Origin of the sequence: Stenotrophomonas bentonitica (genome assembly GCF_013185915.1) — a bacterium.
In the GTDB taxonomy this organism is placed as follows: Bacteria; Pseudomonadota; Gammaproteobacteria; order Xanthomonadales; family Xanthomonadaceae; genus Stenotrophomonas; species Stenotrophomonas bentonitica.
Map to the genome: position 1 here is coordinate 229,339 of NZ_JAAZUH010000004.1, position 115,343 is coordinate 344,681.

Annotated in this window: 99 protein-coding genes and 1 riboswitch (2 of these 100 only partly in view); of the genes, 58 read left to right on the forward strand and 41 right to left on the reverse strand. The window is 66.4% G+C overall.

Annotated features, from left to right (window positions below):
* From HGB51_RS18835 to HGB51_RS18895, 13 genes are all read left to right on the forward strand, one after another.
* On the forward strand, positions 1-14,495 hold the 3' portion of the coding sequence (locus HGB51_RS18835; protein ID WP_171966927.1) for a hemagglutinin repeat-containing protein. 367 nt of this gene lie to the left of the window's left edge; only the last 14,495 of its 14,862 coding nucleotides appear in the window; its start codon lies beyond the left edge, outside the window; it ends in the stop codon at positions 14,493-14,495.
* Positions 14,496-14,585: 90 nt separating this feature from the next.
* Positions 14,586-14,816, forward strand: a complete 231-nt coding sequence (locus HGB51_RS18840; protein ID WP_141739150.1) for a hypothetical protein — start codon at positions 14,586-14,588, stop codon at positions 14,814-14,816.
* A 44-nt stretch (positions 14,817-14,860) separates the two neighbouring features.
* Positions 14,861-15,226 (forward strand): hypothetical protein, encoded by a 366-nt coding sequence (locus HGB51_RS18845; protein WP_171966928.1) that lies wholly within the window; start codon positions 14,861-14,863, stop codon positions 15,224-15,226.
* Positions 15,227-15,298: 72 nt separating this feature from the next.
* Positions 15,299-15,826, forward strand: coding sequence for a hypothetical protein (locus HGB51_RS18850; RefSeq protein WP_141739151.1), 528 nt, complete (start codon positions 15,299-15,301; stop codon positions 15,824-15,826).
* Positions 15,827-15,884: 58 nt separating this feature from the next.
* Positions 15,885-16,628 carry an N-acetylmuramoyl-L-alanine amidase gene (locus HGB51_RS18855; protein WP_070208269.1) on the forward strand — a complete coding sequence of 248 codons (744 nt, stop codon included), beginning with the start codon at positions 15,885-15,887 and terminating at the stop codon, positions 16,626-16,628.
* Position 16,629: 1 nt separating this feature from the next.
* Positions 16,630-17,775 carry a murein transglycosylase A gene (mltA, locus tag HGB51_RS18860; RefSeq protein WP_084739007.1) on the forward strand — a complete coding sequence of 382 codons (1,146 nt, stop codon included), beginning with the start codon at positions 16,630-16,632 and terminating at the stop codon, positions 17,773-17,775.
* 10 nt (positions 17,776-17,785) lie between these two features.
* On the forward strand, positions 17,786-18,328 hold the full coding sequence (locus HGB51_RS18865) for a hypothetical protein (RefSeq protein WP_070208270.1): 543 nt from the start codon (positions 17,786-17,788) through the stop codon (positions 18,326-18,328).
* A 230-nt stretch (positions 18,329-18,558) separates the two neighbouring features.
* Entirely contained in the window at positions 18,559-19,494 is a 936-nt protein-coding gene (locus tag HGB51_RS18870) for an HAD family hydrolase (protein ID WP_070208271.1), read from the forward strand.
* Between the two features lie 229 nt (positions 19,495-19,723).
* A complete protein-coding gene (locus HGB51_RS18875; RefSeq protein WP_070208272.1) occupies positions 19,724-20,269 on the forward strand; it encodes a heat-shock protein in 546 nt (181 codons plus the stop codon).
* A 265-nt stretch (positions 20,270-20,534) separates the two neighbouring features.
* Positions 20,535-21,596 carry a two-component system sensor histidine kinase NtrB gene (locus tag HGB51_RS18880; RefSeq protein ID WP_070208273.1) on the forward strand — a complete coding sequence of 354 codons (1,062 nt, stop codon included), beginning with the start codon at positions 20,535-20,537 and terminating at the stop codon, positions 21,594-21,596.
* Positions 21,586-23,028, forward strand: coding sequence for a nitrogen regulation protein NR(I) (ntrC, locus tag HGB51_RS18885; protein ID WP_070208274.1), 1,443 nt, complete (start codon positions 21,586-21,588; stop codon positions 23,026-23,028). The genes HGB51_RS18880 and ntrC overlap by 11 nt, the downstream gene beginning before the upstream one ends.
* A gap of 93 nt (positions 23,029-23,121) precedes the next feature.
* Positions 23,122-23,691: a superoxide dismutase family protein gene (locus tag HGB51_RS18890; protein ID WP_070208275.1), complete on the forward strand. Its 570-nt coding sequence runs from the start codon at positions 23,122-23,124 to the stop codon at positions 23,689-23,691.
* 53 nt (positions 23,692-23,744) lie between these two features.
* Positions 23,745-24,383: a superoxide dismutase family protein gene (locus HGB51_RS18895; protein ID WP_070208276.1), complete on the forward strand. Its 639-nt coding sequence runs from the start codon at positions 23,745-23,747 to the stop codon at positions 24,381-24,383.
* A 119-nt stretch (positions 24,384-24,502) separates the two neighbouring features.
* Here HGB51_RS18895 and HGB51_RS18900 read toward each other — a convergent pair whose 3' ends face one another.
* Positions 24,503-25,390 (reverse strand): hypothetical protein, encoded by an 888-nt coding sequence (locus tag HGB51_RS18900; protein ID WP_070208277.1) that lies wholly within the window; start codon positions 25,388-25,390, stop codon positions 24,503-24,505.
* A gap of 92 nt (positions 25,391-25,482) precedes the next feature.
* Between HGB51_RS18900 and HGB51_RS18905 the strand changes: the two genes are divergently transcribed.
* A complete protein-coding gene (locus tag HGB51_RS18905) occupies positions 25,483-26,778 on the forward strand; it encodes an acetyl-CoA C-acetyltransferase (protein WP_141739152.1) in 1,296 nt (431 codons plus the stop codon).
* Positions 26,779-26,862: 84 nt separating this feature from the next.
* Here the strand turns inward: HGB51_RS18905 and HGB51_RS18910 are convergent, their stop codons facing one another.
* From HGB51_RS18910 to HGB51_RS18920, 3 genes are all read right to left on the reverse strand, one after another.
* Positions 26,863-28,176 carry a heme biosynthesis protein HemY gene (locus HGB51_RS18910; RefSeq protein WP_070208279.1) on the reverse strand — a complete coding sequence of 438 codons (1,314 nt, stop codon included), beginning with the start codon at positions 28,174-28,176 and terminating at the stop codon, positions 26,863-26,865.
* 3 nt (positions 28,177-28,179) lie between these two features.
* Positions 28,180-29,151: a uroporphyrinogen-III C-methyltransferase gene (locus HGB51_RS18915; protein ID WP_070208280.1), complete on the reverse strand. Its 972-nt coding sequence runs from the start codon at positions 29,149-29,151 to the stop codon at positions 28,180-28,182.
* Between the two features lie 108 nt (positions 29,152-29,259).
* The gene (locus tag HGB51_RS18920) at positions 29,260-30,036 is read right to left on the reverse strand and encodes a uroporphyrinogen-III synthase (RefSeq protein ID WP_070208281.1); all 777 of its coding nucleotides are present in this window, start codon (positions 30,034-30,036) and stop codon (positions 29,260-29,262) included.
* A 58-nt stretch (positions 30,037-30,094) separates the two neighbouring features.
* Between HGB51_RS18920 and HGB51_RS18925 the strand changes: the two genes are divergently transcribed.
* The 7 genes from HGB51_RS18925 to HGB51_RS18955 all read left to right on the forward strand — a co-directional run bounded on the left by HGB51_RS18925 (position 30,095) and on the right by HGB51_RS18955 (position 34,045).
* Positions 30,095-30,562: a YiiD C-terminal domain-containing protein gene (locus HGB51_RS18925; protein WP_070208282.1), complete on the forward strand. Its 468-nt coding sequence runs from the start codon at positions 30,095-30,097 to the stop codon at positions 30,560-30,562.
* Positions 30,563-30,592: 30 nt separating this feature from the next.
* Entirely contained in the window at positions 30,593-31,030 is a 438-nt protein-coding gene (locus tag HGB51_RS18930) for a hypothetical protein (RefSeq protein WP_070208283.1), read from the forward strand.
* Between the two features lie 79 nt (positions 31,031-31,109).
* Complete coding sequence (locus tag HGB51_RS18935; RefSeq protein WP_070208284.1) at positions 31,110-31,547, forward strand: rhodanese-like domain-containing protein; 438 nt, start codon at positions 31,110-31,112, stop codon at positions 31,545-31,547.
* A gap of 104 nt (positions 31,548-31,651) precedes the next feature.
* Complete coding sequence (secB, locus tag HGB51_RS18940) at positions 31,652-32,170, forward strand: protein-export chaperone SecB (RefSeq protein WP_070208285.1); 519 nt, start codon at positions 31,652-31,654, stop codon at positions 32,168-32,170.
* 20 nt (positions 32,171-32,190) lie between these two features.
* Positions 32,191-33,216, forward strand: a complete 1,026-nt coding sequence (locus HGB51_RS18945) for an NAD(P)H-dependent glycerol-3-phosphate dehydrogenase (RefSeq protein WP_070208297.1) — start codon at positions 32,191-32,193, stop codon at positions 33,214-33,216.
* 137 nt (positions 33,217-33,353) lie between these two features.
* Positions 33,354-33,728: a ribbon-helix-helix domain-containing protein gene (locus HGB51_RS18950; protein ID WP_246233700.1), complete on the forward strand. Its 375-nt coding sequence runs from the start codon at positions 33,354-33,356 to the stop codon at positions 33,726-33,728.
* A complete protein-coding gene (locus HGB51_RS18955) occupies positions 33,725-34,045 on the forward strand; it encodes a type II toxin-antitoxin system RelE/ParE family toxin (protein WP_070208287.1) in 321 nt (106 codons plus the stop codon). Before HGB51_RS18950 ends, HGB51_RS18955 begins: the two co-directional genes overlap by 4 nt.
* Before the next feature lie 156 nt (positions 34,046-34,201).
* Here HGB51_RS18955 and HGB51_RS18960 read toward each other — a convergent pair whose 3' ends face one another.
* Positions 34,202-34,774 (reverse strand): OmpO family porin, encoded by a 573-nt coding sequence (locus HGB51_RS18960; protein ID WP_070208298.1) that lies wholly within the window; start codon positions 34,772-34,774, stop codon positions 34,202-34,204.
* A gap of 248 nt (positions 34,775-35,022) precedes the next feature.
* Between HGB51_RS18960 and HGB51_RS18965 the strand changes: the two genes are divergently transcribed.
* Both HGB51_RS18965 and HGB51_RS18970 read left to right on the forward strand, forming a co-directional pair.
* Positions 35,023-35,550 (forward strand): demethoxyubiquinone hydroxylase family protein, encoded by a 528-nt coding sequence (locus tag HGB51_RS18965; RefSeq protein ID WP_216666917.1) that lies wholly within the window; start codon positions 35,023-35,025, stop codon positions 35,548-35,550.
* 66 nt (positions 35,551-35,616) lie between these two features.
* Positions 35,617-36,144, forward strand: a complete 528-nt coding sequence (locus tag HGB51_RS18970; RefSeq protein ID WP_141739153.1) for an NMCC_0638 family (lipo)protein — start codon at positions 35,617-35,619, stop codon at positions 36,142-36,144.
* On the opposite strand, the gene HGB51_RS18975 is transcribed toward HGB51_RS18970, so the two are convergent.
* Positions 36,145-36,402, reverse strand: coding sequence for a hypothetical protein (locus HGB51_RS18975; protein ID WP_070208289.1), 258 nt, complete (start codon positions 36,400-36,402; stop codon positions 36,145-36,147).
* A gap of 58 nt (positions 36,403-36,460) precedes the next feature.
* A complete protein-coding gene (locus tag HGB51_RS18980; protein WP_070208290.1) occupies positions 36,461-36,997 on the reverse strand; it encodes a carboxymuconolactone decarboxylase family protein in 537 nt (178 codons plus the stop codon).
* Between the two features lie 92 nt (positions 36,998-37,089).
* Here HGB51_RS18980 and HGB51_RS18985 point away from each other — a divergent pair, with 92 nt between their 5' ends.
* The gene (locus HGB51_RS18985) at positions 37,090-37,965 is read left to right on the forward strand and encodes an AraC family transcriptional regulator (protein ID WP_256123611.1); all 876 of its coding nucleotides are present in this window, start codon (positions 37,090-37,092) and stop codon (positions 37,963-37,965) included.
* Positions 37,966-37,972: 7 nt separating this feature from the next.
* On the opposite strand, the gene HGB51_RS18990 is transcribed toward HGB51_RS18985, so the two are convergent.
* Positions 37,973-38,911 (reverse strand): alpha/beta hydrolase, encoded by a 939-nt coding sequence (locus tag HGB51_RS18990; protein WP_084739013.1) that lies wholly within the window; start codon positions 38,909-38,911, stop codon positions 37,973-37,975.
* 30 nt (positions 38,912-38,941) lie between these two features.
* Positions 38,942-39,766: an alpha/beta fold hydrolase gene (locus HGB51_RS18995; protein ID WP_070208292.1), complete on the reverse strand. Its 825-nt coding sequence runs from the start codon at positions 39,764-39,766 to the stop codon at positions 38,942-38,944.
* Positions 39,767-39,927: 161 nt separating this feature from the next.
* On the opposite strand from HGB51_RS18995, the gene HGB51_RS19000 reads away from it, so the two are divergent.
* On the forward strand, positions 39,928-40,461 hold the full coding sequence (locus HGB51_RS19000) for an HD domain-containing protein (protein ID WP_070208293.1): 534 nt from the start codon (positions 39,928-39,930) through the stop codon (positions 40,459-40,461).
* Positions 40,462-40,464: 3 nt separating this feature from the next.
* Here the strand turns inward: HGB51_RS19000 and HGB51_RS19005 are convergent, their stop codons facing one another.
* The 3 genes from HGB51_RS19005 to HGB51_RS19015 all read right to left on the reverse strand — a co-directional run bounded on the left by HGB51_RS19005 (position 40,465) and on the right by HGB51_RS19015 (position 45,061).
* Positions 40,465-41,088 carry a response regulator gene (locus HGB51_RS19005; RefSeq protein WP_070208294.1) on the reverse strand — a complete coding sequence of 208 codons (624 nt, stop codon included), beginning with the start codon at positions 41,086-41,088 and terminating at the stop codon, positions 40,465-40,467.
* Between the two features lie 75 nt (positions 41,089-41,163).
* The gene (locus tag HGB51_RS19010) at positions 41,164-44,247 is read right to left on the reverse strand and encodes a two-component regulator propeller domain-containing protein (RefSeq protein ID WP_171966929.1); all 3,084 of its coding nucleotides are present in this window, start codon (positions 44,245-44,247) and stop codon (positions 41,164-41,166) included.
* A gap of 478 nt (positions 44,248-44,725) precedes the next feature.
* The gene (locus tag HGB51_RS19015; RefSeq protein WP_070208810.1) at positions 44,726-45,061 is read right to left on the reverse strand and encodes a hypothetical protein; all 336 of its coding nucleotides are present in this window, start codon (positions 45,059-45,061) and stop codon (positions 44,726-44,728) included.
* A gap of 221 nt (positions 45,062-45,282) precedes the next feature.
* On the opposite strand from HGB51_RS19015, the gene HGB51_RS19020 reads away from it, so the two are divergent.
* The 4 genes from HGB51_RS19020 to HGB51_RS19035 all read left to right on the forward strand — a co-directional run bounded on the left by HGB51_RS19020 (position 45,283) and on the right by HGB51_RS19035 (position 47,131).
* Positions 45,283-45,558 (forward strand): hypothetical protein, encoded by a 276-nt coding sequence (locus HGB51_RS19020; protein ID WP_084739069.1) that lies wholly within the window; start codon positions 45,283-45,285, stop codon positions 45,556-45,558.
* A gap of 119 nt (positions 45,559-45,677) precedes the next feature.
* Entirely contained in the window at positions 45,678-46,010 is a 333-nt protein-coding gene (locus HGB51_RS19025) for a hypothetical protein (protein WP_070208811.1), read from the forward strand.
* A 109-nt stretch (positions 46,011-46,119) separates the two neighbouring features.
* Entirely contained in the window at positions 46,120-46,494 is a 375-nt protein-coding gene (locus HGB51_RS19030; protein WP_141739197.1) for a hypothetical protein, read from the forward strand.
* A gap of 178 nt (positions 46,495-46,672) precedes the next feature.
* Positions 46,673-47,131 carry a DUF4265 domain-containing protein gene (locus HGB51_RS19035; RefSeq protein WP_070208824.1) on the forward strand — a complete coding sequence of 153 codons (459 nt, stop codon included), beginning with the start codon at positions 46,673-46,675 and terminating at the stop codon, positions 47,129-47,131.
* 20 nt (positions 47,132-47,151) lie between these two features.
* Here HGB51_RS19035 and HGB51_RS19040 read toward each other — a convergent pair whose 3' ends face one another.
* Both HGB51_RS19040 and HGB51_RS19045 read right to left on the reverse strand, forming a co-directional pair.
* Positions 47,152-48,126, reverse strand: a complete 975-nt coding sequence (locus tag HGB51_RS19040; protein ID WP_070208813.1) for a polysaccharide deacetylase family protein — start codon at positions 48,124-48,126, stop codon at positions 47,152-47,154.
* An 86-nt stretch (positions 48,127-48,212) separates the two neighbouring features.
* Positions 48,213-49,067: an OST-HTH/LOTUS domain-containing protein gene (locus tag HGB51_RS19045; RefSeq protein ID WP_070208814.1), complete on the reverse strand. Its 855-nt coding sequence runs from the start codon at positions 49,065-49,067 to the stop codon at positions 48,213-48,215.
* 422 nt (positions 49,068-49,489) lie between these two features.
* Between HGB51_RS19045 and HGB51_RS19050 the strand changes: the two genes are divergently transcribed.
* From HGB51_RS19050 to HGB51_RS19065, 4 genes are all read left to right on the forward strand, one after another.
* A complete protein-coding gene (locus HGB51_RS19050) occupies positions 49,490-49,762 on the forward strand; it encodes a hypothetical protein (protein WP_141739198.1) in 273 nt (90 codons plus the stop codon).
* 3 nt (positions 49,763-49,765) lie between these two features.
* Positions 49,766-50,197 carry a hypothetical protein gene (locus HGB51_RS19055; protein ID WP_141739199.1) on the forward strand — a complete coding sequence of 144 codons (432 nt, stop codon included), beginning with the start codon at positions 49,766-49,768 and terminating at the stop codon, positions 50,195-50,197.
* 187 nt (positions 50,198-50,384) lie between these two features.
* Entirely contained in the window at positions 50,385-50,798 is a 414-nt protein-coding gene (locus HGB51_RS19060; protein ID WP_070208815.1) for a DUF4279 domain-containing protein, read from the forward strand.
* 595 nt (positions 50,799-51,393) lie between these two features.
* On the forward strand, positions 51,394-55,383 hold the full coding sequence (locus HGB51_RS19065; RefSeq protein WP_070208816.1) for an autotransporter domain-containing protein: 3,990 nt from the start codon (positions 51,394-51,396) through the stop codon (positions 55,381-55,383).
* Between the two features lie 106 nt (positions 55,384-55,489).
* On the opposite strand, the gene HGB51_RS19070 is transcribed toward HGB51_RS19065, so the two are convergent.
* A complete protein-coding gene (locus tag HGB51_RS19070) occupies positions 55,490-56,584 on the reverse strand; it encodes a hypothetical protein (protein WP_141739200.1) in 1,095 nt (364 codons plus the stop codon).
* Positions 56,585-56,774: 190 nt separating this feature from the next.
* Here HGB51_RS19070 and HGB51_RS19075 point away from each other — a divergent pair, with 190 nt between their 5' ends.
* Positions 56,775-57,686: a CPBP family intramembrane glutamic endopeptidase gene (locus HGB51_RS19075; protein WP_070208818.1), complete on the forward strand. Its 912-nt coding sequence runs from the start codon at positions 56,775-56,777 to the stop codon at positions 57,684-57,686.
* A 39-nt stretch (positions 57,687-57,725) separates the two neighbouring features.
* Here the strand turns inward: HGB51_RS19075 and HGB51_RS19080 are convergent, their stop codons facing one another.
* The 10 genes from HGB51_RS19080 to HGB51_RS19125 all read right to left on the reverse strand — a co-directional run bounded on the left by HGB51_RS19080 (position 57,726) and on the right by HGB51_RS19125 (position 68,838).
* Positions 57,726-58,793 (reverse strand): NAD(P)-dependent alcohol dehydrogenase, encoded by a 1,068-nt coding sequence (locus HGB51_RS19080; RefSeq protein WP_070208825.1) that lies wholly within the window; start codon positions 58,791-58,793, stop codon positions 57,726-57,728.
* 211 nt (positions 58,794-59,004) lie between these two features.
* Complete coding sequence (locus HGB51_RS19085; RefSeq protein ID WP_070208819.1) at positions 59,005-59,772, reverse strand: SDR family NAD(P)-dependent oxidoreductase; 768 nt, start codon at positions 59,770-59,772, stop codon at positions 59,005-59,007.
* A 20-nt stretch (positions 59,773-59,792) separates the two neighbouring features.
* Positions 59,793-60,842: an NAD(P)-dependent alcohol dehydrogenase gene (locus tag HGB51_RS19090; RefSeq protein ID WP_070208820.1), complete on the reverse strand. Its 1,050-nt coding sequence runs from the start codon at positions 60,840-60,842 to the stop codon at positions 59,793-59,795.
* Between the two features lie 135 nt (positions 60,843-60,977).
* Positions 60,978-61,886, reverse strand: coding sequence for a LysR family transcriptional regulator (locus HGB51_RS19095; RefSeq protein ID WP_070208821.1), 909 nt, complete (start codon positions 61,884-61,886; stop codon positions 60,978-60,980).
* Between the two features lie 256 nt (positions 61,887-62,142).
* On the reverse strand, positions 62,143-63,900 hold the full coding sequence (locus HGB51_RS19100; RefSeq protein WP_141739201.1) for a pectinesterase: 1,758 nt from the start codon (positions 63,898-63,900) through the stop codon (positions 62,143-62,145).
* Positions 63,897-65,267 carry an alpha/beta fold hydrolase gene (locus tag HGB51_RS19105; RefSeq protein WP_246233701.1) on the reverse strand — a complete coding sequence of 457 codons (1,371 nt, stop codon included), beginning with the start codon at positions 65,265-65,267 and terminating at the stop codon, positions 63,897-63,899. The genes HGB51_RS19100 and HGB51_RS19105 overlap by 4 nt, the downstream gene beginning before the upstream one ends.
* A 112-nt stretch (positions 65,268-65,379) precedes the next feature.
* Positions 65,380-67,089, reverse strand: coding sequence for a PAS domain-containing hybrid sensor histidine kinase/response regulator (locus HGB51_RS19110; protein ID WP_256123633.1), 1,710 nt, complete (start codon positions 67,087-67,089; stop codon positions 65,380-65,382).
* A gap of 184 nt (positions 67,090-67,273) precedes the next feature.
* Positions 67,274-67,480 carry a hypothetical protein gene (locus HGB51_RS19115; protein WP_070209238.1) on the reverse strand — a complete coding sequence of 69 codons (207 nt, stop codon included), beginning with the start codon at positions 67,478-67,480 and terminating at the stop codon, positions 67,274-67,276.
* Positions 67,477-67,830: a SymE family type I addiction module toxin gene (locus HGB51_RS19120; RefSeq protein ID WP_070209237.1), complete on the reverse strand. Its 354-nt coding sequence runs from the start codon at positions 67,828-67,830 to the stop codon at positions 67,477-67,479. The genes HGB51_RS19115 and HGB51_RS19120 overlap by 4 nt, the downstream gene beginning before the upstream one ends.
* A 567-nt stretch (positions 67,831-68,397) precedes the next feature.
* On the reverse strand, positions 68,398-68,838 hold the full coding sequence (locus HGB51_RS19125; RefSeq protein WP_141739219.1) for a hypothetical protein: 441 nt from the start codon (positions 68,836-68,838) through the stop codon (positions 68,398-68,400).
* Positions 68,839-69,002: 164 nt separating this feature from the next.
* Here HGB51_RS19125 and HGB51_RS19130 point away from each other — a divergent pair, with 164 nt between their 5' ends.
* From HGB51_RS19130 to HGB51_RS19140, 3 genes are read left to right on the forward strand one after another with little or no spacing between them, the layout of a single operon-like run.
* Positions 69,003-69,635, forward strand: coding sequence for a TetR/AcrR family transcriptional regulator C-terminal domain-containing protein (locus tag HGB51_RS19130; protein ID WP_084739086.1), 633 nt, complete (start codon positions 69,003-69,005; stop codon positions 69,633-69,635).
* A 46-nt stretch (positions 69,636-69,681) separates the two neighbouring features.
* A complete protein-coding gene (locus tag HGB51_RS19135; RefSeq protein WP_070209235.1) occupies positions 69,682-70,779 on the forward strand; it encodes an efflux RND transporter periplasmic adaptor subunit in 1,098 nt (365 codons plus the stop codon).
* Complete coding sequence (locus HGB51_RS19140; protein WP_070209234.1) at positions 70,776-73,841, forward strand: efflux RND transporter permease subunit; 3,066 nt, start codon at positions 70,776-70,778, stop codon at positions 73,839-73,841. The genes HGB51_RS19135 and HGB51_RS19140 overlap by 4 nt, the downstream gene beginning before the upstream one ends.
* A 182-nt stretch (positions 73,842-74,023) precedes the next feature.
* Here HGB51_RS19140 and HGB51_RS19145 read toward each other — a convergent pair whose 3' ends face one another.
* From HGB51_RS19145 to HGB51_RS19170, 6 genes are all read right to left on the reverse strand, one after another.
* A complete protein-coding gene (locus HGB51_RS19145) occupies positions 74,024-74,434 on the reverse strand; it encodes a VOC family protein (protein WP_070209233.1) in 411 nt (136 codons plus the stop codon).
* Positions 74,431-74,904 carry a helix-turn-helix transcriptional regulator gene (locus HGB51_RS19150; protein ID WP_070209232.1) on the reverse strand — a complete coding sequence of 158 codons (474 nt, stop codon included), beginning with the start codon at positions 74,902-74,904 and terminating at the stop codon, positions 74,431-74,433. The genes HGB51_RS19145 and HGB51_RS19150 overlap by 4 nt, the downstream gene beginning before the upstream one ends.
* A gap of 10 nt (positions 74,905-74,914) precedes the next feature.
* Positions 74,915-75,499, reverse strand: a complete 585-nt coding sequence (pnuC, locus tag HGB51_RS19155) for a nicotinamide riboside transporter PnuC (protein WP_171966930.1) — start codon at positions 75,497-75,499, stop codon at positions 74,915-74,917.
* Positions 75,496-77,646 (reverse strand): TonB-dependent receptor, encoded by a 2,151-nt coding sequence (locus HGB51_RS19160; protein ID WP_070209231.1) that lies wholly within the window; start codon positions 77,644-77,646, stop codon positions 75,496-75,498. The genes pnuC and HGB51_RS19160 overlap by 4 nt, the downstream gene beginning before the upstream one ends.
* 67 nt (positions 77,647-77,713) lie before the next feature.
* A riboswitch (TPP riboswitch) is annotated at positions 77,714-77,809 on the reverse strand.
* Positions 77,810-77,850: 41 nt separating this feature from the next.
* Positions 77,851-78,987 (reverse strand): phosphotransferase enzyme family protein, encoded by a 1,137-nt coding sequence (locus HGB51_RS19165; protein ID WP_425505395.1) that lies wholly within the window; start codon positions 78,985-78,987, stop codon positions 77,851-77,853.
* Between the two features lie 15 nt (positions 78,988-79,002).
* Positions 79,003-79,641 carry a response regulator gene (locus tag HGB51_RS19170; RefSeq protein ID WP_171966931.1) on the reverse strand — a complete coding sequence of 213 codons (639 nt, stop codon included), beginning with the start codon at positions 79,639-79,641 and terminating at the stop codon, positions 79,003-79,005.
* 78 nt (positions 79,642-79,719) lie between these two features.
* Between HGB51_RS19170 and HGB51_RS19175 the strand changes: the two genes are divergently transcribed.
* Positions 79,720-83,298 carry an ATP-binding protein gene (locus HGB51_RS19175; RefSeq protein ID WP_070209551.1) on the forward strand — a complete coding sequence of 1,193 codons (3,579 nt, stop codon included), beginning with the start codon at positions 79,720-79,722 and terminating at the stop codon, positions 83,296-83,298.
* A gap of 91 nt (positions 83,299-83,389) precedes the next feature.
* On the opposite strand, the gene HGB51_RS19180 is transcribed toward HGB51_RS19175, so the two are convergent.
* The 3 genes from HGB51_RS19180 to HGB51_RS19190 all read right to left on the reverse strand — a co-directional run bounded on the left by HGB51_RS19180 (position 83,390) and on the right by HGB51_RS19190 (position 86,215).
* A complete protein-coding gene (locus HGB51_RS19180) occupies positions 83,390-83,773 on the reverse strand; it encodes a c-type cytochrome (protein ID WP_070209550.1) in 384 nt (127 codons plus the stop codon).
* A 7-nt stretch (positions 83,774-83,780) separates the two neighbouring features.
* The gene (locus HGB51_RS19185; RefSeq protein WP_070209549.1) at positions 83,781-85,457 is read right to left on the reverse strand and encodes an electron transfer flavoprotein-ubiquinone oxidoreductase; all 1,677 of its coding nucleotides are present in this window, start codon (positions 85,455-85,457) and stop codon (positions 83,781-83,783) included.
* A gap of 257 nt (positions 85,458-85,714) precedes the next feature.
* On the reverse strand, positions 85,715-86,215 hold the full coding sequence (locus HGB51_RS19190) for a GNAT family N-acetyltransferase (RefSeq protein ID WP_070208680.1): 501 nt from the start codon (positions 86,213-86,215) through the stop codon (positions 85,715-85,717).
* 141 nt (positions 86,216-86,356) lie between these two features.
* Here HGB51_RS19190 and HGB51_RS19195 point away from each other — a divergent pair, with 141 nt between their 5' ends.
* A complete protein-coding gene (locus HGB51_RS19195; protein ID WP_070208702.1) occupies positions 86,357-87,520 on the forward strand; it encodes an acyl-CoA dehydrogenase family protein in 1,164 nt (387 codons plus the stop codon).
* 4 nt (positions 87,521-87,524) lie between these two features.
* Here the strand turns inward: HGB51_RS19195 and trmL are convergent, their stop codons facing one another.
* Both trmL and HGB51_RS19205 read right to left on the reverse strand, forming a co-directional pair.
* Positions 87,525-88,004, reverse strand: coding sequence for a tRNA (uridine(34)/cytosine(34)/5-carboxymethylaminomethyluridine(34)-2'-O)-methyltransferase TrmL (gene trmL / locus HGB51_RS19200; protein WP_070208681.1), 480 nt, complete (start codon positions 88,002-88,004; stop codon positions 87,525-87,527).
* A gap of 28 nt (positions 88,005-88,032) precedes the next feature.
* Complete coding sequence (locus HGB51_RS19205) at positions 88,033-88,503, reverse strand: XAC0231 family protein (RefSeq protein WP_070208682.1); 471 nt, start codon at positions 88,501-88,503, stop codon at positions 88,033-88,035.
* Between the two features lie 406 nt (positions 88,504-88,909).
* Between HGB51_RS19205 and HGB51_RS19210 the strand changes: the two genes are divergently transcribed.
* The 4 genes from HGB51_RS19210 to HGB51_RS19225 all read left to right on the forward strand — a co-directional run bounded on the left by HGB51_RS19210 (position 88,910) and on the right by HGB51_RS19225 (position 94,400).
* A complete protein-coding gene (locus HGB51_RS19210) occupies positions 88,910-91,753 on the forward strand; it encodes a M16 family metallopeptidase (protein WP_070208683.1) in 2,844 nt (947 codons plus the stop codon).
* A gap of 247 nt (positions 91,754-92,000) precedes the next feature.
* Positions 92,001-92,318 carry a DUF4156 domain-containing protein gene (locus HGB51_RS19215; RefSeq protein ID WP_070208684.1) on the forward strand — a complete coding sequence of 106 codons (318 nt, stop codon included), beginning with the start codon at positions 92,001-92,003 and terminating at the stop codon, positions 92,316-92,318.
* Positions 92,319-92,430: 112 nt separating this feature from the next.
* Positions 92,431-93,447 (forward strand): 3-oxoacyl-ACP synthase III, encoded by a 1,017-nt coding sequence (locus tag HGB51_RS19220; protein WP_070208685.1) that lies wholly within the window; start codon positions 92,431-92,433, stop codon positions 93,445-93,447.
* Between the two features lie 62 nt (positions 93,448-93,509).
* The gene (locus HGB51_RS19225; protein WP_070208686.1) at positions 93,510-94,400 is read left to right on the forward strand and encodes an alpha/beta fold hydrolase; all 891 of its coding nucleotides are present in this window, start codon (positions 93,510-93,512) and stop codon (positions 94,398-94,400) included.
* A 45-nt stretch (positions 94,401-94,445) separates the two neighbouring features.
* Here HGB51_RS19225 and HGB51_RS19230 read toward each other — a convergent pair whose 3' ends face one another.
* The gene (locus HGB51_RS19230; protein ID WP_070208687.1) at positions 94,446-94,814 is read right to left on the reverse strand and encodes a YkgJ family cysteine cluster protein; all 369 of its coding nucleotides are present in this window, start codon (positions 94,812-94,814) and stop codon (positions 94,446-94,448) included.
* A 102-nt stretch (positions 94,815-94,916) separates the two neighbouring features.
* Between HGB51_RS19230 and oleC the strand changes: the two genes are divergently transcribed.
* The 6 genes from oleC (at position 94,917) to HGB51_RS19260 (ending at position 101,028) form a co-directional block, all read left to right on the forward strand.
* Complete coding sequence (gene oleC / locus HGB51_RS19235; protein ID WP_070208688.1) at positions 94,917-96,572, forward strand: olefin beta-lactone synthetase; 1,656 nt, start codon at positions 94,917-94,919, stop codon at positions 96,570-96,572.
* Entirely contained in the window at positions 96,569-97,579 is a 1,011-nt protein-coding gene (oleD, locus tag HGB51_RS19240; RefSeq protein ID WP_070208689.1) for a 2-alkyl-3-oxoalkanoate reductase, read from the forward strand. Before oleC ends, oleD begins: the two co-directional genes overlap by 4 nt.
* Before the next feature lie 61 nt (positions 97,580-97,640).
* A complete protein-coding gene (locus HGB51_RS19245; RefSeq protein ID WP_070208703.1) occupies positions 97,641-97,796 on the forward strand; it encodes a DUF1328 domain-containing protein in 156 nt (51 codons plus the stop codon).
* Between the two features lie 213 nt (positions 97,797-98,009).
* Entirely contained in the window at positions 98,010-98,651 is a 642-nt protein-coding gene (locus tag HGB51_RS19250) for a ubiquinone biosynthesis accessory factor UbiJ (RefSeq protein ID WP_070208690.1), read from the forward strand.
* Entirely contained in the window at positions 98,648-100,306 is a 1,659-nt protein-coding gene (gene ubiB, locus HGB51_RS19255) for a ubiquinone biosynthesis regulatory protein kinase UbiB (RefSeq protein WP_070208691.1), read from the forward strand. Before HGB51_RS19250 ends, ubiB begins: the two co-directional genes overlap by 4 nt.
* Complete coding sequence (locus HGB51_RS19260) at positions 100,303-101,028, forward strand: pseudouridine synthase (protein ID WP_070208692.1); 726 nt, start codon at positions 100,303-100,305, stop codon at positions 101,026-101,028. Before ubiB ends, HGB51_RS19260 begins: the two co-directional genes overlap by 4 nt.
* Here HGB51_RS19260 and HGB51_RS19265 read toward each other — a convergent pair.
* Positions 101,014-101,568 carry a DUF2059 domain-containing protein gene (locus tag HGB51_RS19265; protein WP_070208693.1) on the reverse strand — a complete coding sequence of 185 codons (555 nt, stop codon included), beginning with the start codon at positions 101,566-101,568 and terminating at the stop codon, positions 101,014-101,016. The genes HGB51_RS19260 and HGB51_RS19265 overlap by 15 nt on opposite strands.
* A 199-nt stretch (positions 101,569-101,767) precedes the next feature.
* Between HGB51_RS19265 and arfB the strand changes: the two genes are divergently transcribed.
* From arfB to dcp, 3 genes are all read left to right on the forward strand, one after another.
* Positions 101,768-102,199 (forward strand): alternative ribosome rescue aminoacyl-tRNA hydrolase ArfB, encoded by a 432-nt coding sequence (arfB, locus tag HGB51_RS19270; protein WP_070208694.1) that lies wholly within the window; start codon positions 101,768-101,770, stop codon positions 102,197-102,199.
* A 46-nt stretch (positions 102,200-102,245) separates the two neighbouring features.
* Complete coding sequence (locus tag HGB51_RS19275; protein WP_246233712.1) at positions 102,246-102,806, forward strand: lysophospholipid acyltransferase family protein; 561 nt, start codon at positions 102,246-102,248, stop codon at positions 102,804-102,806.
* Positions 102,807-102,906: 100 nt separating this feature from the next.
* Positions 102,907-105,063, forward strand: a complete 2,157-nt coding sequence (gene dcp / locus HGB51_RS19280; protein ID WP_070208696.1) for a peptidyl-dipeptidase Dcp — start codon at positions 102,907-102,909, stop codon at positions 105,061-105,063.
* Positions 105,064-105,358: 295 nt separating this feature from the next.
* Here dcp and HGB51_RS19285 read toward each other — a convergent pair whose 3' ends face one another.
* Positions 105,359-105,802 carry a 3-dehydroquinate dehydratase gene (locus HGB51_RS19285; RefSeq protein ID WP_070208697.1) on the reverse strand — a complete coding sequence of 148 codons (444 nt, stop codon included), beginning with the start codon at positions 105,800-105,802 and terminating at the stop codon, positions 105,359-105,361.
* A gap of 167 nt (positions 105,803-105,969) precedes the next feature.
* Here HGB51_RS19285 and lepB point away from each other — a divergent pair, with 167 nt between their 5' ends.
* Together lepB and HGB51_RS19295 are read left to right on the forward strand one after the other, a co-directional pair.
* Entirely contained in the window at positions 105,970-106,599 is a 630-nt protein-coding gene (lepB, locus tag HGB51_RS19290; RefSeq protein ID WP_070208698.1) for a signal peptidase I, read from the forward strand.
* A 118-nt stretch (positions 106,600-106,717) separates the two neighbouring features.
* Positions 106,718-107,989 carry an MFS transporter gene (locus tag HGB51_RS19295; protein ID WP_070208699.1) on the forward strand — a complete coding sequence of 424 codons (1,272 nt, stop codon included), beginning with the start codon at positions 106,718-106,720 and terminating at the stop codon, positions 107,987-107,989.
* Here HGB51_RS19295 and HGB51_RS19300 read toward each other — a convergent pair.
* Complete coding sequence (locus HGB51_RS19300) at positions 107,979-108,884, reverse strand: LysR substrate-binding domain-containing protein (RefSeq protein ID WP_070208700.1); 906 nt, start codon at positions 108,882-108,884, stop codon at positions 107,979-107,981. The genes HGB51_RS19295 and HGB51_RS19300 overlap by 11 nt on opposite strands.
* A 9-nt stretch (positions 108,885-108,893) precedes the next feature.
* Positions 108,894-109,862, reverse strand: a complete 969-nt coding sequence (locus HGB51_RS19305; protein WP_070208701.1) for a LysR family transcriptional regulator — start codon at positions 109,860-109,862, stop codon at positions 108,894-108,896.
* Between the two features lie 106 nt (positions 109,863-109,968).
* Between HGB51_RS19305 and aceB the strand changes: the two genes are divergently transcribed.
* The 4 genes from aceB to HGB51_RS19325 form a co-directional block, all read left to right on the forward strand.
* Entirely contained in the window at positions 109,969-111,618 is a 1,650-nt protein-coding gene (gene aceB, locus HGB51_RS19310) for a malate synthase A (protein WP_171966932.1), read from the forward strand.
* A gap of 59 nt (positions 111,619-111,677) precedes the next feature.
* On the forward strand, positions 111,678-112,961 hold the full coding sequence (gene aceA / locus HGB51_RS19315; RefSeq protein ID WP_171966933.1) for an isocitrate lyase: 1,284 nt from the start codon (positions 111,678-111,680) through the stop codon (positions 112,959-112,961).
* 260 nt (positions 112,962-113,221) lie between these two features.
* The gene (locus HGB51_RS19320) at positions 113,222-114,265 is read left to right on the forward strand and encodes a GGDEF domain-containing protein (protein WP_070209501.1); all 1,044 of its coding nucleotides are present in this window, start codon (positions 113,222-113,224) and stop codon (positions 114,263-114,265) included.
* A 12-nt stretch (positions 114,266-114,277) separates the two neighbouring features.
* Positions 114,278-115,343, forward strand: partial view of a putative peptide modification system cyclase gene (locus HGB51_RS19325; RefSeq protein ID WP_070209502.1) — the beginning only. The gene runs 1,430 nt beyond the window's last position; 1,066 of the gene's 2,496 nt are visible here — the first part of the coding sequence; it begins with the start codon at positions 114,278-114,280; the stop codon falls past the right edge of the window.

Here is a 115,343-nt window from a genome sequence, read left to right on the forward strand (position 1 = left end):
TCAACAACTCGCGCACCGACACCCAGACCCAGATCGGCGGGTGGGTGCAGGGCAACCCGTGGCTGGCCACCGGCACGGCGCGGGTCATCCTCAATGAGGTCAACAGCAGCAACCCCAGCCAGCTCAACGGCTACATCGAAGTGGCCGGCGCTCGCGCGCAGGTGGTGATCGCCAACCCGGCCGGCATCCAGGTCGACGGCGCCGGCTTCCTCAACGCCAGCCGCGTCACCCTGACCACCGGCAGCCCGATCGTCAGCAACGGCGCGCTGGAAGGCTACCGGGTCAACGGCGGCGCCATCCGCATTGCCGGTGCCGGCCTGGATGCCAGCCGCGCCGACTACACCGACATCATCACCCGCTCGCTGCAGGTCAACGCGGGCATCTGGGCCAACCAGCTGCAGGCCAGCCTGGGCACCAACGTGGTCAGTGCCGACCACACCGGCGTTGCCGCGCAGGCCGCCGACGGCGCCGCGCCGGCGTTCGCGCTGGACGTGGGCGCGCTGGGCGGCATGTATGCCAACCGCATCTGGCTGGTCGGCAACGAACACGGCGTGGGCATGCGCAACGCCGGCAAGATCGGTGCGCAGGCCGGCGAACTGGTGGTCACCGCCGACGGCCGGCTGGAAAACACCGGCGCGCTGCACGCCCAGCAGGACACCCGGGTGAACGCCAGCGGCGGCGTGGCCAATGCCGGCACGCTCAGCGCCGAGCGCGAACTGCGCGTGGACACCCCGGCCGACATCGACAACAGCGGCGGTACGCTCAACGCGCGCCGGATCGAACTCAACGCCGATGCGCTGCGCAACCGCGCCGGCAGCATCGAGCAGGTCGGCGCGCAGGCGCTGCAGCTGACCGGCGCCGACATCCGCAACGTGCAGGGCCGGATCGGCACCGTGGCCAGCACCTTGCCAGGCGAGGGCAGCGGTGGCGGCAACGGCGGTGGCAACACCGGTGGCGGTACGACTGCGCCGGGCACGGGCGGTACCCCCGGGACCGGCACCAGCACGCCGACCCCGGGTACCGGCACGGTCACCCCGCCGGTCACCCCGGTTGCACTGGCCGCCGGCGTGCTCAACATTGCCCACACCCTGGACAACGACGGCGGCGCCATCGACGGCAGCGGAGCGTTGCGGCTGCAGGCCGGCAACAGCCTGGACAACAGCGGCGGTAAGCTCGGCGTGGACACGCTGAAGGTGCAGGGCGAGGCACTGCGCAACGTGGGCGGCACGCTCGACGTGCAGGGCGCCGCCAGCGCCAAGGTGGGCACGCTGGACAACAGCGGTGGCCGCATCAACCTGGCGCAGGGCGTGGAACTGCAGGCGCAGACCCTGCTCAACCGCGGCGGCACGCTGGCCCATGGCGGCACCGTCAGCACCGGCTGGTCGATCGGCACGCTCGACAACAGCGACGGCAACATTGCCAGCAATGCGGCCAGCCTCGGCCTGGACGTCGGCGCGCTGGTCAACACGCGCGGCAGCATCAGCCACGCCGGTAGCAATGGCCTGCAGCTGCGTGCCGGGCGCCTGGACGGCAGCGGGGGCACCATCGCCACTGGCGGCAACATCGACCTGCTGCTGGGCACCGCCGACCATCGCAACGCACAGCTGATCGCGAACCAGGTCAGCCTCTCGGCCACCGCCTTCGACAACCGCGGCGGCACCGTGCTCTCGACCGGGCAGCAGGCCAGCAGCCTGCACGTGCAGGACCACCTCGACAACAGCGACGGCGGCACGCTGGCCAGCAATGGCGACCTGCACATCAGTGCGGACACGCTCGGTAATGCCGGCGGCACCGTGCAGCAGGCCGGCACCGGCAGCCTGCAGATCGACGCGCACACCCTGAACGGCGCCGGCGGCACTCTGCTCAGCAATGGCAGCCTGTCGCTGCAGGGCGACAGCACCGACCTGCGCGACGGCACCACCGCCGCCCAGCGCATCGAGATCCGCACCGGCGACCTGGTCACGGCCGGCGGCTCGCTCACCTCGGCCAGCACCGACCTGCTGCGCCTGCAGGTGACGCGCACCCTGGACAACAGCGGCGGCGTGCTCGGCAGCAACGGCGCGCTGTCCCTCGACAGCACCACCCTGATCAACACCGGCGGCAAGCTGGTGGCCGCCGGCACCGACGCGACCACCGTGCGCGCGACCGCGCAGCTGCAGAACGACGGCGGCATGCTGTCCAGCAACGGCGACCTGCGCATCGATACCGACGGGCTGGTCAACACGGGCGGCAGCATCGACCATGCCGGCACCGGCACCCTGCAGATCACCGCCGGCAACGTGCAGGGTGGCGAAGGCAGCATTGCCAGCAACGGCCTGCTGCAGCTGCAGGCGCAGTCGCTTGACCTGCACAAGGGCAGCACCCGCGCACACCAGGTGGACATCCAGGCGGACTCGCTGGACAACAGCGGCGGCAGCCTGCTGTCCTCCGGCGACCAGGCGCTGCAGCTGCGCGTCGGCGGCAACCTGGTCAACGACGGCGGTGCGATCAGCGCCAATGGCGCGCAGCAGATCGACGCCGGCGCCCTGAGCAATCGCGGAGGCGCGCTGAACTCGGCCGGTACCGGGGCCACCCGGATCAGCGTGGCCGGCACCCTGGACAACAGCGGTGGCAGCCTGGCCAGCAACGGCACGACACTGCAGCTGCAGAGCGGCGCGCTGGTCAATGCCGACGGCACCCTCAGCCACGCGGGCAGCGGTGGCCTGTCGATCAACACCGGGCGCCTGGACGGCCAGGACGGCCAGATCGGTACGGCCGGCACGCTTACCCTGCATGCAGGCGAGATCGATCATCGCGGCGCCTCGCTGGCCGCTACCCAGCTCGACCTCACGGCCGCATCGCTGGACAACCGCGGCGGCAGCATCGTCGCTACCGGGACCGGCGCCAACACGTTGCAGGTGACCGGCACGCTCGACAACGGCGACGGCGGCAGCCTGGCCAGCAATGGCGACCTGGCGATCAGCGCCGACATCCTTGGCAACGCCGGCGGTAGCATCCAGCAGGCCGGTACCGGCGCGCTCACCCTCGACGTGGACACGCTGTCTGGCGCCGGCGGTACCCTGCTCAGCAACGGTGCGCTCAGCCTGCGTGGCGACACGCTCGACCTGCGCAATGGCACCACGGCCGCCCGGCAGATCCAGATCGACAGCAACCGGCTGATCACCGCCGGCGGCCAGCTCAGCGCGCTGGGCAACGGTACCCTGCAGGTGCAGGCCCATACCCTGCTGGACAACAGCGGCGGCACGCTGGGCAGCAACGGCGCGGTGGATATCGACGCCGGCAGCTTCATCAACGACCACGGCAAGCTGATCGCGGCCGGCGAGGCCGCCTCGCGGATCCGCGTGGCCAATGCGCTGGACAACACCGCGGGTGCCATCTCCGGCAATGGCGACCTGCGCATCGAGGCGGCCTCGGTGCGCAATGCGGAGGGCAGCATCGTCGCCAGCGACGCGCTGCAGCTGCAGGGTGAGGAGCTGGATCTGCGCGACGGCGCGGTCGGGGCCACCGACATCACCGTGCAGGCGGGCAGCCTCGACAATAGCGGCGGCACGCTCAGTGCCACCGGCACCGGCGAAATGTCCCTCCAGGTGCGCGACCAGCTGGCCAACAACGGCGGCACCATCGCGTCCAACGGTGCGCAGCGCATCGACGCCGGGTCCCTGGGCAACCGCGAGGGCACCCTGAGCGCGGCCGGTACCGCCAACAGCCAGATCACGGTCAGCGGCGCGCTCGACAACAGCAAGGGCCTGATCGCCAGCAACGCTGCCGCACTGTCGGTGAGCGCCGGCAGCCTGCGCAACGAGCAGGGCACCTTCAACCACGCCGGTACGCAGGGCTTCACGCTCACCACCGGGCAGCTGGACGGCCGCGACGGCACCGTGGTCACCGCGGGCACCCTGAACCTGTCGGCCGGTGCGGTGGACCACCGTGGCGCCACGGTGCAGGCCGCGCAGATCGCGCTGGATGCGCAGTCCTTCGACAACCGCGGCGGCAAGCTGATCGCCACCGGTACCGGCGCCAACCGCCTCACCGTGGCGGACGTGCTGGACAACGGCGACGACGGCCTGATCGCCACCAATGGCGATGTGGTGATCGAAGCAGCGACCTTCGGCAATGCCGACGGCACCGTGCAGCAGGCCGGCAGCGGCCTGCTCGACATTACCGCCGCTACCCTCAACGGCGCCGGCGGCACGCTGGTCAGCAACGGTGGCCTGTCCGTGCAGGGCGAGAACATCGACCTGCGCAACGGCACCACCTCGGCCCAGCGCATCCGCATCGACAGCGGCACCCTGACCACCGCAGGCGGCACGCTCACCGCCACCAGCACCGATGCGCTGGTGCTGCATGCACGCAACCAGCTCGATAACAGTGGCGGCACCCTCGCCAGCAATGGTGCGCTGGACCTGCGCGCGGGCACGCTGCTCAACAGTGGCGGCACCGTGCAGGCCGCCGGCACGGCCGCCAGCCAGATCAGCGTCGACACCGCGCTGGACAACCGCACGGGCAAGATCCTGGTCAGCGGCGACCTCGACATCACCGCCGCCAGCCTCGACAACCAGGGGGGCACGCTGCACAGCGCCGCCGACCTCCACGTGGACGTGGACGGTCTGCTGGATAACAGCAACGCCGGCCTGATCGCCAGCGGCGGCGACGCCACCCTCAGCGCGGACACGCTGGACAACCGCAGCGGCAGCATCGAACAGGCCGGCAACGGCCAGCTGCAGATCGACGTGGACACCCTGCAGGGCGCAGGCGGCCGCATCGTCAGCAACGGCGCGCTGGACCTGCAGGGCGAAGCGCTGGATATCAGTGGCGGCACCACTGCCGCACGCGATGTCCGGGTCATCGCAGGCAGCCTGCAGAATGCCGGCGGCACGCTCACCTCCACCGGTGAGCAGGCCATGGTGGTGCAGGTTCGCGGCGCGCTCGGCAACGACGGTGGCACGCTTGCCGCCAACGGCGCGCAGCAGATCAGCGCAGGCGCGTTGTCCAACGTCGGCGGCACCCTGAGTTCGGCCGGCAGCGCCGATACCCGCATCGAGGTCACCGGCCAGTTCGACAACAGCCGTGGCATCGTGGCCAGCAATGCCAATGCCCTGCATGTGCAGAGCGGCAGCCTGGTCAACGAGGCCGGTCGCATCGCCCACGCCGGCGAAGGTGGCCTGACCGTCCAGACCGGCAACCTGAAGGGCCAGCAGGGCAGCATCGCTACGGCGGGGACCCTGACCCTGCGCGCCGGCGACGTCGACCATCGCGACGCCACCCTCAGCGCCAACCAGCTCGACCTCATTGCCTCCAGCTTCGACAACCGTGGCGGCATCGTGTTGTCTGGCGGCACCGGGGCCAGCACCATTGCGGTGCAGGGCACCTTGGACAACGGCGCCGGTGGCACCCTGGCCAGCAACGGCGACCTGCAGATCACCGCGGCGACGCTGGGCAATGCCGGCGGCACCGTGCAGCACGCCGGCACCGGCATCCTGGCGATCAACGCCCACACCCTCAACGGCGAGGGCGGCAAGCTGCTCAGCAATGGCAGCCTGCAGCTGGTGGGCGAAACCACCGACCTGCGCAATGGCACCACCGCCGCACAACGCATCAACGTGCAGACCGGTGAGCTGGTCACCGCCGGTGGCAGCCTGACTGCGGCCGGTACCGACGCGCTGGCCCTCAACGTGCGCGGCCGCCTGGACAACACCGCCGGCACCGTCGCCACCAATGGCGCGCTGGACCTGCATGCGGCCCAGCTGCTCAACAACCAGGGCACCCTGCAGGCCGCCGGCACCGCCAGCAGCCAGCTGGGCATCGACGGCGCGCTCGAGAACCGGGGCGGTCGCATCCTTACCGGCGGTACCACCACGGTCACCGCCGCCAGCATCGACAACCGCGCCGGCATCGTCCACAGCGACGGCACCTCTGCGCTGACCGTCACCGCGGAGGGCCTGCTCGACAACAGCGCGCAGGGCACCATCAACGCCGGCGGCGATGCCGACATCACGGCAGGCACCGTGAACAACGCGACCGGCATCCTCGCCGCCGGCGCGGCGCTGCAGCTCGACACGGCCACCCAGCTCAACAACGCCGCCGGCCTGATCCAGGCCGGTACCGCGCTGGCGCTGGACGCGGCCGGCATGAACAACCAGGCCGGCCGGATCATTGCCGGCAGCGTCGACCTCGGCACCCATGGCCTGGCCCTCGACAATCGCGGCGGCATCGTGGCCAGCCTGACGGGGGCCAACACGCTGCACACCGGCCTGCTCGACAACAGCGGGGGCCTGCTGCAGTCGGCCGGCAATCTGCGCATCGACACCGCCGGGCAGGCGCTGCTCAACACCAACGCCAACGGCAATGGCATCAACAGCAGCGGCACCCTGGACATCACCAGCGGTGCCTTCGACAACCGCGCCGGTGCCGTCTATGGCAAGGGCGCCATCACGGTCAACGCCAGCAGCGTGGACAACTCCGGTGGCGGCTCGCTGCAGGGCGCGGGCGACCTTACCCTGCGCGCGCAGACGCTGAGCAACGTTGGTGGTGCCATCAGCGTCGGCCGCAACGCCGACATCGCGTTGCCGGGCGCGCTGGACAACCGCAGCGGGCTGGTCGCCGCCGCCGGCACGCTCGCGGTGCAGGCCGCCAGCGTCGACAACCGCAATACCCTCAGCGCGCCCAACGGCCCGGCATTGGGCCTGCAGGGCAAGCAGCTGCAGGTGACCACGGGCAGCCTGGACAACCAGCAGGGCCAGGTCCTGGCCGACAACCTGAAGCTGCAGCTCGGCGGTCTGTTGAACAACACCGGCGGGCAGGTGTCCGCCGCGCAGACCTCCGAAATCAACGCCGACAGCATCGCCAACGCAGGCGGCACGCTGGTGGCCGGCAGCAACCAGATCATCCGCACCCGCGAGATCAACGGCAACGGCAGGTTGCTCTCGCAGGGCGACATGACCCTGGAGCTGCGCCAGAGCTACACCAACACCAGCGAGCTGGCCGCCAATGGCACGCTCACCCTTGCCATCCAGGGCAACCTGGACAACCAGGGCAAGCTGCAGGGCGCCGGGGTCAACATCAGCGCCGGCAACATCTACAACGCGGCCACCGGCGAAATCAGCAGCGTCGGCCTGACCCGCCTGGTCGCCAACGGCGAGCTGGTCAACCGTGGCCTGCTGGACGGCCACACCACCCATATCGACGCGGGTACGCTGACCAACATCGGCACCGGCCGCATCTATGGCGACCGCATCGCGATCAACGCCGGCACCCTCAACAACATCGCCGAGAACGTCGGCGGCGTGGAACGCTCGGCTACCATCGCCGCGCGCCAGCGTCTGGACCTGGGCGTGGGCGTGCTGACCAACCGCGGCAAGAGCCTGATCTTCAGCGACGGCGATGCCTTCATCGGTGGCGGGCTGAGCGGCTTGAATGCGGTAGGCACCGCGCAGCGCATCGACAACCTAAGCGCCACCATTGATATCGCCGGCAACCTGGACATCAACGCGCTGGCGGTGAACAACATCCGCGAGAACGTGGTGGTGGAGCGTACAACCACCCAACATGCCACGGTAAGGCTCAATCAACCGGGCTGGTTCAAGAACGGTGACAACAAGGGGCGCCTGAGGGAGACGTCCAACTATCAGCCTTATGAGGTCTATTACCTCAATCCGGCCGACATCATTGAGGACACCCCCTACATCACGCCCGACGGCCAGCAGATCCGTCGCGCCGTGGTGCGCCTGACCGCCAACACCAGCGCCTACTACTTTGCCCGTGGCGGCCTGTATGGCGCGCGCGGCGAACGCGCGCGACTGACCGTCCAGGACGGCAACGTGGTGATCTACTACATCGGCCGGTCGGACAACCGCAACAATCCCGACCAGCTTGGCGCCGGCGCCGAAGATCCATTCCGCGACCTCTCCACGAGCCAGCCGGGCAGCCCGGCATTCGGCTATGAATCGGACACGCTCAACTACAGCAACGCCTACGGCACCTGCACCACCACCTGCGTACAGCTGATCACCTACCCGGATTACGACAATCCGGACGCGATGCTGATCAACATGCAGCGGCACCCGCAGGAAACCAGCGGCAACGAAAAGTACCGCGACGCCACCCGCACCACCGTGGAAGACGTGCTGGTATCGGCCGGCGCCGATGCGGTAATCACCGCCGGTGGCAACATCAACATCGCCACCGATGCGCTGCTCAACGAGTACGCCAGCATCGCCGCCGGTCGCGATTTCAGCATCCGGGGGTTGAACGTTGCGACGTCGTCGGTGATCAACCGATCGCGCACGCTGGAGCGAACCGACACCTTCAGCAACGTGTCGTACACCTACGGCGGCTCCCGCAGCAACTGGAGCGCCGCGCCGATCACCCAGACCCTGGGCGTGCTCGGCACCGAAATCACCGCCGGCGGCAAGCTCACCATCGACGTGGGCAACCTTCGCAACGAGAACGTCGGCAGCAGTGGTCCCAGCGTGGGCAACGGCAGCGGCACCTCCAACCTCAACACCAGCGGCCCCGGTGCGGGCTCGGTGGGTCCGGGCGCCGGTTCCGTACAGGGCCCCGGCCAGAGCACTGGCCAGGGGGCGGGTCCGGTGAGCGCGCAGGGACCGGGCGCGGCGTCTGCTGCCCAGGGCGAGAACGGCACCGCCGTGCAGGGCCCCGGCAGCGCCGGCGCGCAGCTGGCCGACACCGCCGTCGCGCAGGGCCCGGGCCAGGTTGGCTTGGCCGGCCCCGGCAGCGGCGGTGCACAGGACATCAGCGCCGCGCAGGCTGGCCACGCCACGGCCAATGGCCCGGCCGCCGTGCAGGCGGGCAGCAGCAACGGCAGTGGCGGCAACGCCGCACTGGACCGCAAGCAGGCCGTCGCCGCTGCCGGCGATGACCCGCATGTGGTGGTGACCGCTACTCCGAATGCCAGCGCGCCCAGCGCCAGCCTGTTCAACGTGGACGCCAATCGTGGCAACTATCTGGTCGAGACCGACCCGAAGTTCGCCAACTACCGCAGCTGGCTCAGCTCCGACTACCTGCTGCAGCGCGCCGGTTTCGAGCCGACGCAGACCCAGAAGCGGCTCGGCGATGGCTTCTACGAACAGAAGCTGGTCCGCGAGCAGATCGGCGAACTCACCGGTCGCCGCTTCCTGGACGGCTACGCCAGCGACGAAGACCAGTACCGTGCGCTGCTTGAGGCCGGTGCCACCGTGGCCGGTGCCTGGGGCCTGCGCCCCGGCGTGGCGCTCACCGCCGAGCAGATGGCGCGCCTCACCAGCGACATCGTCTGGCTGGTCGAACAGGACGTCACCCTGGCCGACGGCTCGGTGACCCGCGCGCTGGTGCCGCAGGTGTATCTGCGCGTGATGCCGGGCGACCTCGACAGCAACGGCGCACTGCTGGCCGGTGCCGACATCGACATCAAGCTGCGCGGCGACCTGGTCAACAACGGCGACATCGCCGGCCGCCAGCTGGTCAGCATCGACGCCGGCAACATCCGCAACATCGGCGGTGGCCAGATCAGCGGCCAGCAGGTCGGCCTGAAGGCCAGCGGCAACATCGACATCATCGGCAGTACCGTCACTGCGACCGACGTGCTCGCGCTAAAGGCCGGCGGCGACATCACCGTCGCCTCCACCACCCGTGAGTGGGGCGACAAGGGCGACCTGCTGGTCCAGCAGACCACCACGCTGGACCGCGTGGCCGGCCTGTATGTGACCAACAAGGACGGCGCCGGCGTGCTCAGCGTCAACGCCGGGGGCAATGTCGAGCTGCGCGCGGCGCAGGTGGCCAATGCCGGCACCGATGGCATCACCGGCATCGTGGCGGGTGGCGACATCAACCTGACCTCGGTTACCGAGCAGCGCAGCGTCTCGCTCACCCACGACGCCCGCAACTTCACCAACCAGAGCCAGGTCACCCACATCGGCACCACCATCACCGGTGCCGGCGATGTGGTCCTGAACGCGGGCCGCGACCTGAATCTTGCCGCTGCCACCGTCTCGGCCGGCAACGCCCTGGTCGCGCAGGCCGGCCGTGACATCAACAGCGTGGCCGTGGTCGACACCCAGGGCTTCGAGAGCGGGGCGAAGAGCAAAAACCATTCGCGCGAGGTGACCGCCGCCAGTGGCTGGGTGCAGGGCAACCAGCTGAGCGGCGCCGAAGGCGTCGCCCTGCAGGCCGGGCGCGACCTCACGCTGCAGTCCACCACGGTGGACAGCAGCGACGGCGGCGTGGTGCTCTCGGCCGGCCGCAACGTGGCCCTGACCACCGCCCAGGAAACCCACGACCTGGTGGTGGATGAAACCACCCGCAAGAAGAAGACGTTCTCCAGCACCACCACCACTACCCACGACCAGAGTTCGGCCAGCTATGCGGTTGGCTCCAGCGTGGGCGGCAAGACCGTCGATATCATCGCGGGCAACGATGTCTCCATCACCGGCTCCACCGTGCTGGCCGACAACGACCTGCGCATTGCCGCAGTGAACAACATCACCATCGAATCGGCGCAGGACACGCTGAGCGAAGCCAGCAGCTTCAGCCAGAAGAAGTCGGGCATCACCGGCGGCTTTGCCAACGGCGTGGCCTCGATGGGGTACAGCAGCTCGAAAGCCAACAACCAGGGTGCCAGCCAGTCCACCACGCAGGTGGGCTCGGCGGTCGGCGCCATGAACGGCAACGTCCAGCTCAACGCCGGCAACCAGCTGACCATTGCCGCCTCCGACGTGGCCGCAGGCCAGGACCTGACCCTGATCGGCAAGGACATCAGCCTCGTCGCCCGCCAGGACACGGTAGACACCCAGAACAGCCAGTCCAGCAAATCCAGCGGGTTCTCGACCGGCGTCACCTACGATCCGGGCAAGGCCTACCGCAGCGCCCGCGACTCCACCACCGACGGCATGGCCGACAGTGGCTCGACCATGGGCGACATCACCCGCAATGCCGAGGGCACTGCGTCGGGCGTACGCGCGGCCACCACTGCGGTCGTACACACAGGCGGCAGCCAGCGCGCCAGTGGCAACCAGACCCACTCCACCAGCGACGCCCGCGTGGCGCAGCTGAGCGCGGGCGGCGACATGACCCTGATCGCCAATGGCGGTTCCATCACCAGCCAGGGCGCCCAGCTCTCGGCCGAAGGCGATGCGCTGCTGCTGGCGACCAAGGACATCGTGTTCGACGTGGCCCACAACACCGAGTCCAGCACAAGCCAGAGCGGCGGCAAGGGCTGGGGCTACGCCAACAACACCAGCGGCCTGCCAGGCGGCACCAACAATGCGCGCAGCGACGGCAACGGCCAGAGCGACACCATCACCGGTACCCAGCTCTCAGTGGGCGGTGGCGTGCGCATGGCCACCACCGAAGGCGACATCACCCTCACTGCGGCCAACATCGCCGCCGAAAAGGATGTGACCATCCGCGCTGCCGGCAACCTGACCGTGCAGAGCGGGCAGGACACGGTGGGCAATGCCAACACGGCAGACAGCAAGGCGATCGGCACGGTGCAGATCTCCGATACCGAGAAGTTCGCCGGCTGGCACCGCCAGCAGCATGAAGACGACAGCGGCATGGTCTCGCAGGTCGCCAGCACCATCGGCAGCCTCGGCGGCAACGTGAACCTGGGCGCGGGTGGCAAATACACCCAGATCGCCAGCAACGTGGTGGCCGCGCAGGACGTGAACATCACCGCCGCGGAGATCGCGCTGCTCACGGCGGACGAGAGCGGCTACAACTCGCAGAGCGACAAGGACCTGAAGATCGGCGTGTTCGCACGGATCAAGTCGCCCTTCATAGACCTGATCAACAACGTCGACGCCGCACGCCAGTCCGACGGGCGCCTGCAGGCGATGCAGGGCATGGCAGCGGGCGCCAACGCCTACCAGGCGGGCAGCGCCATCGCCAGCGCGGCCAAGGGGGGCGGCGCCTCCCTGTTCAGTGCCGAAGCCGGCATCGGCTTCAAGTCCTCCAGCAGCAGCGCTGATGGCAGCAGCACGGTCTCGCGCGGTTCCACCATCCAGGGCGGCGGCAACGTCAACCTGACCAGCACCAGCGGTGACATCCACGTGGTGCAGGGCAACCTGAGCGCCGGCAACACGCTGACGCTGGATTCGGCGCGCGACATCCTGCTCGAGGCGGGCCAGGCCAACCTGCAGAACAGCAGCAAGAGCAACAACGCCGGTGCCGAAGTCGGCGTGGGCGTGTCCGTGGGCGCGCAGACCGGTGTGTACGTGTACGCCGAGGCCAGCGTCGGCAGCAGCAAGTCCAACGCCGAGAGCAGCACCTGGCAGAACACCACGCTGGCCGGCAGCAACATCTCGCTGAAGGCGGAAGGGGACACCACCCTGCGTGGCGCCACCGCCACGGCCGACCGGATCGATGTGAAGACCGGCGGCACGCTCACCATCGAGTCGCTGCAGGACATCGCCGAGAGCATGTCCAAGGAAAGCCAGGTGGGTGGTCGCGTGCAGGTGTCGTTCGGCACCGCGTGGGACGCCAGCGGCTACGCCAGTGCCGCCAAGTCCAACGGCAGCTACAAGGGCGTCGGCCAGCAGTCCGGCCTGTTCGCCGGTGACGGCGGCTACCACGTCGATGCCGGCCACGTGAACCTGGTGGGCGGCGCCATCGCCAGCACCAACGCGACCAACAGCGACCTGACCGCCGAAAGCTTCACCTTCACCGATCTCAAGAACGAGATGGACTACCGGGCCAGCTCGGCCAGCGTCAGCGGTGGCTTCGGATACGGTGGCAAGGCCGCAACTGATGCCAGCGGCAACCCGGTAGCCGCACCGGGCGCCGCCGGCCAGATGAAGGACATCGGCAACACCATCGCCAATGGCGAGTACGGCGCCGTCAACAAAACGTCCTTCAACCCGGGCATCCCGATGTCCGAGAGCGGCCACGACAGTTCCACCACCTATGCCACCCTGACCGGCGGCAACATCACCATCGGCGGCAAAAAGGTCGACGCCGCAGACCTGGGCGTGAACACCGATGCCAGTGCGGCGCACACGGCGCTTGACACCCTGCCGGACCTGCAGAAGATGCTGCAGGAGCAGCGGGCCATGGCGCAGGCCACGGGCACCGTGGTGGCGGCGGGGACGCAGATCCGGGCTGACATCAATGCGTCGATTGATGAGGCGACAGCACGCAGGGAAGAAGCAAAGCGGCTTCTGGGCGATGCTGGGATGAATGCCGTGATGACTCCAAGCGAAAGAGCACAGCTGGTTGCGGTTGCGTTGCAGGCAGACCAGGAGATCGAGAACCTGCAGAAGGTGGGTGTTCTGGTCGGAGCCCTTACGAACGGCATCGCGGCGTCGTCAGGAAGCACCGGACAGATCGTCGCCGGAACCCTTGCACCTGCACTGTCACACCAGATTGGACAGTATTTCAAGGAAAATGCAGCAAGAAACACCATGGATGGGGGTAGTCGAGGCGAAGAGGGAAGCGCGACGCACCTGCTGGCACACGCACTGCTTGGCGCGGCCGTCGCATCAGCCGGCGGCGACAGCGCTTTGATCGGTGCGTTGGCCGCCGGTGGCGCCGAAGCGGCTGCGCCAGCCATTGCCAGGTTCATGTTCGGAAAGGAGAGCAAGGATCTGACGTCGAGCGAGAAGGAGACCGTGAGTTCCATTGCGGGAATGGGTGGGGGGATACTTGGATCGTTTGACGGCGGGCTCCGCAGCGCGATTGCAGCCAGTAACTCTGCAAGCAATGCAGTCGACAACAACTGGGGCGAAGTCGGGCACTACTCGACCATGGCTACTGTTCTGTACCTTGCAGGTTTCAGTGAGACTGACGCAAAAGCCGTCGCGCTCGCAGCATGGTCTCCGGATACCGATGTTCGAAACGCGATCTCCGTGCGCAACGTCTTCAATGGACTGTCGGCGGAGGGGAATCAGCAGCTGATTCACCTGTTGGACGGACAGACCGACAAGGGCAAGGTAATCTCGACGCAGATGGAGCTGCGTGACGCAGTGGCGGTGATCCTTGAAACAATGAAGAAGTACGAGAACTCCCCGGAGGTCAAGAAGGCCCTGCTCTCAAACGCGAATGTTCAGAGGATCCTGCACTCGTTTGGGGACTCCTTCGCTCACGTCACCGAAGATGGAACACATTACGCGGGGATGTTTGGCCATCTCAAGGACGGTTCGGACCCGGATCAGCCCAATCTGCACCCTGACGCGTACCGTGCTTACACGATGAATCTCTACGAGGTGGCGGCCTATGCTGCAGGGGCGAACGCCACGCAGGAACGTGGCAGGATTGCGGCCATGGTCGACTCGGTCACAACCCAGGACAACGCGATAAAGCAACGCGTCGCTCTCGCGGAAGCCATCAAGAACATGTATGGTCGGGAAACGTTGGTCGCCGGACTGGTCATTTCTCCGGTAAAGGACTGCGGAGAGCTCGAGAATTGCGAGAAACGGCCCGTCGGCAGCCTGGTCAATCCCATCATTGCGGAGCTCTACTCTACGAAGCCGCCTGAGAGGACTGGTGGTGCGTCGAAGAACTAGCGCCAGACATGTGCTTCATCCTTCTTCGAACCATCACGGGAGATCATTGCGCGTATGAGTAGTCGGGGATGGACACTGCTTTGGATTGCCGTGATCGTTCTGGCAACGGCGGTGCCCGTCCGCTTCTTGTTTGATCGCAAGTTGATGTTCGAATGGCTCACTGCAGGAATGATCATTACTTATGTTGCCACCTGGTCAATCGCGCTTAGGGCGCGGAAAGGGAGAAGGCCTGGTCGAGGCGAAGTTGGCGTCGCGATTCTCGCCTGGCTCTCACTCCTCTTGAGTTCGATGTTCCTGCTGATGAAGATGCCAACGTCGTGACTGTTCTCAGCCTCATTGAGGCAACTTCCGGGAAAGGAGGCTTCATGATTCGCGAGCCAAAGGCTGGCGTTCTACGATCGCTTTACCTGGCCTTGTGGGTTGAATGCCTTATTTTCTGCCTGATTCAGCTTCTCCTCGTGCCGGCCATTGTCTTCGGGGATTCCTGGTTGAGTGGAAGCAGCGGTCTGAACCGGCAGTTGGCTCAGGCGGTGCAGTGGGGAGTCCAGCACTATCCGGCGTCGTTTTCCGTCTTCAATCTTCTGCTCATTCCCGTGATGGTTTCGGTATTCCTTGCCAAGGCAGGATGGGGGCTCCGCCCGTCACGGCTGGAGGTGGGGCTGATGATGACGGTCCTGACTCTGCTGTTGCCCTTCCAGATCGGAATCTTCGTCGTATCCCTGATGTCCTGAAGGCAACTGGTCCGTAACGTCGCCAGCGTCATCACAGACTGTTTTTTCTCTGCCGCCAATGAAGGACTCAGCTTGAAGAAGAAACTGTATGCTTCACCCGCAATCGTGATTCTTGCAATGGCGAGTGCCTCCACAGCATTTGCCGAGTGCCAGACGGAAGTGCGGGAGCTAGATGGTTCTCCCCTCAAGGTCGAGGTATGCATCGTGCCGGCGGGAATGTTCAAGCCCAACACCGTGACCGCAAGCATCAATGGGAAGTCCGTGTTCAAGGGCACCGACCATGAAGATGTGGTGTTTGATGGCCGTTACGAGCAGCAGAGCGTGAGTGGCGGTTGCAACGAGATGGTCACCATCATGGACATGGCCACGATGAAGGGCGCACCCATCGCCATCCTGCCTGATGGCTTGGTATCCGAATGCCGGATTACGGCAGACGCAGATGGCCATGCATTGCCCTTTGAGAAAGATGCGACCTGCAACAAGACCTTCTACAGCGCACTCAATCCGTTGATCGGCAAGGTGATGCCCGCCGCCGACGCCAAGCGCTGCAGAGTACTCCTTGGCGGGGTGGAGGTTCTGAGCAAGGAGTTCAAGCTTTAAGCAGGCCCGCAGGGTGTGACCCTACGCACTGGGGCGGCTTATGACGCACAATCAGGGCATGCGCCGATTCCGACTTCCGCTCGTGCTGCTCGCCACCGCCCTGCTCGCCGGGTGCGCCACCAGTACCGACATCCGCAGCCCGCTGGCCACCTGGGTGCCGTCGCCAAACCACAACGTGCGCAGCCCGGTCATCATCGTGCTGCACCATACCGACCAGGACAACGTGCAGCAGAGCCTGCACACCCTGCGCACCGCCAACAGCGGGGGCCGGGTCAGCTCGCATTACCTGGTCGGATCAGACGGCCATATCTACCAGCTGGTGGCCGACAACCGGCGTGCCTGGCATGCCGGTGGCGGCCGCTGGGGCAGCATCACCGACCTCAATTCGGCCTCGATCGGCATCGAGATCGACAATGATGGCAATAGCCCGTTCGCGCCCGACCAGATCGCCGCGTTGATCCGCCTGCTCACGGACCTGTGCACCCGCCTGGACATCCCGCGCAGCCAGATCATCGCCCACGCCGACCTTGCCCCCGCCCGCAAGCAGGACCCCAGCCGCTACTTCCCCTGGCAGCAGCTGGCGGAAGCCGGTTTCGGGGTGTGGCCGCGCGCCAGCGATGGCCCCGCGCCCGAAGGCTTCGATCCGTGGCTGGGCCTGCAGGCCTTCGGCTACGCGCTCGACGACCGCGATGCTACCGTGGGCGCGTTCCACCGCCGCTTCCGCGGCCGTGACGACCTGCCGCCCACCCTCGACGCCGAAGACGCCCGCATCCTGCATTCGCTGCTGCTACAGACCCGGTGACATGACCAAGCCTTCTGCCTTCGCCCTTCTGGGCCTGACTCTTCTCACCGCCTGCAGCACCGTTCCTCCGACCAAGCCAGCCGCCGCCCCGCCCACCAGCACCTATGCCAAGGCTGACTGGAAGGGACTTCCTGACGTTGCCGACGCAGACCTGCAGGCCGGCTTCGCCGCATGGCGCAGCGCCTGCCCGCGCTTGAAGAGCGATGCGGTCTGGTCCTCTACCTGCGCATCCGCCGCGAACGTATCGAACACCCCTACGGCGATCCGCCAGTTCCTGCAGGAAAACCTGCAGGTATACGCTCTGCGCGCCGGCGGCCACCGCGCCGAGGGCCTGATCACCGGCTACTACGAACCGGTCTACAGCGGCAGCCTGACCCGCACCGCCAAGGCCACCGTACCGGTCTACGGCGTGCCGACCGACATGGTCAGTGTGCAGCTCGATGACCTCTACCCCGAACTCAAGGGCAAGCGACTGCGCGGCCGCGTGGAAGGGCGAGTGCTGCGGCCCTATGACGACGCGGCGAAGATCAACGCACAAGGTGCCAAAGCACCCGTACTGGCCTGGCTGACCAACCCGATGGACCTCCAGTTCCTGCAGATCCAGGGTTCGGGCCGGATCCGTCTGGACGACGGCCGCCAGCTGCGCATCGCCTACGCCGACCAGAACGGCCACCCGTACCGCCCGATCGGCCGCTGGCTGGTGGAGCAGGGTGAGCTGAAGAAGGAAGACGTCACCATGGACGCCATCCGCACCTGGGCCAACGCGCATCCGGCGCGCGTGCCGGAGCTATTGGCCAGCAACCCCAGCTATGTGTTCTTCACCAAAGGCCCGGACGGCGACGAAGGCCCACGCGGCTCCTTGAACGTGCCGCTCACCGCCGGTTACAGCGTGGCGGTGGACCGCACCGTGGTCCCGCTGGGCAGCCTGCTGTGGCTGTCCACCACCCGCCCGGACGGCACCCCGGTGGTGCGCCCGGTAGCCGCGCAGGACACCGGCGGCGCCATCGCCGGCGAAGTGCGCGCCGACTTGTACTGGGGTACCGGCGATGCGGCCGGCAAGCTGGCTGGCGACATGAAGCAGAAGGGCAACCTGTGGCTGCTATGGCCAAAGGGTGCGGCACTGCCTACTTCCACTGCTGTCGAGTAAGGACGCGAGCATGGTCTTCTTCTACGCAATGGTTGCGGTGATGGTGGTGGAGATCGTGCTCATGCTCGCGTGGAACCCGCTCTATTTCGGGCTGGGCATCCGGTTGTTCAGCGAGCGCATTCCTGCCACGGCGGAGATGCGCGAACGGTTGGTACTGAACTGCCTGGAACGGGACGTGGCGACCTACGAGTGGATTCCCATGCTGTTCCGCCCGTTGCCCGGTGGCCGAATGGCGTTCCGCGAGAGTTTCTTCCTCAGCGGTGCCAAGCGCTATTACCCGGTCATGCGAGGGCTGGTGGTGGTGGACGCCAGGCGCAACCAAGTGCGGGTAGAGGGCATCTGCAATTGGATGACCCTGGGTATCGCGGTGCTGTGCGTGGCGATGCCGATGGTGGCGACGTCCACATGGCCGATGCTGCTGATCCTGGGGCTGTTCGTGTACTGCTATTTCATCCAACGCCGTCGTTACCACGAAGTGGCCGAAGCGCTGCGCGAGCAGATGCGCACCGAATTGCCCGAAGCCATCATGCAGTTGCGGCGTCGGGTGGGGTGATGACACGCATGGCGTGTCACTACGCGTAGAACCAAACGCGACGCGTGCAACCGCGTAGAGACACGCCATGCGTGTCCCGCGCAATCCCAAAAGGCAACCACGGTAGTGCCACGCCCTGCGTGGCAAACCGAAGCCAGTAAATCTACTGCCCCCCAATCAGTGATTACTCGCAGGCCCCCAGCATGCCCCAGCGCTAGCATTTCCCCACCAGGAACTGCCGCGACCCCACCATGCACGAAGGTCTCCTAAAAAGCTGGAACACCGGCCCCGCCCGCCAGGCCATCATTGCGTTCGTAGCCCGAGTCACCCAAGAGGGCGGTCCGGAATTCGTAGCCCCAGCCGCCCGCATCGCCGTCTTCGACAACGACGGCTGCCTCTGGTGCGAAAAGCCCATGCCGATCCAGGTCGACTTCCTGCTGCGCCGCATAGCCGAGCAGGCGGAAGCCGACCCCGCCCTGCGCGAGAAGCAACCCTGGAAGGCCGTATATGGCAAAGACCAGGCCTGGCTCGGCAGCATCATCACCCGCCACTACGAAGGCGACGACACCTTGCTCAAGGAGGCCGCAGAAGGCCTGCTCTCCGCCTACGTGGATGATGAAGTAGAAGCATTTTCGGCCAAAGCCCTTAAGTTCCTGCTCAACGCCCACAACCCCGTACTCGACCGCCCCTACCTCAAAACCGCCTACGCGCCCATGCGCGAGCTGCTCAGCTACCTCGAAGCCAACCGCTTCACCAGCTATATCGTCTCCGGCGGCGGCCGCGACTTCATGCGGCCCATTACCCAGTCGCTCTACGGCATTCCCCCCGAACGCGTCGTCGGCACCTCGGTGGTACTGGAATACCGCGAAAAGGACGGCATCGGCACCCTCGTCCACACCTCCAAGCTGGAGATATTCGACGACGGCCCCAACAAGGTCGTACGCATCTGGAGTCGTATCGGCGCCCGCCCGATCTTCGCCGCCGGCAACTCCAACGGCGACATTCCCATGCTGCAGTTCGCCACCCAGGGCGAAGGTGCCTCACTGGCCCTGCTGGTTACCCACGATGATGACGTCCGCGACATCGCCTACACCTCCGGCGCCGAGAAAGCCGTCGCCCTGGCCGCCGAACGCGGCTGGCCGCTGGTGAGCGTGCGCGATGACTGGTCCAAGGTATTCGTCGACTAGGCTCGAACCCAATGTCAACTCCACCTCTCCTCGGGAGCTGATGACGGGTTAAGACGTCCATGGAAGGCGCATAACAGCCAAAAGTGACGCGCTTGCTCTTCTTGATTGAACATCGCGGAAGCCGGATACAAGCATGCGCGGATGCGCCACGCATCGAGCCGGCGGTAGCAACCACCGCACGCGATAGCATGGATCGAGCCTAAGCACAGGATGGCCCCCAGGGAGCACGTTGAGTAGATACTTCAGCCCCTTGAGGGTCGGTGGCCAGCTTGTCGATTTGTCGCACCTTGAACCCTTCACGATCATCATCCAGAGCGAGAAGGTTGGTAAACCTTTACGAACTGCAATCACCTTCACCAACCACTGCTTCAGCGCTTCGCACGGCGATCTTCCGCATCCTCCTGGAGATGAGGCGATCTGGGATGGCGGGAAGATGCGCACCTTCTGCGCCACGCGCTATCGGCTGTCGCACGCCCTGCCACAGGTGATTCGGTCGTTGCCGGAGCGAAAAGTGATACTCGCTGCGCACGGGAGCACCTGGGTTCACACCCTCACAATCGAAAACCCGGATGGGCCATACCACCTGTTCCTGACAGTCAAGCGCAGCCCGAAGGAAAAGCGCGCCTGGCAGGACGTCGATGTGATCGTGGAAAGTGCGTATCCCGAGACGCGCAACGCCCCGTCGACGACAGGGAGTCGGCGGCCATTCGTGCTGGTGTGCGGTGATGCCTACTTGTCCAACCCGCAAAAGCCAAAGAAGAAACGGAAGAGATAGCAGGCAAAAGAAAAGGGCGCCGAAGCGCCCTTTTCCGTGTTCAGACCCCGGAGACCACTTGCGAGGCATCGTGGATGCCTACGGCCGAAGCCGCTGGGAAGCGCTCTATTTCACCGGGTCAGTCGCTTCGTCTTACGTTCTCAGTATACAGCGGGTCGGGTCCTCGGACCAACGTGCCGATCCCCCTTGGCCCCACGGCGTTCATCAACAACATCACGACGGAGACAAACAGCTCCGGACCCCCGTTTTGCACTACATTGGTGCAATGACCGCCGCAGCACCGTCCCCGTCCCTCGATGTCCTTGGCACCCCGGTCGCCTGGGCTGATGCCGAAGGCCGCGTCACTGGCTGCAATCCCGCCTTTGCCCGCTGGCTGGGGGTAAGCGTGCGGCGCCTGTTGGGCCAGCCACTGGCCTCGCTGGAGGTGCAGGGCGAGGCCCTGGCCCACTTCCTCGCGCGCGGCGAACGCGACACCCTGCGCCTGCACCGGCTGGCCCTGGCCCTTCCGGGCGAGGCGCCGCGTTTCGCGGAAGGCTGGGTCAGCCGCCACGACGACGACGGCTGGCTGCTGGAGGCGCACCCGGTTGACGAATTCCCCGGGCTGGACCCGACCCAAGCCCTGCCCAGCGCGCTGAGTGCGGCACTGAAAGGCCTGGCCCATGAACTGCGCAACCCGCTGGCCGGCCTGAAGGGCGCAGCCCAGCTGCTGGCCCGGCGCAGCAGCCAGCGCGACCCGGAAGAACGCGAACTGATCGAGCTGATCGGCTCGGAGATCGAACGCCTGAACGGGCTGCTGGAACAGCTGCTGTCGCCGGCCCCCGCCGCGCCGCATGCCCCGCTCAACATCCATGCCTCGCTGGAGCGCGTGCTGCGCCTGGCCGAAAGCGAAGGCGGCTGGGCAGTGCGGCTGCAGCGCGACTACGACCCGAGCATTCCCGAATTCGACGGCGACGCCGACCGCCTCACCCAGGCGGTGTGGAACCTGGTGCGCAATGCGATCCAGGCCGGTGCCGGAACCGTCACCCTGCGCACCCGGGTGGAACACGGCGTGCGCATCGGCGACCACCTCCAAGCCATGGCGCTGCGGCTGGAGATCGCCGACGACGGCCGTGGCGTGCCGGAAGCGCTGGCCGAACACCTGTTCCTGCCGCTGGTCAGTGGCCGTGCCGAAGGCACCGGTCTCGGCCTCGCACTAGCCCAGCAGGTCGCACGCGAGCATCGCGGCACCCTGACCTACCGTTCGCGCCCGGGCCATACCGTATTCACCGTGCAGTTGCCGATCGGGCAGGGCACGCCCGCAACCGAGGAGACCGCGCATGGCGGCTGACAGCCAGGCCCAGCGCGTCTGGGTCGTCGACGACGACCGCGCCGTGCGCTTCGTCCTGAGCACCGCCCTGCGCGATGCCGGGTACGCTGTGGAAGGCTTCGATGGCGCCGCCGCCGCGCTGGACATGCTGGCCAGCCAGCCGCCGCCGGACCTGCTGTTCACCGACGTGCGCATGCCCGGCGACGACGGCCTGGTGCTGCTGGACAAGCTCAAGGCCGCGCACCCGCAGCTGCCGGTGATCGTGATGTCGGCCTATACCGACGTCGCCAGCACTGCCGGCGCGTTCCGTGGCGGTGCGCAGGAATTCCTGTCCAAGCCATTCGACCTGGACGACGCCGTGGCCCTGGCCCAACGCGTGCTGCCAGCGCCGGACATCGCCGTGGCCGAGCGCAGCGCGCCCACCGTGGAAGCCACGCCCGACCAGCGCCCACAACTGGTCGGTGACACCCCGGCCATGCGCGCCCTGTTCCGCGCCATCGGCCGACTGGCGCAGGCGCCGCTGTCGGTGCTGATCAATGGCGAAACCGGCACCGGCAAGGAACTGGTCGCGCACGCGCTGCACCACGAGTCGCCGCGCGTGCAGGGCCCGTTCGTGGCGCTGAACACTGCTGCCATTCCCTCCGAACTGCTGGAAAGCGAGTTGTTCGGCCACGAAGCCGGTGCCTTCACCGGGGCGCAGCGCCGCCATGTGGGGCGGTTCGAGCAGGCCAATGGCGGCACGCTGTTCCTCGACGAAATCGGCGACATGCCGTTGCCGCTGCAGACCCGCCTGCTCCGCGTGCTGGCCGAAGGCGAGTTCTTCCGCGTGGGCGGCCGCGAACTGATCCGGGTGGATGTGCGGGTCATCGCCGCCACCCACCAGGACCTCGAATCGCTGGTCGCGCAGGGCCGGTTCCGCGCCGACCTGCTGCACCGGCTCGATGTGGTGCGGCTGCGCCTGCCGCCGCTGCGCGAGCGCCGCGAAGATATCGTGCAGCTGGCCGACACCTTCCTGGCCGCCGCCGCGCACAAGCTGGACACCCCGCCCAAGCGCCTCACCGCTGCCGCCCTGCAGGCGCTGCGCGAGCACGACTGGCCGGGCAACGTGCGCGAACTGGAAAACGTGTGCTGGCGCATGGCCGCGCTGGCCGCGTCCGACACCATCGGCGTGGCCGACGTGGACAGTGCGCTGCATCGTGGCCCCGGCCAACGCAGCCGTGCGCACGGCGATCCGGGCCAATGGGAAGCGCTGCTCTCGGCCTGGGCCCGGCAGCGACTGGCCGAAGGCGCCGAAGGCCTGCACGCGCAGGTGCGCGAACGGGTGGACCAGGCATTGCTGGAAGCCGCCCTGCAGATCACCCACGGCCGCCGCGCCGAAGCCGCCGCGCGGCTGGGCATGGGCCGCAACACGCTCACCCGCAAGCTCGGTGCCGGTCGACGGCGCGGTAGCTGAATGCCTGTTCATACGATGTAAGCGCCGCGTCGCGGCGTCTTTCATGATGCGTGGACGAGCCAGACGTTAGTTTGCCTATCAAGGAGTTATCCGATGCGTCGTTCCCAACTCGCCCTGTTGTTGCCGTCACTGCTGGTGCTTGCTGCCTGCGGTACCGCGCCCGAGCAGCGCACCGCGCCGGCGCCGGTTGTGCCGGTCGTGAGCGTGGCCAAGCAGGCCGAAGCCAACCTGGCACCGGCGTCGGCCAGTATCGTCAGCGGTCGCCTGGTACTGGTGCCGGACGCGCGCGGCGTGCACATCACCGGCACCATCGGTGGGTTGCAGCCGATGCAGACGGCCGCGTTCCACGTGCACGAGCGGGGCGACTGCAGTGCCGTCGACGCCAGCAGCGCGGGCCCGCATTTCAATCCGGCCAACCAGCCACATGGCCGCAACAGCGCCGGTGCGCATCACGCCGGCGACATGGACAACCTGCGTGCCGACGCGCAGGGGCGGGTGAGCGTCGATGTGCGCCTGCCTGCGGTGACCCTCGGTGGCGGTGCCGCCACCGATATCGTCGGCCGCGCGCTGGTCGTACATGCCAACGCGGACGATTACCGCAGCCAGCCCGCCGGCAATGCCGGCGCCCGTATTGCCTGCGGCGTGATCCGGGCTACGCGCTGAGCGCGCTGCCTGGCTTCGTCGCTTTTCCGTTCGTTACCCGCAAGGAGATCCACATGCGTCTGATCCATACCGCGTTGTTCGCCGCCGTTGCCGCCGTGGGCCTGACCGCCTGCAACAAGCCGGCCGAGACCACCACCCCGGAACCGACCCCGGCCACCGACACCGCACCGGCCGCCGCTGCCGCCGCTGCCGCCAACGACGCACCGCCGGCGATGACCAGCGAAGCGCACGCCAACCACACCGCCATGGCGGAACTGGCGCCGACCCAGGGCAACAACGTCAAGGGCAACGTCACCTTCAGCGTGGTCGACGGCAAGGTGCACGTGAAGGGCGACATCAGCGGCCTGAGGCCGAACAGCGAGCACGGCTTCCACATCCACGAGAAGGGCGACTGCAGCGCGCCGAACGGCGACAGCGCCGGCGGCCACTTCAACCCGTCCAAGGAAGACCACGGCAACCTGGCCACCACCCCGCACCACGGTGGCGACATTCCGAACATCAAGGCCGACGCGCAGGGTAATGCCGTGGTTGATGCCGACGTCTCCACCAACGTGAACATTGGCGAAGGCAATGATTTCGACATCATCGGCCGTGGTTTGATCGTCCATGCCGACGCGGATGACTACAAGACCCAGCCGACCGGCAATGCCGGTGCACGCCTGGCGTGTGCGGTGATCAAGGCCGCGCCGTAATCGATCGGCGGTTCAGCCACGCAGGGCGTGGCTCTACCGGTTGGTTGATGCAAACGAAAAACGCCGGCATTGCCGGCGTTTTTCATGGGTAGAGCCACGCCCTGCGTGGCTGCTCCCGATCAACGCGTCAACAATTCCCGCGCGTCCTGCCCGGCTTCGCAATGCACGAACAGCACCGGCAGCCCGTGGGCTTCCAGCACCGCGGCCATCTGCCGCTGGCGCATCAGGTACTGGTCGTAGATGCCCTGCAGGCGCTCGCAGTTACCCTTGTCATGGTTGTAGAACGCGCACCAACCCGCCGGGTCGAACAGCGCCATACGCACTTCGCCATCAGCGTATCGAAGCAGCGGTTCCGGCGATTCATCCAGCCATTGTTCTGACTGCGGTGCCATCAGCGCGGTTTCAATCAGCGGCCATAATGCCGCCAGGCCCTGGTTGTCGTACTGCATCGACATCATCGCGGCCAGGTCGTTCACCGTGAAATAGCGCGCATGCTCGATCTGCGCGCCAAACGCGTTCTGCGCCTGCAGCGCCGTGTCCGCCTGGGCCATGCCCTGGGCCAGCAGCACTTCTTCCAGCGCGTCGGCCACGGCCGTCGTCTGGGCCACTTCGGTGCCGGTCAGCAGGAACGGCACCACCCGCAGGCCGCCGCCGGTAAGGCTGGCATCGGCCTGGAACGGCAGCGGCACTTCACCGTCGGCGCCGGCCCCGAACGCCAGCAGGCGCGGGCCTTCATTGCGGCCGGGCGCACGCATCTGCAGCTCTTCCAGGCGGCGGTGGATCGGCCAGCCGGGGCGCAGCACCTCGGCCGGGTCGAAATGGGCGCCGGCGAACACGAAGTCCAGCCCGCTCACGCCGGGAACCAGCTTGGCCAGGTCGCGGCCAACGCGGTCGGCAAGTTCACCGGCCTGTTCAGAGCTCAGGGCGGCGTTGCGTGGGGCGTCTCCTCCAGCCAGTTCCAATGCCAGTACGCCAAGGGCATTCATGCCGGGGTCGGGTTTGCTCATGGGATCACAGTTGGCCCATCACAGGGCGGCAGCTACACTTGCCCCCATTATGCCTGCTCCTTCGTGCAGGCCATGTTGCAGACACCCTTCCCATGCCAGGTATCTCCATGCCCAACGCTCGTCCCGTCGCCATCCTTGGTGGCGTCCGTATCCCGTTCTGCCGCCAGAACACCGCCTATTCGGATGTTGGCAACCTGGGCATGTCGGTGCGCACGCTGGGTGCACTGGTCGAACGCTTCGGCCTGCACGGCCAGCAGCTGGGCGAAGTGGCCATGGGTGCGGTGATCAAGCATTCCAGCGACTGGAACCTGGGCCGCGAAGCCACGCTGTCGTCGGGCCTGTCCCCGCTCACCCCCGGCATCACCATGCAGCGCGCCTGCGGCACCTCGCTGGACACCATCATCAACGTGGCCAACAAGATCGCGCTGGGCCAGATCGAATCGGGCATCGGCGGCGGCTCGGACACCACCTCAGACGTGCCGATCGTGTACGGCAAGAAGCTGCGCGCGCGCCTGCTGGCCGCCAACCGCGCCAAGACTACCGGCGACAAGATCAAGGCGATCCTGAGCGGCTTCAAGCTGGGCGAACTCAAGCCGGAATTCCCGGGCGTGGCCGAGCCGCGTACCGGCAAGAGCATGGGCGACCACTGCGAAGACATGGCCAAGGAATGGAACATCTCGCGCGACTCGCAGGACGAGTGGGCGGTGTCCTCGCACAAGAAGCTGGCTGCTGCCTATGAGCGCGGCTTCTTCAACGACCTGATCGCCCCGTTCCGTGGCGTGGAGCGCGACAACATCCTGCGCCCGGACACTTCGCTGGAAAAGCTGGCCACGCTGAAGCCGGCATTCGACAAGGTTTCCGGCCGTGGCACGCTGACCGCCGCCAATTCCACCCCGCTCACCGACGGCGCCTCGGCGGTGCTGCTGGCCAGCGAGGAATGGGCGCGCGCGCACGGCCACGAGCCGCTGGCCTACCTGCGTGACTCGCAGGTTGCCGCCGTGGACTTCGTGCATGGCGAAGGCCTGCTGATGGCCCCGACCATCGCCGTGCCGGAAATGCTCAAGCGCAATGGGCTGACCCTGCAGGATTTCGACATCTACGAAATCCACGAAGCGTTCGCCGCCCAGGTGCTGTGCACGCTGCGCGCGTGGGAAAGCGAAGACTACTGCCGCAACCGCCTGGGCCTGAATGGCCCGCTGGGCAAGATCGATCCGGCCAAGATCAACCCGCTGGGTTCGTCGCTGGCGACCGGGCATCCGTTTGCGGCTACCGGTGCGCGCGTGATTGCTACTGCTGCCAAGCAGTTGGCGGAGCGTGGGGGTGGTCGGGCGCTGGTGTCGATCTGCACCGCCGGTGGCATGGGCGTTGTGGCGATCGTCGAGCGGTGATCCGCGCACGGTTGGGATGAAAAAAGGCCACCCTTGGGTGGCCTTTCCTTTTTAGTAGTGCGAGGAGCCGGCCGGCGGCCGGCACTACGGGAGGCGGGGGTTTCCGAATGCGTCGCGGTCGACCGGGTGGTCGAGCACTGGGGCCGGTTCGCTCATCAGCGATTGTTCTTCTACGGTCGCGCGCTCGGGCACCACCGTCGCCAACGGCGCCGCCGTTCGCACCAACGCCACGCGCTCTTCGCCACGCTGCTGGCGCAACGCATTGCCGTAGCACTGCGCGGCCAGCGCGGGTTCGCCGCGCGCGGTGAACACCTCGCCCAGCGCTTCCCATGCATCCGGGCCGGCACCGGCGGCAATCGCGCGGTGCAGGTAATCCTCGGCCTGCACATGCTCGCCCTGGCGTGCGGCAATCCGGCCCAACGCCAGCAGCAGCGCCGGGCTCGAGGGCTGCTGGCCGAGCCAGCGCTGCAGGTTGGCTTGGCGGGTGGCCAGCTTTTCCACCGGCATCTGCCCGTACAGGGTCACCAGCGACTCGTCCCAGCGCGTGTCCAGCGCCTGCTCCAGGTTGAGCAGGGCCGGCTCGTCCCAGTCCAGGGCTACCGCGCGCAGGGCGTAGGCGGAGACCACGTCGGGGTCGCTGCGCAGCGCCTTCGGGGTCGCTTCCCACTGCGCGGCCAGCGCATTCACGTCGCCCGCTTCCAGCAGCGACTGCGCGGCCAGGCGCACTTCCAGTTCTGAAACCGCGTCGTCCGGCAGCACCTTCTGCTTGCGCAGCGCGCCCAGCTGGCCATAGGCCTCATGCGCGCGATCCGCACGCGCCAGTGCTTCGGTGCGCAGCCACAGGCCGCGCGGCGGCAGCGGCTGGATACCGGGCGCGTCCAGCGCGTTGATCGCATCCACCGGGCGCTCCTGCTGCAGCAGCCGTTCGGCCTGCATCAGTGCGTACGCAGTGGCATCGGACGTGGACAGGCGCTGCAGGTACTGGTCCACCGCCGCCTGGTCGCCGCGCGCTTCTGCACTGCGTACTGCAGTGGTGTACGCCACCGCCGTCACTTCGTCGTCTTCGGCAGCCGTGGACAGCAGCTTTTCCGCGCGCTGCCAGTGGCCGTACTCATGCGCCTGCAGGCCTTCGATCAGGCGTGCGCGGCCCTGCTTGCGACGGTAGCGGCCCCACGCCCGGAACGGTGAGGCCACCAGGCTCCACAGCAGCCACAGCACCAGCAGCGCCACCAGCGCCATCAGCGCCACCTGCGGCACGGTGGAGCGGTAGTCGTTGCCGCCGGCGCGGTAGATCACCTCGCCGTACTGGCGCAGCGATTCCGTACCCAGCCATTGCGCAGCCACCACGCCCAGCACCACGGCCAGCAGCAGCACTACTACGGAATGAATCGGCTTCATCTATCAACTCCCATCGCGCAGGGTGCGCAGTTGCTGCAGGGTGCTGCCCAGTTCGGGCAGCGGCGGGCGTAGCACTTTGGCGCGCAACTGCTGCAGTTCAGCACGTTGCTCGCGCAGGCCGGGTGAATCCGGCCACAGGCGCGGCATCCACAGCGCCACGCGGTCCAGCGACTGTTCAAATTCCGACTGATTGCCGCGTTCCACTGCCGCGCGGGCCAAGGTGAGTTCCAGCTGCAGCGAGTCCCACGCAGCGGTGCGCTCGGCGCCGGTGAGCGGTCCCTGCGCGGCGGTGGGCGTAATGGTCACGAACGGCGCCAGCATCTGGTGCCACCACGGCGTGGATGCGCTGCCGGCCGCCGGCACGATCTCTTCGGGCAGCGCGCCCACGGCCTGCGCGAAGCGGGTCAGCCGCTGGTTGATCTCCGCGCGCGGACCCGCGCCAAGCGCATCCACTGCATTGCGTTCCTGCATCAGCGCCTGGCGCAGGTTGAGGAATTCCGTGCCCTGCACTTCGTCCAGCGCGGCGGCGGCCAAGGCGTACAGGCGGCGTGCGCCGTCCACGTCGTCGGCGAAAGCCAGCCGCTGGCCGGCCTGGCTGAGCAGCAGCTCGGCTTCTTCCAGCTGCAGCGCCTGCGCATTGTGGCGGGTGCTGTCGGCCAGCCGCGCCAGGTTTTCTTCCAGCAGCGCGTTGCGCTGGCTCAGGCCCAGCATTTCATCGCGCAGCACGCGGTTGGTGGCGGCTGCGTCCTGGACCCGCTGCGAGGTGGAGCGCTGGTCGCGGCGCAGGGCCTCCACGCTGCCGGCCAGGCCCTGCACCAGCACGTTGGCGTCGGCTTCGCGCTGGGCGATGCGCGCCTGCTGGGCCTGCCACTGGGTCCAGCCCCAGGCGGCGGCGCCTGCGAGCACAGCTACCGCAGCAAGCGGCAGGATCCAGCGCAGCGGTGAGCGGGTGGGGGGCGGAGCGATGTCGTTCATGCAGTCATCCTTGTCGTCCGCGCCGGTGCATTCACGGGCTGGCGGGCGCTCAGGCGTACAGCATCGCCCGCCGCCCAAGCGACCTGCAAGGCCGGAACCGACCCCTGTTCAGCAACCTGCGCCGGTGGTGATCGCAGCGTGTGCGGCCGCTGCCAGCTGGGCCGGCATCGGGCCGTCGGCCAAGCGCACCCGGGCGAAGCCAGCCTCCTGCGCGAGCGCCACCAGGCGCGGGCTGGCGGCCACTACCTGTTGGCTGCGCAGGCACAGCAGAAGATCTGCCGGAAGCTGCTCCAGCAGCAGGCCCAGCGCCTCGGCGCTGCTGAGCGCCAGCACCCAAGGCAGGGGCTGGTGGCGCAGGCGCTGGAGTTGGCGGGGTGGCAGGCGCAGCGCCTGTCGACGGTAGACATCCACCCGCTGCAGCTCGGCGCCACGGTCTTGGAGTGTCTGCGCGATGATCCCGCGTCCGCCCGGGGCGGTCACCAGCGCCGCACGCAGGCCCTGCAGCTGGGCCAGTGCGGGCAGGTCGAGCAGGCCCTCGCTGTCCATCCGTTGCGGTGCCTGTACATCGGTGGCGCCATGTCCACGCAATGCCGCAGCGGTGCCAGCGCCCACCGCCAGCCAGGTGCCGGGATGCGGCGCATTCAGCGGCACCAGCCGCGCGGCCGCGTGCACGGCCGCCGGGCTGCTGAACACCACCCGGTCGGCGCCCAGCGCCTGGGCCAACGCGGCGCGGGTGGCGTCATCGCGCTGCGCCACCAGGGCCCAGGGCGACAGCCCCAGCACCTGCGCGCCCAGCGGTGCCGCGGCGCGGCGCAGCGCCGCGTGCTGGCCGCGCGGGCGCAGCGAGAGCAGGGTCCATTCCGGCACATGTGCGGGGCGGTTCATTGCGGGCATTATGCGAGGCCTTCGCCGTAACGTCGCCGTACCGATGTCCGATTCCCCTATGACCGACGCGCCCCCCGCGGTGCACCTGGCCGCCCTCCAGCAGGTCCTGCAGCGCATGCCGCCGGTGGCCGCCATGCAGATCCAGGTGGCCGGCTACGCCGACGGGGTGCTGTCCCTGCGCGCCCCGCTGGCCGCCAACGTCAACGACAAGGGCAACGCCTTCGGCGGCAGCCTGTCGTCGGTCATGACCCTCAGCGGCTGGGCGCTGGTCACCCTGCGCCTGCGCTTGGCCGGGTTCGACGCCGACGTCTACGTGGCCGACAGCCACGTGCGCTACCTGGCCCCGGTCTACGAGGACCTGCAGGCCCAGGCCCAGGCCGCCGACGAGGCCGACTGGGAGGTGTTCCTGGCCACCTTCGCCCAGCGCGGCAAGGCACGCATCGACGTGGTCGCCCGCCAGCCCGGCGAGGCCGGAAAACCCGCAGCTGAACTGAGCGGACGTTTCGTTGCCTTCGCAAGGCGGTAGGATGGGCGCCTTGCCGATTGGGGAATTCGCATGCGCCGTACCTTCCAGATCCTGCTGTTGAGCCTGCTGGCGCTGACCAGCGTGTCCGTGCTGGCCGCCGACCAGAAGAAGATCACCAAGGGCCAGCGCAAGCAGCTGGAAGAGACGCAGATCAAGTACGACTCCACCATGCGCTGGGGCACCGTGGAAGACGCGCTGCCCTACCTGGACCCGGAGAAGGCCAAGGAGCACCCGCTCACCGACCTGGAGCTGAGCCGCTTCGAGCAGGTGAAGATCTCCAGCTATCGCGCCGGCGAGAACGTCCCCCTGCCGGACGGCACCATCGGCCGCAACGCGGAAGTCCGGGTCATCAACCTCAATACCCAGTCCGAGCGCACCGCCCGGGTCCGCGAGATCTGGCGCTGGGACCCTGAAGACAAGCGCTGGCTGCAGGCCAACGGCCTTCCGGACCTCTGGCAGGACCGCTGAGCCCCTGTCGGGGCCCCGCAGGGCGCCGGTTCGCCCGCATGTGCGACAATCGGCGCCCGCTTATCGACCCGTGATCTGAGTGAATTACGAAGAGCTGCTGGCCTTTGCCGGCCGAAACCCGATGTTGTCGATGGCCTTCGTGGGCCTGACCGTAGCCATCCTCGTCACCGAGGTGCGTCGTCTCCTGCGTGGCTACAAGTCGATCAAACCGGCCGAGCTGACCCAGCTGATGAATGCCGGCGGCGCGGTCGTGGTCGACCTGTCTGCGGGCACCGATTTCGAAAAGGGCCACATCGCCGGCAGCCGCAACGTGCAGCCCGCCCAGTTCGGGCCGGAGCACAAGCTGGTGGTCAACGCCAAGCAGAAGCCGGTGGTGCTGGTGTGCCGCACCGGTACCGCCTCGGAAACCGCCGCCAAGGCGCTGAAGAAAGCCGGTTTCGAGCAGGTCCACGTGCTCGACGGTGGCCTGCCTGCCTGGCAGCAGGCCGAGCTGCCGCTGGTCAAGGGCCGCAACTAATTTGACGGATTTGGCCGGCACGCCTTGTGCGCGCCGCCACACGCCCCCATCGCAGGGCATGTAACAATCCATTACTACTGCATTTATTTTTGGAGCATCAGGAAATGTCCGAAGACACCATCACCAACGGCGCCGTCGCGCCGGCCGACGCCGCCACCGGCCCCGCGTTCACCGTCGAGAAGATCTACGTCAAGGACGTCTCCTTCGAGTCGCCGAACGCCCCGGGCGTGTTCAACGAAGCCGTCCAGCCGGAGCTGCAGCTCAACCTCAACCAGCGCGTGCAGCGCCTGGGCGAGAGCGCCTTCGAAGTGGTGCTGGCCGTGACCCTGACCTGCAAGGCCGGCGACAAGACCGCCTATGTGGCTGAAGTGCAGCAGGCTGGCGTGTTCGGCCTGGTCGGCCTGGACCCGCAGTCGATCGACGTGCTGCTCGGCACCCAGTGCCCGAACATCCTGTTCCCGTACGTGCGTTCGCTGGTGAGCGAGCTGATCCAGGCCGGCGGCTTCCCGCCGTTCTTCCTGCAGCCGATCAACTTTGAAGGCCTGTACGCCGAAACCCTGCGCCAGCGCCAGGAACAGGGCGAGACCTCGCTCGCCGATTCCGAGCCGGCCGGCAACGCCTGATCGGCGCTGCAGTGGTACCGATGAACGACACCGCAGACAAGATCGCCGTTCTCGGCGCAGGCTCCTGGGGCACCGCCCTGGCGAGCCTGCTGGCGCGGCACGGGAAACAGACCGTGCTGTGGGGGCGCGACGCGGCGATGGTGGAAGCCATCGACCAGCGCCACGAGAACACCCGTTACCTGCCGGGCATTCCGCTGCCGGAATCGCTGCGTGCCACCACCGACCTGGCTGCGGCCGTCGAAGGTGCCACCTGGATTCTCGTGGTGGTGCCGTCGCACGCCTTCGGTGAAACCGTGCGTGCGCTGGCGCCGCTGCGTCCGGCCAACGCCGGCGTGGCGTGGGCGACCAAGGGCTTCGAGCCCGGTTCCGGCCGTTTCCTGCACGAAGTCGCGCGCGAGGTCCTCGGACCGGACGTGGCGCTGGCGGTAGTGACCGGCCCGTCGTTCGCCAAGGAAGTCACCCAGGGCCTGCCGACCGCCATCACCGTGCACGGTGATGACGCCGAGTTCGCCCAGCAGGTGGCCGAAGCCATGCACGGCCCCGCCTTCCGCGCCTACACCGGCGACGACATGGTTGGTGCCGAGCTCGGTGGCGCCATGAAGAACGTGCTGGCCGTGGCTACCGGCGTGGCCGATGGCATGCAGCTGGGCCTCAACGCCCGTGCCGGCCTGATCACCCGCGGTTTGAATGAAATGCTGCGCCTGGCGGCCGCGATCGGCGCCAAGCCGGAAACCCTGATGGGCTTGGCTGGCCTGGGCGACCTGGTGCTGACCTGCACCGGCGACCTCTCGCGCAACCGTCGTCTCGGCCTCGCGCTGGGACGTGGCCAGAGCCTGCAGGACGCGGTGCGCGAAATCGGCCAGGTGGTGGAATCGGTGCAGACCGCCGATGAAGTCATGCGCCAGGCCCGCCGGCACGGCATCGACCTGCCGATCTCGGACCGGGTCCGCGCCGTACTGCACGGCGAACAGACCCCGGAAGAAGGCCTGCGCGCGCTGCTGGCGCGAGAGCAGAAGCCGGAGTATCCGGATACGCTGTTCAAATGATGCAAACGAAAAACCCCGGCGAAAGCCGGGGTTTTTTATGAGTGCGATCACAACTCGGACGCACTGCAATTAATTGCAGAGAGGGGCTCTACCGGGGCGCGCACACTTGGGCTCGTCCCTGTCACTGCCGACCCTTCATGCGCATTGTTACGTTGCCCGGCCTGACCGCTTTGAAGGACAACGCCCGGGGAGTAGGATTGAATCCTACTCATTCCAAGGGCCGTCCCATGCGCTCGACCCAACAGTTCAGCATCACCCTGCCAAACGAAATGGCCGACACGGTCCGGGCTAAAGTTGCCAGCGGCGAATACGCTACCGAAAGCGAGGTGATACGTGATGGCTTGCGTGCACTCTTGGCGCGGGATCGCGCAATAGAGACTTGGTTGCGCGAAGAGGTCGTCCCTGCGGCCCTCGCTCTCGAGGCTGATCCAAGCCAAGCTCTGTCTGCGGAACAGGTACGTCAGCGTCTAGCCGAGAGGCGCAGCGCCCGCATGGCCTCTGACCGCAAATGAATTACCGCGTCCAGTTCACGCCAGCTGCTTTGGATCAACTGGATGCACTTGAAGAGTTCATTGAAGCCGCGGGCTTGCCTATCGCCACTTCTCGGTACTCTGAAGCAATCGTCGCCTACTGCGAGACCTTTGCACTCTTTCCTTTGCGGGGTGTGAAGCGCGACGACATTTTGCCCGGTGTCAGAATGACCCACTTCAAAAGCAGGACCGTCATCTCACTGCGAGTGGATGAAGACAACCATGTCGTGTCGATCCTGGGCGTGTTCTACGGCGGACAAGACTACGAAGCCGTACTGCGCGAGCCTGCCAGCGACTGAAACGCATCGCCACTCGGTGGAGCCGGGCCATGCCCGGCTGCTCGGAAACCCAAAACTGCCTACCCCAAAAAAGCGAAGCCCGGCGGAGGGCCGGGCTTCATGACGCGTGGGAGAGAGGTCACACGCCATCCAACAACGTACCGTTGTTCTGTTGCATTACCAGGTGAAGCGCGGGCCCACGAACCACTCGCGGTCGCCGGCCTTGGCCAGCTTCACTTCGCCGCTCAGGCCCCAGTTCTGGTTGAACTTGGCCTGGGCGCCCACGCGGCCGTAGAACTCGCCGTCCGGGTTGATGCCGTGCTTCTTGCTGAAATCTTCGTAGCCGGCCAGCGCGTAGCCTTCGATCATCGGGGTGAACGCGGTGCGCACGCCCACTTCAGTGGCATAGCCGTTGAAGTCCAGGCCGTGCTTCGGATCGAACTTCTGGTACGCGACGCGAGCCACCAGGTCGGTGGTCGGCGCGATGCCGTAGTTGTAGCCGACGCCCACGCGCCACTGGTCAACATCAGCGTTCCCGCGCTTGGTTTCCTGCGAGTTGTAATCGCCAAAGACATGGAAGTTCGGCGCAATGGCAGCCGAGCCCTTCACGGCCCAACCATCAGCGTCGCCACCCTTGGCGTCAGTGTTCACGTAACCGCCTTCAACGTAGTTGTAAGACAGGCCATCGGCGGCCGAAGCAGCGAACGGCAGTGCAGCGACCAGACCCAGGGCAAGCAGGGAAGACTTAATCATCGGGAACACACCTTTTTTATTTTGGATTTGCCGGCCGCCCCCTCTGGGGGAGGGGAGAGAGAGGGGCGGTCGACAGGTGTAAATTATCCGTTAGCCGACCTAATCAACCCTGAATAGTGAACTGACCGGTACATGAATAAGGTGCGCGTTCAGGGAACTGTTACGCGGTGCGCAGACGGGTCGAAAGGCAAGCCAATGATCTGTGCCATGGAAGGAGACACTGGGTGGAAAACAGGGAGTCAGCAGTGAATGCCGCAGCCACCGATCTCGGCAACCGCATCCTCAAGGTCAACCACGCCGGTGAGCACGGCGCCGTAAACATCTACACCGGCCAGATCCTCCTGGCACGGCTGACTGCGCCTCATATGGTGGCCGAGCTTCGCGAGTTTCGTTCGCACGAGCAGCGACACCGCGCGATCTTCGGCGCTGAGTTGGAGCGACGCGGACGCCCTCGCTGCCGAAGCTACGGGTTGTGTGGCCTTGGCGGCTTCGTCCTCGGGGCGGTCACTGGGCTTCTGGGGCCGGCGGCCATCTCGGCGACCACGACAGCCGTCGAAAGCGTGGTCCTCAGGCACCTGCAGCACCAGCTGATGGTTCTGGATGGCCGCGATCCTGCAGCTGTAGCCGCCATTGCTTCGATTGTTGCCGAAGAGCAGCAGCACCATGACCAATCCGTGGCGCACGGCCACGCAGATTCGTTCTGGTCCCGGTTTCTCAACCCGCTGGTATCAGGCTCGACAGAAGCGGTCATCTGGCTCGGCATGCGTGGGTAGTTCGCTGGAAGCCCTTGGGCTTCCTTCATCGTTGGTAAACCGTCTGGGGGAAATATGCGTAGGCTGATGCTTCTGATGGCAATAACCGTAGCCCCGGCATTCGCTGCCGAGCGCGACGTTCCTGACGACTTCAACATCCTGTTCGCAACCGCCTGCATGCAGTATTTCTATTCGCAGGACAAGCTGCCCGACGAGATGGAAAGACTAGGCCTGGAGCTCCTGCCGCCCGAGAAGTCCACGACCTTCCTGAGCGGTGGAGAAGGTACCGCCTGGCACATGGAAGCGCCCAACAACCGGTATGTCGTTTCACTCAGCAAGGGTTCCATCTGCACTGTGTTTGCACAGGGGGCGAACCCCGAGCGGATCCAGTCGGGATTCCTGGATCTGGTGGGGACTGCTCCACCACCGTTGGTGGCAGAGGAACCGGATACGGCGATGTTGGGGCCGAACGATGAGCACGCAAAAACAATCGCACGCTCCTGGTCTCGCCCCAAGGACAAGGAAGAACTGCTCTTCGTACTGACGACGTCGTCGAGTGACACGGCGAGAGCACAGGCCATGGCCTCCATGGCGCGGGTCGACAAGGTCAAGTAGTCATTCAGATCGAATCCGATCTGACTGCAACCGCACGCCATCAACACTCACGATGGCGTCCAGCCGGATCCGGCTTCCGTCGTCCAGCAGCATGTGCTCTTCCCCGCCATGCGCCTGCAGGTCGCTGATGCGCGCCTGCACGGTCTGCTGCTGTCCGGAAGTGTCGAGGTACTCAATCGAAACAAGGCGGCCAGTGGTCGCCGTTGCCTCAAGCACGTCGTGGAACTCGCAGTCGATGGGAACGTAGGTCGCGTTCATTGCCGCACTCTCCTCAGGGTTGCTGGCCGGAAACACCGGCCAGCCCGTTGTACATCCTTCAACGCAGCTTCACGCCCGGGAAGTCCACCGGCACCGCGAACGCCACGTTGACGTAGTTGGTGAACAGGTTCAACGCAATGTGCGCCAGGATCTCCACGATCTCTTCGTCGTTGAAGCCCACGCTGCGCAGCTGCGCCACGTCGCTGTCGTCGATCTGGCCGCGGCCTTCCACCACGCGCAGCGCGAAGTGCAGTGCTGCCGCCGTCTTCGGGTCGTCCGACTCGCCGCCCTGCGCGGCGCTCATTTCCTTGCTGCTGGCGCCGGCCTTGCGGCCCAGTGCGGTGTGCGCGGCCAGGCAGTACTCGCAGGCATTGCGGTTGGCGATGGCCACGGCGATCTTTTCGCCCAACGCGGCCGGGATGACGCCGCCGCCGAGGGCGCCGAACGAGCCCCACATGCTCTTGAGCGCGGCGGTGGAATTGGCCACGGCGCGGAACATGTTCGGGGTGGCACCGAAGGCGGAATGGATCTGGCCAAGCAGGGCCTGGCGTTCGCCGGTGGTGTCCTGGGGGGTAACAAGGGGGATACGGGACATGGCTTGGATTCCTGTTGAGTGCCGGCGCGGAGTGGCCGGTTGATGGGCATAATAGGAACCCGTTCGGGACTTTTGGTGTCTGTATGTCGCTGATAGATGTCAATTCGTCCAGCACGTCGATTGACCGGCTCAGCCCGGTGCTGGAGCGCTTCCGGGTCGACGCCACCCTGTTCCATGCGGGCCCGCTGTGCGGCCACCAGACCTTCGACGCCCAGCCCGGGCGTGGCTTCCTGCATGTGCTGCGCCGGGGCGAAATGGACCTGCTGTACCGCGACGGCAAGCAGCTGGCGCGTACCCACCTGTGCGAACCCACCCTGCTGCTGTTCCCACGCGCGGTGCACCACGAGTTCATCAACCCGCCGGTGGATGGCTCGGACTTCACCTGCGCGACGCTCGATTTCGACGGCGGCCTGCGCAACCCGATCGTGCAGTCGCTTCCCGATGTGATCCTGCTGCCGTTGCAGGCCATCGATGGATTGCAGGCCACGCTCGACCTGCTGTTCGCCGAATCCGACCGCACCCGCTGCGGTTCTCGCCTGCTCGCCAACCGATTGTTTGAAGTGGTGCTGATCCAGGTGCTGCGCTGGATCATCGACCACCCTGACCAAGCGCAGGTCTCGCCCGGCATGATGCTGGGCCTGTCCGACCCGCGCCTGGCCAAGGCGTTGATGGCGGTGCACGCCGCGCCGGATGCAGAGTGGACGCTGGAGCGCATGGCCGCGCTGGCCGGCATGTCGCGCAGTGCGTTCGCGGCCGCGTTCAAGACCGCCACCGGCACCACGCCGGCGGCGTACTCGCTGGACTGGAAGCTCAACGTGGCCACGTCATTGCTCCGCGCCGGTCGCCCGGTGAAGCAGGTGGCACTGGAGCTGGGCTTTGCCGATGCGCCTACGTTCTCGCGCGCCTTCCGCCGCCGCACCGGTGCCTCGCCGCGCGAGTGGTTGAACACGCGCGGCGAAACGGGCTGAGCAGACTTTACTTTTTGATGCCACCAGCGGAGGCATGGCGCTCTTCTTCCAACGCGGCGCTGGGAGGCAGGTGCCGCTCGATCCACTGCTTGAACTCGCCCACCACGCTTTCGCGCCCGACATCGTTCAACAGGTCATGCGCGTGGTCCTTGTACAGCAGCAGCGTCTTGTCCGCCGAACCGGCGTTGTCCTCGAACACCTGGCTGCCTGCCGGCACGGTGACCTTGTCGGCGGTGCCATGCGCGATCAGCACCGGTAGCCGCAGCGTAGGGAAGCCGCGCTTCAGCCGGTCGATGCCGACCAGCATCTGCGCCACGGTCAGCGCGGTCTGCTTTTCGTTGGCGATCAGGGGGTCCGCGTTGAGCGCGGTCACCACCTCGGGGATGCGAGAGAACTCCTTGTTCGGCAGCTTCAACACGCGCAGGGTGGGGAACGGGCCGCTCAGCCAGCGCACCAGCGACAACACCGCGTCCGGCGCGGGCACCTGGAAGGCGTAGCTTTCGCAGATAAGACCGGCCAGTTCGTCCTGGTGCCCGAGCGTGTAGGCCGAAGCGATCACGCCGCCCGCGCTGTGCCCCAGCAGGAACACCGGCAGCCCCGGCTCACGCGCACGCGCCACGTCCAGCAGCGACTGCACATCCGCCAGGTAGTCGTCGAAGTGCTCCACATGGAACCGCGGACCGGTGGACTTGCCACGCCCGCGCAGGTCTACCGCATACACCGCCAGGCCCATCGCCGTGAACTGCGCGGCGGCCCACTGGTAATGCCCGCTGTGGGAATTGAAGCCCGGCACGATCGCCAGCACCGCGCGCACCCGCCCGCTCGGCCGCCAGCTGCGGATGAAGAGCTGGCGCTCGCCGCTGATGAATTCCTCGGTGCGCGACGGTGCCGACCCACGCGGCTCGGAGGGCACCGCATGCAAAGCTGCTGGGGGAACAGTGTTCATGGCCGATCCTCGAAACGTGGGGGAGGGGGTTCAGCTCTTCAGGAACGCGAGCAGGTCCTGGTTGAGCTGGTCTTTCGCGGTGTCGCCCAGGCTGTGGCCGCCGCCCGGGTAGATCTTCAGCTGCGCGCCCTTGATCAGCTTCGCCGAGCGCAATGCAGCGGCCTTGATCGGCACGATCTGGTCGTCGTCGCCATGGATGATCAGCGTCGGCACGTCGAAGCGGCCCAGGTCGTCGGTGAAGTCGGTTTCCGAGAACGCCTTGATGCAGTCGTACGCGTTCTTGTGGCCGGACTGCATGCCCTGGTTCCACCACGAGCGGATCAACCCTTCAGAGACCTTCGCGCCGGGCCGGTTGAAGCCGAAGAACGGGCCGGTGGCCACGTCCAGGAAGAACTGCGCACGGTCGGCCAGGTAGGCCGCGCGGAATCCGTCGAACACCTCGATCGGCAGGCCTTCGGGGTTGACGGCGGTCTTGAGCATGATCGGCGGCACCGCGCCCATCAGCACCGCCTTGGCCACGCGCGCGGTGCCATGCCGGCCGATGTAGCGGGCCACTTCGCCGCCGCCGGTGGAATGGCCGACCATCGTTACGTCACGCACGTCCAGATGCTCGAACAGCTGCGCGAGATCATCGGCGTAGGTGTCCATGTCGTCGCCGTGCCACGGCTGGCTGGAGCGGCCGTGGCCGCGCCGGTCGTGCGCGATGCAGCGATAGCCGTTGCTGGCCAGGAAGAACATCTGCGCTTCCCACGCATCGGCGTTGAGCGGCCAGCCATGGCTGAAGGACACCACGGGGCCACTGCCCCAGTCCTTGTAGTAGAGGGAGGTGCCGTCTTGGGTGGTGAACAGGCTCATGGGCGGTCTCGGCGGGGGAGCGGGCGGTCTGCGCAGGCTCACATGCAGGCACGGGGACAGCATCTGTCGTTCGGGCGCGCGGGTCGTCCCCCATCCGGGGGCAGTGGCGCCGGTGCGGCCACGCCTATGCTTGGGCCGTGGCCTGCACAGGGAGCCCGCTCATGCTCGACCGTCTTGCGGTACTGGATGAGATTCTGGAATGCCATGCCGGGGTGCTGGGGCGGGACTACCACCCGTACCGCAACCACACCTATCGCGTGGCCAATTTCCACTGGTGCATGCTGCCGGGCTCGCTGGAAGACCTGTACGTGCTGTCGGTGGCGGTGGCCTTCCACGACCTCGGCATCTGGACGGCCGGCACCTTCGACTACCTGGCACCTTCCGAAGCGCTGGCCCGGCAGTACCTTGAGGAGCGTGAGCGCCCCGAGCTCATCGAGCTGGTGCTGGCGATGATCCGTGAACACCACCGCCTCTCGCGCCTGCCGCGCGACCAGGACCGGCGCATCGAAACCTTCCGCCGCGCGGACTGGATAGACGTCTCACTGGGCGCATTGCGCTTCGACCTGCACCCGGACGACTTCACCCGCATCGTGCGGCGCTTCCCGCGCCTCGGCTTCCACCTGCGGCTGGTGCAGTTCTCGTTGAAGCACGGCCTGCGTCATCCGCTGCGGCCGCTGCCGATGCTGAAACGCTAGCGGCTACTCTTCCAGCCGCACCAGCCCGCGACGCAACGCGATGTGGATCGCCTCGGTTCGGTTGCGCGCGCCGATCTTCTCGAAGATGCGCGCCAGGTGCGACTTCACAGTCTCGGCGGAAATGCCCAGCGTGTTCGCGATGCGCTTGTTCTCCCAGCCCTGCGCCAGCGCCGAGAGGATGGATAGCTCGCGCGAGGTCAGCGCTTCCTCGCCCAGGTGCTGCGCGATCTCTTCGGAGATCTCCGCCGACAGGCAGCGCTTGCCCTGCGCCACGCGGCGCACCGCGTCGATCAGCTCGCCGCGCAGCGAGCTCTTAAGCAGGTACCCGCAGGCACCTGCCGCCAGCGCCTCGCGCGCATTGGCATCGCCGCGGTACGTGGTGAGGATCACCACCCGCGCGCTGGGAAACTCCGCGCGCAGCCGGCGGGTCATCTCGATCCCGCCAACGCCGGGCATCTGCAGGTCCACCAGCGCCACGTCCGGCAGCAGGCGCCGGAACTGTTCGAGCCCCTCATTGGCATCGGAAGCCTCGCCGACCACGGCCATGTCCGTCTCCACCTCCAGCATCGAAGCGATGCCCTGGCGGATCAGCGGGTGGTCGTCGACGGTGAGGATGCGGATGGTCATGGGCGGGTCCGGGTCAGAGGTGCACCGTGCCGCCAGACGCGCCGCAACGCAAGCGTAGTTTCCGAAGTGCGCCGCTCAGTCATGCCGGCGGCCACCGCCTGCCCGCCAGCGCGGCAGCTGCAGCCGCACCCGGGTACCGCCGCCGGGCAGCGCCTGCACGTCAAGCGTGCCGCCGCACAGCGCCGCGCGCTCGCGCATGCCGGGCAGGCCCCAGTGGCCCTCCGCGCCGCCATGGGCCAGCACGTCGTCCTGGATGCCGCAGCCGTCGTCGTCGATCTCGACCGTGGTGCGCAGCAGCCCGTAGGTGATGCGCACGGTGATGTGGGTGGCGCTGGCATGGCGGCAGGCATTGGCGAACGCCTCGCGTACGATGCGGTACACCTCGCCCAGTTCAGGCTGGCGCCAGCGGCGTGGTCGGCCGTGCACTTCCAGCTTGAACGCCACCTGCGCGGGCAGTTCCAGCAGCGCGGGCAGCGTGTTCACTGCCGCTTCCAGGTCATCGCCGGTGGCCTCATCGCGGCGCAGTTCGCGTATGCGGTCGCGCCCTTCCACCAGCCCGGACTCGGCCTCTTCCAGTGCCTTGGCCAACCCGGTCTCGGCGGCGGCCGTGTCGCCAGTCGCCAAGCGACGGCGCGAAGACTCGATGCGCAGCATCAGCGCCTGTACCGACTGCAGCAGCGTGTCGTGCAGATCGCGCGCAATGCGCTCGCGCTCGCCTACCCGCGCCCGGTACACCCGCTGCATACGCTGGCGTGCTACCGCCACCCGCCAACGCACGAACAGCCACACCAGTACGGCGCCCAGTGCCAACATCGCCAGCGCGAACCACGCGGTCTGCCAGAACGCCGGCAGCACGGTCACGTTGAATGACGCCTCCTGCTTCGACCACGTCCCGGTGTCGTCGCTGGCAATCACCCGGAACCGGTAGCCGCCCGGCGCCAACCGGCTGTACAGCGCCTGGCGACGGGTGCCGGCCTCGCGCCAGTCCTCGTCCACCCCATCCAGCCGGTAGCGGAAGCGCACCCGCTCCGGAATGCGCAACGCAGGTGCGGTGTAGTCCACGCGCAGGTCGCGGCTACCGGCCGGCAGCCGCAGGTAGGGCGAGAGCGGCACCGCGCGGTCGTCCACCTGCACACCCAGCAGGGTGGGCGCCAACGGCGCGGCGGACGGATTGCGCGCGATATGGCGCGGGTCGATCCAATGCACGCCCCGGTTGGTGGCGAACCAGATGCGGCCCTGCGCATCGGCCAGGATCGAGGGCCGGCTGCCACTCTGCTCCGAGCTGCCGCGCAGCCCATCGAGCACGCCGAAGCGCTCGAACGCTACCGCATGCGAAGGTTCCTTGCGCCATTTCAGCACTTCCGCAGCGGATACGCGGGTCAAACCGGTGCGACCGCCCAGCCACAGCTCGCCATCGGGCAGCAGCACGATGCCGTTGGTCTTCTCGAATGTTTCGCCATCCCGGCCGAGCAGCCGGTGGAAGGTTTCGTTGGCGCGCATCGAAACGCCGCGCGCGCCGCCCATCCACAACGTGTCGCCGTAACTCTGCAACGCCGAGATGCGGCCGATCTCCGGCCTACCCTGGTTGAAATCCTGCTTGCGGCCGTTCTCGAACACGCGGATGGTCTGGCCCGCATCGCTCCAGATCCGCCCTTGGGAGTCTTCAGCCAAGGCGCGTGGCGTGGAGCCCTCCTGCATGCCGTACTTCGCGTTCTGCGCTTCCCATTTACCATTGAAGAACCGCAGCAACCCGCCATGCAGGCGGCTCACCCACAGACCGCCGGCGCGGTCGCTGGCGATCATGGTCACCACGCTGTCGCCCGCCAGCTCGGGCGGCAGCGGCACGCGTTCCAGCCCGGTGGCGGTCACCTTCGCTATCCAGCCCGTCGCGCTGCCCATCCACAGCGTGCCGCTGGCATCGCGATGCAGGGCGCTCACGCGTCCCATCGTCGGCCCGCCCAGCTCCTGCACCCGGCCACCGTTCGGCGCGGCCGGGTCCGGCGTCACCCACATCGGCCCGCGATCCGCGTTGCCCACCAGCATGCGGCCACCGTCGCCCGCCGCCATCACGAACGACTGGTCGCGGCGCGGGAGTGCGATGGCCGCCAGCGCGTTGTCGCGGAAGCGGTCCAGGCCATTGGCCGTGCCCGCCCAGACATTGCCTTCGCGATCCTCGAACAGCGTCCACACCACTTCGGAGGTCAGCCCCTGCGCCGGGCCGAAGTACTCCGGCTTGGGCAGCGTCACGCCGGGCCCGGGCGCATGCAGCGAGCTCGCCTCGCGCACGCGCGCAATGCCGCCCTCGGTACTGAGCCACATGACGCCATCGCGGTCGAAGCGCAGGCCGCCGCCTTTGAAGCCAGGGTCCAGCCAGCTGAGGGTGGCGCGGTCATGGCGCGGGTCCGGGTCGGCATGGACCAGTGGCCGTGCGCCCCAGTAGTCCACCGCCCAGAGCGTGCCGTCGGCAGCCTGGTCGAAGTAGGGGATCTGAACCGCCTTGGGGTAGGGCGCAAAGCGCGTAGCGTGCGGCGCCAGGTAGGCGATACCGAAGCTGTCGTTATGCGTGTAGCCGATCCAGATGCCGCCATCGCGATCAGCGAACATCCGCTCCGGCTGCCACGCCGGATTGAAGCCCATCGCCTCCCCGGTCTTCCAGGTATCGCTGGCCGGGTCCAGCCAGACCAGCGCCCCCGGCGTGATCGCCCAGAGCCGCTTGCCGACATCGCGTGCGAAGGCCATCACCGAGCCGAGCGGCACATCGTCGCGCTGGTACTCGTACTGGCCAGGGTGGGGGCCGCCGAGCCGGCACATTCCGCCGCTGAAGTAGCCCACCCAGACCGAGCCATCGGGCTCGGCCAACAGGCTCAGCACGTCGTCATCGATCAGCGGCTTGCCACCCGCCTGGGTGATGCGCTCGAAGCGCACGCCGTCGAAGCGGAACAGGCCCTGGCGGGAACCGATCCAGAGCAGGCCATCGGGCGTCTGGGCGATGGAGAAGATCTGCGCGGGCGCGCCATCTTCGGCGGTCCAGCGGTCGTGGCGGAGCTGGGAAAGCGCGCGGTCTGGAGATAAGGCTTGGGCTGAGAGAGCGGCTAGCGCCAGCGCCAGGCAAAGCAGGACCCGAATGGCGCCACGCAGGGGCCGGTTCGTAACGTGCACAGAAGCAGGACGAACCGGAAGCCAGGGCATGGTGGCGGAACCAGTGGGGTGGGTGGTGCGGGATCGGCGGAGTATGGCATGGGGAAATGGCGAGACGGCACCCGAAGACCGTGTGGCGGAAAGGTCTTCGGGCTGGGCGGCCGCACGACCTCCGAGATGCAACGGCCGGGTAGGGTCGGTTCCCAAACGACCGCCGATAACAACGACCATCGCGGCAAACGCGTGATCCGGGCCGAAGCCGCGCCCAACGAAACCGGATATCAAACGCTCCGGCGGCAACCACAACAACCGACCATGCCCACGCTACGCATCCACCTGCTTATTACCCATCCGAAGCGCTCAAGGCAGGCACCTTGATCCCGCTGCCCATGTTGAGCGAAGCAATCAAGCAACAGACAGAATGGTACGGGTATATCAAGATAGGCACCCGTACCCCCCAGGCTGTAGAGCCAGATACGCACGGGAGCAGTCAGAGGCTCTAACTGGACTTCCTTGGAGTCATAAGCTCCAGTCCATACTCGACCGAGGACACAAAATTGATTTCGGGCAAATCAGCCTCTCGAAACGAATCGCCAGCAAGCTTTGAACGGAACAACTCAAGCCAGGCAAGCTGCGGCCGATCAGGAGGACCCTGACTTATCTGGAGGAACAGGAGTTCCTCCTTGCCAGCCCACACAAGGCGTAGTTGCGCGCTCCCCACCACCAGGGAGGTAGTTGAGCTTGTCGGTGATTTCTCGTGGCGCACATCAAATCCCTGCGCTTCGACAAGCCTTCGAAACTGATCGAAGGCACCTTCGACGGTCAATATGTCCATGGCGTCCCTCGCGTGGCGGTTGTCGGCAGCTTTCAGTCCAAAGATCGACGGTGTTCCCCTATCGACCTTCGGCGCTAAGCTACGTCGAGATACGTACTGCTTCAGACTTGCGGGTCCACAAGGTCCAAGCAACTTCCAACCTCATCCCACCATGGAGTTACAGAAATGGCAATCATCTACCCCGCCATGTAACGGACTCCTCGGGCGAGCCAGTACCAGTGATGCTGCAGAAGTACTGGCGGCCAATGGCGCTGTCCCGCCGTGGCAGTGAGCTGTGGTTCGGCTTCGTCATCAATGACAGCTCGGTCGAGTCGATATCGCCCGGTCAAACCGTGCAGTGCACGGTGTCCTTCCTGAATCACGAGGACGCACAGCATATCTTCCCGGCTGGCGCATCCATTTTGTTTGGCGATGGCATCATAACCAAGGGCGTGCTGAAATTGCTTCAGGACCCGCGCGACGCCTGCCTTACGACACGGCTCCAATCAGACTCCTGATCACACGCTTGATTACCAAGGCAGGAACTGCGAGCTCGTCCTGGTACGGCGTCGTGAGAAGCGGCATTCCCAGTGTAAGATCCCGCCTGGAAGGAACTCGATCCGCACATGAGGCTGCCTTGGACCCACTATTCCAGTTTCTTTCGAGCGCGGGCGTAGGTGCGATCTTCTACCTGATGCTCGTCGCATACCGCTATTGGAAGAGCCTCGGATGGCTGTTCGGCCGCTGGGATCCGAATCTTGGTTTTGAAACAGAGGAAGAGCTCATCTCGGCGGCCAACAGGAATGCCTTGGTCACGGGAGTCCTCTTGGTGGCATGGGCCATAGCTGGACCCACTTCGTACCGTCCGAGCTGGGGGGTGGAAGTGATGGGTATGGCTCTCGGAATGTTGATCGCTTATGTACTGCTTGTCAGTACGGCATCATCCCGGGCTTCAACAAAGCGACGCTGATTGCGCCTGAATCTCGCAACCCGTTCCCACCGTGCTCCGGCTCGCCAGACTGGACTGGCCGCGGCACCTGAAATCGCAACGGCGGCGGTCAGGCCGCGAAGGGGACTACATGTTCGTGCAGAAGTTGCTGATTTCAGCAGTACTCGCCGGTGCAGCCGCAGGATGCCAGAGCGCCGCTGCAGAGCCCGCCGGCGATGCGGGGGAAACGCATATGGAAGTCGAGGGCGTGGTAGAGATCTTCTCCGGTGGCCATGGCCTGGGCTACGTCACACTGGATGACGGCAAGTGCTATGACCTGGCACTTCCTGCGAACGTACTGAAGAACAGCCGGCGCTGGGACCTGAAGCGCGTAGTGATCACAGGCTCACTTCAGTTCCGGCCCCGAATAGACGAAATGATGTGGTTCGACATCAAGGATCGAAAGATCGAAGGGTTTGGCTGCTCGGAGGATGTGATCTACGTGGAATCCATCAAGAAGCTCTAGCGCCATTTCGAGAGAATAACTCTGCAGGCGTACTCTGGTATTCCGTGGAAGGCAGATCACCGGTTCGACCTCGCGGGTCTCACGTTGGCGTCAGATACACTTTGCAGGTCTACACTCCCGCCTCATCTAGCTCATGCCTGGCCGATGCCACACGGCACATCATGTGGAGAACGCGCACTTGAATGGCAGCCCTACAGCCAAGGTCCTCTTCCGCGTGCCCGACGGCGAAGGCGGCGCCGACGTCGAAACGCTGTGGGCTGTTCCGCTTGGCGAAGACCGCTATCAACTGGCCAATTCTCCCTTCTACGCTTACGACGTTTCCTGGGAAGACATCGTGCTCGCGCCCTTCAGCGATACAGAGGGGATGCCGACCTTTGAATCCGTGGCTGTGAAGTCCGGCAACCGCACCGTTCGCATCATATTTGACCCGCCCGTAGCCTCGGGTAACGCGTCCGACGCCGTCGTCCAAGGCCTCGTACTACTGGGTTGCAGCTATGAGGGCGCCAACGCCTGCTATCTGTCCGTGAACATTCCCGCTACGGTGGACCTGCAGGCTGTGTGCGCGTACCTCATCCGCCACGATGTGCAATGGGAGCACGCGGACCCGAGCTACAACGCGATCTATCCGGAGGGCTAGGAGCTCCTTGCGGAAGAGCCTCACTCCGACTCCTGCCCAGCAAGCTTCATCACCCAGCCAGGTACCACAGGCTCGCCCTGGTAGAACGTCTTGGGCATCTTCTCAGCCATCGCCCATCGCTGGACCCAACTGATCCCCGCGCCGCCGTTGTAACCCTCGGAGCGCAGGTAAGCCGGATCCTCCAACGCAGCTTCAAGAGTGATGAACCGGTACCCCCGTCGGCGCGTAGCGGCAACCAGCTCTTCAACGATATCCGCATTGAGCGCGTTGGCATGCATCAGCCATACCTGCGCCGGCAACCTGCCCAACAGCTGCTGGGAGCGCTGCTCGTAATAGTCCAGCTTGTTGAGCATGTAGGGGACATAGCCACGGCGCAGTTGGCGCAGTCGCGCTTCACGCGCTGCGGGGTCCGTCTCGGTATCGCGCACCTGGTCATAGGCGAACGCCCAGATCCACTCCGCGTTGTCGACGGTCACCGGGGCGATGCGATAGTCGTGCTGCCGCAGGAACGCGGCCAGCTCGGCGCGCGCCTCCGGTGATCGTCCCGCCTGCAGGTAAGGGTGTCGGAACCAGCGTAGGGTCTGGCCATTCTCGGCGAGCAGCGGTCGCAGGATGACTTCCCCGCGCAGGATGTCCCGCTCGTACTCCTTCAGCGGCACCGCATGCATGGAGACGTGGCTGTAGGTGTGGTTGCCCAGCTCGAAGCCAGCGCCGAGCCAGTCGCGAAGCATCTGCACCCGCGCAGGCTGCAGCTGCCCGTTGACCTCCAGTTTGCCTTCATTGACGAAGCCCACGACGGGCACGCCGGTCTGCTTGAGGGCAGCGATCAATCGAGCGTGCTGGGCATCAAGCTCCGGTTCGGCGCGCTCACCCAGCCGCTGCCACGGGAGATCATCGATGGTGAAAGCGATGCGACGGTCTGGCTCGGCCGCCTGGGCCAGTCCCGCGATGCAAAGGATCGCAGAAGCAGCACATCGAAGTAATCCATTACGCACGTACTGCTCCCATTGCGATGATCCCGGATTATAGCGCCAGGAATCGCGACGTAATTTTGCGGATGCGTTCGCAGAGACGACATGCTCTATCGCGTGCCTGGCCTCACCCGATACCACCTGCCCGGCTGTCCGTTGTGGGTGAAGTTACGTAGCTCGAACTGATCGGATTCGTTCACGGCCTGCTGCCAGCTGGAGCACCCGTACTTGTTCGGGGTCTGTTCCGGCTCCTGCTCGGCCACCCAGCGTGCGGCGACCTCCAGGTTCGCCCAGCCATCGACGGACAGCTCCCGGAATGCCCGCCTGAGCACATAAACAATTCCCGCTCCAGGCCAGTGGATCTTCCCATCCGGCATGATTCCATTGACTGCTGCTTCGATGTACTCGGGCGACGCCATCAGTCTTGCAGCCTCTTTCCTTGCGTGGTTCAGCTCGTCGGCGAAGGTGCGCAGTTGCTCGACCCGTCTGTCGATCTCCGCATAGGAGCGATGAAGTTCGGCTTGGGCGAGCAGGCATCCGTCCAGCGTCTGAATGTCATGCTGCTCAATGAAGTGGTGCACAAGCGAGTTGCGCAGCGTCACTAATGCGCGCAGATCAGCCTTCAGGGCTTCGTAGCTTTCGTCTGGTAGATGGACCTGCAATCGGAAACTGAAGTGAGACCCTTGGTTCTGATCCAGAGCCTCCTCAGGCGCATCGCTGCCTTCCTTCTGAATGTAATCTCCCAACAGGCGACCGACGAGAACCCCGAGGGTCAACCCAGCCGCTTCGGCTCTGCGGGCGTCCATGTTGCGATGAATCGTTTCCGGCGTGCCCGAAATTGCTTGCTCGGCGATCAGGTGTTTGAGTAATTTCTCGTACTGCTGCACCCGCAGAAGGCATCGGCCAAGAAGTCGCTGCACTTCGCGCTGGGCGTCGGCAACCTCGCTCTGATTGACGTCAATCATCGAGAGTCGGTCCCCTTGTACGCGTAAGGTAGCCCGGGTCGTCCGGCGAGCAGAATGACTCCACTGTGGGGGTGTAGGAAATGGGCCGGAAAACAAGACACTGCAGGGTGTCGCTCTCGTCCGGCCAGGAGTCCACGGCCAGAACTTTCACCACCCTCCAGTCGCTATCCTCACGGCGCGAGACCAGCACGTTGCCCACCGAGAAACTGCGCTTCACTTCCATGCCCGCTGCCCTTGGTACCCGCCCCCCGGCGGAGGTGCCTAGCGTGCGGCCTGCCCCTGCCGCTGGTCAATACAGGTTCGAGCCCTGCGTCTCGGGGAGGAAGCCACCGCCCGAAACCGGCTAAGATTCAAAAACGTAGTGCAGCGGCATTTACCGATCCAGCAGTCCGTTCATCAGGTCGCACAAGGAGTGCTCCCAAGTGAAGAAGTCCCAAGTCGACGCAGTGGCTGACGCCATCCTGGAGCCGCATCTCCATAGCCAACAGGCAAGGAGTGAAAAACTCCGTGCCAAGCTGGCCGCGAGTGAAGCGCTTCAAGCGCGGAAGCGCCGGTATGCACAGTTCGCGTTGGTCGGTGCAGGTATCGGTGGTGGACTCGCGCACTTCGGCGGCTATCAAGTGGCCCAGGGATTTGTTTGGGGCGGTGTTGCGGCCAGCGTCGTCGGTTGGCTACTTGGTGCTCGTCGGATCTGACACATGCTCAAGAAGCTTGCCAGAGCCAATCGCGCAAGGACGATGCTCAACATAGTCACCGTCATCATTCTATTGTTGCTATCCGGAGCTGCGGCCGCTGTGGAAATTTCAAATCCGTACTTTCATCTCGTTCTTCCCGGCGACTGGGAACAGCAGGAGAGCGCAGACCCGGAGCAGTTCGTAGTCAGCTCCCCTATCCGTAGAGCACACATCACGATTTCCTATGTACCGATGAACACCAAAGGTCGGGACTTGGAGACGATTGCTGACAAGCTGCTTGAGCTCCGATTTGCAGCAGAGAGAGAGCGGCGACCAGTGATCGTGAGGAATTTTACAGCGAGCCGTGGGGTACAAAGCTGGAAGCTGGCGTGCTTCAGGTCAACTACATGGGCCGGGATAGTTTCGGCCGCTACTTCTTCTTCGCTGGGTTCGTAACCGAAACGCACGTCACAAACATCACTGGCGAGTTGGAGGACAGCAACGAGCCGGCGCTTCATGCGTTTTATCAAGAGGTCCTCGGAAACTTTCGTTACTGGTCACTCAGGTGAAGGAGCAGGACGAGCTGAAGCCAGGAAATCGCGGTGGACCCAGGGCATTCCCCTTACCAGCTATGTAGGATCCAATGGGCGCATTCAATAGTTCTCTCGTCACTCTCCGATTCTTCGGGGACGATCTTGTGCCCGAACAGGTCAGCGCCCTGCTAGGTGCGCGCCCCACCGTGTCGTACCTAAAGGGTCAGGAGCGCGTAGGCAGCCATACCGGCACCGTCCTCGTTGCCAAAACCGGCAGCTGGCGGCTCAGTGCGGTCGATCGCAAGCCTGAGGACCTGGATGCGCAGATCTTCGAGGTCCTGGAGCAACTAACGCAGGATCTCACCGTCTGGGACTCACTGGCGCGGTATCGGCCCGACCTTTACTGCGGCCTTTTCATGGGCAGCGGCAACGACGGTACATCGCTTTCAGCAGAAGCCCTGCTCGCCATGGGGCTGCGTGGTATTTCCCTCGGCCTGGAAATCTATGATTTCGATGAAGAGTAGGGCAGCGGTGGTCGTTGCAACGCATTGACCATCTGGGTGAGCCTCCGCCTGCACGGCGAGCACCGGGTGTCCGCTTCTTGGCAGATGCAGACTTCGCGTTGGTCGGTGCAGGTATCGGTGGTGGACTTGCGTACTTCGGCGGATTTCAGATGGCCAAAGGATTTGTTTGGGGCGGTGTTGCGGCCAGCGTCGTCGGTTGGCTCCTTAGCCTTCGTCGGACCTGACATCGGATCGTCCCGTTTCGCCACGCTCGGGCAGGTGAGACCGTCGGCCATCGACCCATAGCGGACATCAGCCCGGGCTCGGTGCAGGCGCAGCCAAATGGCCCCAGGGCCCCGTCTACCAAAGAGTGGGACGACTGATGATTACAGATCTCTGGCCGCCTGACCCTCGGATAAGGATTCCTTTCGCAGGGCCGCTCTGTGCGGCCCTTTTTCATGCGCCGACGCTTACAACCTACTGTTTTTCTTAACCATTCACCCTCGGCGCCCCGCATCTGCAGAAAAAACTAAAGATCGGTCCCCCTGTGCCGATCATGTGATGCACAGCACACTTTCACGTTTTTTAAACAATCGCGTCATCAGGGGATCTGAAGTTGAACAAAGTATTCAAGGTGGTATGGAGCAAGGCCGTGGGTCAGTGGGTTGTGACCTCCGAATTCGGGATGGCCGCAGGTGGCCGCACCCGTCGCACGGCCAACCGGCTGACCACCGGCCCTCTGGCGGCCCTGAGCCTGATGACCGCGCTGGCGCTGTACGGTCCCTCCGCGATGGCGGCGGTGGAAATCACCAACATCGGGTTTGAAGACGGCACGTTGAGCGGCTGGACGTATTCCGACACCGGCACCCAAGGCTCTACGAGCTATAGCGGCAACGGTGTCGGCGCCGCTGTGGTTACCGGCATGACCGATTTCACTTCCAACAACGGCACCCACAGCTGGACGGTGACGCCGTTCGGCAACAACATGGCGTCATTGCAGGCGGGTAACGGTTCGGACTCGTTCGCCACGGCTGCAGACGCACTTGGGCTGAATGCTGCAAGCCGTTCGCTGGTGGAAAGCACGATGGCCGGGTCGCCCACGAATGCTTCGTGGCTGTACCAGGACCTGACCCTCGCTGCGGGTGACTATTTCAGCATGGCGTGGCAGTACGTCTCGACCGACTACCAGCCGTTCAACGATGCCTCGCTGACCTCGCTGATCAACCTCGGCGACGCCTCGGTGTTCGCGACGGTGAACAACCAGAACGCGCAGTACGCGCTGCTGGGGGCCACCAACATCGGCACGGGCAGCTACTCCACCGGCAGTTATGGTGCGACCGGCTGGCAGGTCGCAACCTATCAGGTCAGCACGGCCGGCACGTACCGCCTGGGGTTCATGTCATTGAACCTGGAGGACACGGTGCTGAGCCCCGTGCTGTTCGTGGATCAGGCGCCGGGCCTGACCTTCGACAAGGGCGTGCCCTTCGGTCCGGTCGCGCCCAACCCGGGCAGCGGCGCGCCGACCACGCCGACCACGCCGACCACGCCGACGACCCCGACCGGCCCGATCATCATTGATGGCCCCAAGGGCACCGATGAGCTGGGCAACGAAGACGAGGCGTCGTTCGAGGGCGGTACGCTGGTGGTCGACAAGGACACCAACGTGGATGTCGACTTCAAGATCGACGACAAGCCCGGCACCATCGATCAAAACGGCCACGACTCGACTTTCACCGGCAAGATCGAGGACTCCACCGCCGGCATTCCGGGCTCGCTGATCGTCAAGAACAGCGGCAACGGCGGCTCGGTCACGCTGACCAACACCAACGGCTACACCGGTACCACCGAGGTCGACGAGAACACCACGCTGGCCTTGGCCGGCAATGGTTCCATCGACAAGTCGAAGAAGCTGGTGATCGACGGTACGCTGGACGTGACCCAGGCCACTCCGGTCGTCAACATCACCTCGCTGGAAGGCAAGGGCGATGTGGCGCTGGGCAACAACACGCTGTCCATCACCGATGCCAACGACGCGTTCGAAGGCACCATCGGCGGGCAGGGCGACGTGGCCATCAACGGCGGCACGCAGGTGCTTTCGGGCACGAACACCTACGCTGGCGGTACCTCGGTCAGCAACAACGCCGTCCTGCAGGTAAGCAGCGATGAGAACCTGGGCGACGCCGCAGGCAAGCTCACGCTTGATGACGGCACCCTGCACACCAGCGGCGACGTCAACAGCGATCGCGACGTGGTTCTTGTGGGCAATGGCACCTTCACCACCGACACCAACACCACGCTGACCAACAGTGGCGACGTGTCCGGTAACGGCGGCCTGATCAAGAACGGCGAAGGCGGCCTGGAGCTGACCGGCACGGTGAGCCACAGCGGCGGCACCACCGTCAACGAAGGCGAGCTGACCCTGTCGGGCCAGAACACCTACACCGGCGGCACCACGCTCAATGGCGGCGTGCTCAACGTCAGCAGCGACGGCAACCTCGGCGATGCCGCAGGCGGCCTGACCTTCAATGGCGGCACGCTGAAGGCATCCTCGTCGATGACCACCGGCCGCTCGATGGTGCTGGACAGCGTGGGCGGGCTGCGCAGCGCTGAGGGCAGCACCCTGACGGTCACCGGCCCGATCAGCGGCGCCGGCACCCTGGTGGCGGACGGCCAAGGCACCCTGGTGCTTGGCGCGGCGAACACCCACGCAGGCGGCACGCTGATCAGTGGCGGCACTGTCGTGCTGGCGCATGCTGGCGGCCTGGGCTCCGGCGCCGTGGCGATCGATGATGCCACCCTGCGCACGACGGTCGACACCCAGCTTTCGCAGTCGCTGCTTGTGACGGGTGAAGCCACCCTGGATGTGGCCTCGGGCACCACGACGCAGCTGACCGGCATGCTGGACGGCTCGCGCAGCACCGGCTGCTTCATCAAGAGTGGTGCGGGTCGCCTCAACATGGCAGGCACCGCGATCCTGGCCAATGGCACCTGCGTCAACGAAGGCACCCTCAGTGCCAATGGCGTGCTGCTGAGCGATGTGCAGGTGGAACGTGCCGGCACGGTGCGTGGCACCGGCGCCATCGCCGGCAACATGCGCGTCGATGGCACGCTGGCCCCGGGTAACTCGCCGGGCACGCTGGCAGTGACGGGTACGGTCACCATGACCGACAACGCCACGCTGCAGATCGACATCGACGGGTACGGCACCGGCGCCGGCGCCGGCAACTACTCGCGCCTGGTGGTGTCCGGCGCGGCCGGTCGCTTCGTCGCCAACGGCACCCTGCAGCCCCTGCTGCGCGGTATCAGTGGCAATGCAAGCAACACCTTCACCCCGAAGGTGGGCGACATGTTCCGCATCGTCAGCGGCGAAGGCGGCGTGACCGGTACCTTCGACCGGCTCCTGCAGCCGACCGAGGGCCTGGCCGCCAGCACGCGCTTCCAGGTGTACTACACCACCGGTTTCGACATCGACCTGTACGTGACACCGACGGCCTACAGCGCTGACTTGGTGGGCAAGGTCAACGGCAACGGCCTGGCCACTGCCGCTGCACTGGATGCCCTGGTGGAAGCCAGCGACGCCGGCACCACCACCGCCGAGCAGACCGATCTGCTGCGCGCGGTGTGGCAGCAGGATGCGGCGGCACTGCCGGTGCTTGTGACCGCCATGACCGGCGAGAACCACGCCAAGCTGGCCGCGCTGGCGCAGTCCAATGCGACCGCACTGGCCGACGATGTGACCGGTCGACTGGGCCAGGGTGTGCTGGTGGATGCATCCAGCACGCGTATCGAACAGCTGCTGTGGGCCAACATCGGCTACGGGGATCTGTCGGTTGACGCCGATGCCAGCGCCGACCGCTTCGATGCCCGCCAGCGTCGTGCCACCGCCGGTATCGACGTGTACCGCTCCTCCAACGTGGCGTGGGGCGCGGGCCTGGGTCGCACGACGTCGGAACTGGAGCGCAGCCCGCTGGACAACACGCTCGACAGCAACGCGTTCTTTGCCTATGGCGCCGCCAGGGCAGGTGCGGTCGTGCTGGACGGCATGCTGTCCTACTCGGCCGATCGCTGGGAGAGCCAGCGTCCGGACGCCCTGGGTGCCGGTGGAGCACTGTCCGGCAAGGCCTCGGGCACCACCCTGCTGGCCAGTGCCGGCGTCAGCCTGCCCTTCACGGCGGCAGGCCTGAGCTGGCAGCCCTCGCTGCGCGGCAATTGGCAGAAGGTTGAGCGCAATGCCTACCGCGAAGGCGGTGACTCGCTGGCGGCGCTGGACATTGCGCGCCTCAACGCCGAAGGCAGCCGCGCCACGCTCGGCCTGTCGGTCGGCTCGCTGGTGAACGATCCCCTGGCGGCGCGTGCCACCTGGCAGTTCGGTCTGCAGGCGGGCATCAACCACGGCCAGGTGCGCCAGGCCATGGTGACAACCGCACTGGCCGGCCAGCGGGTGGACCTGTCCTCCGCCGACCCGGGCAAGACCTTCGGTCGGGCCCAGCTGCAGGGCACCGTGCGCCTGGGTGCGTCGAGCTACCTGTACGGTGGCGTCAGCACCGAGCAGGGATCGGGCGTGGAGAACAACAGCGTCAACGCGGGTATCCGCATCGCGCTGTGATGCCAGGCAGCGGGAGGGCCCTGCCTTCCCGCTGCGGCATGCAACCGAGGCCGCGCACCCCATTGGGGTGCGCGGCCTTTTCATTCACCGGGTCAAAAGCAGGAAGTTACCGGCAATCGTTGAGATTACGATTGACCAGTTTGGTGTGCTCAGCTCGATACTGGCGGACCAAGGAAAACGCCACCCCGTTCGAGCCCTCCGAAGGCTTCGAGAGAATCACCAGCGGGCCACTTGGCTGGGCGACCACCGTGGTGACGTCCCAGGTGAGAGAAGCGTGCGGCCGGTAAGCGGCAAGCGGCTGCCTCGGATAGCGCTCTTCGAGCAGCGTCTTCAACGCCGAATGCGTGGCTTCGGCGTACAAGCCCATGAACGATGTGGCAACGGGTTCGCCCGTCGTGGCCAGCGTCGAGAGGCTCGCGGTGTTCATGCGCGTTGTTCCGATCATGCAGACACCCACGCGCGCGAACATTGAGCGGGTGGATGTCGCGGGGAGGCATGTGTCCGCCGGCATCAGCTCCTCGGCGTCACGCGGCAGCGCATTGAAGGCCGCGACCAGCTGGTCTTTCGAGAGCGCCGCAGCCAAGGGGCACTCCGGCAGGGCGGGCAAGTCCGCGAGCGGCACGGCGACCACTGGGTGTGCATCCGGCTCCAGCGAGGCGAAGAAGGTGGCGGCCACCTGTTTCATTGCCTCGCATTTCGACGCGGAGGTCTCAACGGAAAGCAGAATGGTGCCCGCCTTCGTGCGCACGCTCTGGCTGGCTGCGCAGGAGGTCGCGTTCTGCAGGTGGTGGGCGATCCCGGGCAGCCCTCGATAAGTGAAACGGGTAGAGGTCGCACCCGGGATGGGCCGCTCGAAAATCATTTGTCCTGCCGCGGCGTCGCGGTCCTGCCCACGCATGGCCATGAACTTCATGCCGTCGTGCCCGCAGCCGAGCATGTCGGCCTGCGTCACGCTCTCCGTTCGGGATCGGAAGGTGAAGTCGTTGAACAGGCACGGCAGTCGAACCGAGTAGCCGCCGTTCGTGGACGCCGCCGTGGTCCAACCATCCGGCCCCAATGTGCCGGCGCCCATGCGATGCATTTCCAGCCCTTCAACCGGGCCGTTGGCAATGGCCGGGGCAGCGAAGCCCGGCAGCAGGGCGACGAGCAGGCCAAAGCGGTAGGGCAGTCGGCCGTGAGGAACGAGACGGAGTGAGAGCATCAGCGAGTCCATTCGGAAGGTAAAGGTGAGCAAGATACAACGACGGACACCACGGACGACGGCCTAGCGCTATTTCGTCGGCGATCCGGGTGATTCATCGGCGGCTTATGTGACTTGGTCGCAAACGGGTTGCCCCGCCCACGCGCGGATGGCAACTTGCAGCGGCGATCACGTCGACCTAGAGCCCCGCATGACCTCCGTTGCCCTGTATTCGCCCGATCCAGCCCGCGGCTGGCTGCCTTGGGCCTGGCTGACGCCGATCCTGATGATCCTGTTCAACGCGGTACCGGTGATCGCGCTGGACGGGTGGATGCAGTCGCAGCATTGGTCGACGCCGCGCGGCGATCCGATCGGCCTCGCTGGCTTGCATGCGCTGCTGTGGATCGGCTTCGCGCCGACGCTGGCGGCCGTGCTCGCCTGGGTATGCTTCGTCGAAAGGCGCTCGCTGGCGAGTATCGGGCTGACCGGTCCGGCGCCGATGAAAACCTTCCTGCGCGGACTGGCCGTTGGACTCGGCACGATCGCGCTGGTCGTAGTCGCGATCTGGATGGCTGGCGGCATGCAGGCAGCGAGCTGGGGGCAGGCCTGGCGGTCGCCCGTCAGTCTGCTGCACATCGGTCTGCTGCTACTGAGTTTCATGTTCCAGGCCAGCGTGGAGGAAGTCATCTTCCGCGGCTGGATGCTGTCGGTGGTGGCGCGCAAGACCAATGTCGCGGTGGCAGTGCTGCTGGTGTCGCTCGTTTTCTGCTTCCTGCATTTCAGTCCGCACCAGCCGCCCCGGGTCATGCTCGGCACGTTACTGTTCTCGCTGTTCGCCTGCGCCTGGGCGCTGCGAACCGGCAATATCTGGGGCGTGATGGGCTGGCACGCGGGGTGGAACTGGTTGCTCGCGACCGGCTTCCAACTGCCCGTTACCGGCATCGATGCACACTTGCCGGCGCTGCTGGTGGCGCTACGCCCGCAAGGCCTCGACGCCCTGACCGGTGGAGCGGAAGGGCCGGAAGGCAGTTACCTGTGCAGCGTCTTCTTCGTCGTCGCGATCGCGTGGATCCAGTGGCGAAAGACGCGCGGGGAAGCGTGGCCTTCGGCCGGGGCCACCTGACACAGATACAAGTTTCGGAACCCAACGCGGTGTGCTGGACTACGCCTTCATGTCGATGACAAAGCGATAACGCACATCTTTGTTCACCACACGGCTAAAAGCTTCATTGATCTGGCTGGGACGAATCAGCTCAATGTCTGCGGTGATTCGTCGCGTCGCGCAGTAGTCCATCAGCGCCTGGGTTTCCGGAATGCCACCGATGACCGAGCCGGCGATGCTCTTACGTCCAAAGATGAGCGACAGGCCGTTGATGCTATGCAATCCCTCAAGCGCGCCCACGTTGACCAGAGTGCCGTCGAGGGAGAGCAGATCGATGAAGGGTTGGAATGCATAAGGCTGCGGCACCGTGGAGACCAGAAGATCGAACTGACCAGCCAAACGTTTCATCGAAGCCTCGTCGCTCCAGAGCACCGCTTGCCGCGCGCCCAGGCGACGCGCGTCGGCGATCTTGCGGGGGCTTGTGGTGAATATGGTCACGTCCGCCTTGCGCGCCGCCGCGAGCTTGACAGCGACGTGGCCCAACCCACCGAGGCCGATGATGCCAACACGTTGTCCCGCCTCCAGCCTCCAGTGCTGCATGGGTGAGAAGGTGGTGATTCCGGCGCACAGCAGTGGCGCGGACGCAGCAAGGTTGACGCCCGGCGAGACCCGGACTACGAATGCTTCGGCAACGACGATGCCATCAGAATAGCCCCCAAACGTCATACCCCCCGAGATCTTGTCAGGCGAGTTGTAGGTGAAGGTGGCGCCGTTGAGGCAGTTCATCTCACGGCCAGCCCGGCACGTGGTGCACGCTCCGCAGGAGTCGACCATTGCGCCGACGCCGCCAATATCGCCGACCCTGAACTTGGTGACTGCGCTACCGACCGCCGTCACGCGCCCGATGATTTCATGGCCTGTAACTATTGGAAACGTCGTGCGTTGCGATGGCGTGTCATCCCGGTTCTGGTGAATGTCGGAGTGACAGATTCCGCAGTACAGCACGTCGATAAACACGTCATTTGGCCGCAACGCCCGTCTCATTATCTGTCGCGTCGTTATCGGTGCGTTCGCTGCGTCATTGCCGTAGGCCCTGACTGGAAATGCCCGGTCTACTTCCGGTGCCATCCGGGCTTGCGCTTGTGCCTCCGCCCCGCCACCGACCAGGCCGGCCGCAATCAGGGTTGAGCTGCCGAGCACAAAGCTACGCCGGCTAAGATGGGCAAGTGCAGGAACGTGCGCCAAGTCGCCACAAGCATCACACATAGTTACCTCTGTCAGTCGTTGGGAGGCAGCATCCGGGTTTGCCTTGAATGCGGCTCTGGGTGGCAGGCGTGGTTCAGTGTGCGGTGAAGCCGCCATCGACCGGCAACGCCACGCCGACAATGAAGCTCGCCCCCGGGCTGCACAGCCAAAGCACTGCCTGAGCCATCTCCTCGGCGCTGCCGAGCCGCCCAATTGGCTGCAGCTTCAAGAACTCGTCCATGGCCGCCTTCTGCGTCTTCAGCATGTCGGCGACCATCGGCGTCTCGATCACGCCCGGGCAGATCGCATTGATGCGGATGCCGCGCGGCGCGTAGTCGAGTGCTGCACTCTTGGTCAAGCCAATCACGCCGTGCTTGGAGGCGTGGTAGGCGGCACGCTTCGGCAGGCCGACAAGCCCCCCCAGTGACGAGCAGTTGACGATCGCGCCAGAGCCTTGCTCGCGCATCTGCTTCAGCTCGTGCTTCATGCACGCCCAGATGCCGCGGAGGTTCACGGCCTGCACCTTGTCATAGTCCTCCGCGCTCTCGTCTGCCGCGTCGGTCGGAGGTGCCTGAATGCCTGCATTGTTGTAAGCAAAGTCGAGCCGGCCGAACTCGTCCACTGCGCGTTTTACCAGTGCGGCAGCCTGCGCCTCGTCGCTCACGTCGCAGGCCATGCCGATTGCCTTATAGCCCGCAGCAACGAGTTTTGCGGCTGCATCCCGCACTTCGGCCTCGTCGACGTCGCCGAGGACAATGGCTGCGCCGCTCTTGGCAAAGGCTTCGGCAGTAGCGAAGCCCATGCCGCCCTTGGCGCCAGTGATGAGGGCAACCTTGCCCTTGAAATCATAGATTGGATTCATGGTGGTCTTTCCAAAAAGTGTTAGTTTGCGAGGGTCGCGGCGTCCATCACGAAGCGGTACTTCACATCACCCTTCAGCATCCGCTCATAGGCGCTCTCGATACCCTGGGCGGCGATCATCTCGATGTCCGAGACGATTCCGTGCTCGGCACAGAAGTCGAGCATCTCCTGCGTTTCGGCGATCCCACCGATCATCGAGAAGTTGGTTGTGCGACCGTCCAGCAGGTTCGCGGGGTCTGGTTCGGGATTGGGGTGCTCGGGTGCGCCGACGAGCGTGAGCGTGCCGCCCTTTGCCAGCAGAACCAGGTAGTCATCAAGGCTGTGGGTGGCCGCGACGGTATCCAGGATGAAGTCGAAGCTGTTCGCATGGGCGGCCATCTCATTCGAGTTGCGCGAGACCACGACTTCGTGGGCCCCGAGCATCCTGGCGGCTTCGACCTTTCCCGGCGAGGTGGTGAAAGCCACCACCTGCGCGCCCAGTGCATTGGCAAGCTTCACGCCCATGTGCCCAAGGCCACCGATCCCTACGATGCCGACTTTCCTGCCAGGGCCAACCTTCTCCCGCCGCAACGGCGACCAGGTGGTGATGCCGGCACATAGAAGGGGCGCAACCGCAGCCAACTGATCCCTGTCGTGCCGAATTCTCAGCACGAAGTGCTCAGCGACGACGATCTCCTGCGAGTAGCCGCCCAGCGTGTGGCCAGGGGCGTCGGCGATGGGCGAGTTGTAGGTAAAGGTGGTGCCGTTCTCGCAGTACTGCTCAAGTTCCTGGGAGCAGCTACCGCAATGACCGCAACTGTCCACCATACAGCCAACGCCGACCACGTCTCCGACCGCAAAGCCGGTGACCTCGCTGCCGGTTGCTATGATCTCGCCAACGATCTCGTGACCGGGTACACAAGGGTAGATCGTCCCCTGCCATTCGCCGCGCACCTGGTGCAGGTCTGAATGGCATATGCCGCAGTAGGCGACGGCGATCCGGACATCCTTCGGGCCGGTCGCGCGTCGTTTGATCGGCATGGGCGCCAAGGGCTCGTCTGCGGCGCCAGCCCCATAGGCTGTGATGGTCATGCTTTGTCCTCGTTAACGTAAGCGCGAGCGCGCTTTACCGAAGACAACAGTAGCCTGCACAGAGCGAGTGGATTAGCCCCTCACAGGTTCATGCCTGCATGAGGTGGGCTCATCATTGGTCAGACAGTGGCGAAGCTATAGGCCAAGCGGCCGCAACTCGCGCACAAGATCGATCAGCAGCCGGAGGCCGGTAGGAACTTGTCGTCTGCTTGAGTAGTAGACGTAGAAGCCCGGGCCTGGCGACGCCCAGTCGGCCATCACTATACGAACAGCGCCGTTCTCGACCAGGGATGCGATTAATGGCGCGGGGGCATACATCAACCCCGCACCCCCGACGAGCGCGGCAAGGATTGCGCGACTATCGTCAAAGAGCAGCGACCCTGGCACTGGGACAGAAACCTCCTCGCCATCGCGCTCGAACTCCCACTCATAGATGCTGTCATCGCCAATACGGAAGCGTAGGCAGCGATGTTCGGCGAGATCGTCAGGATGCGATGGTTCGCCATAACGAGCGAAATAGGCCGGCGAGCCGGCCACAACCCATGTGATATCTGCAGAGAGTCGCTGGGCGACCATATCCATGGGCACAGTGCCCCCATAGCGGATCCCAGCGTCGAACCCGCCTTCGGTAACGTCTACCAGATGGTTACTGACGGCGATGTCGAGCTCCACGTCGGGGTAGCGATCGACGAAGGGAGCAAGCACCGGTCCGATCACCAGGCTGGCGGCTTCCACTGGAACATTGATTCGGATTCGCCCGGCAGGCGTGTCACGGTAGCGGTTGAGGCGATCCGCTGCCTGTTCTATCTCGCTGAATGGGCCACTTATCGCCTCCAAGAGTTCTTCACCGGCAGCCGTCAACGTGACGCTGCGGTTGGTTCGGTTCAGGAGGCGCACGCCGACTCGCGTTTCCAGACCCTTCAACGCGTGACTCAATGCCGAAGCACTGATTCCTACATCAAGGCCGGCACGACGGAAGCTCCGATGCCGCGCGATCGCGACGAAGTAGCTGTAATCCGCAAGATCAGTTCGACTTAGAGGCATAGCTGAATCTGGCTCACTATGCAGAAAAGTGCAATACGTTCGTACTATACGAAAGCATCGTGTGCGATCGCATTGGATAGTACGCCCAGGTGCTGCCGCAGCCGGTCTCTCCATCCTGCGCCTTGCCTATCAGCTCGGTGCGGTTAAACTCGCGGCAAGTCAGATCCTGGGCGACACCATTTTCCACAAATTCAATTGGTTACGTTCAGCCGCCTCTCGGTGTGGTGGGATATTGTTTGTCGCTGGCCAAGCGAAGTCACTCCCCCGCCCGCGCTGACAGACTGTCCCAAATGCGTCCCTCACGCTGCGCTCCAGTGGTGACGTTGACTACCGCCTGCTCGCCGAGCCGATCACGCAGCTGCTGAAGATAGAGGCTGCGAGGTGTCACCACCTGGCCCATCGATTGCACGATCCCTGCTGGCTCCTCAGGCGGGAACTTCCCGAGAGCAATAGTGCCAACCTGCCCCACGCTCCAGTTCATCGCGAAGGGCGGCGCCTGGACGACGTAGGTATCGTGTTCGGTGTTCCAGAACATCTGCTGCGCGCCCGCCCACCCATGCCCGGTTCCGCTGTACCGGCGGTTCTGTGCCCGCAGCATGTATCCCTTGGTGTTGTCGTAAAGAGTGCCGGTAGACCAGCGATGATGCGGACCACTGTCATTGCTGTCGCCCACGGAAAGGCAGTCCAGGAACACATTGGGGCCGGGCACCCGTGCGCCGATGACGAAGGTATGCCTGCCACCCTGGTTGTAGCAGCGCTGGATCAGATTGAAGGCGGCGTTGCCTTCGTACAGGAACACATAGCGGCGGGCGCCTTGGGTTTCGCCATACCTTGGGTCCAGATAGGCGATGTCCTGCAGGGTATTGAACCGCACGCCGTTACGGGTAACGAATCCATGCGACACATAGCGCACGGTGACATCGCGAACCCACGAATTGTAAGTTGCACCCAAGCGGAGCGCGGTAAAGGGGCCGGAGTCGGCGGTGCCATTGGTCGTGCCCGTCTCGGGGTCACCTTCGAGGCGGAGGTCCTCAATGCCGACCTGGGAGATACGCACGGGATCCGTGCGGTAGACGCTGCCTCCACCGAAGCGCGCCTCGATGGCATCCATGATGGGGGCATCAAGGGTGATCGTGTCATGGTCCACCGCCGTGACGACGCGTTCGTTGTACACGGCGTAGTCGCTGGGCGTCCATCGGTATCGCGCGGTGTCGATGCCCTCGGGGCCCAGCCAGCGGGCATCGGGCTCTCTCACGATCGACACCGTGTCGCCCACCCGATAGCCGGCAGCGGAGGTCAACGTAATCCGCATCGCCCCCACCGGCACGTACTCCATGTTGATCGCGGTCCGGCGTGCGTCCAGTGCTGCGCGTGGCACCGCAGACTCGCTGGTCCCCACGTCAAGAATCTTGCCCTGCTTCCCGCTGACGTCGGAGCGGATCACCGTGCCGTCTGCGCCTCGACCCTCGCCGCGCAGCACCACGCCGCTGGCCCGGATGGTCAGTGTCCTGCTCAACCTGTAGTGGCCGCGCTGCAGCAGCACTGCACCGCGCAAGCCCCGGCTGTCCGTGGCACGTAGGGCCACCGCGTCAATGGCGGCCTGGATGCGCCGGTAGTCGTCACTCCCGTTGCCAGGCTCAAGGACCTTGATGACAGGAATGCTGGGGCGGGTAGGCAGACTGACGCCGCCTCCCTGGTAGCCAGCGCGGGAGAAGTCCGGGACGATGTTGCGCGCGTGATCGCTACCCCGCTCCGAATACAAGGCATAGCGCAACATGCCATCGCTGCCCAGATCTACCAAAGGTGCATCCTTGGCAGTGTTGATGGGATGGATAAATGCGCTGGTCTCAGAAGCAGGCGCTGCCGCTGAAAGAGTGGAGAACACGCAGACTGGCAACGCCACGAGCGTAAGCGCGAGGACTCTGCGAAACGCCGGCAGTGAAGGCATGCGGGCGACGAAGGCGCACAGCGCCTCACCAGAGCAAGCTGGCTTGAACCTGTAAATCTGCATCACAGCGTCGGCGGCTCCGCACAGCGCTCGGCCACCACACCGCCATCCACGAACGCGCCGACCGCCGCAACGAAGCAGTGCGGCGCTACCAGAGGAAGCAGATGCGCGCCTCGTTCCACCGTGTGGAAGGTGACTGCCCCCGACTTGCCGAGCGTGGCCGCATGTTCCACCGCACCGTCATACGAAGTGTTGGGATCAAGCGTGCCTTGCAGAATCAGCGTACGCGGCAGGGTTTCCGGGCTCTTGCCAAACCACGCATCGCGGGGATAGCGCGGGACGCTGCCGCTCACCAGTAGGCCGGGAATGGGGCTGACGAACAACGCGTCCTTTGCCTCTTTTTCAACCATGGACAGCGTGAGCTCCGGGCGCGCATTGTTCTCAGAGGCGGCGATAAGCATCACCAGCGGCAACGCTGGTTGATCGTTGCCACCCTGCCCGAGATTCCCCAACGCAAGTTTCCAGTCTTCGGTAGAGGCGCCCAGCGATCGAGCGTCGCCGTCCGAAAGGTCCTGCACGATCTGTGGAATACGATCACGCAGTGCCGGGAAGCTCAGCAGGGCGGCAAAGTAGCGGCGCAGATCACCGCCCGGCACGTCCTTCTGCCAAGCCGCATCCTTCACAGTCAACAACTTCCGATAACGCTCTAGGCTTTGCTCATCCATGCTCTGTCGACCCACCTGGTCGACCAGGGCCGTGCGCCGGCTGAGGTCCCATGTCTCGGTGGTCTCAAGAGGCACCAACCCATCGAGGATCAGGCCATCCACCTGCAACGTGTTGAGCTGGAGCGCCCGTAGCGCCAACTGGGTACCGTACGACACCCCGTAAAGCAGCACCTCACCGCCTCGATCCGCGCCTGACATCAACACGCCAAGGTCCTGCGCAGCTTCGGTAATGGAAAAGGCCGAGGTGCGCTGCAGATTGGCGTACATCTCACCGATGCAAGGGCCCCATTCCGCTCCCGCCAGCCCGGTACCGTCCGGACTGTCGGGCGATTCCTGGACGGGGCAGATGCGCGATGACCGGCCCGTGCCCCGGTGATCGGGGATGACCAGATCGAATCCGGGAAACGCACGCTGGTAGGCCTGGATCGTCGGGTAGAGCGACGGCCCTGACTCGCCCGGGCCGCCGGAAAGAAGCCAGACTTCACCGCGCCTGGCGTGCCCGGAGGTGGCCGGTATGCGCCGCAGGAACAGTGAGAGCTTCTCACCCGATGGATCTGCATGGCGCAGCGGAACACTCACCGTGAAGCACTTTGAACCACGCAGTGCAGGCGCTGCGTCACCGTCGCAGGCTTGTGCCTCCGGTACCGACGCATGGGAGATCAAAGGTGAGGCGGCAAGCAACAACGTCCACAGCACCTTGCGATACATCGGCCTTCCCCTGGCTTGAATGAGTACCAACACTGAGGGGAATGCAGGACCGAAGCTACTGCCGGAAGTAATCCCCGCCACTGCCGACATCTGCGCTGCGTGTCATCCACGGTCAGGACAAGGTGCGCCACACCTCGTCAGTCGCCTCACCATTCAAGGCCAGGTGCGCTGCTCTCGTCGGCGGCCGAATCGCCGCAGCAAGATCCCCCAGCGTGTAAGGCTTCCGCAGCAGCGCGAAGCCATGATCGGTTTCCCTTGCCAGCAGTTCGCTATACCCACTGGTCAGCACCACATGCAGATCAGGGTAGGCCGCCCGCAATGTCTTGGCGAGCTCCAATCCGCTGATCCCCGGCATCACCACATCAGAGAACACCGCGTGGTACCGCGCATGGTTCTGCTCCAGCTCAGCCAACGCCTCGCTGCCGTTGCGGGCCAGGTGAACGCCACATCCCAGCTCGCGCAACGCCGAAACCGCGAACTCGGCAACGTCCACGTTGTCTTCCACCACCAGCACATTCAACCCATGCGCATCCTGCAGCGACCGCGTGCCAGAAGCAGCATCAGCTGCGACCGCCTGGTTCGTAAGTGGCAGGTAGAGCACGAACGTGCTGCCTTCGCCCACCGTACTGGTTACATCCACCTCGCCCTCAGACTGCTTGACGAAGCCGAACACCTGGCTCAGGCCCAGCCCGGTCCCTTCGCCAACCCCCTTGGTGGTGAAGAATGGATCGAAGACCTGGCTCATCACCGATTCTTCGATGCCGCAGCCGTCATCGCTGACCGATACGGCGGCGAAGGCACCTTTCAAGGGCGGTGCAAACCGCACCGAAGGCATCGTCTCGACCCTGCGCAGGCAGATGCGCACCGTGCCGTGCTGCGGGATCGCATCGCGCGCGTTGACGGCCAGGTTGATCAGCGCGGTGTCCAGCTGGGTCTTGTCCAGCAACACGTGCAGCGGCTCGTCCGGAAGGTCCAGCTCCAACCCGACCCGGCCGCCGAGCAGGGTGCGGACAATATCACCAAGGCCTTCCACACCCTTGCCAAGCTCAAACACCTGCGGTGACAGGGTCTGCCTGCGCGAGAAGGAAAGCAGATGTGAGACAAGGCTGGTCGCGCGGTCTGCCGCCGCACCGATGGCCTCGATATGCCGACGTTGCCGCTCATCGCGCGGTATGCCGTGGCGGAGCATGTCCACCGAGCCGCTTATGACCTGCAGCAGGTTGTTGAAATCGTGTGCCACGCCACCCGTCAATTGGCCTATCGCCTCCAGCTTCTGCGACTGGCGCAGCTGCTCGCGCGCCCGGACCAGCTCAGCATGCGCCTGGCGGGCCTCTTCGCTGATGGCCTCCACCTGTCGAGAATGCTCGTTGCGCTCGGAGACGAACTCCGTCTGGTCGCTCACCACGCACAGGATGCCGCCCACGCTGCCATCGGCCACGCGGATGGGTGAGTACGAGAATGTCCAGAAGGTCTCCCGGCGCGTGCCATCGCGGTCCATGAAGACGCGCAGGTTGCGGAAGGTTCTATGCGTGCCGGCCATGGCATCGGCAATGGCGCCGCCCAGTTCTTCCCACACGTCGTGCCAGACGACCCTGACCGGGGTGGCCATCGCGCCGGCAAGCTTGTTGCCCATCCATGGCGCGAAGGCATCGTTGAAGTAGAACAGGTTGTCCGGGCCCCACGAGATCCACAGCGGCTCGGGGCAGTCGAGCATCATCGTCAGTACGGTGCGAAGCTCTGGCGGTGCCGATTCGGCCAGGCCTGCATGGACCCAGTCGCTGTCCTGGAGCAGGCGATAGGCCTGGGAGTCGGGTGAGGACACCGGTAGATCGCAATGCCGCATGTGATGACCTGTTGTACGCGTCGCAACAGGGTAAGCGGAAACCGTTGACGCTGCGTGACGGTCGCCCTGCACGCTTGGGCCTCTGTGGATTGGTGCCCATGCAACCCACAGAGGTCACGCACCAGGAGACAGCCTTAATGCCGTTCCGTCTGCTGGCACGCTTTCACGGCCCGGTCGTAACGCTGAGGTCGATGGACTTGGGGTTATCCGCCATCGAGATGTAGCTGCTGATCATCTGCCTCAACAGCAGGGAGGGGTTCTGGTTCAACCGCCATGCCGCCAGGCGGAACTGATAGAGCACTACCGGGCTCAGCTCCACCTTGATCGCGACGCGCCGGTTGACTGCGTACAGGATGCCTTCGAGATTCACATCAGGCTCCCGTTGGGACAGATGGGCAGGCGGTCTGCTTCCACCATGGTGTGGTGGATCTGGCGTTCCAGCGTTCGCGGTACGCCCGGACGCGGCAGCTTGGGGTGGTCCAGGACGGTGAGGGTGATGACGCCGTCCTGGGCGTCGATCTTCAGCTTGGCGCCCGCGTTGAATCCCATGTCGCGCAGCCAGCGGCCGCGCAGTTTCAGGAACGGGATGGTGACTTCGTCCTCGAACTCCGACGGTGGCGAGCAGGACTTCGCGGTGCCGTTGCAGCTGTGTTCGGTCTCCGGCCGGGGTGGGCGCGGCGTGCGATCGAAAGAGGGTGCTTCTTCCCAGTGCCTTTGCATGATGGACCTCCTGTAAGGATCACGCCTCGCCGGGATGGCGAGGCGGTCGGGAGGTTGGAAACCGACTAGCAGCATGCGGCGGGCGTATTTCCCCAGTGAGGGTGTTGTATTAGCCACCCTCCCGACCATGGGACGTCCATCATTCTGCTGCTAGTCGGAGTTTCCACGCTCCTTGTGGTCACCTTGCACCTCGCGGTAGGAGGGGAGAAGTTGATTTTATTCATCGATTTGCGAGTTTCGGTAGGCACACTCAATGCACGACGCGATCGACCTGTTGTGGTGACCAAATCTGGGATGGAGTTCGCGATTGTTTGTGCCGTGGTAGTCGGTGCAATCAATAAAATCGATTGCTCTCGGGCGATGCAGTCAACGGTAGGGTCGGTCGAGAGACGACCGCCGATAGCGATGATCAGCGCGGCGAACGCTTGAGCCTTCGACGGAGAAGAGCGCGAACCCGGTCAGGGTCATGCCTCCCGGCTTCGATGATCGTTATCGGCAGGGCGCTCCTTCGCATCCTGCGAACGCGCCACTAGTGCATCCATGCACGTCGTCGTCTGGGGAGCGACCCTACCGGGGTGGGGCTTCGCTTGTCCGGATCAGGTCGCCCTTCAGCCTGGCTTTGTCACCGTTGACGCGAACCTTGGTTACGTCTGCCGGTAGACCGGAGATCAGAAATCGCGCGCGGTACTCGCAGATGCATGCCGCCATGTCGCCGCCGCTGCTGCTCAGGGTGTAGTCCAGCTTCAGCGTGTTGCCGTCCACCCTGGCCTTGCCGTTGCTGCCTTGGTCGTAGCCGCAGCCAGCGGGATTGCGGACCAGGAAGGTGGCAGCGCCGGGGGTGCCGCTCACTGTCACTTCCGGGTCGTAGATGGTTTCGTTCCAGTCGCCTGCGCAACCAAGGTATTCGAACTCGGTGAGCAGGCCGGTGCCGGTCTCGGTCTTGTATCCGCAACCGGTGAGGACCATGGCGAGGGCGATTCCGACGATGGCGGACGCTGGTCGTTTCATGAGCGTAGGTACCTTTCCATGTGCGCGTCCTTCGAAACCTGTTCCATTCAGGTGAAGGCGAGCGTGCAGTGCGCGGCGAACCGACGTCAACCTTGGCCCCTGTTGCATCCCCCAACCTAACACTGTTAGATTCGCCCCCTAACAACGTTAGGTAACCACGCCCAGTGCGCCAGCCCATCGCCCGGGACAACATCGTCGCGGCCGCCTTCAAGCTTCTGGACGAAGCCGGCATGGAGGGCGTGACCCTGCGCAAGGTGGCCTGCACCCTCGGCATCCGGGCGCCCTCGCTGTACTGGCATTTCAAGAGCAAGCAGGCGCTGGTGGACGCCATGGCCGACGCGATGATCGTGGACGTGGCCCGCAACATCCCCGAAGGCCAGCCCTGGCGGCAGACCCTGCTGCAGATCGCGCGCGAGTTCCGCACCGCGTTCAAGGCCCGCCGCGATGGCGCGCGGGTGTATGCCGGCACCTTCCTCGCCACTGAAAACGTGCTGCGGGTTGGCGAAACCAGCATCGCCGCCCTGGTCGGTGCCGGGGCGTCTGTCCGCCTGGCCGCGACCGCGCCGATGGACCTGGTGTACTACACGATGGGCTTTGTGATTGAAGAACAGTCCTGGCCCGGCGACGGCAGCATGGAGGCGCTCGGTGAGTCCTTCATGGCGCTGGCCGAGGCGCGCTTCCCGCACTGCTGGAGCGCGCGCGAGGTCTGGAGCGAGGTCGACTTCGACACGCGCTTCGAACAGGGCCTGGGCCTGCTGCTGGACGGCATTGAACAGCGCCTGGCCAGCGCCGCCTGAATCCCATTTTTCCTTACTACCGCTGCTCCGACACGGAAGCTCACTGATGCGCGCCTCACTTTTCCGCTGCACTTCCCTCCTGCTGGTGGCAGCCATGCTCGCCGCCTGCGGCAACAAAGACGACAAGGCTGCCGCCGACGCTGCGGCCAGCTCCGCGCTGCCGGTGTCGCTGGCCACGGTGCAGCAGCAGACCATGGCGCGCACGGTGCTGGTGTCCGGCCCGGTCACCGCCTATGAGGAAATGCAGCTGGGCGTGGAAATCAGCGGCCAGCGCGTGACCGCATTGCCGGTGGACGTCGGCCAGTGGGTGAAGAAGGGCCAGGTGCTGCTGCAGCTGGACCACCGCACGCTGGACAGTGAGCTGGCCCAGGCCGATGCCTCGTTGAAGCAGGCGCAGGCAGCGCAGGAACTGGCGCGGCTGAACTACCAGCGTAGCGAGAAGCTGGCCGCGCAGAAGCTGATCAGCGAAAGCAGCCTGGACGAGCTGCGCGCCAACCGCATCAATGCCGAAGCGCAGACCGCCACCGCCCGTGCCTCGCGCGACGCGGCGCAGCTGCGCCGTGACTTCGCCGACCTGCGCGCGCCGGCCGATGGCCTGATCTCCAAGCGCCTGGTGCAGCCCGGCCAGGTGGTCTCGGCCGGGACCGAGCTGCTGCGCCTGATCCGCGACGGCCGCCTGGAATGGCGTGCCGAGCTGCCCGAAGACCAGCTCACCGGCGTGGCCGTGGGCAATACGGTGGAGCTGCCGTACGCCGATGCCGTGGTCACCGGCCGCATCCGCGCGGTCACCCCGGGCGTGGACGCGCAGACCCGCACCGGTACGATCTTTGCCGACCTGCCCGAGCCGGGTACGCTCAAGCCGGGCGTGTACGTGGAAGGCCGCGTCGTCATCGGCGAAGGCCCGGCGCTGACCGTGCCCACCGCGGCGATCGTGCAGCGTGATGGCCACAGCTACGTATTCACCGTGAACGACAAGCAGCAGGCCGCGCGCCTGCGCGTGCGCACCGGCCAGGCCGTGCAGGGCCGCACTGCGATCCTGGACGGGCTGAAGGCGGGCGACCGCGTGGTGGTGGAAGGCGCCGGGTTCCTCGGCGAGGGCGACCGCGTGCGCGTGGTGGCTGATGCCAAGGCAACCGCCAAATGAACATTTCTGCCTGGGCGATCAAGCGCCCGTTGCCTGCGCTGCTGATCTTCTTCGTGTTGTGCGTGGCCGGCCTGTGGGGCTTCTACCAGCTGCCGGTGGCGCGCTTCCCGGACATCGCCTTCCCGATGACCACGGTCACCGTGACCCAGCCGGGCGCTTCGCCCAGCCAGCTGGAAGCGGAAGTCACCCGCAAGGTGGAGGACTCGGTCGCCACGGTGAACAACGTCAAGCGCGTGATCTCCTCGGTCAGCGAAGGCGTGAGCACCACCACGATCGAGTTCCAGCTCGAGGCGGACCTGGCCACCGCGCTGGACGATACCCGTGACGCGGTCACCCGCATCCGCACCGACCTGCCGCAGGACATCCAGGAACCGGTGATTTCCAAGGTGGACATCGGCGGCTCGCTGATGACCTATGCGCTGGTCGCGCCGCATATGACGCCGGACGAAGCCAGCTGGTTCGTCGACCGCGACATTTCGCGCGCGATGTACGGCGTGCCGGGCGTGGCGCGGGTCACCCGCGTCGGCGGCGTGCAGCGCCAGGTACGCGTGGACCTGGACCCGAACGCGTTGATCGCGATGGGCATCACCGCCGGCGACGTCTCGCAGCAGCTGGCGCGCATCCAGGTCGAGCGTGCCGGTGGCAAGGCCGAGATCGAAGGCGCGCAGCAGACCATCCGCACGCTGGGTACGGTAGGCGACGCGCAGCAGCTGCGCGACTACTCCATTGCGCTGCCGGATGGCCGCGCGGTGCGCCTGTCGACGCTGGCCACGATCACCGATGCCGCAGCCGATCCCACCGAAGCCGCGCTGCTGGATGGCGAGAAGGTGGTGGCGTTCTCGATGTCGCGTACGCGCGGCTCCAGCGAAGTGAAGGTGGAAGCCGGCGTGCATGCGGCGCTGGACAAGATCAAGGCCGAACAACCGGGCATCGACTTCCGGCTGGTCACCACCGCCATCGATGAAACGCACCGCTCCTACGATTCGTCGATGACGATGCTGTGGGAAGGCGCGCTGCTGGCGCTGCTGGTGGTGTGGCTGTTCCTGCGCGACTGGCGCGCGACCTGGGTCTCCGCACTGGCACTGCCGCTGTCGATCATTCCCACGTTTGCGGTGATGTACTTCTTCGGCTTCACGCTGAACATCATCACCCTGCTGGCGTTGTCGGTGGTGGTCGGCATCCTGGTCGACGATGCCATCGTGGAAATCGAAAACATCGTGCGCCACCTGCGCATGGGCAAGCCACCGCTGGAAGCGGCGCGTGAAGCGGCCGGCGAGATCGGCAATGCCGTGATCGCCACCTCGCTGACCCTGGCGGCGGTGTTCGTGCCGGTGGCGTTCATGCCCGGCATTGCCGGCAAGTTCTTCCGCGAATTCGGTTGGACCGCGGCGACGGCGGTGCTGTTCTCGCTGCTGGTGGCGCGCCTGCTCACCCCGATGATGGCGGCGTACCTGCTCAAGCCGCATGGCGAGGAGAAGCCCGAATCGAAGTTGATGACCTGGTACCTGGGCTGGGTGGACAGGGCGCTCCGTTACCGTGGCCGCACGCTGTGGCTCGCTACCGGTCTGTTCGTGGCCTCGCTGGCGCTGGTGCCGCTGATCCCGGCCACCTTCATTCCGCAGTCCGATCTGGGTCGAAGCAATCTCAACCTTGAACTGCCGCCGGGCACCCGTCTGCAGGAAACCGTGGACGTGGCCGAGCGCGCCCGCGCGCTGCTCAAGGACATGCCCGAGCTGAAGCAGGTCTACACCGCCGTGGGCGCAGTGCTCGACCTGGGCGACCCCAGCGCTACCGGCGTGGGCGAGCCGCGCAAGGCCACCCTGATCCTCGACTGGGGCGTGGCCGATGACCGCGACCGCGACCAGCGCGCGTTGGAACGCGACGCGCGCGAGCGCCTGGCCAACCTGCCCGGCGTGCGCGTGAGCTACGTGAGTTCCGAGCCGGGCAACCTCCTGCAGCTGGTGCTCTCCGGCGACGACCCGCAGCGCCTGCAGGAGGCCTCCACCGCACTGGAGCGCGACCTGCGCAGCATCCAGGGACTGGGCAGCGTGACCTCCACCGCCTCGCTGCTGCGCCCGGAACTGCAGATCGTGCCGAATGCCGCGCGAGCGGCGGACCTGGGCGTGGCCACGCAGGACATCGCAGAAGCCGCGCGCATCGCCACGGCCGGTGACTACGAACAGCGCCTGGCCAAGCTCAACCTGCCGGATCGCCAGGTGCCGATCCGGGTGGGCTTCGCTGAAGCCGACCTCGCCAACCCGGCGCTGATCGGGCAGCTGCGCGTGCCCGGCCGCGATGGCCCGGTGCCGTTGGCGGCGGTGGCCGAGATCCGCCAGGGCAGTGGCCCGTCGCAGATCTCGCGCTACCAGCGCCAGCGCAACGTGACCCTCACTGCCGAGCTCAACGGCCGTCCGCTGGGCGATGTGATGACCGAAGTGCAGGCGCTGCCCAGCGTGAAGCAGTTGCCGCCGGGCGTGACCTTCCTCAACACCGGCGATGCCGAAGTGTTCGTGGAGCTGTTCATCGGTTTCATGCTGGCGATGGCGGCAGGGTTGATCTGCATCTACATGGTGCTGTTGCTGCTGTTCAACCACGCGCTGATGCCGGTGACCATCCTGGCGGCGGTACCGCTGTGCGCCGGCGGTGCGTTCGGTGCGCTGTTGATCACCCAGAACATGCTCTCGCTGCCGGCGTTGATCGGGTTGCTGATGCTGATTGGTATTGCCACCAAGAACTCGATCCTGCTGGTGGACTACGCGGTAATGGCCGAAGACGAGCAGGGCATGAGCCAGCATGACGCGCTGATTGATGCGTGCCGCAAGCGTGCGCAGCCGATCATCATGACCACCCTCGCCATGGGCGCGGGCATGATGCCGATCGCGTTGGGTTTCGCAGGCGATTCGAGCTTCCGCGCACCGATGGCGATTGCGGTGATCGGCGGGTTGATCACCTCCACGCTGCTCAGCCTGATCGTGATCCCGGCCGCGTTCACCGTGATGGACGACCTGGGCGAATGGATGTCCAAGAAGTTCCGCCACAAGTCCACGCACAAGACCGCGTAATCCGCGGTCGGTGTGGTGCAATGGTTTCGATCGGCACCGCGAGGACACACATGGCGTGTCACTACGCAGCGTGCCGACGCGGGTCGGCGAACATGTTCGTCACCCACGTAGCGACACGCCATGCGTGTCCCACGCAGCCCCAACCGATGCGGCCGCAACAGTCGGCCGCCATGCCGCCGGGCTTACCGCCCCGCGCGCTGGATCAACTTCCACCCATTGCCGGACGGATCGCGGAACCCCGCGTCCACCGTGCCGTAGCGCTCGGCCGGCTCCTGGTTGAACTCCACCCCGGCCGCAGACCAGCGCTCGTAGGTGGCCTTGCAGTCGTCCACGGTCATCACCAGCGGCGGCATCGCACCCTTGGCCACCAGCGCATTCAACGCCTGCGCCGTAGCCGCGTCATGCACCGGCGGGCCCGGGCGGAACAGGCCCAGCTGGAAGCCCGGCTGGTCCGGGTGCTGCACGGTCAGCCAGCGGTAGTCGCCGTTGCCGGCGTCGGTGTGGACGCTGAAACCCAGCTTGCCCACATAGAACGCCAATGCTTCTTCCTGGTCGCGCACATACACGCCTACCACTTCAATGCCCTGCTTCATGGAACCTCCGGTGTTGTGGGTGGTTCCTTTTTACGCCCCCCGCCGCCCGAGCGCTTCTCCGAAACTGAGGTATTGAGATCCGGCCGGCTGGCGGCGCGGGCAATGCACTCCGGAGCCTGCGCGGCAGTGCCCGGCAGCAGGCTGGCGCGCAGCTCGCCGGGGCTCTGCCCGGTGATGTCGCGGAAGATCCGTCCGAAGGTGCCCAGGCTGCTCCAGCCGGTCTGCAGCGCGATCTCGGTGATCGGCAGGTCGCTGTCGCGGCACAGCGCCACCGCGCGTTCGATGCGCCGGGTGAGCAGGTAGCGGTGCGGCGGCAGCCCGAACGCCTGCCGGAACTGCCGCGCGAAGTACGCCTCCGACACCGCACTGACCTGCGCCAGCCGCGCCACCGGCCACGCCTCGTGCGGGGCGCGGTCCATGTGGTCCTTGGCCCGCAGCAGCCGGCGCAGCAGTTCAGGGGTCTGGTTCATGCCGCCAAGGCTAGCGCGGTTTCAGTTCCGCGCCTTCATGGCTGGCGGCGGTCCAGGCGCGCAGCCCCATCACGGCCAGCCCGATGAACACCAGGTACAGGCCGGCGGTGACATCCAGCGACTTCACCAGGTACATGCCCACGTAGACAACATCGACCACGATCCACAGCCACCAGGTGGCCACGTGGCGGCGTGCCTGCCACCACTGCGCCACCAGGCTCAGCGCGGCCAGCATGGCGTCCAGCCAGGGCAGCGCGGCGTCGGTCCAGGTGTGCATGGCAAAGCCCAGCGCGATGCCGAACAGCACGCCCACGCCCAGGTCGCGCAGCAGCTGCGCGCGCGGCAGCGGCACGATCACGATCGCGCCGTCCTGTTCGGCATGCCGGTGCCAGCTCAGCCAGCCGTACAGCAGGAAGCCACCGAAGGCGACCTGCAGCAGGCTGTCCGAATACAGGCGCGCTTCGATGAACACCGTGGCGTACAGGCCCACCGCGACCAGCCCCACCGGCCAGGCCAGCATGCGCCGCCCGGCCATCAGCCAGACGCCGAGCAGGCTGGCCACCACCGCCGACCATTCGAGCACGGCCGCGCTCATAGCCCGAACGTGACCGACAGGCGCGCCTGGCGCGGTGCACCCGGGAACAGGTAGTAGTCGCCGGCGGTGCTGCCGGTGTCGCGCCAGTAGAAGCGGTCGAACAGGTTGTCCACCGATAGGCTCCAGGTAACGGGGTGCTCGCGCAGCTGATGCTGGAAGCGTACGCCGGCGTCGAATACGGAATAGGAAGGCGCCTTCACGCTGCCGTCCACGGTGGCGGCATTGGACGAGGCGTAACGCCAGCCGCCACTCACCGCCAACCCTTCAACGAAGGGCAGGGCGTAGTCCACGTGCACGGCGGTGCGCACCTTGGGCACGTTCACCAGCTGCTGGCCGTCGTAGTACGCGGTGCCGGCATCGCGTGCGCGCGCCTGCAGCAGGCTGGCGCTGGCATTCACGGTAAGCCGTTCGGTGACCTGCCCGTTGGCGGTGAGTTCCAGCCCGGTGTGGGCCTGGGTGCCTTCCTGTACGAAGGTGAAGCCCGCTTCGCTGTCGTCCGGCTTGGCGTACTGGAACGGCTGGCTGATGCGGAACACTGCCGCACCCAGCATCAGGCCGTCGGCCGCGGCGTACTTGATGCCCACTTCGCGCTGGCGCGACTGCAGGGCCGGCAGGAAGGTGCTGCCGTTGCTGGTCCAGAACGGCGCTTCCTGGCCCAGCGAGAGGCCTTCCACATAGCTGGCGTACACGTTGACGCGCTCGCTGGCCTGCCAGATCAGCGCGGTCTGCGGCAGGAACTGCGACATGCGGCTGTGCCGCTCCGGAACGCCACGCTTGTCGTAGGCACGCTCGTCCAGGCGCACGTAGCGGCCACCGGCCAGCCACTGCCAGTTGTCGCCGAAGTGCATGCGGTCCAGTGCGAACACCGCGCGCTGCCAGCTGTCCAGGCGCCGTGCGGACGGGCCCGGCTGCAGCGGCGAGGGGTCGAACACCGGCACCTGCGCGTCGGCGATGTTGGCGGTGCCCACGTACTCGTTTACGTTCTGGCGCTTGTCCACGGTGCGGTGGAACGCGCTCAGCCCGAGCGAGAGTTCATGCCGCACCGAACCGGTGGCGAAGCGGCCGCGCAGTTCGCCGCGTGCTTCGTCGTTGACGCGGGTGTCGTCGGGGCTGCGGTAGTCGTAGATGTCGTAATCGCCATTGGGGGCGAAGTAGTTGCCCGGCACGCTGCCATCCGCACACCCGGCGGCGTAGTAGCAGCCATAGGCGAAGGCGACGTTGTCGTCGATCACCGAACGGCTGTGGCCGACCGCCACGCGCGACTGCCAGTCCGGCGTGAAATCATAGGTATGCAGTGCAGTGATGTTGGTGCTGGCGATGCCGACCGGCTGCTGCCACGGCTGGTGGCCGAGCATGCGGCTGCGGTCCACGCCACGCGGCAGCACGCTGCCGCCGAGCAGCTGGTAGCCGCTGGCCGAACGCTGTGCGCTGGTCTGGTAGTTGGCGTCCAGCTCCAGCTTGCCGCGCTCGCCGATCAGCCAGTCGGCCGCCACCGAATAGAAGTTGCGGCGGCCATCGGCGTGGTCGATGTAGGAGGCGGTGTCGTCCCAGGCGGCATTCACCCGCACGCCGAAGCGCGGGGTGATCCAGGTGCCAACGTCGGCGGCGACATAGCGCGAGCCTTCCTGGTCGGTGGCGAGGGTGACGTTGCGCACCTCGGCCGGGCGCTTGCCCACGTAGTTGATGATGCCGCCCGGCGCCATCACGCCGGCGGCCAGGCCGGCCTCGCCCTTGAGGATCTCCACCTGCTGCACGTTCTCCAGCGCCAGGCGCTGTTCGCCGGCGATGGACAGGCCGTTGAAGCGGTAGCCGGTGGCCGGGTCCAGCGCGAAACCGCGGATGGCGATGTTCTGGTAGTAGCCCACCGGTGCGTAGCTGTCGCCCAGCGAGGCATCGTGCCGCGCCACTTCAGACAGCGTGCGCACCTGCAGCTGGTCCAGCAGCGCACGGTCCAGCACGTTGACCGAGGCCGGGGTGTTCTTCCAGTCGGCATTGCCGAAGCTGCTGCCCGGCGCGGTGGTCGCGGCCGGTTTGTTGGCCTGCACGCGCACGCCGGCCAGGTCGGTGGGCGACCGTTCGGCGGCATGCAGGGGCAGGGCGGCGCAGAGGGCGGCGGTCAGCAGCGTGAGGCGGTAGCAGCGGTTCATTCGATTCGTCATCAGCCAGAGGAGACGAAGCGAAGGCACGCGCGCGCACCGGCCCGGAACGGGGGTGCGCCTGCTGCTCAAAGCTCCCTACGCCGGTGCAAACCGGATCAGGTTCCAAGGGACTCTCTCAGCCTGGCAGATCCAGGCACCCCCGCTTCGGTGGTCATTTTCACACCAATCGGCCGCCGTGGCGAGCCCGGCGGTTCAGGCGGCGGCGTGCAGGGTGTCCAGCAGGGCCCATCCGGCGTCGCTGGAGAACCAGTCGGCATGGCCGAGCAGGAAGGTGTGGTAGGCCACGTCAGCGTTCGCTGGGGAGCCGGTAACCCCTTGGAAATACTCGACTTCCGACAAGGCAAAGTCGAAATGCACCAGCGGCAGCAGGTCGGCCAGCAGGTGCACCTGGGCGGCGGACAGCGGGCGTACCTGGCGGTAGCCGGCCAGCAAAGCCAGGGCGATCTCCGCGTGGGCGACCGGGCCGCCGCCCGCGTCGTCCAGCCAGGCTACGGCGTTGCGTTCGATCGCGGTGGCCAGGTCGAACAGCGCGCTGGCCGGGGAGGCCAGGCCGAAGTCGAACACGGTGGCCACCGTCGCGTCTGGACCGTGGCCGTGCCAGAGCAGGTTGGAGACATGCCAGTCGTTGTGGCCCCACAGCACCGGCTCGTGCTGCAGGTGCTCGCCGAGCGCCGTATGCCACGGCAGCACGGCGCGCTGCAGGTCGTGTTCCCACGGCTGCCGCGAAAGGTAATCGGCCAGCGCCGGCCGGGTCGGCAGTTCACTGCGCAGCACTGCCAGCGGATCGCGTGCGCGGATCAGGTCGTCGCGCGCCACCAGCAGGTGGGTGCTGCGCTGGGGTGCATGGTATTCACTGGCCGCCAGGTGCAGGCGCGCCAGCATGGCGCCGGCCGCGTGCGCATGCGCGGGGTCGTGCGGCGGTGTCCACGACGGCGTGTCGCGATACAGGTCGTGGCCGTCGCCCTGCGCATGCAGTTCGTAGGTCCAGCTGTCGCGTTCGAGCGCACTGGCGCCGTCGTGCGTGTGCAGCACCTGCACCACCGGCAGCCCGGCAGCGGCCAGGTGCGCGATGAAGCGATGTTCTTCGCCCAGCAGTGCGGCGGTGCGCACGCTGGCGTGGTGGCGTTTGAGGAAGCAACGCTGCGCGCCACACTGCACCAGCGCCGCGGCGGAAAACGGTCGTGGGCTGTGCCAGAGCACCTCGCACGCGCCTTCCAGCGCAGGGTAGTGCCCGCGCAGCCACGCCAGTTCGGTGTCATTGATCGCGGGCCAGTCGGCGGCTACCTGGTCGTTGTCCAGGCCCTGTACGTGGTGGTGGTCGTGCATCACGCGTTGAGCAATCGCCTAGAGCTTGTTGTCGCGCATGAAGTCGAACAGTTCCGCATCGCTGCGCAGTCCGAGCTTGAGCATGGCATCGCCCTTCTGGCGGCTGATGGTGCTCATGCTCTTGTGCAGCTTCTGCGCGATCGCCTTGACGGTGAGGCCACTGCTGAGCAGGCGCAGCACTTCCACTTCGCGTGGCGACAGCACGCGCGTGCGGTCGTCGCCGATGGCTTGGGTGCCGACCCGGTCGATGACTTCGCGGAGCTTGCGGCTGACATACGGCTGGCCGCGCGACACCGCCTGGATCGCCAGCGGCAACTCGTCCACCAGCGAGCCTTTGTCGAACAGACCGAGTACGCCGCTCTGGGCAACCATGCGCAGGATCGCGATGTTCTCGGTCACGCTCATCTGCAGCACGCGCAGGTCGGGATAGAGGCGCCGGATCTTCTCGATCATGCCAATTCCGTCAGCCTTGTCGGAGGTCGGCATCGAGTAATCGGTGATCAGCAGGTCGCACTCGTGCTCGGCCAGCGCGGCAAACAGTTCCTCCACGGTGGCGGCTTCCGCGACTACGGTGCCCACGCCGCTGGATTCGATTACCGATCTGGCGCCGAGCCGAACCACCTGGTGGTCGTCAGCGATGATTATGCGCAGGGTCATGGACTAGTATTGCCTTGAAGGCAGCGGCCCCAACGGGGCACGTCGCGTGGGCGGATCACTCCTGGGAGAACAGACAGCATGCGTACCTCGCTTGTTCGCTGGCTGGTCGTGCTGTGGCTGGGTTGGGCGCTGGGCGGTGCGGTCGCCGTCGCGGCGCCTGCTCCTGCCCCTTCGCTCTCACCGCGCCAGGCCGACTGGATCGAACGGAACCCTACCATCCTTTTGGGCTTGTACAACAGCGGATGGCCACCATTCGAAATGATGCAGAACGGCCGACCCGACGGGCTTGGCTATGACTACCTGATGCTGTTGACCCGGCAGCTGGGTGTGCAGGTGAAGGTGCGGGTATACCGGGACTGGGCCGCCGTGCTGGATGCGGCATGCCGGGGGGAGGTCGACGTGGTGATGAACATCACCCTGACCCCCGACCGGACCCGCTGCATGGTTTACACGGGGTCCTATGCCGACGCCCCGCTGGCGCTGGTCGGCCGGGTCGGCGACACCCGTACCTCGACCGACCCCGACCTGGCCGGGCTGCGGGTGGTGACCGAGCAGGAATTCCTGACCAGCGGCTCGGTCCGGGCCCGCTTCCCGGCCGCCCAACAGGTGACCGCGGCCAATACCCGGGCGGCCCTGTCCATGGTGGCCAGGGGCGATGCCGACGTGTACATCGGCAACGCGCACGTGGCCAGCACCCTGATCCGGCAGGATGGGATCGACGGAATTGCCCTGCTGCGGCCCAGCGACCTGCCGCCCGAGCGGCTGCACTTCGGGGTACCCAACGCGCGCCAGCCGCTGGCCGAAGCGCTGGACAGCGCCCTTTCCACGGTTACCGCAGCCCAGCGCGAAGCCCTGTACAAGCGCTGGCTGCCGCCGCTGCAGTGGTCCTCGCAGTCGCGCCTGATCCTCGGCGAAGCCGAGCGCAGGGTGCTGGCCACGCCGCTGCGCATGGGCTATGCGCCCACCGGTGCGCCGCTGTCGTTCATCGACGCGGCCGGCGAGCCCAGCGGCGTGGCCGGCGACTACCTGCGCCAGCTGCGCATGGTGGGCGCGCAGTTGAACCGGGTGCCGGCGCACGACTGGTTCGAGGTGCGCGAACAGATGCGCCGGGGCGATGTGGACGTGGTGATGGGCATGCCCAACGACGCCCATTACCTGGGCGACGACTGGGTGTTCAGCCAACCCTTCATCAGCGTGCCCAACGTGATCGTCACCCCCAACAACAGCCGCTCGGTGCTGGGCCTGGGCGACCTGGACGGGCGCAGCATCCTGCTTTCGGATCCCGAGCGCCTGCGCGGTTACATCCTGCAGTACGCCCCCAAGGCGCGGATCGTGCCGGCGCGCAGCGTGGACCAGGCATTGTCGCGATTGGCCAACGGGGATGCCGACGCCTATGTCGGTAACCTCGCGATGGTCGACCGGGTGGTGCGCGAGGTATACCCGGCCAAGCTGCATGTGGCGGCGCCGGCCGGTTTCAGCGATCAGCTCTCGCTGGCGGTGAAACGCCAGTACGCGCCGCTGGCCACCACCTTCGACCGCGTGCTGGCCAACATCACCCCACGCGAACAGGCGGCGATCCGTGGCGACTGGCTGCTGGCCGAATACCGCACCGGGCTGGACTGGCGTTCGGTGGCGCGCTGGGCAGTACCGCTGTCGCTGGTGCTGCTCACCGGCATTGTGGTGCATGGGTGGGGCTACTGGCGCCTGCGCCGCGAAGTGAGCATGCGGCGGCGATTGGAACAGCGGCTGGTGGAAGTGACCGACAACCTGCCGGCGATCGTCTACCAGGCACGCCGCGACAGCGACGGCCGGGTCACCTTCCCGTACATCACCGGCGACCTGCAATCGATGTTCGGGGTGAGTACCCAGGAGGTCATTGCCGATGAAACCCGCCTGGCCGACAAGATCGACCCGCGCGACCGCGAGGCGGTGCACGCGGCGCTGATCGAAGCCGCGCGTGACTTCTCCGCACTGGACCTGGAGTTCCGCACCAGTCCGCACGGGGTGGTGCGCTGGGTGCGCACGCGCGCGCTGCCGTATGCGGCCGCCGACGGCGCGGTGCTGTGGAGCGGGTACTGGGTGGACGTGACCGAAGCGCGCGCACAGGCCGACGCATTGGCGGCGGCCAAGTCCGATGCCGAACGCGCCACGGCGGCCAAGTCGAATTTCCTGGCCACCATGAGCCACGAGATCCGCACGCCGATGAGCGGGGTGCTGGGCATGGTGGAGGCGCTCTCGCACACCGGGCTGGACGGCGAACAGCGGCGCATCATCAGCGTGATCGAAGACTCGGCGCAGATGCTGCGGCAGATCCTGGACGACATCCTCGACTATTCGCGCATCGAAGCTGGTGCGCTGCCGCTGGAACCACAGCCTGTGGCGCTGCGCACGTTGCTGGACAACGTGCAGCAGCTGTTGTCGCCACAGGCCTCCAGCAAAGGCTTGTCGCTGAGCCTGGAGGTCGACCCGGCGGTGGCTCCGCAGCACCTGGGCGACGGCATGCGCCTGCGCCAGATCGTGTTCAACCTGCTCAGCAATGCGATCAAGTTCACCAACGAAGGGTCGGTCAGCATCGTGCTGTCGGTGGAGCGCGCCGACGACATCGCGCAGACCCTGCGCCTGGCGGTGATCGACACCGGCATCGGCATTTCAGCGGAGCAGCGCGAGCGGCTGTTCAAGCCGTTCGCGCAGGCCGATGTGGCCATTACCCGTCATTACGGCGGCACCGGGCTTGGCCTGAGCATCTGCCAGCGGCTGGTGGGGCTGATGCGCGGGAAGCTGGAGATGCAGAGCGAACCGGGCAAGGGCACCCGCGTGGACGTGGTGGTGAGCCTGCCGCTGGTGCCGGCCGACGCGGTGGCGCGCGATGACCAGCGCGCCGGCGGCGAGGTGGAGCCGCTGCCGGCGGGCCAGGCGCGGCGGCGCGTGCTGGTGGTGGAAGACCACCCCACCAACCAGGCGCTGATGCGCTGGCGCCTGCAGCAGCTGGGCCTGCAGCACGAGGTGGCGGTGGATGGCGAGGCGGCGCTGGCGCTGCTGGATGAGGCGCACTTCGACCTGGTGATCACCGATTGCCGCATGCCGGTGATGGACGGCTACACGCTGACCCGGCACATCCGCGAGCGCGAACGCGGCAGCGGCCAGCGCATGCCGGTGCTGGCGCTGACCGCCAGCGCGCTGGTGGAAGACGTGCAGCGCTGCCGCGAAGCGGGCATGGACGACCTGTTGGCCAAGCCAGTGGCGCTGGCGACGTTGCGCCAGGCATTGCGCCGCTGGCTGCCCTCCGACGAAGGCGATGCCGCGCCGGAACCGGAGCTGCCGCTGGCGGCGGCGGTACCGGCGGCGCCGCCGACGCGTGCGGCGATCGTGCGCCGGTTCGGGTCCGAGCACGTGGCGACGGTGCTGATCGACAGCATGCGCCAGGCCACGATCGATGACCTGGAGCGTGGCCAGGAAGCGCGCGCGCAGGATGACGTCAATACGGCGGTGGAAGTCCTGCACCGCATCGTCGGCGGGCTCGGCACGCTGGGTGCCGAGTCGCTGGCCGAGCAGGCGCGCGCGTTGATGCAGCAGATTCCGGAGCAGGGGATTGCGGCGAGCGCCGGGGGGATTGATGCGTTTGAACGGGCGCTGCAGGAGTATCTGGATAGTCTTTGACACGCCTGGTGCATGACACGCATGGCGCTTGACACGCATGGCGTGTCACTACGCGTAGCGGCACGCCATGCGTGTCCCACGCAATGCGTGATCACCGCTGCTGCGTCAGATACTCGATGACCAACCTGCGCCGCTCCGGATCCACCGTGGAATTCACCATCCGTGATCCGGGCACCACGGCCGACGGCGACCGCAGGAACGCGTCCAGGGTCTGCTCGGTCCAGACCAGGTCGGCCTTCTGCATCGCCGGCGAATACGGGTAGTTGCCCACGCTGCCGGCGCGACGCCCGACCACCCCATGCAGGTTCGGCCCGAAACGGTGCACGCCACCGGCATTGACCGTGTGGCAGCCACCGCAGATCGCGAACGCGCGCTGCAGGTCCTGCTGGTGGCGCTGCTCGGGCGTGGCCGGGGTGCGCGCGCACGCGCCCAGCAGCAGGCAGCACCCCAACAGACCGACCAGCAGCACCCGCATCGACGTGTTACATCCCCGAGTAGTTCGGGCCGCCGCCACCCTGCGGGGTGACCCACACGATGTTCTGGGTCGGGTCCTTGATGTCGCAGGTCTTGCAGTGCACGCAGTTCTGCGCGTTGATCTGCAGCTGTTCCTGGCCTTTGCCACCGACGAACTCGTACACCCCGGCCGGGCAGTAACGCGCTTCCGGGCCGGCGTATTCGGACAGGTTGATCCGCACCGGCACGCTGGCATCCTTCAGCGTGAGGTGCGACGGCTGGTCTTCTTCGTGGTTGGTGCTGCTCAGGAACACCGAGCTCAGCCGGTCGAAGGTGAGCACGTTGTCCGGCTTGGGGTAGGCGATCTTCGTGTGCTGCGACGCCGGCTCCAGGCACGCGTGGTCCGGCGTGCTGTGGCGCAGGGTCCACGGCGGGTTGCGGATGCCCAGCTTGGGCAGCAGCCACTGTTCGATGCCGGTCATCAGGGTCGCGACGTTGCGGCCCTTCTTGAACCACTGCTTGAAGTTCTTCGACTGCTTCAGCTCATCGTTCAACCAGCTGCTTTCGAACGCGGCCGGGTAGGCGCTGAGTTCGTCGCGCTGGCGATCTGCAACCAGCGCATCGAACGCGGCGTCGGCGGCGAGCATGCCGGTCTTGATCGCGGCGTGGCTGCCCTTGATGCGGCTGGCGTTGAGGTAACCGGCTTCGCAGCCGACCAGCGCGCCGCCCGGGAACACGGTCTTGGGCAGCGACAGCAGGCCACCGGCGGTGATCGCACGTGCGCCGTAGCCGATGCGCTTGCCGCCTTCCAGGTGCTTGCGGATGGACGGGTGCGTCTTGAAGCGCTGGAACTCCTCGAACGGGCTCATCCACGGGTTGCGGTAGTCCAGCCCGACCACGAAGCCCACTGCGACCTTGCCGCCGTCGGCGTGGTACAGGAACGAGCCGCCGTAGGTGTCGCTGTCCAGCGGCCAGCCGGCGGTGTGCACCACCAGGCCCGGTTCATGCTTGGCCGGATCGATCTGCCACAGTTCCTTGATGCCGATGCCGTAGGCCTGCGGGTCCTTGCCGGCGTCCAGCTGGAAGCGGGCGATCAGCTGGCGGCCGAGGTGGCCGCGCGAGCCTTCGGCGAAGACCGTGTACTTGGCGTGCAGTTCCATGCCGCGTTCGAAATTGGGGCCGTGCGAGCCGTCCTTGCGGATGCCCATGTCGCCGGTGGCCACGCCCATCACCGCGCCGTTTTCGTCGTACAGCACTTCGGCGGCGGCAAAACCGGGGAAGATCGCCACTTCCAGCGCTTCGGCCTGCTGCGCCAGCCAGCGGGTGACCTCGCCGAGGCTGATGATGTAGTTGCCTTCGTTGTGGAAGCACTCCGGCAGCAGCGCATGCGGGGTGCTGCGCGCGCCGTCTTCGGACAGGAACAGGAACTCGTCGCGGGTGACCTTCTGCTTCAGCGGCGCGCCGCGTTCGGCCCAGTCCGGGAACAGTTCGGTCAGCGCACGGGTGTCCATGATCGCGCCGGACAGGATGTGGGCGCCGGGTTCGGAGCCCTTTTCCAGCACGCATACCGACAGCTCGCGGCCGGCTTCGATGGCGCGCTGGCGCAGGCGGATCGCGGTGGCCAGGCCGGCCGGGCCGGCCCCGACGACAACCACGTCGAACTCCATGGCTTCACGCGGGGGCAGGGCAGTGGTCTCTTCGCTCATGGTGATGCGTAACTCGTGGGTAGTGCCGTCCCGGCCAGAGCCGGCGGCGGTTGCCTGGGAATCGCGCGCGACAGGTCACTGCGCAACTGCTGGATCAGGCCATCAGGGTACCGGTAGGAGCTGTTTAAGGCGAGATCGCCGACGTTCACGCGCGATGGTGCAACGCAGCATGTTGGCGCAGTCCAGGACCGTAGTGCCGGCCGCTGGCCGGCTCCAGGCGACACCCGGCACCACGAGGAGCCGGCCGGCGGCCGGCACTACGCGCTGAAGGACGCGTGGTAGGTGACCTCCGCATCCGGCCACTCGCCCCGCAGCAACCGCGCCTGGAAGTACTCCGCAGGCACCCCGGCCAGACGCAGGCGCGGCTCTGCGTGGAAGCCGAAACGGCCGTAGTACGTGGGGTCGCCCAATAACACGCACCCGGCCGCGCCCATTGCCTCAAGCGCCTCCATCGCCGCCTGCATCAATGCCGCGCCCACTCCCTGCCCCTGCCTCTCCGGCGCCACCGAGATCGGCCCCAGCCCATACCAGCCTTCGCTGCCATCGCTCAGCTGCACCGGTGAAAGCGCCACGTGCCCGACGATGCTGCCCGCGTCTTCCGCCACCAGCGACACCGCCAGCGCGCCGGCATCGCGCAGCGCGTCGACGATGTGCTGTTCGGTGTGGCTGCTGTGCGGGGCGTGTTCGAACGCGTCGCGGGTGAGGGCGTGGATCGCGTTGGCGTCGCCGGGACGCTCGCTGCGGATCTGCATGTGCAGGCCTCCTGTAAACGTTCATGGTAGTGCCGGCCGCTGGCCGGCTCCACGTACCGCCGGCAACACCAGGAGCCGGCCAGCGGCCGGCACTACCGGGCTGGTGTCACAATGGGGGCCCTGTTGCCGCCTGCGATGTCGCTGCCCATGGCCCTCAATCCGTACGATCTGTTCGATGTCCGCTCGCTGCTCAGCGAGGAGGAACGCGCCGTGCAGGCCAGCGTGGCGCGCTTCACCGACGAAAAGGTGCTGCCGATCATCGGCGACGCCTTCGACCAGGGCCGCTTCCCGGATGAACTGATCCCGGAGATCGCGTCGCTGGGCCTGCTTGGCTCCAGCCTGCCCGAGCAGTACGGCGGCGGCGGTTTGAACGCGGTGAGCTACGGCCTGATCTGCCAGGAACTGGAACGCGGCGACTCGGGCCTGCGCAGCTTCGTTTCGGTACAGAGCTCGCTGTGCATGTACCCCATCTTCGCCTACGGCAGCGAAGAACAGCGCCTGCGCTGGCTGCCGGACATGGCCGCCGGCCGGGTGATCGGCTGCTTCGGCCTGACCGAGGCGCACGGCGGTTCGGACCCGGCCGCGATGAAGACGCGCGCGGTGAAGGACGGCGGCGACTGGCTGATCAACGGCAGCAAGATGTGGATCACCAGTGGCCCGGTGGCCGACATCGCCATCGTCTGGGCGCATACCGAAGACGGTATCCAGGGCTTCGTGCTGGAGAAGGGCATTCCCGGCTTCACCACCCAGGAGATCAAGCACAAGATGAGCCTGCGCGCCTCGCTGACCGGCGCGCTGTTCTTCGACAACGTGCGCGTGCCCGAGCGCAACCGCCTGCCGAACGTGCAGGGACTGAAGGGGCCGCTGGGCTGCCTCAACCAGGCCCGTTACGGGATCAGCTGGGGGCCGATCGGCGCGGCGGTGGCCTGCCTTGACGAAGCGCTGGGCTATACCAAGGAACGCGTGCTGTTCGGGCGCCCGGTGGCGGCCACGCAGAGCGCGCAGATCAAGCTGGCCGACATGGCCCGGCGCATCACCACCGCGCAGCTGCTGTCGCTGCAGCTGGGGCGGTTGAAGGATGCGGGGCAGCTGCAGCCGCAGCAGGTCAGCCTGGCCAAGTGGAACAACTGCCGGATGGCGATCGACATCGCGCGCGAGTGCCGGGATCTGCTGGGCGGCGCGGGCATCACCACCGAGCACGTGGCGATCCGGCATGCGTTGAACCTGGAGTCGGTGATCACCTATGAGGGCACCGAGACCGTGCACCAGCTGGTGATCGGGCGCGAGCTTACGGGCATCAACGCGTTCTAGGCGATCAAGCGCCGCCAACAAACCCGTTCTGTCGCCAGGCCTCAAACATCACCACGGCCACGGTGTTGGACAAATTCAAACTGCGGTTGTCAGGCTGCATCGGCAACCTCAAGCGCCGCCCGTCGGGCAGCGCGTCCAGCACGTCCTGCGGCAGGCCGCGGGTTTCCGGGCCGAACAGGAAGGCGTCGCCGTCTTCGAACTGCTGGGTGTCATAACGCACGCTGCCGCGGGTGCTCAGGGCGAACAGGCGCTTGGGCGCGATGGCCTGCAGGAAGGTGTCCAGGTCTGGATGCACCTGCAGTCGGGCGTATTCGTGGTAATCCAGCCCGGCGCGCTTGAGCTGCTTGTCGCTCAGGTCGAAACCGAGCGGCTCGATCAGGTGCAGTCGCGCGCCGGTGTTGGCGCAGAGCCGGATCACATTGCCGGTATTCGGGGGAATTTCCGGCTGGAACAACACAACATGGAACGTCGGGGTGGCGGTCATTCGTACATGTTACGCCGCCAATCCCCGATTACGGACGGACCAGCACCGAGGCGGTTTCGACCGCGAAGGCCTGCAGGTCGTTCGGCGACGGACGCACCTGCAGGGTCGGCAGGTTGATGATCACGTCGCGGGCCAGCACGCCGGCGGCAGAAGCCAGGGCACCCATGTAGTCCGTGCTGCGATCGGCCTGTTCGGCGGCCAGCGCTTCGCGCTGTTCGGCGGTCGGGCGGACTTCAACGGCGGCCAGGGTGGTGACGCGGCGGCTGTCGGCCAGTTCGGCGCGGTATTCGGCAACCTGGCCGGCGGTCGGACGCACTTCCACCAGCGCCAGGGTCGGGATGCTGCTGGTGCGCTCGACTTCGGCCTGGGCCAGCTGGTCGGCGGAGGGACGGACCTGCACGGTCTGCAGGGTGGTGATGGCGGAAGCGGCATGCACGTTCGAAACAAACGCGGAGCCGGCAGCGAGGGCGATGGCGATTGCGATGGTCTTGGTGTTCATGACGGGGCCTGTTTAGTGTTGGTGAGCAGTGGTGTGGTAGTAAGGTAGTACACCGAATCTGGGGATGCAAGAACAATTTCAAGATTCCGTGTTTTGTTCAGCGATCAGTCATGTTCCGTTTGATCGCGTCCTTTCCGCACGTAGACCAATGCAGGCATCGTGCCAACTTTTAATCATTGATTTAAAAGGGTTTTATGGGTGTTCCAGAGTGTCCGCTGTCCGGACACCTGTCCGATCCCGCCCTGGGAAACTGTCCGGACAACGGTTCAGCCAGCCGCACACCCCGCCGCCGGGGTACCGGAACGGCGCGGAAAGTTCCCCTGCAAAGGCAATGACTGTTGGCCGATGCCTCAACCCGCCGTCCCGGGCTAGCATCCCCCTTCACTTTCATGACCAAGGACCCGGAATGACCGCCCAACTTCGACCGCGTGCCGCACTGCTGGCTGTTGCGCTTTCCGCCGCACTGGGCAGCCTTGCCCCGGCACCGCTGATGGCCAAGCCGGCCCAGGTCGCCAAGGTCGACATTCCGTTCGAAGAGTTCACCCTGCCCAACGGCCTGCGCGTGGTGGTGCACACCGACCGCAAGGCCCCGATCGTGGCGGTGAACATCTGGTACCACGTGGGCAGCAAGGACGAACCGGCCGGCCGCACCGGCTTCGCGCACCTGTTCGAACACCTGATGTTCCAGGGCAGCGAAAACCACGCCGGCGAATACTTCGAACCGTTCAAGCAGGTCGGCGTGACCGGCCAGAACGGCACCACCAACACCGACCGCACCAACTACTTCGAGAACGTGCCCACCACCGCGCTGGACATGGCGCTGTGGATGGAGTCCGACCGCATGGGCCACCTGCTCGGCGCGATCGACCAGGCCGCGCTCGACGAACAGCGCGGCGTTGTCCAGAACGAAAAGCGCCAGGGCGAGAACCAGCCCTATGGCCAGGTGTGGGACAAGCTCAGCCGTTCGATGTACCCCGAGGGCCACCCGTACCACCACGGCGTGATCGGCTCGATGAACGACCTCAACGCGGCCTCGCTGGAAGACGTCAAGAACTGGTTCCGCACCTGGTACGGCCCGAACAACGCGGTGCTGGTGCTGGCCGGCGACATCGACGTGGCCACCGCGAAGGAAAAGGTCGCGCGCTATTTCGGCGACATCCCGGCCGGTCCGAGCATGGCCCAGCCCAAGGTCAACGTGGCCAAGCGTGAGAAGTCCACCCGCGAGACCATGACCGACAAGGTGCCGCAGGCGCGCATCTATCGCGTGTGGAACGTTGCCCAGACCGGCACCCCCGACATCGACCAGCTGCAGCTGTTCGCGCAGGTGCTGGGCGGGGCCAAGTCCTCGCGCCTGGACCAGCGCCTGCTGCACCAGGACAAGCTGGTGGACAACATCAGCGCCGGTGCCTACACCTCGCAGCTCGGCTCGAACTTCGTGATCATGGCCACGGTGAAGCAGGGCGTGGACCCAGCCAAAGTCGAAGCGATCATCGACGAGGAAGTGCGCCGCCTGGTAGCCGACGGCCCCACTGCCGATGAACTGAGCCGCGGCAAGACCGCATTCCGCGCCGGCTTCATCCGTGGCATCGAGCGCATCGGCGGGTTCGGCGGCAAGGCCGACGCGCTGGCCGAATGCGCCGTGTTCGAAGGCGACCCGGGCTGCTTCCGCCAATCGTTGGCCAACATCGACGCAGCCAGCGCGGCCGACGTGCGCGCCGCCGGCGCCAAGTGGCTGGGCGCGGGCGACCACACCCTGGTGGTGGAACCGGGCGCGCGCGTGGCGCTGCCGGAACTGCCCTCGGCCACCCCGAAGCCGTTCACCGTGCCGGCCGTGGACCCGAAGTTCACCAGCACCGCCAGCCAGGTCGACCGCAGCACCGGCGTGCCGCAGACCAAGACCTTCCCGGAACTGAAGTTCCCGCAGCTGCACCGCGCCACGCTGAAGAACGGCACCCAGGTGATCCTGGCCGAACGCCACGACATTCCGGTGGTGCAGTTCAGCTATGAATTCCCCGGTGGCTTCACCGCCGACCAGGGCCGCAAGTCCGGCACCGCCAACTTCACCATGGACCTGATGGGCGAGGGCGCCGGCAAGCTGGGCGCACTGCCGTTCGCCGACGCGGCCGATGCGCTGGGCGCCAACCTGGGCGCCTCGGCGTCGCTGGACAGCGCCAGCGTGTACCTCTCGGCGCTGAAGGAAAACCTGGCGCCGTCGCTGGCCCTGTATGCCGACATGCTGCGCGCGCCGCGCTTCGACCAGAGCGAGATCGACCGGGTCAAGGCGACCTGGATCGCCGGCATCCAGCAGGAGAAGGTCAATCCCAGCGCCGCCGCCATGCGCGTGCTGCCGCCGCTGCTGTACGGCGCCGGCCACCCGTACGCCATTCCGTTCACCGGCAGCGGCAATGAAGCCGACATCCAGTCGCTCACCCGCGAAGACCTGGTCGACTTCCACCGCGACGCGCTGCGTCCGGAGCAGGGCACCCTGATCGTGGTGGGCGACACCACCCTGAAGGAAATCGTGCCGCTGCTGGAGCGCCAGTTCGGCAACTGGAAGAGCACTGGCCCCGCCCCGCAGCTCAAGCCGCTGGTCGATGTGGCCCGCCCGGCCAAGGCCCGCGTGTACCTGATCGACCAGCCCGGCGCGGTGCAGGCCAACCTGTACGCCGGCCAGGTGGTGCCCTCCACCATGGACCCGGGCGCGACCCGCTTCGACATCGCCAACGGCGTGCTCGGCGGCGACTTCACCTCGCGCCTGAACATGAACCTGCGCGAGGAGAAGCACTGGTCCTACGGCGCCCGCACCATGGCCAGCAGCACCCTGGGCCAGCGCCCGTGGATGGGCATGGCGCCGGTGCAGATCGACAAGACCGCCGATGCGATGAAGGAAATGCAGAAGGAGATCGCCGACTTCGCCTCTGGCGCCGAAGCGATCACCCCGGCGGAAGTGACCCGCATCCGCAACATCCAGAACCTGAGCCTGCCGGGCGCCTATGAGACCGCCAACGCGGTGATGGGCACCATCAGCGGCATCGTCCGCTACCAGCGCCCGGACGACTACGTGTTCAAGCGCAAGGCCGAGATCGAGGCGATGACCCCGGCCCAGGTGCAGCAGGCTGCCGCCACCCTGGATCCGAAGACCCTGACCTGGGTGGTGGTGGGCGACCTGAAGCAGACCGAAGCCCCGGTGCGCGCGCTGAACCTGGGCGAGGTGGTGGTGATCGACGCCGACGGGAAGCCGGTGAAGTAACGCCGGTTGGGGTGATTTCGGGTTTTTCTAAACGCCGGTAGGGATGTTGCGACCGGCGTTTTTGTTGGCTTCGGACCCTTGCGCCGCGCTCCGCGCGGTGCCCGGCTGGGGCCGGGCGCTACGAATTGCTACGGGGTGGTTGGGATCTGGATAAACCAACCCGGGGTCCGGACATCGATCCCCATCCACCCCACATTCATTCCGTTCAGGCAAACTCCGTTGCATGACCTTGCCGAGCCTTCACACCATGCGCATTCTGCTTATTTCTGCCCTCGTCCTTGCGACCTCCGCCTGCACCTGGGTGCCGATCGAACCGGTGGGCAAGGCGGTGCGGGTGCTGCCGGCCGGGCCGGTGCCGACCGGCTGCATCGACAAGGGCGAGGTGGTGGTGACCGTGAAGAGCAAGGTCGGCTTCTACAACCGCAACCCGCTGCGCGTGCAGGAAGAGCTGGAAACCCTGGCCCGCAACGAGGCCCCCAGCGCCTCGGCCAACGCCGTCCAGGCCTCCGGCCTGCCGGCCGACGGCAGCCAGCGTTTCAAGGCGTTCCAGTGCCCGCCGCGCTGAACGGCTCATCGTCCCGCGCCACCATACGCCTGAAGCTGAATTCGTAAAGGTGCGGTGAAGGCCCGGGGGGCTTACAATAGCGCCCCCTTTGCCTGAGCCTTGGCGCTAACTGATGCTCTTCAAGAATGTATCGATCGCCGGCCTGGCGCACATCGACGCGCCGCATACGCTGACGTCGAAGGAAATCAACGAACGCCTGCAGCCGACGCTGGACCGCCTGGGTATCCGCACCGACGTGCTCGGTGATATCGCCGGCATCCACGCCCGTCGCCTGTGGGACGCGGACATGCTCGCCTCCGACGCCGCTACCCTGGCCGCCCGCAAGGCGCTGGAAGACGCCGGCATCGGCGCCGACAAGATCGGCCTGCTGGTCAACACCTCGGTCAGCCGTGACTACCTGGAGCCGTCCACCGCGTCCATCGTCTCGGGCAACCTGGGCGTCAGTGACGAGTGCATGACCTTCGACGTCGCCAATGCCTGCCTGGCCTTCATCAACGGCATGGACATCGCCGCCCGCATGCTGGAACGCGGCGACATCGACTACGCCCTGATCGTCGATGGCGAAACCGCCAACCTGGTGTACGAGAAGACCCTCGAGCGCATGGCCCAGCCGGGCGTGACCGCTGACGACTTCCGCAACGAGATGGCCGCCCTGACCCTGGGCTGCGGCGCCGCTGCGATGGTCATGGCACGCACCGAACTGGTGCCGGACGCGCCGCGCTACCGCGGTGGCGTGACCCGCTCGGCCACCGAGTGGAACCAGCTGTGCCGGGGCAACCTGGACCGCATGGTCACCGACACCCGCATGCTGCTGATCGAAGGCATCAAGCTGGCCCAGAAGACCTTCATGGCCGCCCGCGAAGCGCTGGGCTGGGCCGTGGAAGAACTGGACCAGTTCGTGATCCACCAGGTCAGCCAGCCGCACACCGCCGCCTTCATCAAGAACTTCGGCATCGACCCGAAGAAGGTGATGACCATCTTCGGCGAGCACGGCAACATCGGCCCGGCCTCGGTGCCGATCGTGCTGAGCAAGCTCAAGCAGCTGGGCAAGCTGAAGAAGGGCGACCGCATCGCGCTGCTCGGCATCGGCTCCGGCCTGAACTGCTCGATGGCCGAAGTGGTCTGGTAAGCGGTCCGCTGCGTTGATTCCCAAGGGCCGGTCTTACCGGCCCTTTTTACAGGTGCCACCCGATGTCCAAGCTTCCCGGTTACCCCGCCCATCCGCAGCGTTTCGAGGTCCGCCCGGGCCTGTCGATGAGCTATCTCGACGAAGGCCCGCGCGACGGCGAGGTGGTGGTCATGGTCCACGGCAATCCGTCGTGGAGCTACTACTGGCGCACGCTGGTGGCCGGGTTGTCGGACCGTTACCGCTGCATCGTGCCGGACCATATCGGCATGGGCCTGTCTGACAAGCCGAATGACGCGCACTACGAATACACCCTGCAGTCGCGCGTGGACGACCTGGACGCACTGCTGGCGCACCTGGGCATCACCGGCCCGGTCACCCTGGCCGTGCACGACTGGGGCGGCATGATCGGTTTCGGCTGGGCGCTGTCGCACCACGCCCAGGTCAAGCGACTGGTGGTGCTCAACACCGCCGCCTTCCCGATGCCGGCCGCCAAGCAGATGCCGTGGCAGATCGCGCTGGGCCGGCACTGGAAGATCGGTGAGTGGATCATCCGCAGCTTCAACGCGTTCTCGTCCGGTGCCTCGTGGCTGGGCGTGGAGCGGAAGATGCCGGCGGACGTGCGCCGCGCCTATGTGTCGCCGTACAACAATTACGCCAACCGGATCAGCACCATCCGCTTCATGCAGGACATTCCGCTGAGCCCGGCCGACAAGGCCTGGTCGTTGCTGGAGCGCGCCGGCAAGGCGCTGCCGTCGTTCGCCGACCGCCCGGCCTTCATCGGCTGGGGCCTGCGCGACTTCGTATTCGACCACCATTTCCTGGAGGGCTTCCAGGCCGCGCTGCCGCAGGCGCAGGTGCACGCGTTCGAAGACGCAGGGCATTACGTGCTGGAAGACAAGCACGAAGTGCTGGTGCCGGAGATCCGGGCGTTTTTGGACGCGAACCCGCTGTAACGCGGACGGGTTCCGGGCAGCCGGGCAGGGCCCGGCTCTACCGGGTCATGCGGCGTCCGGGGTATCCCGCCACGCCCAGCTTTCCAGGCTCAACGCCGGCAGGCCATGGATTTCCCGCGCCTTGTCGCACTGTGGGCTGGCTTTGCCGTACTCCCACGACGCGTCCACCTCACGGCACACGCTGGGCCGGTTGGGATGGATGCTGCAGCGGGAATACACCCCGATCTCCGCGTCCAGCGCCACGCAGCGCACCGGCTTGGACAAGGTGCCGCGCATGCACAGGCGGTGCGGGTCGAGCGGTTCGGTCAGCTGGTGCGGTACGCCGCCGGGGGTGACCTCGTCCGATTCCATCCAATGGAACGCCACGCGGTACTGGGTACAGCAGGCGCCGCAGGTCATGCAGGGATGGGACATGGGGTGCCGGCCTTGGGCGGCTGTGTGCAGGGGGGAAGGGCGCGAATTTTCCACGCTACGGGCCGCCGCGCAAGAATTTTCTGCAGCGGCGACAATGAACGGATGAACAGCCCGACCAACATCGCCGCGCGCCTGCCCGAACTGGCCCGTGAACGCCCTGACCAGATCGCCATCCGCTGCCCCGGAAAACCGGGCCCGGACGGCATGGCGCGCTACGAGGTGACCCTGGATTACCGCACCCTGGACGCCCGCAGCGACGCCATGGCCGCCGGCCTGGCCGCCTACGGCATCGGCCGTGGGGTGCGTGCGGTGGTGATGGTGCGGCCCTCGCCGGAGTTCTTCCTGCTGATGTTCGCGCTGTTCAAGAACGGTGCGGTGCCGGTGCTGGTCGACCCCGGCATCGACAAGCGCGCGCTGAAACAGTGCTTGGACGAAGCGCAACCTGAAGCCTTCATCGGCATCGGCCTGGCCCATGTGGCGCGGCTGTTGCTGCGCTGGTGCCCGGGCGCAACCCGGCTGGTCACGGTGGGGCGGCGCTGGGGCTGGGGCGGCACCACCCTGGCCCAGCTCGAAGCCGACGGCGCGCGCCAGCCGCAGCCGATGGCCGCCACCGACGGCGAGGACGTAGCCGCGCTGCTGTTCACCAGCGGCTCCACCGGCGTGCCCAAGGGCGTGGTCTACCGGCACCGCCATTTCGTCGGCCAGGTCGAGCTGCTGCGCTCGGCGTTCGGCATGGAACCGGGCGGCATCGACCTGCCCACCTTCCCACCGTTCGCCCTGTTCGACCCGGCGCTGGGTCTGACCTCGGTCATTCCCGACATGGACCCCACCCGTCCGGCCAAGGCCGACCCGCGCAAGCTGCATGACGCCATCAAACGCTTCGGGGTGACCCAGCTGTTCGGCTCGCCGGCGCTGATGCGGGTGCTGGCCGACCATGGCCAGCCGCTGCCCGGCGTGCGCCGGGTCACCTCGGCCGGTGCGCCGGTGCCGCCCGACGTGGTGGCGCGCATCCGCCGGCTGCTGCCCGACGACGCCCAGTTCTGGACCCCCTATGGCGCCACCGAGTGCCTGCCGGTGGCGGTGATCGAAGGTCGCGAGCTGGAAAGCACGCGCCAGGCCACCGAGGCCGGCGCCGGGACCTGCGTGGGCCGGGTGGTGGCGCCGAACCAGGTGCGCATCATCGCCATCGACGACGCGCCGCTGCCCACCTGGGCACAGGTGCACGAAGTGGCCACCGGCGTGGTCGGCGAAATCACCGTGGCCGGCCCCACCGCCACCGACAGCTACTTCAACCGCCCGCAGGCCACCGCTGCGGCCAAGATCACTGAAACCCTGGCCGACGGCAGCACCCGCGTGGTGCATCGCATGGGCGATGTCGGCTACTTCGACGCCGACGGCCGCCTGTGGTTCTGCGGGCGCAAGACCCAGCGCGTGGAAACCGCGCACGGCCCGCTGTACACCGAACAGGTGGAGCCGGTGTTCAACGCACTGGACGGCATCGCGCGCACCGCGCTGGTCGGCATCGGCGCCGCCGGCGCGCAGCTGCCGGTGCTCTGCTATGAACTGCAGCCCGGCACCGCAGACTCGCCCGCGCTGCAGCAGCGCCTGCGCGCTGAAGCGGCCGCACACGCGGGCACCGTGCGCATCGAACGCTTCCTCCCGCACCCGGGCTTCCCGGTCGACATCCGCCACAATGCCAAGATCGGCCGCGAGAAACTCGCGGTCTGGGCTGCAACCCGAATGGAACAACACGCATGAAGATCCTTGTCACCGGCGGTGGTGGTTTCCTCGGCCAGGCGCTGTGCCGTGGCCTGGTCGCGCGCGGCCATGAAGTGCTCAGCTTCAACCGCGGCGACTACGCGCCGCTGGCCGCGCTGGGCGTGGGCCAGATCCGCGGCGACCTGGCCGACGCCGACGCGGTGCGCCACGCGGTGGCCGGGGTCGACGCGGTCTTCCACAACGGCGCCAAGGCCGGTGCGTGGGGCAGCTACGAGAGCTACCACCTGGCCAACGTGGTCGGCACCGACAACGTGATCGCCGCCTGCCGCACGCATGGCGTGCGCACGCTGGTGTACACCTCCACGCCCAGCGTCACCCACCGCGCCACCCATCCGGTGGAAGGGCTGGGTGCGGATGAAGTGCCCTACGGCGAAGACTTCCAGGCGCCGTACGCGGCCACCAAGACCATCGCCGAACAGCGCGTACTGGCCGCCAACGATGCAACGCTGGCCACCGTGGCGCTGCGCCCGCGCCTGATCTGGGGCCCGGGCGACCAGCAGCTGGTGCCGCGCCTGGCCGCGCGCGCGCGCGCCGGTCGCCTGCGCTTCGTCGGCGATGGGACCAACCTGGTCGACACCACCTACATCGACAACGCCGCGCTGGCGCACTTCCTCGCCTTCGAACACCTCGCCCCGGGCGCGGCGTGCGCGGGCAAGGCGTACTTCATTTCCAACGGCGAGCCGCTGCCGATGCGCGAGCTACTCAACAAGCTGCTGGCGGCGGTGGGCGCACCGGGCGTGGAGAAGTCGATCAGCTTCAAGACCGCCTACCGCATCGGTGCGCTGGCCGAACGCCTGTGGCCGCTGCTGCGCCTCAAGGGCGAACCGCCGATGACCCGCTTCCTGGCCGAGCAGCTGTGCACCCCGCACTGGTACAGCATGGAGCCGGCGCGCCGCGACTTCGGCTACGTGCCGGAGGTAAGCATTGACGAAGGGCTCACGAGGCTGAAGGCTTCATCGCGCATCCAGATTCCCATCACTTCCTGAACACCGAATCTTGGTGAAGATGGCAGCACGCCAATCCGGCACGCCCGACGCGAGGATCGACATGCTGCACTACGCCGTAATCTTCTTTGTAATCGCCCTTATTGCGGCAGTGCTCGGTTTCTCCGGCATTGCTGGTGCCGCCAGCAACATTGCCTGGATCCTGTTCGTTGTCTTCCTGATCCTGGCGATCATCTCGATGTTCCGCAAGCGAGGTTAGTAGCGCGCAGGATCCTGCGGGCCCCCCTCTCTCCGGGCCCGCATGATCCAGCGCGAACCGCTGAGGGCCTGGCGCTTCCAAGGGCGCCAGGCCCTTTTTGTTTGCGGATCGACATCCGACGGTAGAGCCACGCCCTGCGTGGCTGCGCGCGGTCCTGACACCCCGCAGCCACGCAGGGCGTGGCTCTACCGGGCAGCGCTGTAGAATGTGGAAATGCCCCGCACCCTGCTCTCCTCCCTCAAGCCCCTGGCCGGCAATGCGCTGCAGCTCGCGCTCAACCGCACCTTGGCGCTGGACCCCGATACCCGCCGCGCGCTGGTCGCGCTGGATGGCCGCCATATCGCCCTGACCCTCGAATCGCCCGCGCTGGCGATGCGGATCGGGGTGGACGGCGAGCGGCTCACTGTGGGCCCGGTCGATCCACAGGCCGAGCCGGACCTGGCCGTGCGCAGTACGTTGGGCGGCGTGCTGGCCCAGCTGCCGTTCCTGGCCAACGCACGCCGTGGCGGCGACGCCCCGGCCGGGCGGGTCAAGGTCTCCGGCGATGCCGAACTGGCGCGCCGGCTGCAGCAGCTGGCCAGCCGGTTCGACCCGGACTGGCAGCTGCCGTTCGTAAAGGTGTTTGGCGAAGTAGTTGGCGTGCAGGTCGCCAATGCGCTGCGCTCGGCCCTGCAGCATGCGCGCCGTGGCGCGTCCGACCTGGCGCACAGCGCCGCTGAATTTGTCACCGAGGAGTCGCGCGACGTGGTAGCCCGAGCCGAACTGGATGCCTTCCATGACGATGTGGATGTGATGCGCGACGACGTGGAACGCATGGCTGCCCGTGTGCAGCGCCTGGCCCAGGTGCGCGCATGAAGGCGGTATTCCGGGCAAGCCGGATTGGTCGCGTGATCCTGCGCTACCGCCTTGACGACCTCCTCGATGGCACCCCGCTGGAAGGCTGGCTGCGCATTGCCAAGCCGTTCGTGCCGCGCGCCTCGGCCGACATCGCCGCGCAGTCGCGTGGAGCGCGCCTGCGCCTGGCGCTGCAGGACCTGGGCCCTATCTTCGTCAAGTTCGGGCAGATCCTGTCCACCCGCCGCGACCTGATCCCGGCCGATATCGCCAACGAACTCACCCTGCTGCAGGACCGGGTCAAGCCGTTCGACGGCGCCACCGCGCAGCGCATCGTCGAAGAGGCGCTGGGCCGCCCGGTGGCCGAGGCGTTCGCCACGTTCGACCTGCAGCCGCTGGCCTCGGCCTCGATCGCCCAGGTCCACGCAGCCACCTTGGCCGATGGCCGCCAGGTGGTGGTCAAGGTGCTGCGCCCGGACATTGAAAAGCAGATCGACGCCGACATCGCGCTGCTCAAGTCCGCAGCGGCCCTGGTCGAGCGCGCGCACCCGCGCGCCGACAAGATCCGTCCGCGCGAAGTGGTGGCCGAAGTCGAGAACACCCTGGCCGCCGAACTCGACCTGCAGCGCGAAGGCGCCAACGCGAGCGTGCTGCGCCGCAACTGGGTGGACTCGGACGACCTGTACGTGCCCGAGGTGATCTGGAGCCACACCGCCGAACGCGCGCTGACCCTGGAACGGGTGTGGGGCATTCCTTCCGACGACATCGCCGCGCTGGACAAGGCCGGCATCGACCGCAAGGCGCTCGCGGCCAAGGGCGTGCGCGTGTTCTACACGCAGGTGTTCCGCGACAACTTCTTCCACGCCGACGCGCACGCCGGCAACATCTGGGTCGACACCGACCCGATGCGCCGCGACAACCCGCGCTTCATCGCGCTGGATTTCGGCATCATGGGCCAGCTGTCCGAAGAAGATCAGTACTACCTGGCCGAGAATTTCATGGCCATCTTCAACAAGGACTACCGGCGCATGGCCGAGCTCCACGTTGAAGCCGGCTGGATGCCCAACAACGTGCGCATCGACGAGCTCGAAGCCGCCGCGCGTTCGGTGTGCGAACCGTACTTCACCCGCCCGCTCTCGCAGATCTCGCTGGCCGAAGTGCTGATCAAGCTGTTCCGCGTGGCCCAGCGCTATGAGCTGACCCTGCAGCCGCAGCTGATCCTGCTGCAGAAGACCCTGCTCAACATCGAAGGCGTGGGTCGCCAGCTGGACCCGGAACTGGACATCTGGGCGGTGGCGCGACCGGTGCTGGAACGCATCCTGCGCGAACGCTACAGCCCGCGCCGGGTGCTGAAGGAAATGCGCAAGCGCCTGCCGGAGATCATGACCCACGCACCGGACATGCCGCGCCTGGTCCACGCCTGGCTGCGCCAGCAGGTGGAAGGTGGGCACGAACTGTCGATGCGTTCGCGCGACCTGGAAGCGCTCAACGTCAACCTGCAGAAGCTGCAGAAGCGGGCGGTAGCAGCGATTGCAGGTGTCGGCCTGCTGATCGTGGCAGCGGTGCTGTACGGCATGCAGCCCGGGGGCTGGTACTTCGGTGACGTGCCGATGTTGAGCTGGGTGAGCGGTGTGGCCGGGCTGTTCTCGCTGGGCGCGGCGTGGTGGCGGCGATGAGCGAGGTCGACGCGCTGGCCGAGGCGCCTGTCGCGCTGCCGCCGTTGCAGCTTTTGCATGTGGATGACCGCCTTGCGGTGGTCAACAAACCTGCGGGGCTGATGGTCCACGACAGCAAGCTGGCCCGTGGCGAGGACGACTTCCTCGCCGACCGCCTGCGCGAACAGCTGGGCAGGCCGATCTTCCTGGTGCACCGGCTGGACCGCGCCACCAGCGGCTGCCTGCTGCTCGCCTTCGACCGCGAAAGCGCCAGCGTGCTGGGCAAGTCGCTGATGGGCGGCGACGTCACCAAGGACTACCTGGCGATCTGTCGGGGCTGGCCGGCCGAAGAAGCGTTCACCGTCGACCACGACCTGGACGGCGGCCCCGGCAAGCCGGTGAAGAAGCAGGCCATCACCCATTTCCAGCGGGTGGCGGTGGGTGAGATTCCGGTACCGGTGGGCGAGTTCGAGACCTCGCGCTATGCGCTGCTGCGCTGCCAGCCGCAGACCGGGCGTTTCCGCCAGATCCGCCGGCATCTGAAGCACCTCTCGCATCACCTGATCGGCGACACCAGCCACGGCGACGGCCGCCACAACCGCAGTTTCCGCATGCAGGGCATCCACCGCATGCTGCTGCACGCCGAACGCCTGCGCTTCCCGCACCTGGATGGCACGCCGATGGACGTCAGCGCGCCGGTGGAAGGCGAATTCCGCAAGGCGATGGATTTATTTGGCTGGTGATGCCGGCGCCGCCTGCGCCGGCGCCTCATTCACGATGGCCTCCAAATCCTTCTGCAGGTCCACGAACAACGGCTGCATGCGGTCCTGGATCGCCACCATCGCGTTCTGCATCAGCGCCGGGGTCTTGTCCAGCAGGCTCTGCCCGGCCGAGCTCTCATAGAACTCGGCCATCGCCAGCACGTCTTCCTTGCTGAAGGTCTTCTTGTACAGGTCCACGTACATCGGCCGCAGCTGCTGCCACGACAGCGCTTGGCGGATGGTCTCCTTGCTGCGCTGTTCAATCCGCTGCAACTGCACCTTCTGCGCCTCGTCCAGCTTCCGCTGCTGCGCGATCTGCAGGAACTGCTGCCGCTGCATCTCCTCCATCCGCGGCACCATCGAGTCCAGCATGTTCTGCGCCCGCGAGGCCGCCAGCAGCCGGTTGATGTCCGCGTCCGACGGCGGCGCGGCCAAGGCAGGGGCCACGGCGGCCAGGGCCAGCGCAACGGTCAGGCCCAGCCGGGCAAACCCACGTCGGGCGGTTGAACGAGTCGAAATCATGAAGTGCGTCCTGCGGTGCATGGAACCCCGAGCATACCTGCGCCACCGTCAAGCCGTCGTGGCGCACGGCAGCATCGCCGCCCGGTGCGCCACGGACCCGACGGTTCCGGCCCATACGTGACTTTTGGCCCCCGTTTCGACGGTATTGGTGCACATTGCGGTCACCTAAGGTGCGGGTCCTGCCTTTACAATGCGCCCCATGGGAAACGGGCCTGTCACCATCAACGACCATCTGGCGATTCCGGACACGGAACTCGTCGAGCGGTTCGTGCGCGCCAGTGGCGCTGGCGGGCAGAACGTGAACAAGGTGTCCACCGCCGTCGAACTGCGGTTCGACGTGGCCGGCTCGCCCTCCCTGCCCGAACCGTTGCGTGCCCGCCTGCTGGCGCGGCGCGACCGGCGCATGACCGGCGAAGGCGTGCTGGTCATCGACGCGCAGCGTTTCCGCACCCAGGACCGTAACCGCGAGGACGCGCGCGAACGCCTGGCCGCCTTCATCCAGGCCAGCCTGAGCGTGCCCAAGGCGCGCGTGGCGACCAAGCCCACCTATGGCGCCAAGATGCGCCGGCTGGATGAAAAGAAAGGCCGCGCGCAGATCAAGCGTGGCCGCACCACACGCAATTGGGAGTGATTGCTTGAACAACCGTAGTCCGCTGCTGCCGGCCGTGCCCCCGCAGATGCCGCAGGTCAAACCGAACCGCTTCCTGCGTTGGCTGGCGCGCTGCACGCTGCGCCTTGGCGGCTGGAAGGTCACCGGTACCTTCCCCAACGTGCCCAAGCTGGTCTTCATCGTCGCCCCGCATTCGTCCAACTGGGACGGCTTCTGGGGCATGGCGGCCAAGATCGCGCTGGGCATGCAGGTGAAAGTGCTGGGCAAGGCCTCGCTGTTCTGGTGGCCGCTGTCGCCGCTGCTGCGCACCCTGGGCGTGATCCCGCTGGACCGCAGCTCGCCGCAGGGCACGGTGGAGCAGGCGGTCAGCCTGCTGCGCAAGTCGGACAAGCTCTGGTACGCGATCACCCCCGAGGGCACCCGCAAGGCGGTCACCCACTGGAAGGCCGGGTTCCTGAAGATCGCCCGCATGGCCGACGTGCCGGTGCTGGCCTGCTACTTCCATTACCCCGAGAAGACGATCGGCATCGGCCCGTTGTTCTACTCCACCGGCGACGACGTGGCCGACATGGCCGCCATCCGCGCCTACTACGAGCCCTGGAAGGGTAAGAACCGCGGCACCGTGTGAAGGAAGGCGCCACGTCCGGCACATGCCGGACGCAGGCAATGGGAGTAGGGTGATCGGCTGCGGTTACAGGCCGCTTCACCTCATTCCAGGAGCCCGTTTCATGTCGCGTACCGTCATCTTGGCCGCCGCCATCAGCCTTGCGCTGGCGGCCTGTTCCGGCAAGGAGTCCACCCCCGTGTCCGACACCCAGACCCCCGCCGCGCAGCAGCCGGCCGATGCGTCCACCAACCCCCTGTTGAGCGCCAGCACGCTGCCGTTCCAGGCGCCGCCGTTCGACCGCATCAAGGACAGCGACTACCTGCCGGCCTTCAATGAAGGCATGAAGCAGCACCTGGCCGAAGTGCGCAAGATCGCCGACAACAGCGAGCCGGCCACCTTCGACAACACCATCGAAGCGCTCGAGCGCAGCGGTGAAGCCCTCACCCGCGTCTCGCGCGTGTTCTTCGGCATCGTCCAGGCCGACACCAACGACGCGCGCCAGAAGATCCAGGAAGAAGTCGCCCCGAAGCTGGCCGAGCACCAGGACGAAATCAGCCTGGACCCGAAGCTGTTCGCGCGCATCAAGAGCATCTACGACCAGCGCGATTCGCTGAACCTTGACCCGGTGCAGAAGCGCCTGGTCGAGCGCGATTACCAGGAATTCGTGCGCGCCGGTGCGCAGCTCAATGACGCCGACAAGGCCAGCCTGCGCAAGCTCAGCGTGGAAGAAACCACGCTGGCCACCAAGTTCCACACCCGCCTGGTCGCTGCAACCGCCGCTGCCGCGGTGGTGGTGGACGACAAGGCCAGGCTGGCCGGCCTGAGCGAAGAAGAGATCAACACCGCCGCCGCTGACGCCAAGGCGCGCAACCTGGAAGGCAAGTTCCTGCTGCCGCTGCAGAACACCACCCAGCAGCCGGTGCTCGCCTCGCTGACCGACCGCGACCAGCGCGCTGCCGTGCTCAAGGCCTCGGAAACCCGCGCCGAGCGTGGCGATGCCAACGACACCCGCGAAACCGTACAGCGCCTGGCCCAGCTGCGTGCGCAGAAGGCCAAGCTGCTCGGCTTCGAGAACTACGCCGCGTACAGCCTGGCCGACCAGATGGCCAAGACCCCGGCGGCGGCGACCAAGCTGCTGACCGACACGGTGCCGGCCGCCACCAACAAGGCGCGCGGTGAAATCGCCGAAATGCAGAAGGTGATCGACGCGCAGAAGGGCGGCTTCCAGCTGGCCGCGTCGGATTGGGACTTCTACGCCGAGCAGGTGCGCAAGGCGCAGTACGACCTGGACGAGTCGCAGATCAAGCCGTACTTCGAGCTCGACAACGTGCTGCAGAACGGCGTCTTCTATGCCGCCACCCAGTTGTACGGCATCACCTTCAAGCCGCGCACCGACATTCCGACCTACCACCCGGACATGAAGGTGTATGAAGTGTTCGACAAGGACGGCACCTCGCTGGCGCTGTTCTACACCGACTACTTCAAGCGCGACAGCAAGTCCGGTGGCGCGTGGATGGACGTGTTCGTCGAGCAGAATGGCCTGACCGGCGACAAGCCGGTGGTCTACAACGTCTGTAACTTCACCAAGCCGGCCGCGGGCCAGCCGGCGCTGCTGAGCTTCGACGACGTCACCACCATGTTCCATGAGTTCGGCCATGCGCTGCACGGCATGTTCTCGAACGTGAAGTACCCGTCGATCGCCGGCACCAGCACCTCGCGCGACTTCGTCGAGTTCCCGTCGCAGTTCAACGAGCACTGGGCGCTGGACCCGAAGGTGTTCGCCAACTACGCCAAGAACTACAAGACCGGCGAGCCGATGCCGCAGGCGCTGGTGGACAAGATCCTGAAGGCCCGCACCTTCAACCAGGGCTACGCGACCACCGAGTACCTGTCCGCCGCACTGCTCGACCTGGCTTGGCACACCCAGCCGGCCGACGCGCCGCTGCAGGACGTGGCGCCGTTTGAAGCGGCCGCGTTGAAGAAGTTCAAGGTCGACCTGCCGCAGGTGCCGCCGCGCTACCGCACCACCTACTTCGACCACATCTGGGGCGGCGGCTATTCGGCCGGTTACTACGCCTACTTCTGGGCCGAAGTGCTGGACCACGACTCGTTCGAATGGTTCAAGGAGCACGGTGGCCTGACCGCTGAAAACGGCCAGGTATTCCGCGACAAGATCCTCTCGCGCGGCAACAGCGTCGAGCTGGCCGACCTGTACCGCGAATTCCGCGGCAAGGACCCGTCGGTGGAACCGCTGCTGGTGAACCGCGGTTTGAAGTGATCGCGTAGCGATCACGGTAGGTACCGACCTTGGTCGGTACGGAAGCTGCGACACACGTACGGCAGGGGAAACCCTGCCGTTCGTGCGTGCGCGTTCGCCGGTAGGGTCGGTTCCCAAACGACCGCACGTAGACGTTCAACGTTCTGTAACGCATGGACCGCAAACGAAGGCGCCTCTCCGTTCGCGGTCATGCGTCCCAGGCCCGATCACCGTTATCGGCGGTCGTTTGGGAACCGACCCTACCCGGGATCATGCAACCCGGTGCACGGTCCGGGTCGCCGGCCAGCGGCCGGCATCACGTCCCCACGCGACACCCCACTTCGCTACACCCCAGGTGATCCAGCGCGATCTCCAGCGCATGCATGTAACTCTGCGCGCAATACCCATGCGCCACGCCGATGCGCTGGCCTACGTGCTCCGGCAGGCACGCTTCCGGCGTTGCAGTGTCATCGTCATGCACTTCCACATACACGTTGTGCAGGTGCGGCAGCAGCTTCTGCAATCGCAAGCTGCCCACGCATGCACCCGGATCCAGCAGCGTCACCTCGCCACGGCTGTGGTCGGCCACGCGCAATGCATCCAGCAGTTCCTGTTCCGAACCACACGCACGAATAGCCACCGTAGTCCCCGCATCGATCGCACGATGCACCAGCGCCTTCAGCACCGGCGCCGGCAACGGCTGCGCGGTACGGATCACCTGGCCGGCCGCTTCCGGCCCGCGAATGATGAAGATAGACATCCAACTTCCCTACAAAGCGCCCGGAGGCGCGGTGTGGCCACGATGCGCGCCGCCCATAACGCCGCCATGGCCCGGGGGCCGCCCGCGCGTAAAGAGTGCGTAGCTTTTGTGGGGAACTCGGGTCCACACTGCCGGTCACACCCTTCTCTCACCGCAAGGATCGCCCCATGTCCCAGGTTGCCCCCGCCGCCGGAACCCGCACCGGCGTGCTGTACTGGCTGAAGAAGGAAGCGCTGCCGCTGCTGGTCATGCTCGGCCTGCTGGCCGCCGCGCGCGACAGCCTGGCCAACCACTACCAGGTGCCCAGCGGCTCCATGCAGCACACCCTGATGCCGGGTGATCGCGTGGTGGTGGACATGCGCGCGTACGGTCTGCGCCTGCCGTTCACCAGCGTCGAACTGCTGCATACCGGCGTTCCGCAGCGCGGCGAGGTGGCGGTGTTCGATTCCCCGCAGGACGGCACTCGGCTGATCAAGCGCATTGCCGCCGTGGGCGGTGACCGGGTGGAGCTGCACGAGGGCCACCTGAGCATCAACGGCCAGCCGCTGGCACAGGCCGGGACCGATGAAGTGGAAGACTTCGGCCGCACCCTGGCGCAGCTGGACCTGGGGCAGGGTGGGGGCCCGGACATCTCCGGCCTGACCGTGCCGACGGGGAAGGTGTTGATGCTGGGCGACCATCGGGGTAACAGTGCAGATGGGCGGTACTTCGGGCTCGTCGACGCGAAGGCGTTGTATGGCAAAGCGGCTCGCGTGTATTACCGCCGGGGTGAAGGGTTTACCTGGCAGGCGTTGTAAGGAGTGATATCCCAAACGTCTCAATCAAGACCCCGAAGGTTATCGATCGACCGATAACCCCGGCCTATCCTGAGCGCTGATCCTTACGCACCGGCCCGCCCCCACGGGCCCGAACGCAATGAACGGCGACACCGCAGCGCTGCCCGAGCGCAGTCCCACCACCCATCCGCCCACGCCCTCCCTGCACATCGAGCAGGGCACCCCGGCCTTCCGCCGTACGGCGGTCGCCCTGTTTCTGGCCGGCTTCTCCACCTTCGGCCTGCTCTACACCGTGCAGCCGCTGCTGCCGGAGTTCAGCCGCCACTTCGGCGTTTCCGCCGCCAACAGCGCGCTCGCCCTCTCCCTCAGCACTGGCCTGCTCGCGGTCTCCATGCTGGTCGCCGGGCTGATCTCCGACCGGGTCGGCCGTCGCGGCCTGATGATCGCCGCACTGCTCGCTTCCACCGTGCTCTCCGCCGCCAGCGCGCTGGTCGACGACTGGAGCACGCTGCTGGTGCTGCGCGCCCTGCTCGGCCTGACCCTCAGCGGCGTGCCCGCCGTGGCCATGACCTACCTGGTCGAAGAAATGGACCCGCGCGCGCTCGGCCTGGCCATGGGCCTGTACATCGGCGGCAACGCCGTCGGTGGCATGAGCGGGCGCCTGATCGCCGGCATCGTCGCCGACCATTGGGGCTGGCGTTGGGGCATCGGCGTGGTCTCGTTGATCGCGGTGCTCAGCACCGTGCTGCTGTGGGTGCAGCTGCCGCCCTCGCGCCACTTCCAGAGCCGCCGCGGCGGCCTGCGCGAACTGCCCACGCGCTGGCGCCAGCTGTTCGCCGACCCCGGCCTGCCGTCGCTGTTCGCCACCGCGTTCGTGCTGATGGGCGTGTTCGTCACCCTCTACAACTACCTCGGCTACCACCTGCTCGCACCGCCGTACCAGCTCAGCCAGACCGTGGTCGGCCTGATCTTCAGCGTCTACCTGGTCGGCACCTTCAGCTCGGCCTGGATGGGCCAGCAGGCCACCAAACATGGTCGCGGCCGCGTGCTCGGCATCTGCTACGCGCTCATCGCACTCGGTATCGTCATGCTCGCGCTGCCGTGGCTGGGCTGCATGGCGGTGGGCATCGCGCTGGTTACCTTCGGCTTCTTCGGCGGGCACTCGGTGGCCAGCAGCTGGGTCGGCAGCCGCGCGGGAGTGATGCGCGCCGAAGCCTCGGCGCTGTACCTGTTCGCCTACTACCTGGGCTCCAGTCTGGCCGGTGCCGCCGGCGGCGTGTTCTACACCCACTGGGACTGGTGGGGCGTGTGCGCGTTCACCGCCGTGCTCACCGTGATCGGCGCGACCATCGCGTGGCGGCTGGGCCGTCGCGCACAGCCGCTGCAGGCCGCGCTCGCCGTCAGTCGCTGAGTCCGCCCTGCAGCAGTTTGGTGAAGTGGGTGATCAGCGGTGACGGGCTGCCGCGACGGTAAGCCACGTGCACTTCCGAACTGGCCGCGCGGTCGCTCAACGGCACGAAGCGCGCGCCTTCCACATGGATATGGCTGCACGACGCCGGCAGCACGGTAACGCCGAGGCCAGACGCCGCCAGGCTGATCAGCGTCGACGCTTCGCCCGCTTCCTGGATGATGCGCGGGGTGAACCCCGCATTCCGGCACAGCGCGATGAAGTGGTCATGGATACCGGCGCCCACTTCGCGCAGGAACCCCACGAACGGCTCGTGCGCAAACTGCCGCAGCGCCAGCGGCGCGCCCTCCGGCAACCCGCGCAGCAGCGGGTGCTGGTCATGCACCACCAGCGCCAGCGGATCACTGAACAATTTGCGCGAGGTCAGCGGCGCCGGCAGCGCCCGCTTGCGGATCAAGCCCACGTCCAGCTCATTGGCCACCAGCGCGTCGATCTGCTGCAGCGTGTTCATTTCGCGCAGCTTCAACTGCACCTGCGGGAACTGCTGGCGGTAGGCGAAGATCGCGCGCGGAATCTGCGTGGACAACGGCGTCGCCCGGGTCAGCCCGATCCTCAGTTCGCCGGTTTCGCCACGCTGCGCGCGCTGGGTCAGCTCAATGGCCTGGTCGACCCGTGCCAACGCCTCGGTGGCCTGTGCCTGCAGCACGCGCCCGGCCTCGGTGAGTTCCACCCGGCGATTGCTGCGCAGGAACAACCGCGCACCCAGCAGCGTTTCCAGCTGGCGGATCTGCTGGCTCAGCGGCGGCTGGGACATGCCCAGGCGTTCGGCGGCGCGGCCGAAGTGCAGGGTGTCGGCCACCGCCAGGAAATAGCGCAGGTGGCGCAGTTCGATCGACATGGCGGCGCGTCAGCGTTCTGAATGACCGCTTTCATCATAGCTGCGCGGACTGAACAGGTCCGGCTGGATCAGCTCGATGAAGGCACGCGCCTGCGGTGACAGGAAGCGCCCACGGCGCACGATCACCCCGTAGCTGCGCTGGGGGAACCACGCGCTCATCGAACGCGTCACCAGCCGGTCCCGGTCGGCGTCGTTGAGGCACAGCGCCGGCACGATGGAAATGCCCATGCCCATTGCCACGTACTGCTTGATCACCTCCCAGCCGCCCACCTCCAGCGCCACCGTGTACGGCACGCGCTGGCGCTGGAACACCTGGTCGACCAGCCGGTAGGTGATCTGGCGCTTGGGCGGCAGCACCAGCGGGTAGGCCGAGATCGCCTGCAGGGTCAGCTCCGGCGCGGTGGCCAGCGGATGGTCGGGCGGGGCGATCAGCACCTGCTCGAAGCGGTAGGCCGGGGCGTAGCTCAGGTCGGACGGCACCTCGGTCATCGAGCCCACCGCCAGGTCGGCCGCGTCGCTGCGCAGCAGGTCGGTGCCGTCGGCGCTGATCGCGTTGTGCAGGGTCAGGCGCACGTCCGGGTGGCGCTGGCGGAAGCGCTCCACGATGCGCGGCAGCAGGTACAGGATGGTGGAGCTGTTGGCGGCGATGTTGAGTTCGCCAGCGTCCAGCCCCTTCACCTTGTCGCGGAAGCTGGCCTCCAGCCCGTCCAGGCTTTCCACCAGCGGCTGGGCCATCTCAAACAGCAGCTGGCCCTCGCGGCTGGGCACCAGGCGCCGCCCGCTGCGCTCGAACAGGCCCACCCCCAACTCGCGTTCCAGCGCCTGCAACTGCTGGCTGATCGCCGGCTGGCTGACGAACAGCGCCTCAGCCGCCCGTGAGACCGAGCCCAGCCGCACCGTCTGGCAGAACGCCCGCAGCGGCTTCAGTCGATCAGATTTGTAGGAAAAACGGGGACTTGGCGGCTTGGCTGTGGGCATGGCGTCACGGCTATAAGATGAACTTATAAAACGCATTGCAATATCTGCTTTGTCAAATACCACACTCCAGCGCACGGTGGCATCACCCGCAACGCAGGAGTTGGACATGTCCGCTGTCGCCGCCTTCGCCACCGCCCAGCCCACCCCGGCCGACGCTCCGGCCACGCCGGGCATTGCCCTCACCACCCAGCTGGCCGGCCAGTCCGCGCTGCTGCCGGCAGGGGTACTGGCGCTGCTGGTGTCGCTGCACCGCGCGGTGGAACCGGAGCGCCAGCGCCGCCTGCAGGCCCGCCGCGAACGCCAGGCGTTCTTCGACGGCGGCGGCCTGCCGGACTTCCGCACCGACACCGCCGCCATCCGCAGCGACGACTGGCGCGTGGCCGCCATCCCGGAGGCGCTGCAGGACCGCCGCGTCGAGATCACCGGCCCGACCGACCCGAAGATGGTCATCAACGCGCTGAACTCCGGCGCCAAGGTGTTCATGGCCGACTTCGAGGACTCCACCGCCCCGGCCTGGCGCAACCTGCTGGCCGGCCAGCAGGCGCTGATCGGCGCAGTGCGCGGCGACCTGACCCATACCGGCCCCAGCGTGGACGGCAAGCCCGGCAAGCAGTACGCGCTGCGGCCGCTGGACGAACAGGCGGTGCTGATCGTTCGCCCGCGCGGCTGGCACCTGGATGAGAAGCACGTGCGCATCGACGGCCAGCCGCTGGCCGGCGGCCTGTTCGACGCGGCGGTGTTCGCCTTCCACAACGCGCGCACCCTGATGTGCCGCCAGCGCGGCCCGTACTTCTACCTGCCCAAGCTGCAGTCGATGGAAGAGGCCGCGCTGTGGGAGACCGCGCTGTCGCACATCGAAGGCATGCTCGGCCTGCCGCACGGGCAGATCAAGGTCACCGTGCTGATCGAAACGCTGCCGGCGGTGTTCGAGATGGACGAGATCCTGCACGCGCTGCGCGACCGCATCGTCGGCCTGAACTGCGGCCGCTGGGACTACATCTTTTCGTACATCAAGACCTTCCGTAAGCACGCCGACAAGGTGCTGCCCGAGCGCGGCCAGGTGACCATGACCCAGCCGTTCCTGAAGGCCTATTCGGAACTGCTGATCCAGACCTGCCACCGCCGTGGCGCACATGCGATGGGTGGCATGGCCGCGCAGATTCCGATCAACCATGACGCCGCTGCCAACGAACAGGCCATGGCGCGCGTTCGGGCCGACAAGCTGCGCGAAGTGACCGCCGGCCACGACGGCACCTGGGTGGCGCACCCGGCGCTGATCCCGGTGGCGCAGGCGATCTTCGACGCGCACATGCCCGGCCCGAACCAGCACGCGGTGCTGCGCCGGGATGTGCGGGTGGGGCGCGACGAACTGATCGCCGCACCCACCGGCACCATCACCCGCGCCGGTTTCGAGGGCAACGTGGAAGTGTGCGTGCGCTACCTGGCCGCCTGGCTGGACGGCAACGGCTGCGTGCCGATCCATCACCTGATGGAAGACGCGGCCACCGCCGAGATCAGCCGCAGCCAGCTGTGGCAGTGGCTGCACGTGCCCGGCCAGCACCTGGACGACGGCACCGCCATCGACCTGCCGCTGCTGGACGCCACCCTGGCCGCGCTGCCGGCAAAGCTGGGCGAGCGCAGCGCGCTGCCGGGCGGGGCGCGGATTGAAGAGGCGATCGGGTTGCTGGCCGAGCTGAGCCGCCGTGATGAGTTGACCGACTTTTTGACCCTGCCGGCCTACGACCGCCTGGCCTGACACATGCAGCCGGGCAGGGCCCGGCTCTACCCCCGCTGCCGACCCACCTGGAGAACACCATGACCAAGCTGCCGACCGCCGAACAGATCCAGCACGAATGGAACACCGACCCGCGCTGGGCCGGGATCCAGCGCAACTACAGCGCCGCCGACGTGGTGCGCCTGCGCGGCACCGTGCACGTGGAGCATTCGCTGGCCCGGCTGGGCGCGGAGAAGCTGTGGAAGTACCTGCGTGAAAAGGACTTCGTCAACGCACTCGGCGCCCTGACCGGCAACCAGGCCATGCAGCAGGTCAAGGCCGGCCTCAACGCCATCTACCTGTCCGGCTGGCAGGTCGCCGCCGACGCCAACCTGGCCGGCCAGATGTACCCCGACCAGTCGCTGTACCCGGCCGACTCCGTGCCCGCGGTGGTCAAGCGCATCAACAACACCCTGCTGCGCGCCGACCAGCTGCACCACGCCGAAGGCAAGGACGAGATCGACTTCCTGCAGCCGATCGTGGCCGACGCCGAAGCCGGCTTCGGCGGCGTGCTCAACGCCTTCGAGCTGATGAAGGCGATGATCGAAGCCGGCGCGGCTGGCGTGCACTTCGAAGACCAGCTGGCCTCGGTGAAGAAGTGCGGCCACATGGGCGGCAAGGTGCTGGTGCCCACCCGCGAGGCCATCGAGAAGTTGAACGCCGCGCGCCTGGCCGCCGACGTGCTGGGCGTGCCCACCCTGCTGGTCGCCCGCACCGACGCCGAAGCCGCCGACCTGCTGACCAGCGACATCGACCCCAACGACCAGCCCTTCGCCAGCGGTGAGCGCACCCCGGAAGGCTTCTACCGCACCCGCAATGGCCTGGACCAGGCGATCAGCCGCGGCCTGGCCTACGCCCCCTACGCCGACCTGGTCTGGTGCGAGACCGGCAAGCCGGACCTGGAGTTCGCCCGGAAGTTCGCCGAGGCCATCCACGCCAAGTACCCGGGCAAGCTGCTGGCCTACAACTGCTCGCCCAGCTTCAACTGGAAGAAGAACCTGGACGACGCCACCATCGCGAAGTTCCAGAAGGAAATCGCCAGCTACGGGTACAAGTTCCAGTTCATCACCCTGGCCGGGTTCCACGCCCTGAACTACTCCATGTTCAACCTGGCCCACGGCTACGCCCGCCGCCAGATGAGCGCCTTCGTCGAGCTGCAGGAGGCCGAATTCGCCGCCGCCGACCGCGGCTTCACGGCCGTGAAGCACCAGCGCGAGGTCGGCACCGGCTACTTCGACGCCGTCACCCAGGCCATCCAGCAGGGCCAGTCCTCCACCACCGCCCTGACCGGCTCGACCGAAGAAGAGCAATTCCGGGCGGCCTGACGCCCGGAACCATCCCCCCAAAAGGCCGCCCCTGTAGGGGCGGCCCCGCTTTTATCTGCAACCGCCAGGTGCTACGGTCCGCACAAGACACCCTGCGGTAGAGGATGGCCGGTTTACCCCGGTCGCCGCGTTGGGGAGAGGGGTCGGTGCGTCGGGAGGGATTCCGGGCGCCCTGGCTCGAATTTGCGATGAGGCGCACACTTTTAAGGGGTGCTATCCTCCATCGCTCACCGGGGAACGCTAGGAAGCGGGTGTACGGTATGAGCGGCAAGCTGGCCACGAACGTGTGCGAACGGGAACCAGGCATCGCGCAGACCGCGATGGCTGACATAGTGCATGCCGTTCTCAGCGCTGGCGAATTCGCCCTGTTCGCCGAATTCGGCCGGCACCGCCCGCTGCGCGCCGGCGAACACCTGTTCCTGCGCAACCAGTCCGGCAGCACCATGTATGTCATCGTCAGCGGTGGCATCGAGCTCGATTTCGGCGAAGACCTGGTGGTCAAGACGCTGGGCCCGCACGAATTCTTCGGCGAACTCGGCCTGCTGATCGGCGACCACCCGCGCAGTGCCGACGCGCGCGCTACCAGCGATTCGCTGGTGCTGGAACTGGACAACGCCGATTTCCAGCGCCTGGTCGACCGCGATCCAGGTCTGGTCGCCTACTTCCTGCGCCGCACGATCATGCGCGTGGTCAGCAACGAACAGGTCCTGATCCGCCAGCTGCGCCGGCGCAACCACGACCTCGAAACCGCGCTCGACAATCTATACGTCACCACCCACCAGCTCACCCATACCCGTGAGCTGGTGCGCACCGACGAACTCACCGGCCTGCACAACCGCCGCGGCCTGGCCCTGTACCTGCAGGAATGCCGCAGCCACGAAGGCGACGCTCCGCAGGGCCTGCTGCTGATCGACTGCGACCACTTCAAGCAGGTCAACGACGAGCACGGCCACCAGGCCGGCGACCGCGTCCTGCAGAGCATTGCCAACATCCTGCGCTCGGTGGCCAACGAACAGGACCGCGCCTGCCGGCTCGGCGGCGACGAATTCTGCCTGCTGCTGCGCGTAGCCGACGCCGACAGCCTGCAGCACGCCGCTGAATTCATCCTGGGCGCGGTGCACGGCCTGATGGGCCGCGCCAACCTGCAGCCGCACGTCTGCCCGGTCAGCATCGGGGTCTGCCTGATCGACCCGCTCGGCGACTGGAGCGACTGGTACGCCCGTGCCGACAACGCGCTGTACCAGGCCAAGCGCCTGGGCGGCAATCGACTTCATTGGTCGCGTTCTGCGACGTCCTTGACCTGAGCGGATGCAGCCATGAACGGCGACAACGGAACGTCGACCCAGTCCCCGCAGCTGCGCGCACTGCTGTTCACTGATCTGTGCGATTCGCTGGTGCTGGTTGAACGCATCGGTGACCAGGCGGCGGCCGAGCTGTTCCAGCAGCATGACCGGCTCGTGCTGGGTCTGCAGCAGCGCTGGAATGGGCAGCAGATCGACCGATCCGACGGCTTGTTCCTGCTGTTCGAGCGCGCCATTGATGGACTGGGGTTTGCCTTGGACTATCAGCGCGAACTGCGCACGTTGGGCCAAGACCAGAAGCTTGCGCTGCGCGCCCGTGCCGGATTGCATGTGGGCGAAGTACTCACCTGGGAAAACAGCGCCGAAGCGGTGAAGGCCGGAGCAAAGTCAGTCGAGGTCGAGGGTCTGGCAAAGCCGATGGCCGCGCGCTTGATGATGCTGGCACGGCCGGGGCAAATCCTGCTTTCAGCCGTTGCGGAATCTCTGACGCATCGCGCGACCTCCAGCCTGGGCGAGCGCGCTGAGCGTCTGGTCTGGAAGTCACACGGACGCTGGCGCTTCAAAGGAATACCCACGACGCAGGAAGTCTACGAAGTGGGGGAGATCGGCTCTGCGCCACTCCGCATGCCGCGCGGATCGGGCAAGGCCCGCCGCGATATTCCGCTGTGGCGCCAACCTGCGGCTTTGGCAGCCGAAGCGTTGCTGGTCGCCAGCGTGGTCGTGGGAGGCTGGTTGCTGCTGCGACCGGCGCCTGCGATTGCATTTGCAGAACGCGACTGGGTGGTCGTCGGGGAAGTACGCAACCTGACCGGCGAGCCCTTGCTGGACGACAGCCTGGACCAGGCATTCCGGATCAGCCTGGGGCAATCCCGCCACGTCAACGTGCTCAGCGACATCAAGGTCCGCGAAACACTGGCGTTGATGCAGCAACCCGTGGAGTCCCTGCTGGACCGGCGAACCGCGATCGAAGTAGCCATGCGCGACGGTGCTCGTGCCGTCGTCATGCCTTCCGTCCTCGAGGTCAACGGCAAGTTGCGGGTGACGGTGGAAGTCATCGACCCCGCCACGAGCAACACCGTCT

What these genes read in the sequence shown, in the direction of transcription:
- HGB51_RS19220 (WP_070208685.1), top strand. Translation starts at nt 92,431, where the DNA reads ATGCTCTTCAAGAATGTATCGATCGCCGGCCTGGCGCACATCGACGCG.
- HGB51_RS19250 (WP_070208690.1), top strand. Translation starts at nt 98,010, where the DNA reads ATGCCCCGCACCCTGCTCTCCTCCCTCAAGCCCCTGGCCGGCAATGCG.
- HGB51_RS18855 (WP_070208269.1), top strand. Translation starts at nt 15,885, where the DNA reads ATGCGCCGATTCCGACTTCCGCTCGTGCTGCTCGCCACCGCCCTGCTC.
- HGB51_RS19300 (WP_070208700.1), bottom strand. Translation starts at nt 108,884, where the DNA reads ATGTCGATCGAACTGCGCCACCTGCGCTATTTCCTGGCGGTGGCCGAC.
- HGB51_RS18910 (WP_070208279.1), bottom strand. Translation starts at nt 28,176, where the DNA reads ATGAAGCCGATTCATTCCGTAGTAGTGCTGCTGCTGGCCGTGGTGCTG.
- dcp (WP_070208696.1), top strand. Translation starts at nt 102,907, where the DNA reads ATGTCGCGTACCGTCATCTTGGCCGCCGCCATCAGCCTTGCGCTGGCG.
- trmL (WP_070208681.1), bottom strand. Translation starts at nt 88,004, where the DNA reads ATGACCGCCACCCCGACGTTCCATGTTGTGTTGTTCCAGCCGGAAATT.
- HGB51_RS18950 (WP_246233700.1), top strand. Translation starts at nt 33,354, where the DNA reads ATGCGCATTGTTACGTTGCCCGGCCTGACCGCTTTGAAGGACAACGCC.
- HGB51_RS19105 (WP_246233701.1), bottom strand. Translation starts at nt 65,267, where the DNA reads ATGTATCGCAAGGTGCTGTGGACGTTGTTGCTTGCCGCCTCACCTTTG.
- HGB51_RS19185 (WP_070209549.1), bottom strand. Translation starts at nt 85,457, where the DNA reads ATGAGCGAAGAGACCACTGCCCTGCCCCCGCGTGAAGCCATGGAGTTC.
- HGB51_RS18880 (WP_070208273.1), top strand. Translation starts at nt 20,535, where the DNA reads ATGACCGCCGCAGCACCGTCCCCGTCCCTCGATGTCCTTGGCACCCCG.
- HGB51_RS19175 (WP_070209551.1), top strand. Translation starts at nt 79,720, where the DNA reads ATGCGTACCTCGCTTGTTCGCTGGCTGGTCGTGCTGTGGCTGGGTTGG.
- oleC (WP_070208688.1), top strand. Translation starts at nt 94,917, where the DNA reads ATGAACAGCCCGACCAACATCGCCGCGCGCCTGCCCGAACTGGCCCGT.
- HGB51_RS19140 (WP_070209234.1), top strand. Translation starts at nt 70,776, where the DNA reads ATGAACATTTCTGCCTGGGCGATCAAGCGCCCGTTGCCTGCGCTGCTG.
- mltA (WP_084739007.1), top strand. Translation starts at nt 16,630, where the DNA reads ATGACCAAGCCTTCTGCCTTCGCCCTTCTGGGCCTGACTCTTCTCACC.
- HGB51_RS19265 (WP_070208693.1), bottom strand. Translation starts at nt 101,568, where the DNA reads ATGATTTCGACTCGTTCAACCGCCCGACGTGGGTTTGCCCGGCTGGGC.
- oleD (WP_070208689.1), top strand. Translation starts at nt 96,569, where the DNA reads ATGAAGATCCTTGTCACCGGCGGTGGTGGTTTCCTCGGCCAGGCGCTG.
- HGB51_RS18920 (WP_070208281.1), bottom strand. Translation starts at nt 30,036, where the DNA reads ATGAACCGCCCCGCACATGTGCCGGAATGGACCCTGCTCTCGCTGCGC.
- lepB (WP_070208698.1), top strand. Translation starts at nt 105,970, where the DNA reads ATGTCCCAGGTTGCCCCCGCCGCCGGAACCCGCACCGGCGTGCTGTAC.
- HGB51_RS18995 (WP_070208292.1), bottom strand. Translation starts at nt 39,766, where the DNA reads ATGAGCCTGTTCACCACCCAAGACGGCACCTCCCTCTACTACAAGGAC.
- HGB51_RS18890 (WP_070208275.1), top strand. Translation starts at nt 23,122, where the DNA reads ATGCGTCGTTCCCAACTCGCCCTGTTGTTGCCGTCACTGCTGGTGCTT.
- HGB51_RS19090 (WP_070208820.1), bottom strand. Translation starts at nt 60,842, where the DNA reads ATGACCATCACAGCCTATGGGGCTGGCGCCGCAGACGAGCCCTTGGCG.
- HGB51_RS18915 (WP_070208280.1), bottom strand. Translation starts at nt 29,151, where the DNA reads ATGAACGACATCGCTCCGCCCCCCACCCGCTCACCGCTGCGCTGGATC.
- HGB51_RS19005 (WP_070208294.1), bottom strand. Translation starts at nt 41,088, where the DNA reads ATGACCATCCGCATCCTCACCGTCGACGACCACCCGCTGATCCGCCAG.
- HGB51_RS19015 (WP_070208810.1), bottom strand. Translation starts at nt 45,061, where the DNA reads ATGGACATATTGACCGTCGAAGGTGCCTTCGATCAGTTTCGAAGGCTT.
- HGB51_RS19230 (WP_070208687.1), bottom strand. Translation starts at nt 94,814, where the DNA reads ATGTCCCATCCCTGCATGACCTGCGGCGCCTGCTGTACCCAGTACCGC.
- HGB51_RS19080 (WP_070208825.1), bottom strand. Translation starts at nt 58,793, where the DNA reads ATGGCACCGGAAGTAGACCGGGCATTTCCAGTCAGGGCCTACGGCAAT.
- HGB51_RS18955 (WP_070208287.1), top strand. Translation starts at nt 33,725, where the DNA reads ATGAATTACCGCGTCCAGTTCACGCCAGCTGCTTTGGATCAACTGGAT.
- secB (WP_070208285.1), top strand. Translation starts at nt 31,652, where the DNA reads ATGTCCGAAGACACCATCACCAACGGCGCCGTCGCGCCGGCCGACGCC.
- HGB51_RS18970 (WP_141739153.1), top strand. Translation starts at nt 35,617, where the DNA reads ATGCTTCTGATGGCAATAACCGTAGCCCCGGCATTCGCTGCCGAGCGC.
- HGB51_RS19070 (WP_141739200.1), bottom strand. Translation starts at nt 56,584, where the DNA reads ATGCTCTCACTCCGTCTCGTTCCTCACGGCCGACTGCCCTACCGCTTT.
- HGB51_RS19215 (WP_070208684.1), top strand. Translation starts at nt 92,001, where the DNA reads ATGCGCATTCTGCTTATTTCTGCCCTCGTCCTTGCGACCTCCGCCTGC.
- HGB51_RS19120 (WP_070209237.1), bottom strand. Translation starts at nt 67,830, where the DNA reads ATGCAAAGGCACTGGGAAGAAGCACCCTCTTTCGATCGCACGCCGCGC.
- HGB51_RS18925 (WP_070208282.1), top strand. Translation starts at nt 30,095, where the DNA reads ATGACCGACGCGCCCCCCGCGGTGCACCTGGCCGCCCTCCAGCAGGTC.
- HGB51_RS19145 (WP_070209233.1), bottom strand. Translation starts at nt 74,434, where the DNA reads ATGAAGCAGGGCATTGAAGTGGTAGGCGTGTATGTGCGCGACCAGGAA.
- HGB51_RS19000 (WP_070208293.1), top strand. Translation starts at nt 39,928, where the DNA reads ATGCTCGACCGTCTTGCGGTACTGGATGAGATTCTGGAATGCCATGCC.
- HGB51_RS19125 (WP_141739219.1), bottom strand. Translation starts at nt 68,838, where the DNA reads ATGAAACGACCAGCGTCCGCCATCGTCGGAATCGCCCTCGCCATGGTC.
- HGB51_RS18845 (WP_171966928.1), top strand. Translation starts at nt 14,861, where the DNA reads ATGATTCGCGAGCCAAAGGCTGGCGTTCTACGATCGCTTTACCTGGCC.
- HGB51_RS19170 (WP_171966931.1), bottom strand. Translation starts at nt 79,641, where the DNA reads ATGACCCTGCGCATAATCATCGCTGACGACCACCAGGTGGTTCGGCTC.
- HGB51_RS19045 (WP_070208814.1), bottom strand. Translation starts at nt 49,067, where the DNA reads ATGATTGACGTCAATCAGAGCGAGGTTGCCGACGCCCAGCGCGAAGTG.
- HGB51_RS19245 (WP_070208703.1), top strand. Translation starts at nt 97,641, where the DNA reads ATGCTGCACTACGCCGTAATCTTCTTTGTAATCGCCCTTATTGCGGCA.
- HGB51_RS18945 (WP_070208297.1), top strand. Translation starts at nt 32,191, where the DNA reads ATGAACGACACCGCAGACAAGATCGCCGTTCTCGGCGCAGGCTCCTGG.
- HGB51_RS19180 (WP_070209550.1), bottom strand. Translation starts at nt 83,773, where the DNA reads ATGCGGGTGCTGCTGGTCGGTCTGTTGGGGTGCTGCCTGCTGCTGGGC.
- HGB51_RS19095 (WP_070208821.1), bottom strand. Translation starts at nt 61,886, where the DNA reads ATGCCTCTAAGTCGAACTGATCTTGCGGATTACAGCTACTTCGTCGCG.
- HGB51_RS18900 (WP_070208277.1), bottom strand. Translation starts at nt 25,390, where the DNA reads ATGAGCAAACCCGACCCCGGCATGAATGCCCTTGGCGTACTGGCATTG.
- arfB (WP_070208694.1), top strand. Translation starts at nt 101,768, where the DNA reads ATGGGAAACGGGCCTGTCACCATCAACGACCATCTGGCGATTCCGGAC.
- aceB (WP_171966932.1), top strand. Translation starts at nt 109,969, where the DNA reads ATGTCCGCTGTCGCCGCCTTCGCCACCGCCCAGCCCACCCCGGCCGAC.
- ntrC (WP_070208274.1), top strand. Translation starts at nt 21,586, where the DNA reads ATGGCGGCTGACAGCCAGGCCCAGCGCGTCTGGGTCGTCGACGACGAC.
- HGB51_RS19275 (WP_246233712.1), top strand. Translation starts at nt 102,246, where the DNA reads ATGCCGCAGGTCAAACCGAACCGCTTCCTGCGTTGGCTGGCGCGCTGC.
- pnuC (WP_171966930.1), bottom strand. Translation starts at nt 75,499, where the DNA reads ATGAGCGCGGCCGTGCTCGAATGGTCGGCGGTGGTGGCCAGCCTGCTC.
- HGB51_RS19085 (WP_070208819.1), bottom strand. Translation starts at nt 59,772, where the DNA reads ATGAATCCAATCTATGATTTCAAGGGCAAGGTTGCCCTCATCACTGGC.
- HGB51_RS19210 (WP_070208683.1), top strand. Translation starts at nt 88,910, where the DNA reads ATGACCGCCCAACTTCGACCGCGTGCCGCACTGCTGGCTGTTGCGCTT.
- HGB51_RS19305 (WP_070208701.1), bottom strand. Translation starts at nt 109,862, where the DNA reads ATGCCCACAGCCAAGCCGCCAAGTCCCCGTTTTTCCTACAAATCTGAT.
- HGB51_RS19205 (WP_070208682.1), bottom strand. Translation starts at nt 88,503, where the DNA reads ATGAACACCAAGACCATCGCAATCGCCATCGCCCTCGCTGCCGGCTCC.
- HGB51_RS19030 (WP_141739197.1), top strand. Translation starts at nt 46,120, where the DNA reads ATGTTCGTGCAGAAGTTGCTGATTTCAGCAGTACTCGCCGGTGCAGCC.
- HGB51_RS18975 (WP_070208289.1), bottom strand. Translation starts at nt 36,402, where the DNA reads ATGAACGCGACCTACGTTCCCATCGACTGCGAGTTCCACGACGTGCTT.
- HGB51_RS19135 (WP_070209235.1), top strand. Translation starts at nt 69,682, where the DNA reads ATGCGCGCCTCACTTTTCCGCTGCACTTCCCTCCTGCTGGTGGCAGCC.
- HGB51_RS19320 (WP_070209501.1), top strand. Translation starts at nt 113,222, where the DNA reads ATGAGCGGCAAGCTGGCCACGAACGTGTGCGAACGGGAACCAGGCATC.
- ubiB (WP_070208691.1), top strand. Translation starts at nt 98,648, where the DNA reads ATGAAGGCGGTATTCCGGGCAAGCCGGATTGGTCGCGTGATCCTGCGC.
- HGB51_RS19225 (WP_070208686.1), top strand. Translation starts at nt 93,510, where the DNA reads ATGTCCAAGCTTCCCGGTTACCCCGCCCATCCGCAGCGTTTCGAGGTC.
- HGB51_RS18895 (WP_070208276.1), top strand. Translation starts at nt 23,745, where the DNA reads ATGCGTCTGATCCATACCGCGTTGTTCGCCGCCGTTGCCGCCGTGGGC.
- HGB51_RS19285 (WP_070208697.1), bottom strand. Translation starts at nt 105,802, where the DNA reads ATGTCTATCTTCATCATTCGCGGGCCGGAAGCGGCCGGCCAGGTGATC.
- HGB51_RS19020 (WP_084739069.1), top strand. Translation starts at nt 45,283, where the DNA reads ATGCTGCAGAAGTACTGGCGGCCAATGGCGCTGTCCCGCCGTGGCAGT.
- HGB51_RS18870 (WP_070208271.1), top strand. Translation starts at nt 18,559, where the DNA reads ATGCACGAAGGTCTCCTAAAAAGCTGGAACACCGGCCCCGCCCGCCAG.
- HGB51_RS18980 (WP_070208290.1), bottom strand. Translation starts at nt 36,997, where the DNA reads ATGTCCCGTATCCCCCTTGTTACCCCCCAGGACACCACCGGCGAACGC.
- HGB51_RS19160 (WP_070209231.1), bottom strand. Translation starts at nt 77,646, where the DNA reads ATGAACCGCTGCTACCGCCTCACGCTGCTGACCGCCGCCCTCTGCGCC.
- HGB51_RS19260 (WP_070208692.1), top strand. Translation starts at nt 100,303, where the DNA reads ATGAGCGAGGTCGACGCGCTGGCCGAGGCGCCTGTCGCGCTGCCGCCG.
- HGB51_RS19060 (WP_070208815.1), top strand. Translation starts at nt 50,385, where the DNA reads ATGGGCGCATTCAATAGTTCTCTCGTCACTCTCCGATTCTTCGGGGAC.
- HGB51_RS18930 (WP_070208283.1), top strand. Translation starts at nt 30,593, where the DNA reads ATGCGCCGTACCTTCCAGATCCTGCTGTTGAGCCTGCTGGCGCTGACC.
- HGB51_RS19055 (WP_141739199.1), top strand. Translation starts at nt 49,766, where the DNA reads ATGCTCAAGAAGCTTGCCAGAGCCAATCGCGCAAGGACGATGCTCAAC.
- HGB51_RS18905 (WP_141739152.1), top strand. Translation starts at nt 25,483, where the DNA reads ATGCCAGGTATCTCCATGCCCAACGCTCGTCCCGTCGCCATCCTTGGT.
- HGB51_RS19195 (WP_070208702.1), top strand. Translation starts at nt 86,357, where the DNA reads ATGGCCCTCAATCCGTACGATCTGTTCGATGTCCGCTCGCTGCTCAGC.
- HGB51_RS19150 (WP_070209232.1), bottom strand. Translation starts at nt 74,904, where the DNA reads ATGAACCAGACCCCTGAACTGCTGCGCCGGCTGCTGCGGGCCAAGGAC.
- aceA (WP_171966933.1), top strand. Translation starts at nt 111,678, where the DNA reads ATGACCAAGCTGCCGACCGCCGAACAGATCCAGCACGAATGGAACACC.
- HGB51_RS19295 (WP_070208699.1), top strand. Translation starts at nt 106,718, where the DNA reads ATGAACGGCGACACCGCAGCGCTGCCCGAGCGCAGTCCCACCACCCAT.
- HGB51_RS18990 (WP_084739013.1), bottom strand. Translation starts at nt 38,911, where the DNA reads ATGAACACTGTTCCCCCAGCAGCTTTGCATGCGGTGCCCTCCGAGCCG.
- HGB51_RS18865 (WP_070208270.1), top strand. Translation starts at nt 17,786, where the DNA reads ATGGTCTTCTTCTACGCAATGGTTGCGGTGATGGTGGTGGAGATCGTG.
- HGB51_RS19075 (WP_070208818.1), top strand. Translation starts at nt 56,775, where the DNA reads ATGACCTCCGTTGCCCTGTATTCGCCCGATCCAGCCCGCGGCTGGCTG.